The 97,328-nt window shown below is 42.1% G+C and carries 72 protein-coding genes and 2 pseudogenes; 41 read left to right on the forward strand and 33 right to left on the reverse strand.

The window, feature by feature from the left end:
* Positions 1–118: 118 nt before the first annotated feature.
* The 5 genes from V7K30_RS23230 to V7K30_RS23250 all read right to left on the reverse strand — a co-directional run bounded on the left by V7K30_RS23230 (position 119) and on the right by V7K30_RS23250 (position 5,071).
* A complete protein-coding gene (locus V7K30_RS23230; protein WP_335003294.1) occupies positions 119–688 on the reverse strand; it encodes a Crp/Fnr family transcriptional regulator in 570 nt (189 codons plus the stop codon).
* Between the two features lie 32 nt (positions 689–720).
* Complete coding sequence (locus tag V7K30_RS23235; RefSeq protein WP_335003296.1) at positions 721–1,740, reverse strand: iron-siderophore ABC transporter substrate-binding protein; 1,020 nt, start codon at positions 1,738–1,740, stop codon at positions 721–723.
* 191 nt (positions 1,741–1,931) lie between these two features.
* Positions 1,932–2,312, reverse strand: coding sequence for a TonB-dependent receptor domain-containing protein (locus V7K30_RS23240; RefSeq protein WP_335003419.1), 381 nt, complete (start codon positions 2,310–2,312; stop codon positions 1,932–1,934).
* A complete protein-coding gene (locus V7K30_RS23245; protein ID WP_335003298.1) occupies positions 2,266–3,708 on the reverse strand; it encodes a TonB-dependent receptor plug domain-containing protein in 1,443 nt (480 codons plus the stop codon). Before V7K30_RS23245 ends, V7K30_RS23240 begins: the two co-directional genes overlap by 47 nt.
* 160 nt (positions 3,709–3,868) lie before the next feature.
* Positions 3,869–5,071 (reverse strand): substrate-binding domain-containing protein, encoded by a 1,203-nt coding sequence (locus V7K30_RS23250; protein WP_442941098.1) that lies wholly within the window; start codon positions 5,069–5,071, stop codon positions 3,869–3,871.
* Positions 5,072–5,649: 578 nt separating this feature from the next.
* On the opposite strand from V7K30_RS23250, the gene V7K30_RS23255 reads away from it, so the two are divergent.
* Together V7K30_RS23255 and V7K30_RS23260 are read left to right on the forward strand one after the other, a co-directional pair.
* The gene (locus tag V7K30_RS23255; protein ID WP_335003301.1) at positions 5,650–5,811 is read left to right on the forward strand and encodes a hypothetical protein; all 162 of its coding nucleotides are present in this window, start codon (positions 5,650–5,652) and stop codon (positions 5,809–5,811) included.
* 234 nt (positions 5,812–6,045) lie between these two features.
* Complete coding sequence (locus tag V7K30_RS23260) at positions 6,046–7,116, forward strand: NAD/NADP octopine/nopaline dehydrogenase family protein (protein ID WP_335003303.1); 1,071 nt, start codon at positions 6,046–6,048, stop codon at positions 7,114–7,116.
* A gap of 186 nt (positions 7,117–7,302) precedes the next feature.
* Here V7K30_RS23260 and V7K30_RS23265 read toward each other — a convergent pair whose 3' ends face one another.
* Complete coding sequence (locus tag V7K30_RS23265) at positions 7,303–7,881, reverse strand: AbrB family transcriptional regulator (RefSeq protein ID WP_335003305.1); 579 nt, start codon at positions 7,879–7,881, stop codon at positions 7,303–7,305.
* Positions 7,872–8,489 carry an AbrB family transcriptional regulator gene (locus tag V7K30_RS23270; protein ID WP_335003307.1) on the reverse strand — a complete coding sequence of 206 codons (618 nt, stop codon included), beginning with the start codon at positions 8,487–8,489 and terminating at the stop codon, positions 7,872–7,874. The genes V7K30_RS23265 and V7K30_RS23270 overlap by 10 nt, the downstream gene beginning before the upstream one ends.
* A gap of 940 nt (positions 8,490–9,429) precedes the next feature.
* On the opposite strand from V7K30_RS23270, the gene V7K30_RS23275 reads away from it, so the two are divergent.
* The 3 genes from V7K30_RS23275 to nifE all read left to right on the forward strand — a co-directional run bounded on the left by V7K30_RS23275 (position 9,430) and on the right by nifE (position 13,113).
* Entirely contained in the window at positions 9,430–9,837 is a 408-nt protein-coding gene (locus V7K30_RS23275; RefSeq protein WP_334831770.1) for a hypothetical protein, read from the forward strand.
* Between the two features lie 21 nt (positions 9,838–9,858).
* Positions 9,859–10,236, forward strand: coding sequence for a hypothetical protein (locus V7K30_RS23280; RefSeq protein WP_335003309.1), 378 nt, complete (start codon positions 9,859–9,861; stop codon positions 10,234–10,236).
* Between the two features lie 1,497 nt (positions 10,237–11,733).
* On the forward strand, positions 11,734–13,113 hold the full coding sequence (gene nifE, locus V7K30_RS23285) for a nitrogenase iron-molybdenum cofactor biosynthesis protein NifE (protein ID WP_335003311.1): 1,380 nt from the start codon (positions 11,734–11,736) through the stop codon (positions 13,111–13,113).
* A 91-nt stretch (positions 13,114–13,204) separates the two neighbouring features.
* On the opposite strand, the gene V7K30_RS23290 is transcribed toward nifE, so the two are convergent.
* The 3 genes from V7K30_RS23290 to V7K30_RS23300 all read right to left on the reverse strand — a co-directional run bounded on the left by V7K30_RS23290 (position 13,205) and on the right by V7K30_RS23300 (position 16,676).
* Positions 13,205–14,425, reverse strand: a complete 1,221-nt coding sequence (locus V7K30_RS23290; protein WP_335003313.1) for an acyl-CoA dehydrogenase family protein — start codon at positions 14,423–14,425, stop codon at positions 13,205–13,207.
* 262 nt (positions 14,426–14,687) lie between these two features.
* Positions 14,688–15,707 carry an iron-siderophore ABC transporter substrate-binding protein gene (locus V7K30_RS23295; protein ID WP_335003315.1) on the reverse strand — a complete coding sequence of 340 codons (1,020 nt, stop codon included), beginning with the start codon at positions 15,705–15,707 and terminating at the stop codon, positions 14,688–14,690.
* A 177-nt stretch (positions 15,708–15,884) separates the two neighbouring features.
* Entirely contained in the window at positions 15,885–16,676 is a 792-nt protein-coding gene (locus tag V7K30_RS23300) for an ABC transporter ATP-binding protein (protein ID WP_335003317.1), read from the reverse strand.
* A 35-nt stretch (positions 16,677–16,711) separates the two neighbouring features.
* On the opposite strand from V7K30_RS23300, the gene V7K30_RS23305 reads away from it, so the two are divergent.
* Positions 16,712–16,918, forward strand: coding sequence for a hypothetical protein (locus V7K30_RS23305; RefSeq protein WP_335003319.1), 207 nt, complete (start codon positions 16,712–16,714; stop codon positions 16,916–16,918).
* A 121-nt stretch (positions 16,919–17,039) separates the two neighbouring features.
* On the opposite strand, the gene V7K30_RS23310 is transcribed toward V7K30_RS23305, so the two are convergent.
* From V7K30_RS23310 to V7K30_RS23325, 4 genes are all read right to left on the reverse strand, one after another.
* Positions 17,040–18,080, reverse strand: a complete 1,041-nt coding sequence (locus tag V7K30_RS23310) for a FecCD family ABC transporter permease (RefSeq protein WP_335003320.1) — start codon at positions 18,078–18,080, stop codon at positions 17,040–17,042.
* Positions 18,077–19,096, reverse strand: coding sequence for a FecCD family ABC transporter permease (locus V7K30_RS23315; RefSeq protein ID WP_335003322.1), 1,020 nt, complete (start codon positions 19,094–19,096; stop codon positions 18,077–18,079). Before V7K30_RS23315 ends, V7K30_RS23310 begins: the two co-directional genes overlap by 4 nt.
* Positions 19,097–19,130: 34 nt before the next feature.
* The gene (locus V7K30_RS23320; protein ID WP_335003324.1) at positions 19,131–19,289 is read right to left on the reverse strand and encodes a hypothetical protein; all 159 of its coding nucleotides are present in this window, start codon (positions 19,287–19,289) and stop codon (positions 19,131–19,133) included.
* 166 nt (positions 19,290–19,455) lie between these two features.
* Entirely contained in the window at positions 19,456–19,572 is a 117-nt protein-coding gene (locus V7K30_RS23325; RefSeq protein ID WP_442941096.1) for a helix-turn-helix transcriptional regulator, read from the reverse strand.
* A 478-nt stretch (positions 19,573–20,050) separates the two neighbouring features.
* Between V7K30_RS23325 and V7K30_RS23330 the strand changes: the two are divergent.
* Together V7K30_RS23330 and V7K30_RS23335 are read left to right on the forward strand one after the other, a co-directional pair.
* Positions 20,051–20,709 (forward strand): annotated as a pseudogene (locus V7K30_RS23330) (IS4 family transposase); the annotation flags it as partial.
* A 598-nt stretch (positions 20,710–21,307) separates the two neighbouring features.
* Positions 21,308–24,886, forward strand: coding sequence for an NB-ARC domain-containing protein (locus tag V7K30_RS23335; protein ID WP_335003326.1), 3,579 nt, complete (start codon positions 21,308–21,310; stop codon positions 24,884–24,886).
* 728 nt (positions 24,887–25,614) lie between these two features.
* Here the strand turns inward: V7K30_RS23335 and V7K30_RS34350 are convergent.
* Positions 25,615–25,773: a ribbon-helix-helix protein, CopG family gene (locus tag V7K30_RS34350; RefSeq protein ID WP_442941097.1), complete on the reverse strand. Its 159-nt coding sequence runs from the start codon at positions 25,771–25,773 to the stop codon at positions 25,615–25,617.
* A gap of 574 nt (positions 25,774–26,347) precedes the next feature.
* Between V7K30_RS34350 and V7K30_RS23340 the strand changes: the two genes are divergently transcribed.
* Positions 26,348–29,899 (forward strand): NB-ARC domain-containing protein, encoded by a 3,552-nt coding sequence (locus V7K30_RS23340; RefSeq protein WP_335003328.1) that lies wholly within the window; start codon positions 26,348–26,350, stop codon positions 29,897–29,899.
* A gap of 138 nt (positions 29,900–30,037) precedes the next feature.
* Here the strand turns inward: V7K30_RS23340 and V7K30_RS23345 are convergent, their stop codons facing one another.
* The 3 genes from V7K30_RS23345 to V7K30_RS23355 all read right to left on the reverse strand — a co-directional run bounded on the left by V7K30_RS23345 (position 30,038) and on the right by V7K30_RS23355 (position 31,816).
* Positions 30,038–30,478 (reverse strand): hypothetical protein, encoded by a 441-nt coding sequence (locus V7K30_RS23345; RefSeq protein WP_335003330.1) that lies wholly within the window; start codon positions 30,476–30,478, stop codon positions 30,038–30,040.
* A gap of 93 nt (positions 30,479–30,571) precedes the next feature.
* Positions 30,572–31,450: a hypothetical protein gene (locus V7K30_RS23350; RefSeq protein WP_335003332.1), complete on the reverse strand. Its 879-nt coding sequence runs from the start codon at positions 31,448–31,450 to the stop codon at positions 30,572–30,574.
* A gap of 147 nt (positions 31,451–31,597) precedes the next feature.
* On the reverse strand, positions 31,598–31,816 hold the full coding sequence (locus tag V7K30_RS23355) for a hypothetical protein (protein WP_335003334.1): 219 nt from the start codon (positions 31,814–31,816) through the stop codon (positions 31,598–31,600).
* Positions 31,817–33,572: 1,756 nt separating this feature from the next.
* Between V7K30_RS23355 and V7K30_RS23360 the strand changes: the two genes are divergently transcribed.
* From V7K30_RS23360 to V7K30_RS23375, 4 genes and pseudogenes are all read left to right on the forward strand, one after another.
* Positions 33,573–34,139: a hypothetical protein gene (locus V7K30_RS23360; protein WP_335003336.1), complete on the forward strand. Its 567-nt coding sequence runs from the start codon at positions 33,573–33,575 to the stop codon at positions 34,137–34,139.
* Between the two features lie 163 nt (positions 34,140–34,302).
* A complete protein-coding gene (locus tag V7K30_RS23365) occupies positions 34,303–34,983 on the forward strand; it encodes an AraC family transcriptional regulator (protein ID WP_335003337.1) in 681 nt (226 codons plus the stop codon).
* A 332-nt stretch (positions 34,984–35,315) separates the two neighbouring features.
* Positions 35,316–35,828, forward strand: a complete 513-nt coding sequence (locus V7K30_RS23370; RefSeq protein ID WP_335003338.1) for an ankyrin repeat domain-containing protein — start codon at positions 35,316–35,318, stop codon at positions 35,826–35,828.
* A gap of 109 nt (positions 35,829–35,937) precedes the next feature.
* Positions 35,938–36,081, forward strand: a pseudogene (locus tag V7K30_RS23375) (transposase); the annotation flags it as partial.
* A 537-nt stretch (positions 36,082–36,618) separates the two neighbouring features.
* On the opposite strand, the gene V7K30_RS23380 reads toward V7K30_RS23375, so the two are convergent.
* The 9 genes from V7K30_RS23380 to V7K30_RS23420 form a co-directional block, all read right to left on the reverse strand.
* Positions 36,619–37,335: an NHLP leader peptide family RiPP precursor gene (locus tag V7K30_RS23380; protein WP_335003339.1), complete on the reverse strand. Its 717-nt coding sequence runs from the start codon at positions 37,333–37,335 to the stop codon at positions 36,619–36,621.
* A gap of 75 nt (positions 37,336–37,410) precedes the next feature.
* Positions 37,411–38,127, reverse strand: a complete 717-nt coding sequence (locus tag V7K30_RS23385) for an SDR family oxidoreductase (RefSeq protein WP_335003341.1) — start codon at positions 38,125–38,127, stop codon at positions 37,411–37,413.
* Positions 38,128–38,692: 565 nt separating this feature from the next.
* Positions 38,693–39,721 (reverse strand): SMP-30/gluconolactonase/LRE family protein, encoded by a 1,029-nt coding sequence (locus V7K30_RS23390; RefSeq protein WP_335003343.1) that lies wholly within the window; start codon positions 39,719–39,721, stop codon positions 38,693–38,695.
* 115 nt (positions 39,722–39,836) lie between these two features.
* Positions 39,837–41,846 (reverse strand): GMC family oxidoreductase, encoded by a 2,010-nt coding sequence (locus V7K30_RS23395; protein WP_335003345.1) that lies wholly within the window; start codon positions 41,844–41,846, stop codon positions 39,837–39,839.
* A gap of 328 nt (positions 41,847–42,174) precedes the next feature.
* Positions 42,175–43,188 (reverse strand): catalase family protein, encoded by a 1,014-nt coding sequence (locus V7K30_RS23400; RefSeq protein WP_335003347.1) that lies wholly within the window; start codon positions 43,186–43,188, stop codon positions 42,175–42,177.
* Between the two features lie 282 nt (positions 43,189–43,470).
* Positions 43,471–44,958: a UbiD family decarboxylase gene (locus tag V7K30_RS23405; protein ID WP_335003349.1), complete on the reverse strand. Its 1,488-nt coding sequence runs from the start codon at positions 44,956–44,958 to the stop codon at positions 43,471–43,473.
* A complete protein-coding gene (locus V7K30_RS23410) occupies positions 44,955–45,578 on the reverse strand; it encodes a UbiX family flavin prenyltransferase (protein ID WP_335003351.1) in 624 nt (207 codons plus the stop codon). The genes V7K30_RS23405 and V7K30_RS23410 overlap by 4 nt, the downstream gene beginning before the upstream one ends.
* A 61-nt stretch (positions 45,579–45,639) precedes the next feature.
* Positions 45,640–47,235, reverse strand: a complete 1,596-nt coding sequence (locus V7K30_RS23415) for a GMC oxidoreductase (protein ID WP_335003353.1) — start codon at positions 47,233–47,235, stop codon at positions 45,640–45,642.
* A gap of 360 nt (positions 47,236–47,595) precedes the next feature.
* Entirely contained in the window at positions 47,596–48,312 is a 717-nt protein-coding gene (locus tag V7K30_RS23420) for an NHLP leader peptide family RiPP precursor (RefSeq protein ID WP_335003355.1), read from the reverse strand.
* Between the two features lie 661 nt (positions 48,313–48,973).
* Between V7K30_RS23420 and malQ the strand changes: the two genes are divergently transcribed.
* The 16 genes from malQ (at position 48,974) to V7K30_RS23505 (ending at position 72,736) form a co-directional block, all read left to right on the forward strand.
* Positions 48,974–50,479 carry a 4-alpha-glucanotransferase gene (malQ, locus tag V7K30_RS23425; RefSeq protein WP_335003357.1) on the forward strand — a complete coding sequence of 502 codons (1,506 nt, stop codon included), beginning with the start codon at positions 48,974–48,976 and terminating at the stop codon, positions 50,477–50,479.
* Between the two features lie 742 nt (positions 50,480–51,221).
* Positions 51,222–51,905 carry a DJ-1/PfpI family protein gene (locus V7K30_RS23435; RefSeq protein ID WP_335003359.1) on the forward strand — a complete coding sequence of 228 codons (684 nt, stop codon included), beginning with the start codon at positions 51,222–51,224 and terminating at the stop codon, positions 51,903–51,905.
* Between the two features lie 37 nt (positions 51,906–51,942).
* The gene (locus tag V7K30_RS23440) at positions 51,943–52,770 is read left to right on the forward strand and encodes a type 1 glutamine amidotransferase domain-containing protein (RefSeq protein ID WP_335003361.1); all 828 of its coding nucleotides are present in this window, start codon (positions 51,943–51,945) and stop codon (positions 52,768–52,770) included.
* Positions 52,764–54,512, forward strand: coding sequence for a thiamine pyrophosphate-binding protein (locus tag V7K30_RS23445; RefSeq protein ID WP_335003363.1), 1,749 nt, complete (start codon positions 52,764–52,766; stop codon positions 54,510–54,512). The genes V7K30_RS23440 and V7K30_RS23445 overlap by 7 nt, the downstream gene beginning before the upstream one ends.
* A gap of 39 nt (positions 54,513–54,551) precedes the next feature.
* Complete coding sequence (locus V7K30_RS23450) at positions 54,552–55,001, forward strand: hypothetical protein (RefSeq protein WP_335003365.1); 450 nt, start codon at positions 54,552–54,554, stop codon at positions 54,999–55,001.
* A 111-nt stretch (positions 55,002–55,112) separates the two neighbouring features.
* Complete coding sequence (locus V7K30_RS23455; protein ID WP_335003367.1) at positions 55,113–55,487, forward strand: nuclear transport factor 2 family protein; 375 nt, start codon at positions 55,113–55,115, stop codon at positions 55,485–55,487.
* A 300-nt stretch (positions 55,488–55,787) separates the two neighbouring features.
* Positions 55,788–56,609, forward strand: a complete 822-nt coding sequence (locus V7K30_RS23460; protein WP_335003369.1) for a nuclear transport factor 2 family protein — start codon at positions 55,788–55,790, stop codon at positions 56,607–56,609.
* Positions 56,610–56,646: 37 nt separating this feature from the next.
* Entirely contained in the window at positions 56,647–57,084 is a 438-nt protein-coding gene (locus tag V7K30_RS23465; protein WP_335003371.1) for a VOC family protein, read from the forward strand.
* A 148-nt stretch (positions 57,085–57,232) separates the two neighbouring features.
* Positions 57,233–58,042, forward strand: coding sequence for an MIP/aquaporin family protein (locus V7K30_RS23470; RefSeq protein ID WP_335003372.1), 810 nt, complete (start codon positions 57,233–57,235; stop codon positions 58,040–58,042).
* Between the two features lie 408 nt (positions 58,043–58,450).
* On the forward strand, positions 58,451–59,224 hold the full coding sequence (locus V7K30_RS23475) for a glucose 1-dehydrogenase (protein WP_335003374.1): 774 nt from the start codon (positions 58,451–58,453) through the stop codon (positions 59,222–59,224).
* A gap of 502 nt (positions 59,225–59,726) precedes the next feature.
* On the forward strand, positions 59,727–62,387 hold the full coding sequence (locus V7K30_RS23480) for an MGH1-like glycoside hydrolase domain-containing protein (protein ID WP_335003375.1): 2,661 nt from the start codon (positions 59,727–59,729) through the stop codon (positions 62,385–62,387).
* An 896-nt stretch (positions 62,388–63,283) separates the two neighbouring features.
* Positions 63,284–65,449: a glycogen debranching protein GlgX gene (glgX, locus tag V7K30_RS23485; protein WP_335003376.1), complete on the forward strand. Its 2,166-nt coding sequence runs from the start codon at positions 63,284–63,286 to the stop codon at positions 65,447–65,449.
* The gene (locus V7K30_RS23490; RefSeq protein WP_335003377.1) at positions 65,442–67,613 is read left to right on the forward strand and encodes an AGE family epimerase/isomerase; all 2,172 of its coding nucleotides are present in this window, start codon (positions 65,442–65,444) and stop codon (positions 67,611–67,613) included. Before glgX ends, V7K30_RS23490 begins: the two co-directional genes overlap by 8 nt.
* Positions 67,614–68,055: 442 nt before the next feature.
* Complete coding sequence (locus tag V7K30_RS23495; RefSeq protein ID WP_335003378.1) at positions 68,056–69,717, forward strand: FAD-dependent oxidoreductase; 1,662 nt, start codon at positions 68,056–68,058, stop codon at positions 69,715–69,717.
* A 2-nt stretch (positions 69,718–69,719) separates the two neighbouring features.
* On the forward strand, positions 69,720–71,165 hold the full coding sequence (locus V7K30_RS23500) for a sensor histidine kinase (protein ID WP_335003380.1): 1,446 nt from the start codon (positions 69,720–69,722) through the stop codon (positions 71,163–71,165).
* Between the two features lie 395 nt (positions 71,166–71,560).
* Positions 71,561–72,736 (forward strand): low temperature requirement protein A, encoded by a 1,176-nt coding sequence (locus tag V7K30_RS23505; RefSeq protein ID WP_335003381.1) that lies wholly within the window; start codon positions 71,561–71,563, stop codon positions 72,734–72,736.
* A gap of 350 nt (positions 72,737–73,086) precedes the next feature.
* Here the strand turns inward: V7K30_RS23505 and V7K30_RS23510 are convergent, their stop codons facing one another.
* A complete protein-coding gene (locus tag V7K30_RS23510; RefSeq protein WP_335003383.1) occupies positions 73,087–73,287 on the reverse strand; it encodes a hypothetical protein in 201 nt (66 codons plus the stop codon).
* A gap of 268 nt (positions 73,288–73,555) precedes the next feature.
* On the opposite strand from V7K30_RS23510, the gene V7K30_RS23515 reads away from it, so the two are divergent.
* Positions 73,556–73,900, forward strand: coding sequence for a hypothetical protein (locus V7K30_RS23515; RefSeq protein WP_335003385.1), 345 nt, complete (start codon positions 73,556–73,558; stop codon positions 73,898–73,900).
* On the opposite strand, the gene V7K30_RS23520 is transcribed toward V7K30_RS23515, so the two are convergent.
* The 4 genes from V7K30_RS23520 to V7K30_RS23535 all read right to left on the reverse strand — a co-directional run bounded on the left by V7K30_RS23520 (position 73,854) and on the right by V7K30_RS23535 (position 81,891).
* A complete protein-coding gene (locus tag V7K30_RS23520; RefSeq protein ID WP_335003387.1) occupies positions 73,854–79,013 on the reverse strand; it encodes an nSTAND1 domain-containing NTPase in 5,160 nt (1,719 codons plus the stop codon). The genes V7K30_RS23515 and V7K30_RS23520 overlap by 47 nt on opposite strands.
* Positions 79,014–79,028: 15 nt before the next feature.
* On the reverse strand, positions 79,029–80,051 hold the full coding sequence (locus tag V7K30_RS23525; RefSeq protein WP_335003389.1) for a hypothetical protein: 1,023 nt from the start codon (positions 80,049–80,051) through the stop codon (positions 79,029–79,031).
* The gene (locus tag V7K30_RS23530; RefSeq protein ID WP_335003391.1) at positions 80,044–81,414 is read right to left on the reverse strand and encodes a radical SAM/SPASM domain-containing protein; all 1,371 of its coding nucleotides are present in this window, start codon (positions 81,412–81,414) and stop codon (positions 80,044–80,046) included. The genes V7K30_RS23525 and V7K30_RS23530 overlap by 8 nt, the downstream gene beginning before the upstream one ends.
* A 102-nt stretch (positions 81,415–81,516) precedes the next feature.
* Positions 81,517–81,891: a hypothetical protein gene (locus V7K30_RS23535; protein WP_335003393.1), complete on the reverse strand. Its 375-nt coding sequence runs from the start codon at positions 81,889–81,891 to the stop codon at positions 81,517–81,519.
* 529 nt (positions 81,892–82,420) lie between these two features.
* On the opposite strand from V7K30_RS23535, the gene V7K30_RS23540 reads away from it, so the two are divergent.
* The 4 genes from V7K30_RS23540 (at position 82,421) to V7K30_RS23555 (ending at position 87,639) form a co-directional block, all read left to right on the forward strand.
* Entirely contained in the window at positions 82,421–83,587 is a 1,167-nt protein-coding gene (locus V7K30_RS23540; RefSeq protein WP_335003395.1) for a sigma-70 family RNA polymerase sigma factor, read from the forward strand.
* A gap of 249 nt (positions 83,588–83,836) precedes the next feature.
* Positions 83,837–85,003, forward strand: coding sequence for a DUF1822 family protein (locus tag V7K30_RS23545; RefSeq protein ID WP_335003397.1), 1,167 nt, complete (start codon positions 83,837–83,839; stop codon positions 85,001–85,003).
* 358 nt (positions 85,004–85,361) lie between these two features.
* The gene (locus V7K30_RS23550) at positions 85,362–87,431 is read left to right on the forward strand and encodes a YfbK domain-containing protein (protein WP_335003399.1); all 2,070 of its coding nucleotides are present in this window, start codon (positions 85,362–85,364) and stop codon (positions 87,429–87,431) included.
* Between the two features lies 1 nt (position 87,432).
* Positions 87,433–87,639, forward strand: coding sequence for a hypothetical protein (locus tag V7K30_RS23555; RefSeq protein WP_335003401.1), 207 nt, complete (start codon positions 87,433–87,435; stop codon positions 87,637–87,639).
* A gap of 112 nt (positions 87,640–87,751) precedes the next feature.
* Here V7K30_RS23555 and V7K30_RS23560 read toward each other — a convergent pair whose 3' ends face one another.
* Positions 87,752–89,074 (reverse strand): hypothetical protein, encoded by a 1,323-nt coding sequence (locus V7K30_RS23560; protein ID WP_335003403.1) that lies wholly within the window; start codon positions 89,072–89,074, stop codon positions 87,752–87,754.
* 268 nt (positions 89,075–89,342) lie between these two features.
* On the opposite strand from V7K30_RS23560, the gene pnuC reads away from it, so the two are divergent.
* From pnuC to V7K30_RS23595, 7 genes are all read left to right on the forward strand, one after another.
* Positions 89,343–89,885, forward strand: coding sequence for a nicotinamide riboside transporter PnuC (gene pnuC / locus V7K30_RS23565; protein ID WP_335003405.1), 543 nt, complete (start codon positions 89,343–89,345; stop codon positions 89,883–89,885).
* Between the two features lie 68 nt (positions 89,886–89,953).
* Positions 89,954–90,667, forward strand: a complete 714-nt coding sequence (locus V7K30_RS23570; RefSeq protein WP_335003407.1) for a 2OG-Fe(II) oxygenase — start codon at positions 89,954–89,956, stop codon at positions 90,665–90,667.
* Positions 90,668–90,801: 134 nt separating this feature from the next.
* Positions 90,802–91,557 carry a phosphocholine cytidylyltransferase family protein gene (locus V7K30_RS23575; RefSeq protein ID WP_335003409.1) on the forward strand — a complete coding sequence of 252 codons (756 nt, stop codon included), beginning with the start codon at positions 90,802–90,804 and terminating at the stop codon, positions 91,555–91,557.
* Positions 91,558–91,599: 42 nt separating this feature from the next.
* Entirely contained in the window at positions 91,600–93,255 is a 1,656-nt protein-coding gene (gene aepX / locus V7K30_RS23580) for a phosphoenolpyruvate mutase (RefSeq protein ID WP_335003411.1), read from the forward strand.
* A gap of 449 nt (positions 93,256–93,704) precedes the next feature.
* Complete coding sequence (aepY, locus tag V7K30_RS23585; RefSeq protein WP_335003413.1) at positions 93,705–94,892, forward strand: phosphonopyruvate decarboxylase; 1,188 nt, start codon at positions 93,705–93,707, stop codon at positions 94,890–94,892.
* A 16-nt stretch (positions 94,893–94,908) separates the two neighbouring features.
* Positions 94,909–96,147, forward strand: a complete 1,239-nt coding sequence (locus V7K30_RS23590) for a 2-aminoethylphosphonate aminotransferase (protein WP_335003415.1) — start codon at positions 94,909–94,911, stop codon at positions 96,145–96,147.
* 311 nt (positions 96,148–96,458) lie between these two features.
* Positions 96,459–96,935 carry a hypothetical protein gene (locus tag V7K30_RS23595; protein WP_335003417.1) on the forward strand — a complete coding sequence of 159 codons (477 nt, stop codon included), beginning with the start codon at positions 96,459–96,461 and terminating at the stop codon, positions 96,933–96,935.
* The last annotated feature ends 393 nt before the right edge of the window (positions 96,936–97,328 follow it).

The raw sequence follows: 97,328 nt of genomic DNA on the forward strand, positions 1-97,328 counted from the left end.
TGTAGATGCTGGTTTATCATTGTCTGCTCTTACACTTCTCAACTCATCCGTATTATCTCGTAATCTTTTTCAAAAATCAAATAGGATTCCTATATCAAGATCCGATAGATGCTTGATTTTACAGTTTTAGAATCAATCGGCGTTTGTAACGGAACAATATTCCTTCTGTCTCGAACTGTTGTAATGTACGTGTGACAGTAACTCTTGACATATTCAAAACCTCAGCTATTTCTTGATGTGTGGCATAAAAGTCAATAAGTTTTCCCTGTTCTACATCACGACCAAACTTTTTGCTTAACCATACTAAAAACTGCCATAATCGTGAGCTAATAGGTTTAGTATGGACAATGCTTAAAAGTTTTTCAACTTCCTGTATGTGGGACATAAAAGCATCTAGTTCTTCATGCCAAAACTGAGGTAATAAGACACTTGTTTCTACATTTGTGAGACATTGAATTTGGTATGGTTTGACGATCGAGAAAGGATAACCAACTAAATCTCCAGAACTCCAATAACCCAAAGTAATTAATGTTCCGTTTTCAGTCAAAGTTAGATTCCGCACTATACCTTTTTCGATACGCCACAGTATGTCATTGTGCGTGGGAATGATTTCATGACGCACGAATAGCCTAGTAGTTCTACTTTTTTCTAATGTTGATTGATAGTCCGCATTTGGGGAATAAATCATGGAAGGCGATATTATGAAAATGAGTAAAAATATTAAATTATTTGAACCTTTTTTACTAAGTAGGTAAATAAATCATCAAGAACTCGATTGGCTGATAGATAGCTGCCAGCGAGCCAACAAAATTCATCAACTATATGAATTTTGCCCTGTTTGGCAACGTTAAGTTTTGACCACAGAGGTTCTGCCATGAGTTGACGGAGAGCTGTTTTAGACTCGGCTGGATCTTTGAAGCCATAGCGCAAGATAAATAGGACATCTCCATCTATCTGGCTGAGTACCTCTGGAAATACACTGTAGCCAACAGGGCTACCCTCTTTCTTTTTAGTCCCTATTGCATCCAGATTTTGCGAAGGAGGACGGATTAGACGGGCATCCTCTAAGATCACTCCAGAGAATGAACTCTTGGTTGTCGCCTGAATTCGCTTTGGCATGAGTTGCACAACGGAAACTCGAATCTTTTTGAGTCCGGAACCCATCTTTTCTTTGAACTCGGTTAAGCGTGCGTTGTATTTGTCGATTACACGTTTTGCTGTCTCGGTTTGACCCAGAGCGTTTGCCGTCGGCATAAACGATTCTTTCCAGTCTCCACTGTTTGGCATCTTAACCAAAACGGTGGGTGCAATATGAGACAATAAACTGTAGTTGTCCCGGTTCTCATCAATCGTACCCAAGATCAAGTCCGGTTTAAGGGTCATAATCTTCTCTAGATTCGTCGGCGAAAAAGCCGCGCCAATGTCTTCAACACCAAGGTGCTTATTATCTAACCCTAGCCCTTGGAGAGTTAAAGCCAAACCTGGAGCGCCCACCAGCTTGACCCCCAGAGCTAGAGGTATTTGCACGAGCCATCGTTGGATGACGACAACTCGTTGAGGATGGACGGGAACTTGAGTTTGACCCATTGCGTGTTGGACTAGGTGGAGAGCTACAGGTGATTTTTGTCTTGAAGAAATGAGGCTGGTGTCGCGCGTTGGTAATTGAGGATTAAAGAAGCTGCAAGCAGAAACCACTGGGAGTATAAGTAGCACAATCAAGTAGAACTTCAACTTAGGCATATTGACAAAGTGAACAAGATAGAGATTGTAGCAAAGTGACTGCGGCCAAGTGCGTTAGCGTCAGCTTTGACGACAGTCATCGCCCTTGGCGGGTGTTCTGCACCATCGCCTCGCAATCTATACAAGAGAAAAAACTGAACTTAAAATGTGTTTCTTTGAGTCCAACTTCCTTTGGCATAGAGCTTCTTTCCTCAAAACTTCCAACTCACTGTTCCCTGCACTGTAAATGGATCTTCAGGATAAACAAGTTGAATAGTTCGCGGGGTGAAGTACTGAACATTGAACAAATTTTTAAAGTTGAGTGCGAGGCTAAGGTGGCCTTTTTGGTAGTACACAGCTGCATCAGTACGTACATAACTGGGTACACTGAACGCATTGTTCAAATCTCCCTGCCGCTCGCCGACATAAAACAAACCCAAGCCAAATCCTAATCCTTGCAGGTTACTCTTGGAAAAAGTATAAGTCGTCCATAAACTCGCACTATTAAAAGGGACGTTCGGTAGTCGATTGCCAATGGCATATACATTATCCTTTGTCACCTGTGCATCCGTGTAAGCATAGGAGCCAATCACATTCCAACCAGGCAATAAAGCGATGTTCCAAGTTATAGCCCAACAGAACAGAGCTAGTGTCGTTTTTGGCGTTCACATCCAATGTGTTAAGAGTGAGCGGAATCTTTCCGTTTGGGTTCGACAAAACAGTTCCTACAGCAGGTAGCCCGGTTCTGGGGAACTGCTGCTGGTATCGGAACTCTGTTTCAAAAGTCACTTTTGTATTGGGATCTATTTGCCAACTAACAACGGGCGCAATTAGATAACGCTGAGAGTTAAAAAAGTCAACAAAGCTTTCTGTATTGAAGTAAGAAACATTTAAACGATAAAGGAGCGTTTTGTCAGAATTAAGAGGCCCAGAAATATCTAAAGTTGGTTGATACAAACTATAACTACCGGCAGTCATACTAGCAGCAAAGTAAGGCTCACTCAGGGGCTGCTTAGTGATAAAATTAACCGTGCCACCTGGATTACCTTGTCCGTAAAGGACAGAGGCAGGTCCTCTAAGAACCTCTATCTGTTCAATGTCGTTGAGTTGAGTTTGTCCGGTTGTAGCTCCTCCTACATAGTCCTTAAGACCGTTGCGAAGGAGGTTGCTCGTTTGAAAACCCCTAATTGTGAAGACATCACCATTACTCGGCGAATTGAAAGCCTGGATAACACCGACGCTTCTTAAAGCATCAATAGCGTTAACGGCTCCTTGAGCCTCCCAACTCTGCCGGGGAACCACTTGAACCGATTGAGGAATGTCGCGTACTGGCGTTGGTGTTTTTGTGGCTGTACTCGCGTCAGGAACGTTATAGCTTCCTGCCGCCGCTCCAATCACGTCTAACTCAATGGGTGGTTGTTGCTTTGGTGTTGGCTGCTGTGCGGTAGATGCAGTACTTGTCACCCCAAATACTAAACCTTCACTCTGACTATCAAATAATTCCACTACAGGCGCACCCGTTTCCCCAACTACTGTCACCCGCAGCGTGTTAGCGTCCACATTAGCAACTGTAACTAGTGCAATTCCTGCTACTGGCTTTGATTGTTGAAAACTCTCTCTACTCGCCAATTGCAACTGAGCATTGGGTATATTCACAATGTAGGAATTACCTTCAGTTTTCGGTAAAACTGATAACTGCTCAGAATTGGAAGTAACTAAAATTAACTCTATTCCTTTGTCAGTGGTGTTTACCTTCACATCTGTGACTGACACAACAGGAGTTGTGGGTTGACTTATTTGAGAAACAGAGTTCTGATTCCTGGGTGTCCTGAATAAATATGCTGCACTATTCTTACTAAATTGCAACTCGCTGAGGCGAGGAATCTTTGTAGTTGCTTCAATTGTTGTAGTTAAAGTTTTTTGCGATGATAACTGCTGTTCACTAGCGTTAGTATTTGGGATCTCTTGACCTAAAACTGGTATAGACATCGCTAAACAAGAACTGGACAGCACAAAACTGTGCCAAAAAAAGCTAAATTGTTTTTGTAAATACACTCTTCAAACCCTCACACCCAATTGAATTAGACAAGCAATTGCAAACTGCTTACACCAGAAGTATTTCCGCTTTTCAAGCGTGCTATTCATAACTCTAAATATTTGCTATGACTTCCCCAGTCTTGCTGATGTCATAGCCACCAAGAATTTGTAATTGCGATCGCACTAGCCGATTTCCTAAGATATTGATAAACTGCTGTACTGGTGCTTCTTGCAAGTATTCCTTGAGAATCACCAAGTCGTATCGCGCACTATGAAGGGGAATAAATCCCAAACCAAAGGTAGCAGCTATAGATGCCGTACTGATACCTGCATCAGCGATTCCTGAGGCTACACATAAGGCGACATCTTGATGGTTGTGAACGATATGGTCAAATCTTTTCACAGCCTCGAATGGCACTCGTTCTTCAAGGAGTTTCCGTTCTAAAAGCATCCGATTGCCAGAACCCACTTCATGGGTGACAACAGTTGCTCCAAATTCTACTAAGTCGGAAACTGTTTTAACTCCCATTGGGTTTCCTGGTGGAACTAACAATCCCTCTTCCCAAACTCCAAGGGTGATTAAAACTGCACTCTTACCAGCTAAAGCTTCCCGCACAAAGGGAATATTATGTTCCTCAGTTTGGGGATCGTATAAGTGCATCCCTGCAATGTGAACTTCACCTCGGCACAGACTACGCAATGCCGGCTTGCTATGGGCGAAACGATAATGAACTCGCAGTTTTGGATGCCAGCGTTCAGTTGCTCTTGCTAAAACCGAAAGCACAGGTGTACAACCAGCAATCACAATTGTATTATGCAGTTTGTCCATATCATCCAGAAGCCTAACCATGACTTTATTTGTACCTGTCTGGCTCTGTGCTTCACTCTCCGAATGACGCTCGTTCTTCTCTACAAGAGGCTGCGCGTAGCTTGCTTCCCCGCAGGGGTCCGCTAACGCTGCGCTATCGCTGAGGCTAATGGCAGTTTGCTGATTCACTGCAACTACCTCACCATCAGATGGAATCATTTCGATGCGAAAAGCATCTCTGTTTAATAGGGGATAAGCTATCCATCGATCGCCAATCCGCGCTAGACTAACTTGTGATTGCCGTAGGTTAGGGGTCGAACCGACAAAAATCGCCTCAATTTTGGGTAAATCCTCCTCTGCTAGCCAGAATAAGTCCTCAACTTGGCAACCAAGTGCCTTAGCTAAACGCAAGGAAATACTAACAGAAGGAGCACATTGTCCCGTTTCCACAGCACCAATACTCTGACGGGTGACGCCAGCTATATTAGCCAGTTCTTGCTGACTCATGCCCAGACGATTCCTAATTGCCTTTAGGTTATTGCAAATATTCATATCCTGCCTCATGAGGCTGTATCTGTTTGTTACAAAAAGCCGTAGCGGACACATTTAATCTGGACTTCACAAAGGGTGTAGGGGGAATGGCACTAAGTTAAGATATAACCCTTGCCCTGACTGGTTCCTAGCCTGAAGGCTGGGAACCCATCCTGGGAGGCTCCGCCTCCTCTTTCTTGGCCAGAGGCAGAGCCTCTCGGAATACATTCCCAGCCTCCAGGCTGGGAACAAGGCAACACAAGGCTTTGGGCTTATCTTAGTGCCATTCGGTGTAGGGGAAAGCCAGATTTTCATGACTGATGGTGAAAGGTTATTCAAGTATTTACTTGACTTTTTGTTAGTTTATTACTATTTTTTTCCCCTTTTTCGCAAGCATACCATACACATTGCCAAAATAATTGCGAAAAAATAAAAAGTTTTGTCTTGCATTTTCTTAGCAATAGTGTATTTATAAATACAGAAATTTTTTAATTGTGTCGTATATGTGAACGATTTTAGGGACTTCCAAATAAAAAAATATCCAAAAATTTATTGTGGTGCGGACATCTTGCCCGCTAATCACCAAGGATGGGCATCTTGCCCATCCCACAAGATGGAATAATTTATTTTTTGGAGTTCCCTTAAGCCTAAATATTTTCGTGCAACGTACCCGTGCCTACATGTTAAACATCAGATTTTTATTAGCGATCGCATGATTGAAAATTGATTGCTGATGTGTTTCGTCGGAATCAGAATTTGTAGTTATTATCTGAAATATGGTTATGTGCCGATGCCGGCGCATAAGGCTTGCAACCTTGAGGCGATGTCTACGACGGGCTACGCCTACGCATAATTCACACTTGGATTCAGCAAGGCCCAGACAAAATTCTGATGCGAATGGTGAATTTAAGATATCCTTGTTTATGATTTTCGGATAAACTAATAGGCAGATGCTACAGACTAGCTATTTGGTTGTAGGTAGAGGACACATTGGTTTAGCGACTGCTGTCTATTTGAGTAATCAAGGCTATACTGTTTACCTTTTCTCTCGCCGTTCTTCCATTCTTGCCCAGACAAAAACCATTCACTCAATTGGAGCAGTTTCTCCCGGAAGTTATCCAGTTGCAGCTTGTTCTAATAATATTTATGAATTAATGGCACTAAATGGTGGTAGACTACCACAGAACTTGGTAATCTGTTGTCGCGGTCAAGACATTGAACCCTACGCCAGGATTTTAGCTGAATATATCAATCCTCAAATGAACATTCTGGTTTTCTGTGCTAGTCGCTTTGCAGGTCGAGTTTTTTGTAAGGTACTCCAGAGACTGGGAATAGCTAAGGAACAGTTGCCTGCTGTGGCTGATGTCAACAATACTCCGTTCGTCAGTCGCGGTAATACGGAGGATCAAATCAGGATTAGCACGCTTAGCAACAAGTTCTTTGTGGCAGCTCAGAACCGAACCATGACAACTCGGATTGTGACCGCTTACCAAGCTGTGTTTAGTAATTTATGTCCTGCTGCTTCGGTTTTAGAAATTAATCTCAATAAAGTTAATGACATTATCCACCTTCCTCTGCTTCTGGTTTCATTAGCTAGATGGGAATCTGGTGAGGATTACAACCTCTATCATAACCTTGGTTCCCGTACTGTTGGACTCATTGACCACCTAGATCGCGATCGCATAGCAGTGGGTGAAGCACTGGGAATCCTCAACTTAATTGATATCAAAAGCCACTATCAAATCGCATACGGAACCACCGGATCATCCCTTTATGAACATATGCAGCAGGTTGGAGCTTACTCCAGTACAACGCTGTGTAACCCTCATCATCGCTATTTGGTTGAGGATCTGCCTTATGGCTGTTTTCCCCTACAAGTTTTAGCTCGCCTCGCTGGAGTGGAAACACCATTTCTGGACAGTTGCATCACAATAGGAAATAAGTTCCTTGACATACCTCTAGAGTGGACTGCTGAGTTTCTGGAATTGGATCGGCATCAGCTCAGTCAAGAACTTTATTGATATTACCATTTTTGACCTGCCCTCCTTAGCTGTTGCGTATTTAATTTGTATATGCGACGCGGGCAAGATGCCCGGACTACAATAATTTTACGTTTTCGTATTATACAATTTAGCTGCACATCAGCTTATTCATCGGAGTTGAATTTAATTAAGATTTTATGACGGTTTTTGGCGGATAAAGTCGAGCTAAGAAAACTCATCTAAAATCTTCTCTCCACTGCGCCCATTATCAATAAAGCTGCTAACAAGCTGGGAATCTTTTGGAGACAGATCATGTCTAACCAGGGGAGCAACTAATAGTGAACGTAGCCCCAGAATAATGAACATTCTAATCGTATGCATCGACACAACCACACCAGTATCGCCACCGAAATGAACGGTGCTGGCAACCATTGCTTGTGTTCCTGTAGGCATTGAGCCGAGTATAGCGCCTATCGTATCGATGTTCGTAACTAAATGAAACTCGTATCCGACTACCGAGCAAACTACAATTAGCAACAGCGCCAAAACAACTTCAATCAGAATTGCTTTCACCAGCCGACGAACACCTTGCAGGTTGAACTGCAAACCTGTGGCGAAACCGATAAATAGCAACGCGCTGTCAAAGATTATATCGGGAACCTGTATATTGTACGGCAGTGTCCAACAGGCGAGCAATCCTACAAACAAAGGTGCGAAAAATGTGGAAGCAGGAAAGTGGATTTGGCTACCCAACCAGACACCCAAGCCGACGCACGCAACGATAATGAGTAAATTTAAAGACATTTGTATTGGCGTACTACTCGTTGCAGGCATTTGACTGCGATCGCAGTCAAATGCGAATCTAAGTAAACACCTGGAACGAATAAACCAACTGCAAGTGGAACTACCACAATAATCAGTATACTACGCAGGTACTGGAGAATCGCAACGGCGATCGCATCAGCACCGACTTCCTCACTCAATGTAATAAGACTAGGGATGATGCAGGGGATAGACGCTAAAAGCGCAGTTGACCAATCCAATCCACCTAAGCGGCTGAGAAGATAACCGTTGAGGATACTCGCACTACTTGTGATCGCAATACAAATAAGTAATGGTATAGCATGGGTTGACATCATAGTCACGCTATCCCAGGAGAATTCGGTGGCAACCGAAATACCAAGAACTGCCTGTCCAATAATTGAAAAGGCTGGAGACATTGGTTGAGGAATTTTTTGACTCATGGTATAGATAATCCCCACAACCAATGGGCCGAGCAGCCAGCTCATGGGGACATGCAACCAGTCCAACAGTAAACCAGCGACGCTGGCTGCAAATAGCAATGCGGCAGTTTTCGCAATTCTTAGAATATCTGAGACATTACTTGGCAAAACGTTCACATTGTTATTCATCTGGAGAATATCCCTCTTCTGTCACTCTCCGAAAACTTTTGCCATTTCTGAATTCTAGAGCTTTTGTATACGAAGGGAATGTATGTTTTGTCAATCCTATTTGAGATGCGCTTACCCTGATGATCATTGAGTTAATAATAGTTGGCAGTATCTGAATTCAATTCAAACTTTGATTGATCTGGCACTTATCCAACTCCAAAAACTCAACTGTCCACTGTAAAGATATATTAACACTAAACCAAAAAGTTTTTCTCCCAAGAGCGATGCCTGCCGCAGGCTGCGCCTACCCGAAATCACTAGTATTATTCAATACTCTCAAATACGTGATTTATTAACCAGCAGACATAATATATTAGACAGCAAGTTAGCTCGACTTTATCCAAAATTAAGAACTTGGTTCTCTTGATACGGCAAAACCCTAGCTTTTTGGAAAAAGTAAAACTACCGTCTCATAAAGCTTTCAGCGTCAGCTTGAGCATTGCCAAAAAATGGATAAAGTCGAGCTAAGATAATCAACCATTTGTCAATAATTAATAGTGCTTAAAATATCATCAAAATCGAGGACGCAAACACAGTTTTCAAGGCAACTATGATTACAGTAGGCTATTTGGCTACAACCTTTTTCCAATCAGATTAAATATGTCGGCTACGGCTTTTTGTAGTTTCTCAATATCTTGCTCGATTAGTGCGATCGCAATTAGAGGTGATCAGTAGCTATGACATCAGAAACATTGGGGAAGTTGTAGCAAATATTTAGAGTCATGAATCATTGCTTCATTATGAACAACATTATATCTGGAACAACTACAGCCATTAATGTTTTACTGGGACTAGCAACTTATAATTTATTAATAAAATATTATCTTAATGATATATACGCTAAAAAGTCGTTTATATTTATTATTAAAATGCTGCAATTTATTCATTAGAGAGTTAGCTAGTGACACAAACAACTCAATACGCACACTACATGCAGGCTGACCAACGCCCTAGTATCAAGGAGCCGATAGAAGTCTCACCTTTAGTCGGTAACTGGGTCAATACTAAATCGGATACTAATTATTTGGTGCGAGTGGTTCTGACTGAACAAGGCGATCGCCTTGTGTTTCAGGGTTATGGAGCCAACGAACCCTCACCAATTGACTGGGGTGAGGTTGAGGCAACGCCTTACGCTGTCGGAAGCTCACTTACAGCAGGGGGATTCCACGCTTTTTACAAGCTAGATGGGATTGAGACACATCTTGTGGCAAACCAAAAATTGGGAATCTTGGTCATTCAGTCCTATACCCGCTACGTAGATGGTAGTGGTCGAACTGATCATTTTGCCCGTGAGTTTTTTCATCGCTAGTAAGAAGAGGAAGATTTGAAGATGGAACGAAACGAAATTTACGGTACTCAGCCCAAGGACACCGTGATTGATTTCACGCCTTATTTAGGAACCTGGATAAACTCCAACACAAAGACTACATGGATCGAGAAATTTACCTTAACCAAGCATAATGAGCAAATTATTATGCACGCTTACGGTGCCCAGTCCCTCAAAGATTGGGGTGAGACTGAGGTGACACCGTTTGTAGATAATATCAATGAGAAGGCTTTCTGTGCAAGATACGATCGCGATTCAGTAGAATCCTTGTTGGCAGCGAACATGAACAAAGATTTGTGGGTTATTGCTGCGTTTCACAAGTTCAAGGATGGCAGCCAACCCAATTTTCTGTGTCGGGAGTTTTATTATCGGCCAGACTAAGCTGAAGTTCCTGCTTGCATTTGGACTAAAAAAGCTCATAAGGCTTGCTGTACAAAAAGTCTAGGGTTTAACACCATTCGACACTGTACCCATGTAAACGCTAGAACTAAACGCCTTGTCATTACCTACATTTTTCAAGGGACTGGGTGATAAGGGATTTCCAAAAAATAAAATCCTCAGTAAAGAGCAATGATAATCATTGTAGAGGGTGGGGAGTCAGAGCTGCGATCGCAGCCCTGACTCCCCTTTTTGTAATAATGGGACTTAAACATTTTTGAGGCAGAAACAAGCCCCAAACCCATATAGAGCAAGGAAAATACACCAAAGGATTAAAAATGCTTGAAACCTAGATATATCAATAAAATAGGCAAAACGATGTCAAAATCTTTCTGTATATACGTTTAATGGTTTTTTCTGGCTACTTTTTGTCTAAGTCCCAATAAGTTCAATTATGTATAGTTTAAGTTTTTGGGTATCTAAGAGGATGTTTTAAAAGTCCTCTGGTCGGTAGCAAAACGTTTTAGATCCCCCTAAATCCCCCGATAATTTGGGGGACTTTCAGAGACTTTGCCCCCCTTAAAAAGGGGGGTTGGGGGGATCAACAAGTGTCTAAAATTACAGCCAACCACTTTTAAAACATCCTCTAAAAGTGTCAATTGAAAGGTGCAGCATAAGTGTTAGGTGATTTCTAGGAAAGAATTTACTGATGGAGTAAAATGTATTCTTGATGCGAAGAAAACAGGAGCAAGCATTTGGATACGTTAGCCCTAACAGCTGCACCCAAATCATTAACACCATCGCAAATCGAAGACTTGCGGTTGGCAGCATCGAAAATGAATGGAGTAGAACGTTGGACTTTTTAGGCTGAGAGAGAAGGTTATACCAACGCAATGACGAACTATCTTATATTTATATCCAGCTACTTAACTGCGCTTTTTCTGTTGTTTTGAGTTGAGAGATTATCGAGTATTCATCCAAAAAAACATCTAGACTAAACTCATATATAGTTAGAATAGTCTGTCTATTTTCATTACAAAATATCTTATTTTTCTCCTCCAAATTATATTTCTAATATAGACAAAACTGTCTATATATAACTGGTTATCTCCCTGATATTTCAATGTTAATTTCCGTTATTGTTATGAATCTTACTATTATTAATTACAGCTATTGTTAGGATTTTAAAATCAAGGGACTCAAAGAATTTTTCTTCTAAGAATACAAAGCCTCGAAGAATCTTTCTTGTGTCGCTTGACAAATTAGTGTCAATATACAGGCAAAGAAAGAGTTTCATTCATCTTTGCAGTCGTGCTGTTAGTAGCAAAAACTGTACTTCTTGAGATACGCGCTACTCGGATTAAAGATTTCGGCTATTGCTTACCTAGAGAGGATTTTAGGCTAATAAATAGAGCTAACAAATAATTCGACAAGCGACACCGCGCCTTCTAACTCCTAAATATTGACTCTTTTGTATTAATTTTCAGCACGAGGAAAGGCATGAAACATACTCAAGTAACAATCAACGAAACAGCTTGTAAACATAACCCAAAAAAATTGGGTGACAAGAAAAAACTAACTTGCACAAAACCACCACAACCAGGTGCAAACCAAGGAAATTGTCCTTTAGATGGAGCGATGGTTTCTGTCGGAGCTATTACTGATGTTGTTCATTTGGTACATGGTGCTGTTGCTTGTACTCATAATCCTTGGGCGACTCATGGTAGCCTCTCATCAGGCTCTCAATTATACCAAACTGCTTTTACTACTGATTTTGGTGAGAATAATATCGTTTTTGGTGGTGAAAAGAAACTGTACAAAGCTATTCTCGATGTTGCTCAACGCTATAATCCTGCGGCTGTTTTTGTCTACGCTACTTGTATTACCGCTTTGATTGGTGATGATATCGATAGTGTTTGTAAACTGGCTGCACAGAAAATTGATATTCCGGTTGTCTATATAAATTCGCCTGGATTTCTTGGTAGTAAAAATTTAGGTAATCGCATCGGCAATGAGACTTTGTTGAAATATGTAATCGGAACGGCAGAACCAGAATTTATCACCCCTTTCGATATCAATATTATTGGTGAGTACAACGTTGCTGGTGATTTGTGGAATGTTTTACCACTGTTCAAGAGATTGGGTATACGCGTTCTCTCCAAAATTACGGGTGATGCTCGCTATAAAGAAGTTTGCTATGCTCATCGTGCCAAGTTGAATGTAGTCATTTGCTCAAATGTAGTGCTGCCAATGGCGCAAACAATGAAAGAACTTTATGGAATTCCTTATGTTGAAGAATCTTTCTTCGGTGTAGAAAACTTAAATGATTGCTTGCGAAATATTGCCGCAACATTAGGGGATAAATATCTTCAAGAACGTACAGAATGGTTGATAAGAGAAGAAAAGGCAGCCCTAAATATTGCCCTAGCTCCCTACCGTGCCCTGTTGAAAGGCAAGCGGATTATTCTTTCTACTGGTGGTGTAAAAATTTGGTCGATTATTTTAGCTGCCAAAGATTTAGGAATGGAAGTGATTGCTACCACTAACGCCAAGACTACAGAAGAGGAGAAAGCCAAAATTAAAGAATATCTTGGTCAAGATGGCATTGTTTTGCCCCAAGCAACCCCTGAAGTCTTATTACAGGTAATGAAGGATACAAAAGCTGATGTGGTTATTACCGGGAATGGCAATAAATATACGGCACTCAAAGCACAAATTCCTTTTTTGGATATTAACCATGAACGCCATCATGCCTACGCTGGTTATATAGGGCTGGTGGAACTGGCACGAGAATTGTATAAAGCTTTGTATAGTCCAGTGTGGGAGCAAGTCAGGAAACCTGCTCCTTGGGATGAAAAAATCAACTATGATGTCGCTTGATAAATCATTTGTCAAGCCACAGAATCACACAAACGGTCTTTTTTATCACAAGTTACCTCAATCTCTTTAATGTAATTTATATTGCAAATTATTACTCTGTAAGGTCTTCTTGGCGAGTTGGGTGGGTGTTGAAATAGGCACGATCAAAGGATTGCCCTAGAATCTCCTGACCGATTGAAGACAAAACGCGATCGCAATTATCATGCAATACGTAAAAGGATAAATCTCGCAATATTCGCTCCACAGGACTCGGTTTAATCAAGGAGCGAGATCCACAAGCGTGTATGCAGTCGTTCACCGTTTCCAAAGCCAGTTGTTCAGTTATGTAACGGGCGCGATTGCCTGCTTGTTTTGCCCCTAATACCTGGCCTGTTTCCCAAAGAGTGGCTACTTGCCGCAGCCAGAGATGCATAGTATCTATATTAATTGCTGCCTTAGCAATTCGGTGTTGTACGTAGGGGTCGTGTGCTTTTTCCTGTTTTTTGATGTATCCTAAAGTATAATCATAGGCTCCTTCAGCAGCTCCGAGAAAAGCAGCGCCATATTGAGGTGTAAACCGCGTTTGCCACTCCTGTTGGATGTACTGTCCTGGATAGCCAATCAAGTTTTCTTTAGGGATGAAAGTACCTTCAAAGCGAACTAAGTAACTCACTGTACCTCTCATCCCAATTGGCTGCCACCAACTATCATCAAAGCTAATACTGGGGTCAGATAAGTCGCAGGCTAGTAACAATACTGATGTCGGTGAGCCATTGCTATGACGCGCTCCCCCAGGCCCTGCTGTGTTGACCAAGAGAATTGCCCACTGTGCTTCTGGGGCACTGGTAGCGAATACCTTTGTGCCATCAATGATGTATCCCTCATCTACCACTTGCACACTTGTGCCAAGGCTGGCTTTTTGATCTGGAATCTGAGACTGGGGTTCTCCACTCCAAGCCGCCCATATCTCTCCACGCTGGACAATACCCTCAAACCAGCGCTTTTTCTGAGACTCATTAGCCATAGCCGCTAGTAAAACTTGGGCATTTGCGTGTCCTTCCCAGCAACGGGCTAGGGATAAATCTACTTTTGCCAGTTCCTTAGTCATCATCCACAGGGTAAAGATATCGCTATCATGTCCTAACCCTAGACCACCGTATTCAGTTGGCACAACAGGCGCATTCAGACCTGCTTGAAAAAGGTCTTCAAAATCTTCTTTTGGGAAGCTAGCATTGTGGTCATAACTAGCGGCACGAGAGGCGAACTTATCGCGTGCAAGTTGGCTAATGCGCTCAATTAGAGTTTGCTTGTTGAGAGTTAGATTGAATATCATTTAATAGAGTTTTATGGACTTGTTTTTAGTTACTAATCTTACATTTTGCATCAGTTGGTTTATTGCAATTTGTGTAAGTAGGTTATTTTAATGCGGTATGAATAATAATTATGTTGGCAAATAAAAGCAATATGGTAATAAGCATAAATAAAAAGATGATTACATACTGTTTGTTTGCCTTCTTGTATGTGGATTTGAGACTGACAACTCGAAAATTAACCACCAATAAAAATGATGTTACACTTTTGTACACTTTATTCATTTACTCCTGGTTTCTTCCAGTGGGGTGCAAGATATAAGTAAATAAATCATCAATAACTCGATTAGCTGATAGATAGCTACCAGTGAGCCAATAAAAATCATCAACTACATAAACTTTACCCTGCCTAACAACGTTAAGCTTTGACCACAAAGGTTCTGCCATTAGTTGATGGACAGCTATCTTTGACTGTGCGGGGTCTTTGAAGCCGTAGCGCACTATAAATAGGATATCCCCATCTATCTGGGTCAGGACTTCTGGAGAGATATTGTAGCCAACGGGGTTGCCCGCTTTCTTTTGAGTTGCTTTAGCATCCAGATTTTGCGAAGGAGGACGGATTAGACCAGCATCCTCTATAATCACTCCAGAGAATGCACCCTTGGTTAGTGGGTTAATCGTCTCTGGGATGAGGCGCACAACGGAAACTAAAGTTTTTTTGAGTCGGGAACCCATCTTTTGTTTGAATTCGGCTAAACGTATGCTGTAGTTGTCCATTAAACGTTTTGCTGTCTCGGTTTTCCCCAGAGCTTTTGCTGCTGGCATAAACGGTTGTTTCCAGTCTCCATTGCTTTTCACCTTAAGTAGAACGGTGGGTGCAATGTGAGACCATAAACTGTAAGTATCCTGATTCCGCATCGTGCCCAAGATCAAGTCCGGCTTGAGAGTCATAACCTTCTCCATGTTCGGCGGCGTCAGAAGCGCGCCAATGTCTTCAATGCCTGGGTGCTTATCCTCTAACCCTAGCCCTTGGAGAGTTGAAGCCAAACCTGGAGCACCCACCAGATTGACTCCCAAAGCTAGAGGTATTTCCACTAGCCACGGATCTATGACGACAACTCGTTGAGGATGGACGGGAACTAGAGTTTGACCCATTGCGTGTTGGACTACGTGGACAGGCACAGGTGATGTTTGACTTGAGGGAACGACGGCTATATCGCGGGTCGGTGGTAATTGACGACCAAAGGAACTGCAAGCAGAAATCACCAAGAGCATGAGCAGCACAACAAAGCAGAACTTAGGCATATTGACAAAGTGAAGAATATAGAGGTTATGTTATGGCGATCGCATATTCGCTGTACAAAAGATTATGTTGCAAAAACTTGCGTGCAAAGGACAAAAGGTCTGTAGAAAAATGTCTGTTTTTTCAACTCCTGCACCCATCGATATATTGTGTATGCTCTACCTCAAGACCCTGTGCCATCATTTCTTTTTTAGAGGTAAACACAAAGGTGTCCCTGTTACTGGGTCTGGTACAATTCGACAAGCTAATCCAAACACCTCCTGCACCATTTCTTCTGTCATGACATCTGCTGGAGTTCCATAAGCCATAACAGCGCCATCACGTAAAGCTACTAGCTGATGAGCATAACGACACGCCTGATTCAGGTCATGCAACACCATGACAATTGTTCTTCCCTCAAGTTGATTCAAATCCCACAGTAATTCCAGCACCTCCACTTGATGAGCTAAATCTAAGAAAGTTGTCGGTTCATCCAATAGTAGAATCTGCGTATCTTGTGCCAAAGTCATGGCTATCCAAGCACGTTGCTTCTGTCCACCAGAAAGGGTATCTACGGCTCTATGGGCTAATTCGTTTAGGTCTGTAATTGTTAGTGCTTTGAGGACTTGACGTTCATCTTCAGTTGTCCAAGATTGCAGCCAACTTTTTTGATATGGATAACGACCTTGTGCTACCAAATCTCGTACAGTCAATCCTTCTGGTGCAACTGGCCCTTGAGGAAGAATACCGAGTTGTTGTGCAACTTTGGTCGTTGACTGTCGAAAAATATCAGCACCATTGAGATATACAGTACCAATATGGGGTTTGAGTAATCTGGCTAAACCTCGTAGTAGAGTAGATTTCCCACAACCATTGGGGCCAACTAGAGCAGTAATTTGTCCTGTGGGAATTAACAGGTTAAGACCGGATATGATGGGTTTGCCATCGTAAGCCAGACCCAGATGTTGGGTTTCAAGGACTGTGTTGTCCATAAGACTTTCTTATTGCTTGGATAATTGGTCTGAAAGTGCGTAGCTGCAAAGCGGTTTTTGCTGGCAAATCGCATAGTGCCTTGTTGCGTTCGCCCTTGGCGTTGGCAAAGCGATCGCTTTTGAATCCAACTAATGATTCCTGGCAGGGGAATAACCAAAATCCAATTGATCAAGCTAGTCAAAATGCTGGAGCAGAGCATCTTGTGAAATATCTGGTTATCACAAAGCAAATACTTCCCTGAAGTTAGCGATCGCCTCTGAGGATAGATATTTAGATCATATTACTATGATATTACCAATAATATTGGGTACTTAGTCCTGCGCTTGGTAAAGATACTCTGACATTAGATTCTCCTTTCCTCCTCATCTTTGCCGTCTTTGATACAGTAAATAGATAAAATAAGGCGCTCCTAAAGCAGCAGTTAACAAACCACATGGCAATTCTGTTGGAGAAAATAAAGTCCTACCCAAAAAATCTGCTGCTGCTAGCAATAATCCTCCGATCAAGGCAGCAACTGGCAGTAAATTTTTATGTATTGAACCAACAAGTCTACGTGCCAAATGGGGAGCCATTAATCCGACAAAACCAATAGTACCTGCTGTAGCCACACTTGACCCAGCTAGCGCCACACTCACTAACAATAATTTGCTTCTTTGCCATGTGACTCGGCTACCGAGTCCTTTAGCTACTGTATCACCCAGTTGTAAAGTATCAAGCTCTCGCACCAGCAGTAAAGCGAAGGGAACGAAGATAATTATCCAAGGTAGCAGTTGCCAGAATTGCTCCCAACTTTTACCAGCCACACTACCTGCCAACCAGACCAATGCTCTACTAACGTCGTTGATTTTACCGAAAGTGAGCATCAATGTAGTGAAAGCTCCCATAATTGCCGCGAGTGCTACTCCCACCAACACTAAGCGCAGAGGTGATTTTTCTCCCGTGCCAGCTAGCAAATAGATCATACAGCCTACAACAAAAGCACCACCAAAGGCAGCTAGGGGCAAATACATAGTGGATACAGCCGGAAATAATACAATCAAAGTCACCGCCGCTAAGGCTGCACCTGCATTTACCCCAATAATACCAGGGTCAGCTAAAGGATTACGTGTCAATCCTTGTAAAATTGCACCGGCAATTGCCAAGCCCACTCCTACCAACCAGGAGATTAACACTCTCGGTAAACGCAGGGTAACAACAACAAAGGGAGATTCTGGATCTTGAGTTGGTAAACCAAGAACAGCTTTGACTATATCTGCTGGCGGGACAGGGTAATTTCCCAAACTGAGGCTCATCCCCAAAACAGCAAGGGTGAGTAACAGGAGTACCAACAGTACTTTAGTTACAGACTGGTTGGCAAGTATTGAATTTGGAATTTGGAATTTGGAATTTGGAATTGTTGTCATCCTCTCTTCACCCGCCAACGCACTAAATACAACAAAAAGGGCGCTCCTAACAGTGCTGTCATTACGCCAACAGGCAATTCTTGGGGTCTAATTAACCAACGCGCTGCTAAGTCTGCCCATATTAGTAAACCTGCACCAAACACCGCTGTACAAGGCAATACCCAACGATAATCAACACCCATTACTCCCCGCGCCAGATGGGGAACTACCAGACCGACAAAGCCGATAGGCCCTGCTAGTGCTACTGCACTTCCTGCTAAGATGACAACACTCGATGCTGTTGCCAACTTGATCCAACCTGTTTGCTGACCTAAGCCTGTAGCCACCGATTCTCCTAAACTGAGGACGTTGATTTGTTTACTCAAGGCAAAAGCTGTTAACAGCCCTACTATCATCCAGGGCAGCACAGTCAGGAATAGATTGAAGTCTCCTCCTGCTAGAGAACCTGCTAACCAGAAGCGGACTTCTTCAAGAGTGCGATCGCTTAAAATTAGTACGCCTGTGGTAATTGAAGATAGCAAGGCAGTTATAACTGCACCAGCAATAGTCAGATTCAATGGTGTTGAGCTTTCATGTCCAAGTGAACCGAGGGAATAAACTGCGATCGCTGCTATTAAGGCTCCAATAAATGCTACAAGGGTAATTAGAGGTGCTGAAGATGTACCCAAACCAAAAACTACTGTCACCACTGCTAAGGCTGCACCTGCATTGATCCCTAAGATTCCTGGTGCGGCTAGGGGATTTTGGGTGAGTCCTTGCATTAATGCTCCGGCTATAGCCAAACTAGCACCAACCATACTTGCAATCAGTGTACGCGGTAGGCGCATCGAGCAGATAATTATGTGTTCAGTGGAGTCATCATAATTAGTAAATGCAGTGAGTATTTTGGCAATGGGAATGTCAGCAGCACCGTAGACAATGCTGGCGAAAATACCCAACAATACTACTAAGATACCTATGCCTAAGCTCAAAATGCGAATGTAGTATTTTTGCGAACCAGAAATATTTATGTTCATGGATTCGTGACAAATTAAGGGAAAGTAGGATTTGTCAAGAGCAGGAGAAAAGCGGATAAATTAAGGAGTTGAATATATCAATTGGTGGTGTAACATTACCTTGGCTAACATCAACTTCTTCACCTTGGTGAGAGTACTCAACGCCAAACAACAGCTTATGCTGAATTGATCCGGTGTGGAAGTTGCCAACCATGTCTGTTGTTGAAATAAAGCCGTCGGCAAAGTTAATACCCGATCCTCAATCACTTGCCGGGGAACCACTTGAATCGACTGAGGAATGTCGCGTAGTGGTGTTGGTGTTTTTGTGGCTGTACTCGCGTCAGGAACGTTATAGCTTCCTGCCGCCGCTCCAATCAGGTCTAACCACCAATAGTCTGACGAGTGACATCAGCTATATTAGCCAATTCTTGCTGGCTCATGCCCAAGCGAGTTCTAATTGACTTCAGGTTGTTGCAAAGATTCGCGTCCAGTTTCATGAGGTTGTATGTATCTCTCCGTTAAAAAAAGCCGCAGCCAACAAACTTAACCTGCCAGGGCAATAGTAAGGTTTTATAGTGTTTGCCGTTTTTGTTGTCAGACATGTTGGTGCTTTGAAAATTTCGCTGATTTTTGGCAAGCATACCATACATGTTGCCAATATTTTTAACATTGAGGGATGTTATTTAGCGTCAGCATCACCTTTTCATCATCTGCTCACTCAGTCATTACCAAGAGAAAATACCTGAAGGGGGGACAAGCACCCCAAAGCCTTTGTACTGTATTAAGTTGAGCGAATTATGGTAAAAAAAGATCGGTCAGTATTGTCAATAATCCCCTATCTATTGACAATACTGACCTAAATTATACCAGAAGCATCTACAAAGTTTACCATACTGAGTGCTGAGTACTGAGTGCTGAGTGCTGAGTGAGAAGAGTACTCAGTACTTTTGCACTATGGTAAAAGCCCCGCCCCTTGTGGGCGGTCTTTTAACTCAGCACTGGGAACTCGGAACTCAGCACTCTTCATTTTCACAGTCCGAATTAATATTTCTGACGCTTGTGATTAACGTAGTACAAAACATCAAAGCTGTGAAACTAGAGAAAATATCAGAGTCGTACCATTATTCATTCAATGCAAGTCTTGACGGAAGAAATTACAAAGGTTCCTATCATTACCAATATTGAATATAGAAGAATTGTGGTTTCCCATAATTGAACAATGGTTAGCTCAAATTTTTCTCGGAAATCAACGAATATATTTAGCAATTGATAGAACGAATTGGAAAATAAAAAATCTACTAATGATTAGTGTAATTTATCAAAAAAGAGCTATTCCGATATGCTTTCAGCTTTTAGCAAAATTAGGTAGTAGTAACTTAGAAGAACAAACTCAGGCATTATCAAAGATCATTCCCTTATTTAACAAGTATAAAATGGTGGTGTTAGGAGACAAGGAATTTTGTTCAGTGAGCTTGGCTAAATGGCTTTATAACCAAGGGTTTGAGTTTTGTTTGAGACTCAAGAAAAATGAAAATATTGAGTTGAAAGATAATTTGTGGTGCGAAATAAAAGATTTGGGTTTAAAACCGGGAACATCTTTTTTTGTGTCAGAGGCGACGGTAACAAAAAAAAGACTTGCCTGCACTACCTCCTGCTGTTTTTTAGTTTCGTCGAACTCACGTTATAATTAAAATTAATGGACGATTGTGCGAAAAATTAGATTCTAGATTTCCTGTTGAAATTAATTCATTTTTCACAAATTTAAATAAAAACTTTATTTGTTAATAAAAACTTTATTTAACCATTACCTTAATATAATCTGAGTGCATAAAAAATAGTATAAAGTAAATTTGAAATTTTAAGGACTACTATTTATCTACCATAATGAAAAATCCACTTCATTATATGATGAGAGAATGGATTGAACAGTGACGCTACAAATTCAGCAACACTTGTAAATTTATTTTGTAACTTCCATAAATACCTAAACAACCTCTGAGAAATCTTCAGAAGGTATTCCTTCACTCGCTCCCCAGCGAGTAGTGTACGCGATCGCCTTTAACAGATGCCCAGTCTCAAAGGGACGTGCTTGGCGCTATTGCATCCCATTTTTTAGATATTGTTAGCCCTGATTCCATGCATGACTAAGCTTTGAGTTAAAACTGACGCGGATCACCACTTTGAAAGGTCTATCCATGAGCTTTTGCTTTAAAAAATAGGTATTCATAATTTATGAATCAGCACAAGCCAAAACGAAATCGTGGCGTTATACTCACTCATGAAGGCCGGCAAAAGCTTCAAAAAGCGAAACTTGAAGAGGAACTTCGAGAAAAATATGGCTCCAAGTACACCCTGGAAGAAATAAGTGAACGGGCTGGGTTAACTTCAAATACAGTCGCAAAGATACTTGCTAACGAAGAAGGGGTTGACAAACGAACGCTGGTTTATTTATTCATGGCGTTTAATTTAGAGCTAAATCCTCAAGACTATTTTAAGTTAAATCCTGATTTGGCGAGACTTCAAGGTTTGAAGAACCCCAAGCGCCTTGATTGGGGAGAGATGGTGGATGTATCTATTTTCTATGGACGCACAGCTGAACTTGCTTTGCTAGAGCAATGGCTGATTCAGGAACGCTGTCGAGTCGTAGCACTGTTGGGAATGGGAGGAATTGGTAAAACCTCTTTGGCTGCCAAATTAGCACAAAGAGTTCAAGGATGGTTTGAGTCCGTTATCTGGCGATCGCTCTCCAATGCTCCTCCACTTTTTGACCTTCTGCCTAACTTAATTCAACTTTTGTCTAACGAGCAGATTTTAGAAACTGATTTACCAAAAAGTGTAGATAGTAGAATATCACAATTAATTGAATGTTTGCAACAGCAGCGCTGTCTGATCATATTAGATAATGTTGAGACTATTTTGCAAACAGGTGCTTATGCAGGATGCTATCGAGAAGGCTATGCAGATTATGGCTTACTGATCAAACGATTGGGACAAGTTATGCATCAAAGTACCTTGTTGCTGACTTCTCGTGAAAAACTTAAAGACGTGGCGTCACACGAAGGACAAACACTACCTGTTCGTTCATTGCAACTGAGGGGTCTGAAAGAAGAAGAAGGAAAAAAGATTTTTCACCTCAAAGGTCTGTCTGGAGAAGAGTCCCAAGAGAAAGCACTGATTGAGCTTTATTCTGGTAATCCATTGGCTTTGAAGATAGTTGCAACGACTATTCAAGATGTCTTTAATGGTGATATTTCTGAGTTTTTAAACCAAAAGACAGCTGTTTTTGGCGATATCTGTGCTGTTTTAGAGCAGCAGTTTGAGCGTTTATCTAATTTAGAGCGTGTGGTTATGTATTGGTTGGCAATTGCTCGTGAGTCAATTCCCCTCTACAAATTGCAAGAAGATTTAACTTCATTAGTAATACCACACAAGTTACTAGAAGCTCTAGAGTCTTTGATCAGGCGAAACCTCATCGACAAATTTCAGTCAATGCTAAGTGAAAAAAGTGGTTTACTCTTCACATTACAGTCTGTAGTAATGGAGTATGTAACTAGCAAATTAATCCAGCAAACTTATCAAGAAATTGTGACTCAGGATATTGTGCTTCTCAAGTATTATGCTTTAAGTAAAGCTCAGTCGAAAGACTACACTAGAGAAACTCAAATCCGCTTAATTATTAAACCAGTTATAGATGAGCTTTTCACTATTTTTAAAACTCCCAAAAGACTAGAAAATCATTTAAATGAAATTTTAGTAAAGCTGCAAGCAGAATCTCCACTGGAACCTGGGTATACAAGCGGAAATATTCTCAACTTGCTTCGTCAGTTAAAGATAGATTTAAGAGGTTATGATTTTTCTAACCTCAGCATTTGGCAAGTAGATATGCGGGGTGTAAGTTTAGCTGAAGTCAATTTCCAAAATGCTAATTTATCTAAATCCGTTTTTACTAAAAATTTCAGTAGAATTTCTGCGGTAGCATTCAACCCTAACGGAAAAATTTTGGCGGCGAGTGATGCAAATGGCAAGATTTGCTTGTGGCGAGACTTTGCTGAGGGTGAACAAGTTTTGACGTGTCTAGGACACATTGATTGGGTTCGAGCGATCGCCTTCAGTCCGAATGGTAGCACTCTTTGCAGTGGAGGTACTGACCAAAATGTGAAATTGTGGGATGTCAACACAGGTGAATGCTTGAAGACTTTAACAGGACATCCTGAGCGGGTACGAACTGTTGCCTTCAGTCCTCAAGGTGAAATTCTAGCTTCTGGCAGCGATGATCGGACAATACGTTTATGGAGTATTTTAGATAGCAAGTGCTACAAAATTTTACAGGAGCATAGTGATTCAGTATTATCTGTAGTTTTTAGTCCTAAAGGTAAAATTCTCGCCAGTGCTAGCAGTGATAAAACCGTGAAGCTATGGAATTTCCATACAGGAGAGTGCGTCAGAACTTTGCAGGGACACACCAGTTCGGTTTCATCAGTTGCTTTCAATCTGGATGGTCAAACCTTGGTTAGTGGTGGTGATGATCAAACTGTGAAACTCTGGAGTATCTCAGATGGGAAGTGCCTAAAAACTTATCAAGGACATAGTGACAAGGTTAGGTCAGTCGCCTTTGCTCCTAGTGGTAATATTGTGGCTAGCGGCAGTGATGACCAAACTGTGAAGCTATGGAATTTTCGCACAGGAGAATGCGTTAAAACATTGCAGGGACACACAAGTTTGGTCTGGTCTGTTGTTTTCAGTCCCGATGGTCAAACCTTGGTCAGTGGTGGTGATGACCAAACTGTGAGATTTTGGGATGTTAGCACTGGTCAAACCTTAAGAAACTTGCAGGGATACAATAATGGGGTGTGGTCTGTTGCCTTTGCTCCTAGTGGTCAGACCCTGATTAGCAGCAGTGATGACCAAACCGTCAAGCTCTGGGATGTCGCGGATGGAAAGTGCTACAAAACTTTGCGGGGACACCCGAATCGAGTCCGAACTGTTGCCTTTAGTCCTCAAGGTAATATCTTGGCTAGTGGCAGTTATGATCAACTTGTAAGGCTGTGGGATAGCAATACTTGCCAATGCTGCAATATCTTACAGGGACATACTGGCTGGGTAAAGTCAGTTGCCTTTGCTCCTGGAGGTAAAATTTTGGCCAGTGGCAGTGATGACAAAACTGTAAGGCTTTGGGATGTTAACACTGGTCAAGTTTTGAATATTTTGGAACATACTCATGGGGTATGGTCTGTTGCTTTCAGTCCTGAAGGGAATATCCTGGCTAGTGGCAGTGATGACCAAACTGTGAGACTTTGGGATATTAGCACAAGTGAATGTCTCAAAATTTTGTCGGGACATACAAGTTGGGTATTGTCCGTCGCTTTCAGTCCTGAAGGTAAGACCCTAGCCACTAGCAGTAAAGATAAAACAGTCAAGCTCTGGGATGTTACCACAGGTGAATGTCTCAAAACTTTATCAGGACATACAAGTTGGGTATTGTCCGTTGCTTTTAGTCCTGAAGGTAAGCTGCTGGCTAGTGGTAGCGTAGACCAAACGGTAAGGTTGTGGGATGTTCAATCCCGTCAATGTATCAAAACTTTACATGGTCATACCCACTGGATCAGGTCAGTTGCCTTTAGTCCAGATAGTCGAACCCTAGTAAGTGGTAGTGAAGATGAAACTGTTAAATTATGGGATGTTTTGACGGGTGAATGCCTAAAAACTTTAAGAAACGAAAGACCTTATGAGGGAATGAACATTACTGGCGTTACAGGTTTAACCCAAGCAACTATTGCTTCTCTGAAAGTTCTGGGAGCAATTGAAAATTGACTTTCTCCTAGTTTTAGTTCGCTTCACTTTGTCTTGACATTGGGAAGAAGAGACGACTTTTAAATAACGAAAGTTTTGATTTTAGTCGTTGCATTTATATAGCAATCCTAAATAAGATATGAACAAACTAAATTCTTATACTCTCTACGCCTCTCTTTTCTCTGTATGAGATTTATAGACTGTTCTGTTCACAACCAAAATAGTTTTGCTGTAGAAAATTACGGTAGATTTGAAAATCCATAAACTATCCCGCATTTAACTTGTGTAACTTGGGGGCTGAATTCCCTGTCTGGCAGATTTACCTCTGAAAAATTAGATATGCGAAGGCCATTCTTGACAGATTAAGAACATCAACCATTTATAGCAATCCGATTTGATTTCAGAAATTATTTGCGTAGGGTGGGAATGGGGAGTGGGGAGTAGGGAAGAAGCCTCTTTGAGTTGTACTGAGTTTTTTCAAAAATCAAATATGAGTTCTATATCAATAGGTAATAGTACTTACAATTTGGTCAAAACTGATGCCTACGGCGGGCTACGCCTATGCGTCACGTTTAAAAGCATCGTTCATACTTGCTCTTCAATTGGCAGTAATGAAGTTAATTTAATACCCCATTTATCATCACCTTTTAAGTAGAGTTACTAATTGACAAAAATAATCTTGTCTTAAACTCTCACAAATGTGCCAAGGCTTATATTCTAAATATGGGTTTCCAAACTTATTGACAATTTTAGCTGCCTTCTAAATATTTTTTAAGTGAGCGTACCATCTCTCGAATTACATCGCTCTTTGTTCGCTGCATTTTCTCACAATATTCCTCCAAAATGATTTTCTCATCTAGCGAGAACTGAATCGTTAAATTAGCAGCATTTTTTCTGGGCATTGTCATTGACTTTTAATTACTTTTCAATTACTCTTACATACAAATACTACTGGATACAAAGATGATCCTAAAGTTAAAAATAGCGCATTCAAATTTGCTACTATTAGAGTAAATACCTGTTAACTTATGAGGTGGATATTTACCCATATAATTAGGGTTTGTGGCTAACAAATTGCTCTATTTTTTCCTGAATTATAGGTAATGTATAAAACAAACATTCAATTTTATGAGGCTGCTTTAGGCGCAATGGGAGGTGTAATTACCGAACTAATTCACGAATGTTTGCCCCTTAAGGCACCGCTATTAATGGTGCTTAAGACTGCATTAATGTACTCTAAAACTTAAGATTTAGTTTGGCAATACGTAGAATTGTCGCTTAATAACGCCTAAAGTAGCTCAAAACCTTGTAATTTTTACGTTTTAACTATTCTAAATCAAGTTGAGTTAAATTTTAACTGTGACTGGATTTTACCGATTTTTTAGCTTGATTTAGCAACAACTCTAATTTATTAAGAATCCCTTTCCATACACGCAAGCTGTAGAAGTCTATTACTCCAAATACAATTTTTCCTAAGAAATTATGAAACCGGAAAAATCCAAACGCAATCGTGGACTTATACTGACTCGTGAAGGCTGGCAAAAACTTCAGAATGCCAAACTTGAGTGGGAATTTAGGAACAACAATGGCTCCAAGTTTACATTAGAAGAATTAAGCGAACAGGCTGGGATCACTCCTGTCACCTTCAGGAAGATACTAACTCGCGAAACCGGGGTTGACAAACGGACGCTTGTTCGTTTGTTTATGATGTTTAATTTAGAACTGGATAAAAGCGATTATACAAGCTCAGACTCTGATTTAAAAGGGCAGGAAGACTTGAAGAACCCCAAGCGCGTTGATTGGGGAGAGATGGTGGATGTATCTGTTTTCTATGGACGCACAGCCGAACTTGCTCTTTTGGAGCAATGGCTGATTCAGGAACGCTGTCGAGTAGTGGCGCTGTTGGGAATGGGAGGAATTGGTAAAACCTCTCTGGCTGCCAAATTAGCACAAAAAGTTCAAGGGTGGTTTGAGTATGTTATCTGGCGATCGCTCTACAATGCTCCCCCACTTTTTGACCTACTGGCTAACTTAATTCAATTTTTCTCTAATGAGCAGATTTTAGAAATTGACTTACCAAAAAGTGTAGATAGTAGAATATCACAATTAATTGAATATTTGCAACAACAGCGCTGTCTGATCGTATTAGATAATGTAGAGACTATTTTGCAAACAGGCGCTTATGCAGGATGCTACCGAGAAGGCTATGAAGATTATGGCTTACTGATCAAACGATTGGGACAAGTCATGCATCAAAGCACCTTGGTGCTGACTTCTCGTGAAAAACCCAAAGATGTAGCTTCACTAGGAGGAGAAACACTGGCTGTTCGCTCATTACAACTCAGTGGTTTAGAGGTAGTAGCAGGGCAAAAAATCTTTGAAGCCAAGGGTTTTTCTGGCTCCGAGTCAGAATTACCAGCATTAGTTGAACGTTACGCTGGTAATGCCCTAGCTTTGAAGATAGTGGCGACAACGATACAAGATGTTTTTGATGGTAATGTTGCGGAATTTCTCCAACATTACACAGCTGTTTTTGGCAGCATTCGCGATCTGCTAGAGCAGCAGTTTTCGCGCTTGGCAAATTTAGAGAAGGATATCATGTACTGGCTAGCAATCAATCGTGAGCCAGTTTCGCTATCAGAAATCCGAGAGGATATCGTATCACCAATTCCACCACATAACTTACTGGAGGCTCTGGAGTCTCTGGCAAGGCGATCGCTAGTTGAAAAAAGCACAGCACTTTTCACGCTGCAACCTGTAGTCATGGAGTATGTGACTCAGCGATTGATAGAGGTAGTTTGTGAAGAGATTGTTACTCATAATATTGATCTGTTCAGGTGTCATGCTTTGATGAAGGCGACAGCTAAAGACTATGTAAGGGAGATTCAAATTCGCCTCATTCTTAAGCCAGTTATAGATGGGTTGCTCACTGTTTTGAGAAGCAAAAAAAACCTGGAAAATCAGCTAACCCAAATTCTAGCAAGGCTACGAGAGACATCACCGCTAGAACAAAGTTATACAGCTGGGAATATTCTCAATCTGCTTTGTTATCTGGAAACCGATCTCAGGGGCTATAATTTTTCTGATCTAAGTGTTTGGCAAGCAGACCTGCGATGTTTGAAATTGCACGATGTAAATTTCCAAAACGCCAATTTTGATAAATCTGTTTTTGCTGAAACCTTCGGTGGCGTTTTGTCGGTCGCCTTTAGCCCTGATGGCAAATTTTTGGCTTTGGGTGATACCAATGGTGAGATTCACTTACGCCAAGTTTTAGATGGCAGACATGTTTTTAACTGTAAAGGCCATGATAGCTGGGTTGTATCACTTGCCTTTAGTTCAAATGGTAAAGTTTTTGCTAGTAGTAGTAGCGATCACACTTTAAAGCTTTGGGATCTTAACACAGGTCAATGCCTACAAACCTTGCAAGGACACGAGCAAGAGGTTTGGTCTGTTGCCTTTAGTCCAGATGGTACTATGTTAGTGAGTGGCAGTGATGACCAGACTATTAAGTTATGGAGTGTTAACACTGGTGAATGCCTCAAAACGTTTCAGGGACATACAAGTTGGGTACACTCGGTTGCTTTTAGTCCCGATGGACAGATGCTGGTGAGTGGTAGTGATGACCAGACAGTTAAGTTGTGGGATATCAAGACTGGTGAATGCCTTAAAATTTGCAAGGAACACCGTGATGGAGTAAGGTCAATTGCTGTCAGTCCAGATGGACAAATGCTGGCGAGTAGCAGTGAAGACCAGACTATTAAGTTATGGAGTGTTAACACTGGTGAATGCCTCAAAACCTTGCAGGGGCATTCCAATGAAATATATTCAGTTGCCTTTAGTCCACAGGGTGATCTCCTGGCTAGTGGCAGTCATGACCAAACTGTGAAGCTATGGAATATCAGTACTGGTGAATGCAAAAAAACCTTTGAGAAACATTCCAGTTGGGTATATTCTGTCACTTTTAATCCACAGGGTGATCTCTTGGCTAGTGGCAGTTACGATCAAACGGCAAGGCTATGGAGTGTTTACACTGGTCAATGCTTTAAAACATTCCAAGGATATACCGATCAGATACTTTCAGTCGCCTTTAGTCCAGATGGGCAGACCCTGGCAAGTGGCAGTCGCAACTCTTCAGTGAGGCTGTGGAATATCAGCACAGGTCAAGCCTTGAGAACTTTCCAGGGGCATCGTGCAGCAGTCCGGTCAGTTGCTTTTAATCCCAACGGTCAAACACTGGTTAGTGGCAGTGAAGATCAAACTGTGAAGTTGTGGGATGTCAGTACAGGTCAAGCTTTGAGGACTTTCCAGGGACATCGTGCAGCGGTTTGGTCAGTTGCTTTTAATCCTGACGGTCAAACACTGGTTAGTAGCAGTGAAGATCAAACTGTGAGATTGTGGGATATCAGTACAGGTCAAGCCTTGAGAACTTTCCAGGGACATCGTGCAGCAGTTTGGTCAGTTGCTTTTAGTCCACAGGGCGATCTCTTAGCTAGCGGCAGTCATGACCAGACAGTAATGTTATGGGATGTTAGTACTGGTAAGTATAAAAAAGTGTTGGAAGGGCATACGGCTTGGGTTTGGTCAGTTGCCTTTAGTCCAGATGGGAAGCTACTGGCAAGTACTAGTCCCGATGGGACAATAAGATTGTGGAATGCTTACACTCATGAATGCCTTAAAGTCTTGCAGGCAGATACAGGTTGGCTACAGTTAGCTGTCTTTAGTCCAGATAGCCGGACACTAGCTTGTTGCAACCAAGATTTCAGAGTTCAGTTATGGGATGTCAATACTGGTGATTGCTTCAGATCCTTCCAAGAACATACAGGAAGGATTTGGTCAATCGCTTTTAACCTTGATAATCGGACTCTCGCTAGCAGTGGTGAAGATGAAACAATTAAGCTATTGGATGTAACAACAGGTAATTGCTCAAAAACACTCAAAGCAGAGAAACCTTATGAGCGAATGAACATTAGCGGAGTTACAGGTTTATCTACAGTTACTATTGCTACACTGAAAGTGCTAGGAGCAGTTGATTAAAAAAGCCTGATATCATTAGCAACTTTATGGAACTATTGAGGACTTCACCACTTCATAAAAACACTGCTACAGAAACAAAATTCTATTTAGGATGCATGGATCATTTTCCCTTACTTTTGGTTATACAACATACTCTTTCTAAGCGCAGCATCTTGAAATTAGGATAACCCCTTTTTGGTCAAACTCAGTATCTAAAATACTATCTAGATCAAGTTCAATACTATCTAAAGCTTCGATCTTGTTCTCAAGAAATTTACTATCGAAATCTTGAATTAAATATTGCTGCCCGATACCTGTAATTGTTATGCTCGTCGTTAAATCCCAGGTATTAGAGGTAAAAGGACATGAAATCCCTTTACCTTGATTGGACTGGGTAGAGTGAATTTCCGGGTCATTACCTTGGAGCAAGGTGTCATCTGTATAAGTTGGAAATGATGGATTGAGCGCTAGCTTCTCTACACGATTTCTAGATTCAATAGGTTCAGATGACTTAGCATATACTGGTGGCAATATTTCAAAAATAAAGGTATTTGCCAACAAGGTAGAGGCAATGTAAGTAAACAATTTGGTTGGTAACATGGATAGTATCCTCAGTGAAATTATTAAGACTAAATGAACGATCTTGGACAGTAAAGTTAGGGGGCGTTGGAAAGACTGGACTGACTTCCTGGGTTATCGGGTGAGTGACTGAATATCAACTTTGCCTTGTAAATGTGTGCGTGACTCTAGCGGTCTTAATGTATATTTCAGTTCCTCCTCTGAAATATAATCTTCCGCAAGTGGGTTAAAATACAGCAATGCAGTTTCGTAACAGGCGATCGCTACATCTATGCGCTCTTTATAAACAAGTCCTGCAACCATCTCAACCGTTTCTTTCACATGCTCTACATCACCACCGATACTACTGTGTACACGCAGACACCGGGTAGCACAGATGCCTGGTGGCAGCAAAGCCTCAACCGAGTGGATATGCTTTTCTTTAATGCCTGTCGCTATCCGTTCCAGCGTATATGAATAGCCAACACAACCTATTGGATCTGGAGTATGTACACTCTGAGCTAAATAATTCCCTAATACCGTTGCACTAGGGGGAATGAGTGTTTCCACTACAGCCTCGGCTTTGTATCCCATCGACTGGATGTCAAGCAAGGCAAGTCGATCGTGACCCTTTTCTTCTCTGGCTTTCTGTGCAGCCCACTGTGCCAAATTCTTCTGACCCAATGCAGCAAAGCGTCGAGAAGCTTCTTCTATGAGTCGCGGGTAGATGTGAGTTAGATGGTAAGAAGCTGCCAGTTGCCAGACCCAACGGGTGCGGGTCAGCTTTGGTGGTCTGCGATCGCTTTTAACTGTCTGCCAAGCATCTGCGATCGCTCTATCTAAAAGCTTCTGAGTTTGTGCCATCCTCTCTGCATGACTCATATTTGAGGCGGTGCGATCGCCACTTTTTGCAGAAGTGGGTCGATGCCTTTGAGTGTAGTTAGGAGTCTTGATCACTGTTTCGTCAGGCACGAAACACGCTGATTCAGTATTAATTAAAAAGTCATTACGCATAGTTCGTTTCCTCAGTTACGGTTGCTACAGAATTAGGGAAAATCACTCATCGCAATAATAGAGTTGTTGCGAAATCAGCTAAATAACTCATGAAACCGAATAGTTTTGAATGGTTAAAACGTAGACATTACAAGGGTTTGAACCACTTTAGGCGTTATTAAGCGACAATTCCAAAAAATCACCAGTGAAGTAACTAAATTGAACTGTGTTACAGCTTGTGCTAGAAGAATGCCAGAGGAATGCGATCGCACCCCCCAAAATACCAAATGCATATTGCATTTCTATGTCTTCCAGCATCTTGACCACCGCCTTGGCTAGCAAGACATGGGCAATTTGCTGACTTTCTTTGAGAAACGCAATGTCCAATTGTGACTTTCGCTGGACATTCGCAAGAAAAGAGGTAGTTAAAGATGACTTAGATGGCGAAAAAATCCCATACCCTTAGGACTTATGTATTGACAGAAACCTGATTGACAAGCGGCTTCATTCGTGTATAAGGTTTAGGGAAACTAACAGGAAGTTTTTATTTTATGAATAACATATGGATTGCACACAGAATGTGTTTCATTCGTCTATGTAGTTGATTGACAGATGCCTGTTGGAGTTAAGTTTGCTAATTTTACAAAACTTTTGCAACTCAAGATAAGAAACTTAAGATAAAGATAAGCTCTTTTTTTCCTATGACATTCTCCCCTTCAAATTTCAACGTGCCTGTACAAATGTATTATTAAGTCTAAAAGGCTTGATACATGAGGAATAGCGCGATTTCAGACTTCAACAGCGTATATTTGTAAAAACTGGTTTGTAAGTGATAAGCTGTCGCGTCTTTAATTTTCGAGAGTGTTCTCGTTGCAACAAGGGTTCCAGACCATAAAAAGTGCAAGTTACACGCGCGACAGCTTATTGAACCTGTGCTTTGAGTAATTGCAAGTTTTATTTAGGAGAATACGCTTGAGTCAAAATTTGATCCTCCCTAACCCTCTTTAAAAAGCAGGCAATTAGAACAAGCCTTTTTACAGCAGTTTTCAAATAGACATCTCCATAAATTAAGTTTTCATCTAGACAGGATAAGGGTTTGAGATTCTTTTTCGGAGATGTCTAATGAATAGACCACGCGCAGACCACTCTCCTTGAAAGAGAGGGCTTTAAATTTCCCCCTTACTAAGGAAGAGAGTATATGAAAATATATTTCCTAAGAGTTGTTTGGGCTGGTACAAAAGATCATTACAGCCTACCCTGGCAAGGATTTTATCTTAACGAGCGTGCTACTGGGATTTACCACCCAATTCTCAAGTAATTTGCCCATCGTCCCTCTGCAAATTACTTAAAATAGCGAGTTGGTTGAGAATGGTGCAAGATGCAAATTTTAGCAAAGTTAGCAAAACCTATATCTACATTCACTATCGGCTAAAAGCCCCTTATATTACAACTTTGTCTAAGATCCAATTAAAAAACACAAACTTTTCCGCTTAAGTTTTCTATCTTAACTGGTCAAAACCTATCTTGAGATAGACAATTATGTGCAAAGCCCTTAAGAGAAATAGTTCCTCTGTGCGCCTCCTACCACTAACCTACCGTGTAGTACCTACCCAGTAATGTACGGGGGCTTTCCCTCTAATTTTGATGACTGCTGTATGTACACATTTTGGACAAGAACGCTTTTACTTTTTGATTTCTTTTGAGTAAGGAGCGTATAGTTACCAGAAGCTTAATTTTCTTCGCAACATCATATCATATCTATTCACTAAATCATAGCACTTCCAGGAAAAAAGTTAAAACCTTCTAAAAATTTTGTTCATCCATGTTGATGTTTCTATGAGCAGCCTTTTCAATATAGTGAAACTCGTCTAGATTTTTCGGTTCAAAGCCTTGTTACATATGCATTTAATCTTAACAGCATCTAAAAATTGGGATGCGAGTCATCGGTTTTATAACTCTTTGCCGCCTCGCTCAGTCATCAGTTTGACAACTAGCTTTGTAAAAACTACCCCATCCTAATATCGATTCCACTTAAGGTTGCACAGAAACTGGGTTGTCCAAACTCTTGTAAAACAAGGATTATAGGCATTCAGGATTAAGTGTATACACATAGAAAATTGGTTTAAGGTTGTAAAGACTTAAAATGACGAAGCGAACCAACTACTACAATGATCTGTTAGTAGATTACTCTAAGCCGGAGCTAGTTTCTAATGAACTAGCACTAAAACTACTCAGAGATGCAGAGACATATGTTTCTCTACGTGATCATACCTTACCTAAAATAACTCTAGAATACAGCTTAGAGCAAGTAGAACAGGAAAATAAACATTGGTGGCCATCTCACTGTGAAGCGCTGCGACAAGGACGGGGAGATATTTTAGCAGCTGAGTATGCCGACAGTCTTGTTTATTTCTGTGCTGACGGACCTTTTTATGGCAGAGCTGCTGCGATAAATAGAGAAATAAATTGGTGGGCAATTCTCGCTCAACCAAGTGTAACAATAGCTTGGCCAATTATTATGTTCAATAGCGAAGTCGTCTACTCTGAATGGAATTGTTTTGACGATGAAACGAACGAAGTCATCGCCAAAGGAAACGAGACTTTGCTTCGACGTGGACATAGAGGTGGATGCTACTTAAAATGCGAGCAAATTCACTTCTCTGGCAATGTTTATGCCTCTGATGAGTTGCTGTATTGGATCAGGCGCTGACCAAATCAGTTACCAGTGAAGAGTTGTAAATGAATGAAGATAAAGTATAACAGTAAGCGAATTTATTTTTGGAGATTAATTGACAAATGACTTGAAATGATAAATATTTAAACTCTACTTTAGTTCAAAGCATCTGATATGAAATCCAAATCTATTTAATACAATGAACGAGGCTAAAGTGATGGACTCTAATTACTTATTAAATGGCATTGACTCTTATAACGTTAACATCGCTATTAATACGGCGATACTGACTAGTTTTGAAAAGTTATTGCTTCAGTCCCAACCTTTGCTAAACCATGTTTTTCGGTTTATTGAGACAAATTATCATAATCCGATTAGTCTTAGAGAGGTAGCTGAAGCAGTCAGTCGCTCCCCTGCCTACCTCACCGACCTTGTACGGAGAGAGACCGGAAAGACTGTACTCTGTTGGATTGTAGAGCGCCGGATGGTAGAGGCACGCCGTCTACTTCTGGAAACAGACCAGTCGGTAGAGCAGATTGCTGAAGCTGTGGGCTATCTCGATAGACGCCATTTTGGTCGCCAGTTTCTCCGTCTTCACAACACGACCCCGCAAACATGGCGAAGGTCGCATCGGAGTAAGAGCATCCCACGTTGGGAAAGAGTCCCACAAAAGGCAAGCTCAAGCGAATTAATTAACCAGGAACCCACAACTGTGACTTTTGCAGAAGCTCAACGATTGCAGTCTTGTATCCAAGAGATTGCTGCGATTTTTAATAATAATGCCGTTGCTGATGAAGTACTTATGTTAAAAAGCGACAATGGTTCTGTTGCAAAAATAGACAATGGTTCGATACAAATTACCTTAGTATCAACTTGCTAATGGTGGTGAAATGATTTTCGACTTTTATTAAAGTCTGATAGATTTACATTTCAGCATTATCCAAGAATAATTTTTGAATTGTAACAAGACTAATCTATAAGTTTTTGAAGTCTATAGATTCAAGTTTTGTTCGTGTAGCAATGCCCTGGGAAGGTATTGATAAAAAAAGTGGGATGTTCCCGATGGAAACATGGTTTGGAATTTCCTCTCACTGACACCATAATCTACCCATGAGGCATTCTTCACAAGTTAGATTTACGGTTGACTTGTCAATAAATACCTAGTCTTTACACTGTTTTGTAAATAGCCTTTAAGTTCTTAATCTTACAAATATGAATACTAATTTAGTTGCTGCGGTAATTAATAATAACCTTAAAGACGCTAAAAAATTAATTGAAACTGGTGTAAACGTTAATCAAACAGACAGCAGTGGAAATAGCCTCTTGATCGTCAGTTCTGCTAACGGTCAATCAGAAATGGTGAAACTACTCCTCGACGCTGGTGCTGACATTCACGCAGTTGACTCAAACATGAAGGCCACTGCACTCCACGCCTCTGCCTATTTAAGATATCCAGAGGTGATGAAAATTCTGATTGAATATAAGATTAATATAAACGCTCAGGGTCCTTATAACGGATACACCGCCCTACACGATGCAGTTTGGCAAAACAATATTGAAGGAGTCAGGCTCTTGGTTAATGCAGGTGCTCGGTTAGACATCAAAGGCAAGAACGGAGACACTCCTTTAGATATTGCCAAAAAAAATGGGCGTAAAGAGATTGTTGCCATGCTTTCTCCCGGATTTCTCACAAGCTCTGAAAAAGCTGGGTTCCAAAACTGCTGAAATCTATACATGCCAAGCATTATAGCAGTTATAAACTATAACTCAACCAGCAATGCGATCGATACCAAAACAGTTCAGATTTGAACAGCCAAACTGGAACTATTTAGTGATACGAACCAGTACCCACATATTTGAGGGGAATCAATTACGTTTGTGGTTTTCCTCTGTTGCTTATGTTTTGATGAATGCATTGCGGGAACAATGTTTGGCGAAGACGGAACTACAAAACGCTCAAGTCGGAACTATCGCACTTCTTGTTTGAACATTTTTTTTGCAACGCGATGCCTGCGGCAAGCCGCTAAAAAGCGTCTACGCTATGAAACCTCTGTGAGACGGGAGTTTTACTTTTTCAACTTCATCGATAATCTGTGACGTGGAAAAAGTATTTGCAAAAAAGCCAGGGTTTTTGCCGCATAAAGAAAACCGAGTTCTGGCGTTGCATATTTGCGGGATGAATTGGCAGTTGCAAGCATTGAAAAGCCATTCTGCATTAGACAAAATCATCCTATGATTCAGCAACACCCGATTTCTTAATTTTGGATAAAGTCGAGCTAACGTAGTAGAGTCCTCTAACGCTAAAAGCCTGCTTTTGGCAGGCTTGATTTGCATATATACAACCTTCAGAATCCTGTTGCAATTCCAGAATTTGATATTATGCACGCTTGATTGCTTATCATAAAAACTCTCTGTATGAGTCTTAATTAGAAGAATCCTCCGCTCAGACTTATCTTTGCAAAGCGTCGGCTCCTTTCTTTTTCATATCAAGCGTGTTTGTTAAGTCCCTGATTACTTATCCAACTACTCCAGTTACTGTATTCATCGCTGGTTGTCGGAACCGCAAAGAGGTATACCACCACCATAAACCATGCGATGCTTTCCACCACTCACCAACAGTTGCACTATCATCAAGTTTCTCAAATTTCGGATTTTTGGGAAGAATAAAGTAGACGAGATTCGAGGTTTCTTCTAATGACTGAATCTTCAAATCAGCAGGAAAGGGTATTCCCATTTCTCCTTCAAATATGGATCTTGGATCTTTAAGGAGTTGCTGACGGAAACTTTCATTAGTCCAAGAGCGAACTATCCATAATGCTTGTAAACACTCTCTGTAAGCTCTAGCCTTGGTAGCACCACCAAGTCGGTAATAAAAATACCAAAAAGTATCGATAATTGGCCACCAGCTAGAAAACTGTTCATATCGATACCAATGCTCTTCAACTGGTGGAGTTGCAGGAAGTACAAAGTAGAACGTTTTCTCAGGTTCTTCTAATACTCTAACTTCTGTATCTCCAGGAAATGTAATTCCTGTTTCTCTTTCAAACACAGCTTTTGGATTGGTAAGTATTTCTTGCTTGAGTGATTGATCATTCCAAATGCGGTCAATCAGCCGTGCTTGTAAAGCTTCATAATAAGGCCCAAAATTTGTGATATCTACACCTGACCAAAGCTTTCTAACTTGAGGGAAGTCAGTAGAGCTATTTGTCAAAGAAGGATTTGTTGTTACCATTGTTAGCTGTTCTTTAAAAAGCGGGCTTGGTTGTACTACTAAAGAAAAATTAAGTCCTGTTAGATCGGTTTGGTATTATACTGGTTCAGCGGCTGGAACTACCGAAAGCCTGGGAATGAGGACGTTACCTGGCTGCTCTAAGATAAAACGAACACAACGGGCAATGTCTGCTGATTGCAGTACACCTCCTGAATAGATGAAATCCTTTTGCTGATCACCCCATTTGTCGTATAAGCCCGTATCTACAGTACCTGGAGCAATGCTTGATACACGAATGTCGGTTCCTGCAAGTTCCACGCGCAGGGAGTCTGTGAAGGCCTCGATCGCAAATTTAGTACCACAGTAAGCAGCCAGTTGGGGAACTGTTTTTAGCCCAGCAATACTTGAAGTATTAAGTAAAAATCCACTACCGGATTCCTTGAAGTGCCGCAATGCCGTGTAGCCTATCCTGTAAGCAGATTCTACGTTGACTCGAACCATCTGGCAGATTGCTTCGATATCGACAGCTTCAATTGGCCCCACAGTCATCACGCCTGCATTGTTGAAAACTACGTCAAGTTGGCCAAAGGTTTGGATGGCAAAGTCTACCAATTTCTGTGGCAATTCAGGGTTTGTGATCTCACCGGGAACGACTTTGGCATGTTGTAGATTCGAAGCAATGCGTTCAAGTTTGTCTTGCGATCGCGCTGTGAGCACTAAATTCATGCCTGCTGCGTCTAGCTCCTTAGCAACTGCTTCGCCGATACCACCACTAGCCCCGGTGATAATAGCAACTTTATTTTGTAAACTCATGCACTTCTCCTTTAAGTTTGTCGATGAATATCTTACTTTGGACTTCGGTGGTTCTAATGTTTTTTCCCTAGTAACTGAATTAATAGCGGAAACAGTGTAGTCACTTAACTTAAGTGTGTACTTGTTGTCTAAATAAAAAGAAGGACAACCACAATTTCTAAGCTATTTTTGTTGATTGCAAACCTGAATCTTCTTTAGTCTAGAAATTATAAAACACAATTACAAGGGTTAAAATTTTGAATAAAGGTTGCATTTTTTCGGTTCTAGTATCTGTAAAATTAACTTTTAAACTTGACTAATTCTTAAATTAGCAGTGTGTTGGAGAGAAATCTGTTAGTCACTGACTCATCAGATGATAAACTGCATACATGAAGATAAATTTAAAACTGCTGATTACAAAGTTAAGAAAAGTACTGCTCAAAACCTCTGATAAATATGATGACATAACAGCTTAAAATCGAGATTCAAATCCAGAAACCTAGATTACCTCTGAGTTTCTTAATTGCGAATTGCGAATTGCGAATTACGAATTGGCATTATTCTTCTCTCTTAATTTTGATAAAGTCTATCTTTCTTGTAACGATGACCCTTTCCCCTTGGGCCGAATGTCCAATCCTGGCACGCCAATATCTAGACGGAATATCCCTCCATAACCATCTTCTGCTTTTATGCCACCGGTCACGAATAGCTGGTCGAGCTTCGGACCTGCAAAAGCGCAGTTGCTAGTGGTGAGATTACCAGTCGAATATCGGCGGATCAGTTTGCCCTCAGGATTAAGAACCTGCACTTGACCCATGCCATAGTGAGCCACGTAAAGATTACCCATCGCATCTTGGGATATCCCATCAGGCTTATTGTCGATTTGCTCTCCCTGTTTGACAGGGAGTTGAGCAAACACTTTCTGCGAACTCACCTTTCCCGGAGACAGTACATCGTAGACCAAGATTTGATTTTTATTGCTCTCGCTAACAAACAGCCGCTTGCGATCGGGAGTGAGGATAATGCCATTTGCAAAATCCAATCCGGTAACGACTAAGTTAATTTTTCCTGTAGAATCCACATAGTAAACTGCGCCGTTTGGGGTCTGGAGGTTTGAGTTACCGGAGTCAGTGAAGTAAAAACTTCCTTCTTGTGAATCAATAGTAATGTCATTGGGATACTGCAAGGGCTTGCCATTAAATTCCTTCGCAATCACTTTCAAGAGCTTACCATCAGCATCTAACTGGACTACCGAGTTTTTGGCAGCGACAACATGAGTACCATCGGGCAGGATCTTGTGCCCGTTAGCACCTGGGACTTTAGCCCAGATTTTAGTGAAGCCTTCAGGAGTTACCACTGTGATTGTCCCGGCTTTAGTTTGAGAGAAGTAGAGGTTGCCCTCACCGTCTAAAACAATTCCCTCAGAGTATTTGTCGCTCTGCAAAACCTTCATTGGTGAGATGAGATATGCTGGCGGCAGTGTTACTTCAGATAAGGTAGCAGCTACAGCCGGATCTGGGAGCTGCGTTGCCGCCTGTGCAGAGGTAGATGTGGCGTTCTTGGAAATATAATGGCAAGAAGCTAGTAGCAAAATCTGTGCACAGCTGAAAACCATCAAAGAAAATTTCCGCATAACATTAAAACTTGAGATAAGTCGGCTTTGGTTGAGGTTTTTTTTGGTGTGTTTGGCATTTAATTTGAGGCACTTGCACATATTAATCACAAATGCCTCAGCTAGTTATCCGACAGTCTTCTAGTATCACATCACTTGCTTTTTCACTTATCATATATATAGCGGTAAGAATAAAGTAGCCTGGAATGCGTGGGAAGACAGAAGCATCTACGACGCGCAAATTACGTGTGCCGTAGACCCGAAACTTGCTGTCAACCACTGCCATTGGGTCGCTCCGAACACCCATCTTGTTACTGCAAGAGGCATGATGTCCCCACGCCTCATCCGCCACAAAGCGGGCTATGTCATCACGCGACTGAACCGTCTGTCCGGGCAATACCTCTCCTTGCGAGATATTACCTATTTGCGCGTTCATGCGGCGCACGAATTCTACACCCTCGACAACTGAGGCCAGATCTTCCCCTTCGGTGTCATTGCCTTCATCAAAGTAATGAAAATTGATTTTGGGTGTGTCCCGTGGGTCAGCAGAACGAAGCTTTACAGTTCCTGCACAGTTGCGAGTGTGTGCCTTGAGAATCGCCCAAGTGAATTGGTTCTTCACACGGGTAATTGGTTCAGAAAAGCCGGGATAGTAGCCCCGGAAAGGTGCTAATGCACAAAAGATGAAGAGGTCGGGCTGAGGACGAGCCTGATCAGACTTCCGAATATTACTGACGACAGTGTAGTTGCTTGTATAAATACCCTTTCCCTGTTGCCATTCCAAGAAGCATGGGTCTGTTGATAGATTCTGGGCTGTGCACTTTTGGGTAGTCTGAAAATCCGAATCCAACTGAGTTATGACGCCAACCTCGTAGCGGTCTTGAAGGTTCTGACCAACTCCTGGAAGGTCAACAATCGGCACGATACCGTGACTACGTAGTTCATCTTTCGGACCAATGCCAGAAAGCTTTAGAATCTGCGGACTGTTGAAGGTGCCCGCTGACAGGATCACTTCACGAGAAGCAAACATTCTCTTTCTCAAACGAGGCTCAGGTTGGTTAGGATTAGCTTGAGGATCGGCACGGTAGAGATGTGCACCCTCAAGGTACTCGACACCGATCGCCCTCTTACCTTTAAATAGTACGCGGGTTACTAATGTGTTGGTCTTGACAATAAGATTGTTGGGAAGTGCAGCAGCTGTCTCCCGAATCAGGTTACGCGGCCCGCGTCGCTGACCATTCCGGGTGGATATAGGGATGTTGTAGAGACCTTGGAGGTTCTGCACCACCCTAGACCAGTCATTGGGGTCGAGTTTTCCTTGGAAAAAACGGTCGAGAATGCTTTCATCTACACCTGCCTCTCGCGCTGCTGAAAGCAAAATACTCCGCAGCTTATCATCTTCAGAGAACATCTTAGGATCGGCAAGGTTAGTTGACAGCCAGCCGTCAAACCCGTGACGTGTGGGATTGTTCATTCCACGACCTGGCAAATCAACATAATTGCATTGTTCCAGCCGCTCAAAGTATTTTCGCATATTTTCTGCCGACCAGCTGCGATCGCCAGTGATCTGGGCAATGTTGTCCCAGTCAGAGTTGTTTGGATATACTGTAATCATAGCGCTGTGAACAGTACATCCACCCAGTGTGCCCGTTCGTGGATACAATACACCATCTTTCTCAACGATATACTTGCTGTCGCGGCGTTGACGCGCATCATTGGCATAGTGCCGAACGAAGTAGTCCCATCGCACACGGGGATCTTCGACGACGACCGGATTGAAACCGGGTACTGAGGCGATATCGTCACCTTGATCGTCACCTGCCTCAATCAAAACCACTTTGTGTCCAGCTTTCGCTAGATTCACTGCAAGGGGCCCGCCGCCAGCACCAGAACCAACTACGATGTATTCAACTGGTGCTGATGGACTTAAGGGAATAGATGAGTCCCACTGCTTCTTCAAACCAAAAGAGCGACCTGCTGTCAAACTAGAGAATAAACTGACTACACCAGCAGCATAAATTGTCGCTCTGCTAATAAATTTTCTGCGAGAAAACCTCTTATGAAACTTTATTCTGTTACCTGAAGCATATGGAGTAATCGCACCGTTTGTCTCTTTTTTATCTGGCATTTTTGTGATTCCTTCCAACTAATACAAATTTTTTTTCAAATTTAAATTTCGGTTTATGTTGGTACAGGTTTTGGTTTCTAATAGTTTGTTTGCATTGTGCTTACAAATTTGCAACTAAATAATCCAAACATATTGAAAAAATAACAGACGATTTTTAACCCTACACTCTTAAACGTTTAACCAACATCAATATGGTTATAATGCCTGGAATCGTCTGTTACTTTTAGTTGTTAAGTAATTCCTGGAGAACTCTGACTGAAATTCTGATGTATTCAGTTTGTGGGAAAACAAAAGACAAGTTCTTTAAAAGAACCAGATTCTTTTGTATTTATTGCGGTTCATCCTGAATAGAAGTATATGGTTGAGGCTCTATTAAGCGCTTTTGAACATACTCATGTCTGTATTGTGCAAGTTCTTGGTAGATTTTTTTGCGAGCTAAATTTAGACTACCCAGTGGCTCATGTTCAGGTAATGTATGCCAAGGCGAAAATGATAAACTCTCATCCAATCGCTTCCGTTCTTCAAAATCAAACTGCTGACTAGGGATTTTGATAGTAGCTACTTTAATAAATGGCGAATTACTTTCCTCCCACTCTTTCATAGGGTCTTCGATTGGGGTCTTCTCGTCATCCACATACAGCTGAACTAGGAAGTCAAGCTTGACCTCTTTTTGATCATTTGTCAGACATTGGACTAGAGTCTCACGCAAGTAATTATCCGAATCAGATTTTGACCCTTGAGTCTCATCCTTTAACTGCGGTTTCACAGAAAATTTAATCGCGTAAGAACCTAGTTTATAGGGAGTTGTACTCCAGTATTGGACATCGATTGGATTAACCACTTCCTTGCTACTCATTTCTTGGAGTAAGGCAAATGTCGGTTGCAGCGATTGTAGTAACTCCGGTGTTGCTTGCCCACTTCCCGCTTTACCAAGGTCAATATAGCCTTGGGCATCTCGAATAAAGAAAACTGGATGATTTATGAAGATAAAATCCTGAGTTTTTTCTTCATCATTTAAAACTTTTTCCCCCTCTACTTCCATAAGCTTAATTGCTATGGCACGGACATCAGGTTCTTGATCTGACTTTAGCTTGCCTCGTTTCTCTGGTGGTGAAGCATTGGAAAATCGAACCCAGATAGGATATGTTTTAGGTTTAGCAAAAATACCCACTTTCAAATTTTCAGAAATATCCTTCTCAACAATGAATTCTCCCCACACCAAACCATGACTTTTTGTGTGCATTTGTCGGAGGTCTGGGCCTTTTTCCTGTTGGTCTTTAAGACTGGCTGTTAAAACTGCATCAGTTGTTGCTTCTTGTTTGGAATTAGAAAGAATGATCATACATTTCTCCTGGCAAATCTTAGCTTAAGTAATTATCCAAATACTGAGATCGGTAAATCAGGAACGTTGGGAAACGAACTCAAAAAAAAGGGTTCCAGCCCTCATGAATAAGGAGTATTCAGCATTGGTTTAACAGCGCGATCGCTCTCATCAGTGCTAGTGGCATCGGGTGGAATGCTCAACTTAAGGTTATTTTGTGGTATGCCTGCATTTAGCTGAAATGTTCGTATAGCAAGGCTTCTAAAAAACTTTTTGGTTTACTGGAGATAGAAGAAAACACCGTTAACGGTAGCCATAGGCGTTCCAATTGTTTAGCACCCGTTCTTGAATCTCTGTAGGCCACAAGCTGCGAAACGAAGCTCGTACAGGCTTTTGAGTGGGTGTCCAATCATCTTGGCTGAGGCAGTTGTATATAACTTTGGTACTCATTAATCCCCTCTTTTCCTGTATACGTAGATAGACGGGAAGTGGAGCCATATCTTCCATCGGGAAGTGTATTTCGCCAGTTTCAGGGTGACAACGAGTAGCAAAAGCCCACACCACTTCGGAGGTGTTAGTTATATCTACATCGTCCTCCATCAGCAGAACTTTAGGAATGCCAAATCCGGCGTGAGATTTAAACAGAATTTTGCCGATGGTTTGAATTAACTCTTGAGAGTTGAAATTGGTTTTTGTCCGCCACTCCTTATGCATAGCAATCACTAGCCAGTGGCAAGCACTTTCTAGAGGCACATAACACATTGTCACTGGAAGTTGATGTTCGCGTAACTCATGGAGTGTCTGAGCAGCATGGGGCAGCCCAAAAGCCGTATGATCTTCCTCAACCGGTTCCCCTGCTGCCACAACCGGCAGGATCGGGTCATTGCGGTAGGTGATTGCAGTGACATTGTAAACTGGTTTGTCCGTACTCATCCCAGGCCAGGAATATCCATCGTATTCGCCCATAGGCCCTTCTGGCCCTGTTTCAGTATGGGAGAGTGTTCCTTCAACTACAATCTCGGCTGTAGCAGGAACAAATAAATCTACAGTCTCACACTGCACAACCTCGACAGGTTCACCCAAATAAGCCCCAATAAAATCTGACTCGTTTACATATGCAGGAATAGGCATACCTGATACAAAAGGAATCACTGGTTCACAGCCAAGAGCAAGTGCGAAGGGCATGGGTTTATTCAATGCCTTCCACATCGCATGGATTTGTCCAATGTGCTGCTTTGGAGAGACGATTCCGGTCATCCGATTCTTGTCTAAAATCATGATTCGGGCAATAGACCAGTTAGTCCACTTTTTATCCGGTGTCTGTGCCGCAATCATGCCAAAGGTGTTTAGGTAGCGTCCGCCATCCCACCCATGAATCAGGGGAGCTGGCAAACGTAGTAGGTCTACTTGGTCATAGAGGAAGATGTTTTCTTTGCAAGAACCGCTTTTGACTGGCTTTGGCGGAATGGGCGTTTGATGATGAGCTTGTGCCAAAGCCTCAATAATTTCCTGACCCGTTGCATCTGGATTCAGACCTAGCGACAGCGCAACGCGACATAGATAAAGCCCTGGTTGCCGACTTACACCAGCTGGTGCACCCAGCACTCGGAAGCCCTTTTCAATCTCTTTAATAGTGTTGAACAATGGTGCAGGGGATTTGAGATCGTAAGAACGGCGGATAATCGCGCCAATCTCAAGATTCCAATCTACTTCTTTATCGATTTCTTGGATCTCGCCGATCGCTTTTAAAGCATCAATGTATTCTCTAAGACTCTTCAGATGCCTGATCATTTACTTGCAACCTTTTTCTTTTCTAAATCTTGTTTCCATAGGTACTCATTAACTTCTTCACCCCAACGCTTAACACATCCCGCGTCAATATCGAACAGATCAAGTACTCTGCCAACTGTGTGGTTGATGATATCGTCCAATGTTTCCGGGCGAGTATAAAAAGCAGGCATAGGTGGTGCAATGATACCTCCACTTTCTATGACTGCGAGCATACTTTTAAGATGACCGGCGTGGAGGGGTGTTTCACGCACCATCAGCACCAGGCGGCGACGTTCTTTAAGTACCACGTCAGCAGCACGGGTAAGCAAATTACTCGTCACACCAGTAGCAATTTCTGACATGGTGCGAATAGAACAGGGGGCAATTACCATTCCCATTGTCTTAAATGAGCCACTAGAGATTGCTGCTCCGATATCCCAAGTTGAATAATTGATATCAGCTAACTTCCGTAAATCTTCAGCAGTCATATCAGTTTCATGGGTGAGAGTTTTGTGGCTTGCTTTTGACACAACCAAATGACTTTCAACATTTATTCTTTTCAACATCTCTAATAATCGGATGCCGTAAACTATTCCTGTTGCACCACTAATGCCAACAATTAAGCGTCGTCTCTCGACCATTTTTTATTTCCTGTTAAAAGATTGACATTGGTTTAAAACATCGCCTTGCAGAGATGAGCAATTAACTATGAATATCTTCTGCAATGATTTTGTCCAAACAACGTTCTGCTAAAGCTGCAATGGTAAAAGAAGGATTAGCACAACCCGCAGAGCCTGGAATAAGTGAGCCATCCACAACATAAAGTCTGCGGTATCCGTATACTCGCCCAAATGGGTCGCAAGCTTTTCCTATTGGAACTCCTCCTAAAGGATGGCCAGTAATAGCAGCATCATTATTTTGGGAGGTTGACATCATCATCATACCTTCTTTAGTTTTATGCCGAGGTCGTCTACCAAAGTTATTGATGCTATTGTCAAGGGTATTGAAAAGTCTTTCTGTCTTTTTGACGATCGCATCGTCTACAGATGTTGGCCAATTTAAGTTGACGGTATCCGTAGACGGATTATACTTAAACGTGCCAGCTGGACTAGGAACACCCAGACCCAGACAAGATTGTATGCCCTGAGCATTGTTCCCCAGTTCAAGACTCTCTACAACTATAGGAGTTGGCCCCTCAAGCTGTTCAATAGCAGCACCCGCAGTTCCTCCATTACCTGTCACAGGGCCTAAGTCCGATCTAATGGTAATGTTGTCTCCATTAGTTCCCCAATCTTTGCCAACGAAGTTGTTCAAGTAAGGTAATGTGCCTTTTTCTCTAGCCTTAACTAAAAGTTTAGAAGTACCGACAGAGCCAGCTGCTACGAATAAATAGCGGCAGGTAAAGGTTTTTTTCCGAATAATTTGCCCTGACTCATTAATTTCATTGCAGCAAACACGATATTTTTTCTCACCACGGATCTCGGCAATATCTGTAACTACGTGTAGAGGTAAAACATCTACATGACCAGTATTTTCTGCTTGCGGAAGATAATTTTGATCTAAACTATTTTTTGCTCCGCTATTAACTCCCCACCAACATTGACCATCTATAGCAGAAGGTACTTTTGAGCCATGAATTTCTTGACGAACTGTATCCCAATTTACAGCTAGATCCAAGAGAAAACTTGGCAAGCCTGCCTTGTCTGCATTCTCTAGGAAAAATCGGGTTTTGCCATAGTAAGTAGTAGCTAAAACATCCTGTGGAATTGGTGATGATTTCAGCATTTTTTGAACTCGAGGATAATAAATTGAATCTAGTTCATCATAGTCAACAACAGCACGGTCAAATACCTTATAAAATATTTGGCGTTTAGGTTTGTAAGTAATAGCGTTATAAACTAGCGAACCACCGCCAACACCAGCACCATTGACAACAATAATTCCTTTTTCCTGTAGTGTTTCAAAGACTCCTGTATATACATCTACGGTATCACCAAACACAGATGTTGAACTTAGCCAAGCGGCTCTACCATCAGGTTTATTGAAAGTAGCAAAAGTATTTTGGCTAGGTGTAATAGGCCAGCGCTTACCTCGCTCTAAAATCAATGTGTCAATACCAGCCTGTCCCAAACGTAAAGCAGCAATAGCCCCACCGAAACCGCTACCAATTACTAGTGCATCTATATAATCATCACTAGCACGAGTCCGAAGAGGAGAAACAACTGAGGCTGCTACACCAGCAGAAAATAAAGCAGCACTCTGAATAAAGTGGCGACGCCGAAATTTTTGATCAAACATACAAGTATTGAAATTTTGATGATAGATTATGACTAGAAACAACTGAAGCAATTCAAAACAATTTAGGAGCTTATATTTCTTGTTGAAACTCCTATATAGTTTCAATTTGTAAAAGCTGGTAAACACCAATATAGAGGCGATCGCAGTTATAAATTTTCAGTAAATAAACAAATTAAACTACTCGTCAAAGTTGTCCAAAAGACTTATTTTTGAAGAAGAGACAGGGCAATTAGTTTTGCTTTTTTACTTAGCTTTATGGGTAACAAAAATCGCCTTAATATCGGTGAATTACTGTAGTTTTTGGAGTTAGCAAAAGAGGACTTTTGAGCGTGTTGGCAAACACGCCGTAGTTATCTCTAGTTACCCAACTACTCCTGTGACTGTATCCCCAGCTGGTTGACGGAACCGCAATGAGGTATACCACCACCACAAACCATGTGATGCTTTCCACCACTCACCAACAGTTGCACTATCATCAAGTTTCTCAAATTCCGGATTTTTGGGAAGAATAAAGTAGACGAGATTCGAGGTTTCTTCTAATGACTGAATCTTCAAATCAGCAGGAAAGGGTATTCCCATTTCTCCTTCAAATATGGATCTTGGATCTTTAAGGAGTTGCTGACGGAAACTTTCATTAGTCCAAGAGCGAACTATCCATAATGCTTGTAAACACTCTCTGTAAGCTCTAGCCTTGGTAGCACCACCAAGTCGGTAATAAAAATACCAAAAAGTATCGATAATTGGCCACCAGCTAGAAAACTGTTCATATCGATACCAATGCTCTTCAACTGGTGGAGTTGCAGGAAGTACAAAGTAGAACGTTTTCTCAGGTTCTTCTAATACTCTAACTTCTGTATCTCCAGGAAATGTAATTCCTGTTTCTCTTTCAAACACAGCTTTTGGATTGGTAAGTATTTCTTGCTTGAGTGATTGATCATTCCAAATGCGGTCAATCAGCCGTGCTTGTAAAGCTTCATAATAAGGCCCAAAATTCGTGATATCTACACCTGACCAAAGCTTTCTAACTTCAGGGAAGTCAGTAGAGCTATTTGTCAAAGAAGGATTTGTTGTTACCATTGTTAGCTATCCTTGAAATTAATGGTATGGGAAAGATAAAACTTGTTTGGTATTACGGGTTTAGCAGCCAGAAAGACCAAAAGGCTGGACTTGCGTGTTGTAAACTCGATGCTAAACGTTCGAGCTTGTCTTATTTTGCCGTGGCTAGATCAAGCTTCTATTAATCTAACGATTGTCTTTATTTTAAAAATTACAAAACATGATTGCAAGGGTTAAAATTTCGTAGGTAGTTTACATTGTTTTGGTGTGATCCTTTAAGGGTATTATTGACTCGGCAGTAAGCTGAAGAGGCAATTAAAAAGGCTATGACACTAACTCAATAAGCTTCATGACCCTTTGATAATACTTTTGCTTGTGTAACTGTTTAACTCTTTAAATTGATGATTTGCCGAGATTTTACTCATTAATATCATTAATATAATTTCTAAAATCAAAGTAAAAAAAATACAACCTTTTTACGAAAATTTGACCTTTGCATCTGCGTTTAATGCCTCATAATCTTAGATTGTGGCTCAAAATATTTTTTCTATACCTTGATTTTTTAATAAATTACGGATTTAAGTTAATTTTGTAAAAATTTGTAAGAGTCTTATTACTCGAATATCTTATTCAATCAGTTTTATTAATTGTTTAATTCCGATCACTAAAACAGAGGTTTATTATGCCTTTTCTCAGATCTAGCGGCATTTTGCTACACCCTACTTCTTTTCCTAGTCAGTTTGGTATTGGTGACTTTGGATCGGAAGCTTATCGCTTTGTTGATTTTTTAGTAGAAAGTAAACAGCAGCTTTGGCAGATATTGCCATTGGGGCCTACGGGGGATAGCAATTCTCCTTATGCTTCTTATTCAGCGATCGCCGGAAATCCACTGTTAATCAGCCCAGAACTCCTGTATAACAAGGGATTACTAGCTGAAGATTTCACTAATTTACCAAAATTCTCCACTGAAAGAGTAGATTTTTCGCAGGTTATCCAAACCAAGATACCGATACTGCAAAAAGCCTGTAAAAACTTCAAAAATAATGCAAAATCAGAACAAGAACAGGAATTTAAGGAGTTTTGTGAGGGTCAGGCTTACTGGCTAGACGATTATGCCTTGTTTATGGCGCTCAAGGATGCCCATAATGGTTCTAGTTGGAATACTTGGGAGGTGGCGATCGCTCAACGCAAACCAGAAGCGATCGAGCAATGGCAGCAACGACTACCAGATGAAGTTTTTTACCATAAATATCTACAGTTTGAGTTTTTCTCGCAGTGGTCACAACTGAAGCACTATGCTAACCAGCGCGGGATTCAAATACTAGGAGATATCGCAATTTATGTGGCTCACGATAGCGCCGACGTTTGGGCTAATCCCGGAAACTTTTGCCTTCATGAATCGACAGGTGAGCCAGCACTAATGGCAGGAACACCACCAGATTACTTCAGCGCTACTGGACAGCTTTGGGGTAATCCTGTCTATAACTGGGTGCGGCTAGAGGAGGAGAACTTCAAGTGGTGGGTGCAGCGCTTCCAGTCCATACTTAATTATGTAGACTTGATTCGCATTGATCACTTTCGGGGATTTCAAGCTTATTGGGCTGTAAAACAGTGCGAAACAACTGCTATGAATGGTAGATGGATTGAAGCTCCTGGAGAGGCTTTCTTTGAAATACTCAAACAGAAGTTAGGCAAACTGCCAATTATCGCTGAGGATTTGGGAGAAATTACACCACAAGTATATGCTCTACGAGACAGATTTGAGTTTCCCGGCATGAAAATTCTTCAGTTTGCTTTTGGCGATGCTTCACAAGCTGAAAAGCGTTTTTTACCGTTCAGTTATCAGTCTAATTGTGTTGTGTACACGGGTACTCATGATAATGACACGACAGTTGGCTGGTTCAATCAATTGTTACCGTCAGAAAGAGAACAAGTCTTGAGTTATTTGGGTTGTAAGAGTGAGTGTGGAATCCACTGGGATTTGATTCGGTTAGCATTAAGTTCTGTAGCTAATCAGGCGATTATTCCTCTACAGGACGTTTTGGGATTAGGTACCGAAGCTCGGATGAATTTTCCTGGCAAAACTGTAGGTAGCTGGGGTTGGCGATATCAGTCTACAGCTTTAACGCCAGAGATTAGCGATCGCCTCAGAGCAATGACTGAAACTTATGGAAGGGTGAGCGGATAATCGACCTGACGGCTCTTCTTTATCTGAAACTGCTATGTTTTGCCTCAAAACCATCTTTGGGGGAAAGTTAAGAAGACGCTTTTTTGAGAATCAAGCAGTCGAGTTATTTTTGCCATGTGCTGCACTTAACTGCATGATCCAGTTAGGCAAACCAGATAGTTATAAAGTGGAAGACTAATTACTAACTTTATTGAGAGAAGGTGTGTCTTTTTTCTGTTTCATACAACAAAGCCGCACAGTATTGGAAGCGCCAGCAGTAGATCAAGTGAACCAATCTGAACCGCGCAATCGCATACCCGTTTCACCAGTTTCACTCAAGGCATTTCGGATTAGCCCCAATTTGTCAGAAATTTTTTGTTTGATTGAATTCATAGTCAGTCGAAATAAATCTGTGAACAATTGCTAATTACTATTGACAATACTTCAAAAAATTTGATTAGAAAAATAATTTAAGATTAAAATTTCCTGAATTCTTACTTACATTGTCAAGTTATTTCAAGCATTTGTCGAGCATCTATTACCAAAAAGATGCAACCTTAGAGCGAAAAATAAACCATTGCACTTTTATTTTGTGCTTTTTAAATTTAGATAAAAGTAAGTAGATAAAAAATATAAACTTTCTGCAAAATATTGACCCTTGTAGTTATGTATTGCTCTCTCTAAACTTATACATAAAGACTTAAAAATAAGTCACCTACATTCCAAATTAAGAATCTAGTGACCCTAAGAATATTGAACCAATATGATACCTAGATCCCTTGGTGGGAAAAAAATCGCCATTCTTGTAGAAAGTGAGTTCATTCCTGAAGAAATTGAAGCATATCAAAAGCGCTTCTCAGAACTTAAAGCAACAGTACATCTGATGTCTAGACTCTGGGATCAGCCAAGCGTTCGCTTTTTCAGTGATGAAGATACGGGCAATACACCTCGAACGATAGACGTAAACATTGATTTTCAAAACGTAGATGTTAACGACTATGCGGCTGTGATTATGTGCGCTAACTATACTAGCGTGCGTCTGCGTTACTTTCAGCCACCAACAGGTCAGCTAATCAGTGCTGAACAAGTTCGCACTTCACCGGCTGTACAGTTTTATGCCAGCGCAATGGTAAATCCCAGGATTATTAAAGGCGCACTCTGCCACGGTCTTTGGATAGTGACACCAATTCCTGAATTACTCAAAGGCCGACAAGTTATCTGCCATGAGGTTGTCCTTGCAGATATTCTCAATGCTGGTGCAGTTTACACAACATCACCGTCAGGTGTTGTGGTGGATGGCGACCTTGTTACTGGTCGCTCAAAACACGAGGTTGAACCATTCATTGATGCGATTACTGAACAAATTCAACAATTATCTATTGCCACTAATCGCTTCTCAGGCAGAAGGACTACCACTTCTGTTTCAAGACTGAAAGTTGCAAGCTAATTATCTCAAAACAAATTCATGACTAGGAGACAATTTTGTGAAAAAAATTCTCATAATTTTATCGGAATTTGGTTATTGGGGTGAAGAACTGGTAGGCCCCTTAGAAACTTTCGATGCTGCGGGATATCAGGTTGATTTTGCAACTCCAACAGGAAAAAGGCCAGTAGCGCTTCCTCCCAGCATGGACCCGACTTATATTGACCCACCTTTAGGTCGGACAGTTGTCTCTCAAGAGATGGCTGAAAAAGTCAAGCAGCTAGAAGATCCTAAGAATCCCCGGCTAGACAACCCAATCATCCTGTCACAATGGTTGCCCGATCGCCCTTATTGGAGTGCGGAAAAATTCCTCCGGGAGATGGAAGCATATAACAATGCTCTCGACGAAATACAAAAAGATTTGGAACAATACGACGCTCTACTAATAGTCGGTGGTAGTGGGCCAATCGTTGATTTAGTCAATAACCATCGGGTTCATGACCTGATCCTCAGCTTTTACAAAAAGGACAAGGCGATCGCAGCAGAATGCTACGGTGTAACTTGTCTAGCCTTTGCTCGTGACTTAGCAGACCGCAAGAGCATTATTAGGGGTAAGCACGTCACAGGTCATTGCAAGGAATATGATTACAAGGATGGTACGGGATTTGTCGGTGCTGACATTAACATGGGGCCACCTCCCTATCCTCTGGAGTATATTCTCCATGATGCCACAGCCCCAGATGGAGCATATCACGGTAATTTTGGCAAAGAAATCTCTGTGATTGTCGATTATCCCTTTGTTACTGGTCGGTCTACCGCAGACTCTTATACAACTGGTCAAAAGTTGGTGGAAGTTTTAGATAAAGGACTGAGGCGGTACGGATGGTAAGTTTGACCAAACAGAGCAATGAAAAGCCTTTGCTGGCTAACAGAAATGGTCGCTTTGCAATCATCGAACAACTTCTGGCAGATGGTATACACTACATGTTTGGCAACCCTGGCACAGTTGAGCAGGGGTTCCTAGATGCGTTAAAGGACTATTATCCAGAATTTAAATATATCTTTGCATTGCAAGAGACGATCGCAGTAGGTACAGGCGATGGCTATGCCCGCGCCACCAAAAAGCCTACTATTGTGCAACTGCATAGCGGAGTCGGTTTAGGAAATGGCATAGGGATGATTTATCAGGCCATGCGTGGTCATGCACCATTAGTAGTACTGGCTGGCGAAGCTGGTATCTGCTACGATGCGATGGATGCCCAAATGGCAGCAGATTTGGTCAGCATGGCTAAACCTGTAACAAAATGGTCAACTAGGGTAGTCGATCCTTCTTCTTTATTACGCGTGCTACGCCGAGCTATCAAAATAGCTGCTACGCCGCCTATGGGACCGGTGTTCATCTCCCTACCGATGGATATCCTTGATGCTGCTAATTATGAAGAGGTTGTTCCGACTTCTTTTCCAGTGACACGGGTTGCCCCGGAACCCGACCAACTGGCAACAGCAGCAACTTTATTGGCTGCCGCTAAACATCCCCTAATCATTATGGGCGATGGTGTAGCTTTTTCCGATGCCCAGGCTGAATTGACAGATGTAGCCGAACTCATCGGCGCACAAGTTTGGGGAGCAGACTCATCGGAAGCGAATATGAGCGCTACACATCCTCTGTTCGGAGGGTTGTTGGGTCATATGTTTGGCGATGATAGCCGCCGCGTTACATCCCAAGCAGACGTAATATTGATTACAGGTACTTACGTTTTTCCAGAGGTATTTCCGGCGCTGTCTGGAGTTTTTGCGCCGTCAGCGAAAGTAATTCACATTGACTTGAATACCTATGAAATAGCGAAGAACTTCCCGGTGGATCTTGGGCTACTTGGCGATCCGAAAACTAGTCTTAGCAAATTAGCGATCGCTCTTAAGTCAACTCTGACACACCAACAGAAGCAAGAGATTTCTGCAAGGGCTACTCGGATAGCTGAGGACAAGAAGCGGGAATCGGCTGCTCTACTTGAGGCTGATAAGGCGGTTCGGGATTCAGTACCTCTGCACATGACTCGTTTTGCAGAGGAATTAGCTGCCCATTTGCCACCAGATGCGATTATTTTCGATGAAGCTATTACCAATTCTCCCGAAGTTTGTCGGTACATACCACCGACAAAACTAGGACAATATTTCCAAACACGAGGCGGTTCGCTAGGTGTTGGTATTCCTGGAGCGATCGGTATTAAACTAGCTAATCCAGATAAAACTGTGGTTGGGTTCACGGGTGATGGTGGCAGTATGTATACTATCCAAGCCCTCTGGACTGCTGCCCACCACAATATAGATGCCAAATTTGTCATCTGTAATAATCACAGCTATCAAATCCTCAAGCTCAACATTTTGCACTATTGGGGCGAACAGGAAATACCAGAACATGACTACCCATCTTCTTTTAACCTGTGCAATCCAAATATCGATTTTGCTGAATTAGCAAGGTCTTTAGGGGTTCAGGCTATTCGGGTAGACAAGCCAGATCAAATTGCCCCAGCTATCCAAAAAGCATTGGATCATAATGGCCCATTTCTGATTGATTTAGTACTGACAAACGAAATTGTAAGTACAAAGATTGGTGTCAAGTGTGGCCAATAGTAGACCAGAATTTTTACTGAATTAAAAGGGAGAAAAGCAATGACAGTAGCTAAAATAGCACCTTTAACAGCGACAGAAATTAAGCAACTGGCAGCAGACTGGTATTTAAAATTAGATGTTCACGCTCCGCTAGAAGATTATATTCCTTTTCTAGCTGAAGATGGTTTAGAAATGCGCTTTCCTGAAGCTACAGTTTATGGTTTTGATGGATTTAAAGGTTGGTACGATCGCGTTATCGGGATTTTCTTTGATGAAGTCCATACTTTAAAGGAAGTCAACGTTACACCTTCAGTAGACGAAGCGAGTGTTCAAGTCATCGTCAAATGGGAAGCTAGCGTGTGGAATCCACCAGCAGCCAAAAGTCAACGCATTGTTTTAGATGCTTATCAAACTTGGATCGTGAAGCGATCGCCTAATACTGGTAAGCCAGTAATTGCAACCTACATTGTTGATTCACTTAATTATTATGAAGGGTCTGCTCAACTTTAAAATTGCAGACATCCGCGAAAAAAATGAAGTTTTGGGGCGCAGATGACAGATTGTGTGTAGTTAATAGCGCTCCCTACTCATAATTCCATAACAATTCTAGGAGATATAAAAGTGGCAGTTTCAACAATTTCACCGGGTCGTCAATTCTTTGACAAACATATCGAGACTATTTCTGCCGGAAAAATCGATGAAATGGTGGATAGAGATTATGCAGAAGATGCTGTATTAATCACCTTTTTCAATGGCTTTGAAAATACACCTGCACCCATCACAGTTTATGGTCGGGAAAATATCAAAACATTCTTTCACGATTACCTGAGAACAATTGAATATATTGATATCAAATCCTTAGATTTCACAGAAGCAGAAAATGCTATTTTTTTCCAAGCCAAATTCAACTGTAAACTTGGTCAAGTATCAGTTGGAGATGCCTGGACTATCCGTAATGGACAAATTGCTTATCACTTTGGCTTTTGGGTTTCTTAGAATAGCACTAATTTCAAGTGATGCCTATAGTGGTAAACTATGCGCTTGTTTGTAGTTAGTAACTAGCACTAACTACAAACGAGTTGACTAAGTGCTACTTACAGCAGAATTCAGGAACGGAGCCGGAGACGCTCCGCCGAGACGTCAGAATTGGGAAGTAAAATAGGATTTATATCTGGCTACCAGACCTAGATTGTGTACCTCACTAACTTTCTTTAAATCTGCTGTAATTACATTCCCATGCTGTATTTCCAAGCTATAACTTCCTTCAGTCTGAATACCCTACAATAGAGGATTATTATGAGTACATCAATAGAACAATTGCTTGTATCTCCCATCAGCAAGCTCTACAAAGAGCATATCGGTTTTATTAAAGCGAAAAATGTTGATGGTTTACTCAACCAATATACCGATGATGCTCTGCTGATTAGCACCTTAACTGAAGACCGTCAACCTCTTTATGTGCAAGGTCGTCAAGCACTCAAAGAGTTTTTTGAAGGTCGTATTTTCGGTTTAGAAGATTTTGAAATCAGGCTCAACCAGTGGGCTGAAACTGAAAACACACTGATGATGGTAGAGGAGCTAAACACCACAAGTAAAACCGGTGAAGTCGGTAGTGTGGAGTTCTACGATAACTGGTTTTTGCAAGATGGAAAAATCGCTATCCACTTTGCTGGTGTAATTCAGTACCCAGATAAAACTTATGTAAATGCAGGAAGAGTTAAAACAGAAGCACCTGACTCTCCATTGGGCAAGTTTTATAAAGAGCATATCGGCTTTATTAAAGCGAAAAATGTTGATGGTTTACTCAACCAATATGCTGAAGATGTTCTGCTGATTAGCACCTTAACTGAAAACCGCAAACCCCTTTACGTGCGTGGTCGTCAAGCGCTCAAACAGTTCTTTGAAAGTCGCATCTTCAGTTTAGAAGATTTGGAGGTCAAGCTTGACCAGTGGGCTGAAACCGAGAATACACTGATGATAGTTGAAAGCCTGAAAACCAGAAGCGTCAATGGCGATGTTGGCGAGGTGAGTTTCTATGATAACTGGGTGCTGCGCGATCGCAAAATCGCTGTTCACTTTGCTGGTGTAATTCAATACCCCGATGGAACATACGCTTAACTAAGTTCACTTTTTTGTGTCAGTAAGGACTGAAGTAATGGCTTTGCTAAAAGTTTCTCAAATGGCAATCAGCTGCAAAGATCCGATTGCAACTGAAAAGTTCTACACGAAATATTTCGGCTTTAAACGAGCAAGGGTTGCACCAATTGGCAATAATGAGCAGATTGTCTTTCTGAAGTTGGGCGATATGTATCTTGAACTTTTCCAAGCTAAGGGAGAAACCCCTGCCCCTTTAGCCACCCAAGACGGCCCTACCTATCCAGCTTGGCGTCATTTTGGTTTCCAGGTTGATGATGTTGATGCTAAACTGGCTGAGATTGGCAAGGATGCAAAAGTAACCCTTGGGCCACTCAACTTTGATAGCTTTATTCCTGGGTGGCGCACGGTTTGGGTATCCGATCCAGATGGCAATATTGTTGAAATTAGCCAGGGATACGTTGATCAGGATAATCCACCACTATTACAGGCAAATTGAGGGTAATTTCAAATTAACTATATACAGCATTCCTCAATAGGAGATGAACAAATTGACAATCACAATCCTGATCAAGTAGCTAATCTTTGTTCAAAACTAAACGGAATTGCTGTATAAAGTTTAATTGTTGACCGGCAGAAAGAAACTCATGAATACTTTCAAAAATTGGAAAACCCTTAACTGGTCTGAATATGGTGCAGAGTTGCTGGGAACTGCTTTTAATATCTTGGTCGGATTCAGTATAATCACCTTCAATTTTGGCAAGGGCTTGCCTATGGAGCATCTCATCCCGGCAGTGAGTCCTCGTTTATTAATTAATGGTCTCATTTTTGCTGGAAGCGGTGCATTATTTAGCATTTCCCCTTTAGGAAAACTGAGTGGTTCCCACCTCAACCCCTGCTTATCATTGGCATTCTGGTTGCAAGGCAAAATGCATAAAAGTGACTTAATTGGATATATTTTTGGTCAATTTATTGGCGCAGTTCTTGGCACATCTTTAGCATTAGCTCTGTGGAGAAATTATCTTGTCAGCGTTAATTATTGTATCACTTCACCTGGAATAGGTTATCCGTTATGGTATGTATTTATAGCTGAAGTTTTCATGACATTTCTGTTAGTGCTGTCTATCTTTATCTTCTTGAGTCATAATCACTTATTGCGCTGGACACCTTTAATGGTCTGGCTTCTAGTGGCAACTATGGTTTGGTTGGGAGCGCCTATTTCTGGTACCAGTTTGAATACAGCACGCAGCATTGGCCCGGCTTTATTAGCATGGTCTTGGCAAAACCAGTGGCTTTATTGTATTGCATCTCCACTAGGGGCAATAGTTGCCGTAAAAGTTTTTTCGCTGATAACTATGGGTGAACGCGAAGTTTTGACAGGGAAACTTTTTCATGTTCCTAACTATCGTTGTATTTTTAAAAATGTTAAAGTACCATATCTGGCAAAGCATCAGTAGATTTAATCTAGGAATAACAAAGTTGCTCACAAGACTTGACTAGCAAAAAATGTGGCAGATATCCCTCTTTTATTACTTTCAGCAGAGAATAATCTGTTTCCACTTTCGTAACAAAGTAAGTTAAAATGATGCGATGGTGCGGAGCATCTATCGGAAGCGATCGCAAAATTTTTCACTACATCTGAGCGTCACCAGAGGTAGAGTATTTTTCTCTCATCAGAGGGATAAATTAATAATTCAACAATCAGAAGTCAAAATTTGTAAATAGTCTAGTATGATTGGTATATTCATCAAATATTTTCCTGATTCTTGAACTATTCTGACTTCTGAATTCTGACAAAGATTGTTTTAGTTGAAAGTCATTCATAAGACCTGAAAACATTAAAATACTCTAGAAGGATAAAATCAATGAAGAGACTAGAAGGAAAGGTAGCTTTAGTAACTGGTAGTAGCGGAGGAATTGGTCAAGCTATTGCTGTACATCTGGCGGAACAAGGTGCAGATGTTGTGATTGACTACCGTTCTCATCCTGAAGGCGCTCAAGAAACTCTGTCGAAAGTGGAAGCTGCTGGGAGTAAAGGCTTAACTGTTAAAGCTGACTTGAGTATAATTAGCGATATTCGTCAACTTATAGACCAGGGTATTCAATATTTTGGTAAGTTAGACATTCTAGTGAACAACGCTGGCATCGACGGTCGAAATGCTGACTTCTGGAACATCACCGAAGCCGACTATGACTCAGTGATTGATATCAACCTCAAAGGCACATTTTTCGCCACTCAAGCGATAGTGCAGCACTTCATCGAAACCAAGCGAACTGGCAAAATCATCAATATTAGCTCTACTCATGAGGAAATAGCATTTCCCCACTTCACTGCCTACTGTGCCAGCAAAGGTGGTGTAAAGATGATGATGCGTAACCTAGCAGTTGAGCTTGGTCCTTTGGGAATTACAATTAATAACGTGGCTCCTGGAGCAATTGAGACACCAATTAATAGTAAGTTATTAAATGACCCCGAAAAATTGGGAGCGCTGTTAAAAAACATTCCCTTGGGTCGCTTAGGCAAGCCAGAAGATATCGCACCCGTAGTTGCCTTTTTAGCCTCAGCAGATGCCGACTACATCACAGGCGCAACCTTCTATGTAGATGGAGGACTGAGCCGGAACTATCATGAGCAGTAGGTAGATTGTGTTGGCTCTAACATTCGCTACCGACCAGTTTCTCGTCAGTCACCCACTGCGGAACCCAAGGGCAAAATAATCATTGCTGGTTATCATTGCTTCTGACTGGACGGTAGCAGAAGTGCTTCGCCCCAAAATGGCAACAGAACCTACCACAGAGAATTCTACGTTTTGAGTTTTGCATGAATACGAAATTGGCATAGATCGTATTGTTTGAGATACCTAAAACAGCCTTGTTCTAAAGATTTTTGGACTTGCTGAATATAAATATGAATTGGGATTACCGAATTTTAGATTTTAAATTTTGGAAAATGGAATTGAAGATTCAAAATCTAAAATTTAAAAAGGTCTGTTCGCGTAGCGTCTCGTAGAGAAGCCCCTGACTTGATTGCTGGGGTCAATCTAAAATCTAAAATCCAAAATCCAAAATTGATTGACGCTCCAGGCGCAGAGAGTAAGAGTTGAGAATACTTGAGATTTTTAATCCAAAATCCGAAATCCTATGACTCAAGAAGAAGCAAGATTAGCAGCAGATCGCGATCGCACAGCCTATTGGAAAAGATGGGGTTCCTACCTGAGTGAACGGCAGTGGGGAACAGTGCGGGAAGACTATAGCCCTGATGGTACCGCCTGGGAATTCTTTCCCCACGACCATGCCCGCTCCCGTGCCTATCGCTGGGGCGAAGATGGGATTGCGGGAATTTCTGATAATCATCAGCGACTATGTTTTGCGATCGCTCTCTGGAATGGTGAGGATGCAATTCTTAAAGAGAGGCTTTTCGGCCTGACAGGGAATCAGGGGAATCACGGTGAAGATGTTAAAGAATACTACTTCTACCTGGATAACACCCCGACTCACTCCTACATGAAATATCTTTATAAATATCCCCAAGCTGCTTTTCCATACAACCAGCTGGTAGAAGAAAATCGGCGCAGAGATCGCCAAAAGCCAGAGTTTGAATTAATCAATACAGGTATATTTGACCAAGACCGTTATTTTGATGTATTCATTGAGTACGCTAAGGCTTCACCCGACGACATTTTGATTGAGATCAATGTGATTAATCGAGGGCCAGAAGCAAAAACACTGCATTTGTTACCAACACTTTGGTTTCGCAACACCTGGTCTTGGACTGGTAATCAAGAAGAGAAGCCCTGGTTAAAAATTAGCCAATCTAACTCTGACCTCAGCACCATCGAAGCTTATCACCCCTCTTTAGAAACCCGATGGCTATACTGTAATGAAACTCCAGAACTACTATTTACAGAAAATGAGACTAATAATCAAAGATTGTTTGGGGTCAGCAATGCTTCGGCATACGTTAAAGATGGAATAAATAATTATGTAGTGAATGGGCAAAAAACAGGTGTCAATCCCAATCGGATCGGCACTAAATTTGCTGCTCGTTATGAATTACAAATCGGTGCAGGCGAAACCAAAACAGTGCGGTTGCGATTAAGTGACGCGCAAAATTTAATTGCACCATTCGGTACTGAATTTGATACAGTATGGCAACAGCGCCAGCGCGAAGCAGATGAATTTTATCAGCGAATTTGTCCGTTGCCGATGTTAGAAGACAGCCGGAATGTGCAGCGACAGGCATTTGCTGGAATGCTATGGAGTAAACAGTTTTACTATTATGTAGCCGACCAATGGCTAAAAGGCGATCCGGCTGGCCCCGTGCCGCCAGCATCGCGGCTCAATGGCAGAAATCATGAATGGTTTCACGTATTTAACGACGATGTACTTTCCATGCCCGACAAATGGGAATATCCTTGGTTTGCGGCTTGGGATTTAGCTTTTCATGTAATTCCGCTCTCGATGATTGATCCTGACTTTGCCAAGCTGCAACTGAGTCGTTTGACACGCGAGTGGTATATGCATCCTAACGGTCAGCTCCCAGCGTATGAATGGGCTTTTGGTGATGTTAATCCGCCCGTTCATGCTTGGGCTGCATGGCAGGTTTATCAGATTGAGCAAAAAATCTATGGTAATGCAGATAAAAAATTTCTGGAGAGTGTTTTTCAGAAATTATTGGTGAACTTTACTTGGTGGGTTAACCGGAAAGATTTAGAAGGCAGAAATATCTTTCAGGGTGGCTTTTTGGGCATGGATAATATTGGTGTATTTGACCGTAGCGTTCAGCTACCAACTGGTGGATATTTGCAACAAGCAGATGGCACAAGTTGGATGGCGATGTATTGTCTGAATATGCTAACGATCGCCTTAGAGTTAGCAAAGGAAAATTCCACCTATGAAGACATCGCCAGCAAGTTTTTCGAGCATTTCCTGTACATTGCAGATGCCATGAACGGCGTTGGTGATGCTGAAATAGCGCTATGGGATGAAACTGATGGTTTTTACTACGATGCCCTACATTCACCTGATGGTCATCAATTCCCGATGAAAGTGCGATCGCTGGTGGGGTTAATTCCATTATGTGCCGTGAGCATTTTAGAACCAGAAGCGTTAGAGCGACTCTCAGGCTTTAAGCAACGAACGCAATGGTTTTTGCAAAATCGCCCCGATCTGACCCAAAATATCGCTTGTATGCACAAAGAAGGTATGGGTGAGCGCCGACTGCTAGCGATCGCCTATCCAGACAAACTCCGTCGCATCTTAGAAAAGATGTTAGATGCAACAGAATTTTTCAGTTCTTATGGTATTCGCTCTGTTTCTAAAGTTCATGCGTCCGATCCTTACGTTTTGACGGTAGATGGTCGGCAGCATCGAGTCGATTACGAACCTGCTGAGTCTACTACAGGGATGTTTGGCGGTAATTCCAACTGGCGTGGCCCAATTTGGTTTCCCATTAATTATCTACTGCTAGAATCACTGCAAAAGTTCTATCGCTACTTCGGCGACGATTTCAAAGTTGAGTGTCCCACCGGTTCAGGCCAAATGATGACACTCAAGGAAGTATCAATTGAATTAGCTCAAAGACTGATCCAAATTTTTCTCACAGATGCTTCTGGTAAACGACCTTTTCATGGTGGAACAGAAAAATTTCAAACTGACCCGAATTGGCGTGATTTGATTCTGTTCAATGAATACTTTCATGGAGATAATGGCGCGGGTATTGGTGCTAGTCATCAAACTGGTTGGACAGGTTTAATCGCCAAATTAATCCAGCAATGTGCAGAACAGAAGTTGTCAGATTAATTTCAGACTTCTGGTGAGAGTGATTACAGAGCGATAAAAAGAGCGAAAGAGCCAAATTGGCTCTTGCGTTGCTTTTATGGAACACAATACTAGAAACTTGTTGCTTGATAGCCTTGAATCCTTGCAGAAAATGACTTTAATGATTTTTATGTACATTATTTAATAAGAAGCTGAGTGGCTTTAAGTAGGTAAGCGCGATAAAACCGATTTTGTAAAAACGGTAAAATAACGAATTTGTAATGTACATGCTAAATTTACATTTCGTTACATACTTGGAAATTTTATCGCCTACTTCCTTAGCATAAAACAGGCACAATAACCCTAAAATCTAAATCTATTAAATAGTTGAAAATCTTCCTGCTTACCTACTTATTTATTATCAAAAAAATACAAACATCCCCCGAAAATTAAACCCTTGTAATTAGATTATCCACTTATTAATATTAAATAATATAAGCTACTTAATAGTCAATTAAATTACCGGAATGAGTAGATTTAATTTTTTCAATTTAGTTGCGAAAAATTGACTCAGTAATTACTAAAAACTAATGAAGATAAGATGTATGAGTAGGTAATACAAACGATAAGCCTTTCTCAAGGTAATGGCATTAAGAAAAGCTGGGGAGTAAAGAGTAATAGTTACAAACTATTACTACCTTAGTCGCCTTGAATACATTTATTTGTATCACCCAGCTTGCCTCGATAAATAACTAAACTTACTACCATTCCTTTTTCAAGACAATATTGTAGTCAACAAGTAATGGGTAATTTAACACGAATCTAGCCATTAATAAATTGCTAAAAGCATCATCTGAAATACCATTAATAATTTTATTAATGGCTAAAAGTGTGCTAAGTGATCCACTAGTTAAATGCCGTAAGGACAAAAAGAAAAAATGACTTTAACCACAGATAGACATCAGGTTGAACTAGCAATATCTGATTACCAGTTAGAATCGGGATGTTCACATCCTTTTGGTGCGGTGCCAGACAAAGATGGAGTCAACTTTTCCATCTTTTCAGAACACGCTACCTCTGTCGAACTCTTGTTATTTGATCGGGATGATGATCCCCAGCCGAGACAAATTATTCAGTTAAACCCAAAGACTAATAAAACCTTCCACTTTTGGCATGTCTATGTCAAAGGGTTAAAACCGGGCGCTCACTACGCTTATCGAGTCAATGGTAATCCTGATTTACATCGGGGAGGACACCGCTTTAATAAAAATAAGGTACTGCTTGACCCTTACGCTAGAGGAAACACTAACACTCTTTGGCAGCGTAGCGATGCTTTAGGGTCAAAAGACAACCTGACTACATCTATGCGTAGTGTAGTTATTGATATATCTGATTATGACTGGGAAGGCGATCGCCCCCTCAACCGCTCAATGAGTGATACCATCATTTATGAAGTACACGTTGGCGGATTTACCAGATCATCTTCTTCCGGCTGCAAACACCCCGGCACTTTTTCTGGAATTATCGAAAAAATTCCTTACCTCAAAGAGTTGGGAATTACAGCTGTTGAACTCCTGCCAATATTTGACTTTGACGAAAAGAACATTCTTCGAGAAGTCAACGGCAAGGAACTAAAAGACTACTGGGGATACAACCCACACAGTTACTTTGCTCCAGAAGCTTCATATTGTGCTTTTCCTGATGTCGGAAATCATATCAGAGAGTTTCGAGATTTGGTTAAGGCTTTACACAAAGAAGGGATTGAAGTCATTCTAGATGTAGTCTTTAACCATACCGACGAAGGCAACCATGAAGGCCCAACCATCAGCTTCAAAGGCCTTTTTAATAGCATCTTTTATCACCAAGTACCTTGGGATAAGCAGTACTACATGGACTACTCCGGGTGTGGCAATACCGTCAACTGCAACCACCCCATAGTAGAAAAGTTAATTGTAGATTGCCTGGAATTTTGGGTGAAAGAGATGCATGTCGATGGTTTCCGCTTTGATGAAGCCTCCATCCTATCTCGTAGCCAAGACGGAGTACCAATGATCCATCCGCCAGTGATTTGGCACATTGAAACATCCGAAACACTAGCTGACACCAAAATCATTGCCGAGGCTTGGGATGCCGGTGGGCTTTATCAAATTGGCGACTTCCCTGGATATCGTTGGGCAGAATGGAACGGACGTTTTCGAGACGACATCCGGCGCTTTGTCAAAGGAGATCCTGGAATAGTTGGGGCAGTTGCTTGGCGTCTGGCTGGAAGTGCTGATCTTTATCAATCAAGCAGACATTTACCGATTAACAGCATCAACTTCATTAGCTGTCATGATGGGTTCACCCTCAATGATTTAGTTTCATACAACCACAAGCACAATGAAGCAAATGGTGAAAACAATCAAGATGGCATCAATGACAATTTGAGTTGGAATTGTGGGGTTGAAGGAGAAACTGACAATCCAGAAATTGATGCATTACGCCGACGACAGATCAAGAATTTTGCAGCCATTCTTCTGCTATCTCAAGGTGTACCCATGCTCGTGGCTGGTGATGAAGTCAGACGAACACAAAAGGGTAATAACAACGCTTACTGCCAAGATAACGAAATTAGTTGGTTGGACTGGAATTTTGCCCAGAAGAATACTGATATTTTCAGGTTCTTCAAACTGATGATTAATTTCCGCAAGTGCTATTGCCATTCTGCTTTACGCCGGAGTAATTTTTTCACTGGTGAAGTTAACCAGCGCGGCTTAACAGACATTGCTTGGCATGGCTGCAAGTTGTTCAAACCAGGTTGGCACGACTCTCATGCCAGAGTTCTCGCATTTACTCTCGGCGGCTTTGAAGGAGAAGCAGATATTCATGTCATGCTCAATATGTACTGGGAGGAACTCGACTTTGAAATTCCTTCTATTAAAGGGAGAAGATGGTGCAAAGTCGTAGATACTGCTCTTCCTTCTCCGATGGATATTGCGGAACCAGGGGAAGAAACTGTAGTTTCAGGTAATATCTATCCTGTTAAAGAGCGTAGCGTTGTTGTTCTGGTTTCCAAATGGTTACCAGTTAATGAATTTCCAATTAGGAGTGAATTCAATGAGTAATATAGGCTTTTCATTTTCGGATTTGATTGCTGGGTATGTTATTGCTTTTGATTCAAGTAAGGGAGAATCTGGTACTTTTGATCTCAAAACGTCAGATGGCAGGAAGTTTGAAGTAGCATTGACCTCAATGACTTATGCTGAACTAGTACGCAATTTAAATGAGCCTTTCTTTGATTGCACTAGCCAAATAAGTTCAATGCTCGTTCCAAATTGCTATCTTTTCGTGTATGGCATTTTTTATCCTGAAGCAGGTGAGCATAAGTTTGAAGCTAAACACATAGTTTTTCTGGGTAGAACAGAAAATGAGTATCTTTTTGAAAGACCAGATTGGTGGGTCAAGCAGATCCGAAGCCTTGGCGATTTTTACCTCAAAGCTCAGTTTGAAGATGGGGAAATTGATTATCGGAAATATCGCACTGGTATCGGTTTAGTTGGTTCCAAAGAAGATAGTAATCGTCAGGAAACTGACACCATTTCTCGCCTAGTTTACGGTTTTGCCACAGCCTACATGATGACTGGGGACGATCGCTATCTTGAGGCTGCGGAAAAAGGCACTGAATACCTGCGCCAACACATGCGTTTTCTAGATGAAGGCGAAGAAATTTGCTATTGGTATCACGGTGTTGATGTGAATCCAGGTGGTAGTGAGCAAAAAATATTCTCCTCAGAATTTGGAGATGATTATGACGCTATTCCAGCCTATGAGCAAATTTATGCGTTGGCTGGCCCCACCCAAACCTATCGGATAACAGGCGATCCACGCATTATCAAAGATATCGAGTTAACGATTAATCTGTTTAACAAGTATTTCTTGGACAAGACAGAGAAAGGAGGATTTTTCTCCCATATCGATCCGATTACTCTTAGCCCCCACTCTCAGACTCTAGGCCATAATCGCGCCAAGAAAAACTGGAACTCCGTAGGTGATCATGCCCCAGCTTATTTGATCAATCTTTGGCTGGCGACTGGCAAAGAAGAATACGCAAATTTCTTAGAGTATACCTTCGACACCATTGAAAAGCGGTTCCCCGATTATGACCGTAGCCCATTTGTTCAAGAACGTTTTTATGAAGATTGGAGTCATGATACAACTTGGGGATGGCAGCAAAATCGAGCAGTTGTAGGTCATAACCTGAAAATTGCTTGGAACTTAATGCGGATGAACCACCTGAAACCAAAAGAAAACTATGTGACTCTGGCAGAAAAGATTGCAGAAATCATGCCAGCAGTTGGTAGCGATCAACAGCGTGGAGGTTGGTACGATGTGGTGGAACGCACCTTAAAACCAGGACAAGAGGTACACCGCTTCGTCTGGCATAACCGGAAAGCCTGGTGGCAACAGGAACAAGCTATCTTAGCCTACTTGATCTTGAATGGCTCACTTGATAAACCTGAGTATCAACGCCAGTCACGTGAAGCTGCTGCTTTCTATAATGCTTGGTTTCTCGATTACGTGGCTGGGGGTATTTACTTCAATGTTCTGTCAAATGGGATTCCCTACTTATTAGGAACGGAACGAGGCAAGGGAAGCCACTCAATGAGCGGGTATCACTCTTTTGAACTGGCTTATTTAGCTTGCGTTTATACGAATCTGCTGATTACTAAACAGCCAATGGATTTGTACTTCAAACCAAAACCAGGTGGCTTTAAAGACAACATCCTGCGAGTTGCACCAGATATCTTACCACCAGGCAGTGTGCGGATTGGCGATGTTTGGATCAATGGGCAAAGGTACGCCGATTTTGATGCTACAAATCTGACGGTCAAACTGCCGATTACTCAAGAGGATCTGAAAGTTAGAGTCAGGCTTCTTCCGACTCAAGTCTCTTTCGACGCAACACTGTTGGAAGTCAGTAATGGTACTGCCAAAATCTCCTTAACTGGGTTATTGGATGCCAATGGTGTGATCCGTTTTCAGGAAGCAATAGCTAAAGCTACAGAACAACCAATCAATCGTCTGGTCTTACTACTACAAGACCTGGAATGTATTACTACTGCTGGTGTGCGGGCTTTGATTTTCACTAAGCAAAAACTGGGTTCTCATGTTGAACTATATATGGTCGGTGCACCAGAAAATGTGAAACAATTTCTGATGACGAGTGCATTTTGCGACAGTGTAACTGTTTTAGATCAGTATGAGACTGCTGAGATGGCCATTGTGTAGATTGCGTTAAAAGACATTTTAGTAGTCCTAATTTGGATCGCAAATACATACTTCAAATCACAAAACTGTGGTTTATCCAAAGCCATTTAGGACTACTAACCTGTCGCAAAAATTTTGAGAGGTTCCTAGTAATCATTAAAGTGCTTAAAAAATCAAGAACTAAAGTCCTTACTACAAACTTATTTATCCAGCATAGTTGACTTGACAAACTACTACGCTCAATATAGTTCGCTTAAGGAAAGTTATTTGTTGAAACAAGTAAAGATAACAGGGAGAGAGTGGGGGTGTTGGGGGAGTTTTTCTTTCCCAGCACCCCCAAGCTTACTTATTCAAACAGTGTTAAGACTATGCCCTGTATTTAAGACCACTGCAACCAAATTCCGTATAAAAATACTAAATTTGTTGAGCGCATTACAAACATCATCCCCAGAAAGGAGTTATTTTGGTTAATCCTGTACTACTTACTGTTGACGATGACCCCGGAGTTCTACGAGTTATAGAGCGAGATCTCCGACATGAATATGGCGATCGCTTTCGGGTATTACGAGCCGACTCAGGTGCAAATGCTTTGAGAGTATTGCAACAGGTAAAATTACGTAACGAGACAGTTGCCCTCTGTGTGGTAGATCAGCGGATGCCACAAATGTCGGGCGTGCAGTTCCTTGAACAAGCTATGCAAATTTTCCCGTCTGCAAAACGAGTTTTACTAACAGCTTATGCGGACACCGATGCTGCTATCTCTGCGATAAATACAGCAAAGATTGATTACTATCTTCTGAAACCGTGGGAGCCGCCACAAGATCTTCTGTATCCAGTTCTTAGCGATTTATTAGACGATTGGGTTTCGTCATACCGCCCACCCTTTGAAGGTATTCGTGTTATTGGCTCCCGTTGGTCGCCCAAGAGTCATCACATTAAGGACTTCTTGGCCCGCAACTATATGCCTTATCAGTGGTTAGACATTGAGATAGAGGAAGAAGCACGTCAGTGGGTTACTTATGCTCAATGTAATATCGCACATTTGCCACTAGTAGTTTGCCCTGACGGTTCGTATCTCACACAGCCAACGCACGCCGAAATTGCTGAAAAAATCGGGTTGAAGATGCAGGCCCAAATGCCTTTTTACGATTTGGTGATCGTGGGGGCTGGACCAGCGGGTTTGGCAGCAGCAGTCTATGGGGCTTCTGAAGGTCTACGCACAGTATTGATTGAAAAAGAGGCTCCAGGGGGTCAAGCCGGGACGAGTTCCCGGATCGAGAACTATTTAGGCTTTCCCCAAGGAATTACTGGATCAGAATTAGCTCGCCGTGCCGTTACTCAAGCGAAACGATTCGGGGTAGAGATTCTCTCGCCTCAAGAGGTAATTGACATTCGCTTGCAAGATTCTTATCGCATCATCAAGCTGAAAGACGGGACAGAATTAAGCTGTTACGCATTGCTGATTGCAACTGGTGTCTCATATCGCAAACTTGATGTGCCTGGTATTGAGAATCTGACCGGGGCTGGTGTGTACTACGGTGCAGCAATGACCGAAGCACTCTCCTGTCAAAATGAAGATGTTTATGTAGTTGGCGGAGCTAACTCAGCCGGACAGGCTGCGGTGTACATCTCTAAGTACGCTCACCATGTGACTATGTTGGTACGCGGCAACTCACTGGCTACAAGTATGTCAAAGTACTTGATAGACCAAATTTTAGCAACAGACAATATCACAGTACGGTTTCACTCGGACATCGTTGAGGTTCATGGTCAGACAAACTTAGAAGCAGTTACGATCGCTAACACTAAAACTCACGAAAAGGAAACCATTCCCACGAAGTTGCTATTCATTTTAATCGGCGCGAGGCCACACACTGATTGGCTGGCTGGGATTGTAGAGAGAGACGAACAAGGGTTTATCATAACCGGACCGAGCCTGATACCCAATAAAGGATGTTCAAAGGCATGGAAACTGGATCGCCAACCCTTCCTACTTGAATCCAGTGTACCAGGCGTCTTTGTGGCTGGAGATGTGCGTAATGGCTCTGTGAAGCGAGTTGCTTCAGGAGTTGGAGAGGGGGCGATCGCGATTCAGTTCATCCATCAATATCTAAGTAAGGTGTAATTATGTTAGATGCTTTGCGTCAAGTGTCACTTTTTGCACAATTGACAGATGAGCAATTCCAATGGTTGTCTGAACACGGCCGTGAACTATGGCTGGTTCCAGGAGAATACATAGCCCTTGAGGGACAACCAATAGAGAATTTCTACGTGCTGATACAAGGCGAGATTGAGTTTAGAAAACAGGTCGGCAATGTAGAAAGACACATAATGAGTTTTGGTGCTGGAACATATACAGGTCATGAGTTGATTCTATTAGATGTTCCTCACTATCTCGTCAATGTACGTGCTGTGAAACCGACTTATATGTTGAAATGGGACACAGATACTTTTTGGCAAATGCTGACAACCTGTCCGTCGATTACACGCGACCTTTTAATCATCACAGCGCAACGGGTGCAAATGTTGGAATCTGTGTCACAACACCACCAAAAGCTAATTGCACTCGGTACTTTAGCAGCTGGTCTGGCTCATGAGTTGAACAACCCAGCAACAGCCGTCGTCCGAGGTGCGAAGCACTTGCATAAAATTTTTCAACAATTGCCATACCTTGGGTTCAAACTCAATTACAGGCAGATGACAAAAGAACAACTAATGTTTCTTGACAACTTGCTGCACACAGTAATTGGACGTGCCGAAACACCCTGCGACTTAGAAGATTTGCTAGCGCAGAGCGATCGCGAGCAAGAGGTGACAGCCTGGCTGGATTTACACAACGTGCCTGATGGCTGGAAAATTGTTTCTTCCTTAGTCCGGGGAGGACTGGATACTCAATGCCTGGATACCATTGTGGAGCATTTACCCCCAGAATCACTCGCTGAAGTTCTAGCTTGGATCGAGGCTACACTCACAGGAATTGAGCTGTTGGACGAAATTGACCAAAGTTCGGGGCGCATTTCTGAACTGGTCAAAGCTATTAAAGAGTACTCCTATATGGATAAGGCTCCGATGCAGGAGGTGGATATACACCAGGGTGTTGAAAGTACCCTGACTATTCTCGGTCATAAGCTCAAGGGTGGCATTACTCTAACGCGTGATTATGACCAGACCCTACCACTCATTTCGGTCTATGGTAGCGAACTCAACCAAGTATGGACGAACCTGATTGACAATGCGATCGGTGCTATGAGTGGACAAGGACAAATCAGGATTCGCACAGCACGAGAAAATAATTGTGTACTAGTAGAAATTGCCAACAATGGTCCAGCCATTCCGCCAGAGATTCAAGAGCGGATATTCGAGCCGTTCTTTACCACTAAGGGGGTAGGCCAAGGAACAGGCTTAGGTCTAGTCATTAGTTACCGAATTATTGAAAAGCATAAAGGCGAGATCCGCTTGTTTTCCGAACCAGGAAACACCCGTTTTCAGGTTATTCTCCCCATATCTTTGACTGAAACAACATCTGAATGCCATCAATGCCAATTTATACCATCTGGTAATACAACTAAGTAAGTCGGCGGGAAAATTTAATTTATAAGTATGTAACGAAAGCTTAAGTAGAGAAATTAAAGTTAAATTTAATACGTTGTGTACGGTCAATACCTTCGCCAATTTACGAGTATTGACATAGAGCAAACCTAAGATAATACATAGCTTGTTTTTGCCATAAGGCAAAAAACTGAGCTAATAAAATCTTGTATGGTTTGTGTATAAGGAATTTATACTGTCGTGTTCGTCGGGACTAGGGCTTTATGTTTTGCCTAAGAATCAAGCCCCCTCTTATGTTGGGCTGTTTCGGCAAAAGCTAGACGACCTCTTTTTTTGGCAAAGATATTGTTACATAGTTCGGTTTTTTCGCGCCGACTTACTTATGCAATTTATACACAATTGATTAAGGAGTGTGTGGGATGAAAAAATGGTTGAAATCTCCTGAGTTACGCATTGGTGAGGATAAGGAAGAAGAACGGCACGCGACGTGGCTAGAACTTTTTTTTGACCTATTTTTCGTAGTGGCAATTTCGGAAGTTGTTCACAATCTCAGTCGGGACGTTTCACTGTCGGGTTTCCTTGGCTTTCTGCTACTCTTTGTACCAATCTGGTGGTCTTGGATTGGGGCTACATTCTACGCTAACCTATTTGATACTGATGATCTGGGACATCGATTGCTAACCGCCTTCCAAATGGTTGCAGTGGCTGCATTAGCAGTGAACGTACACGACGGCTTAGGTAAAAGTTCTGCTGGTTTCGCCCTTGCCTACACTGCCATTAGGGTCTTGCTCGTCCTGGAGTTCCTACGCGCTGGACAACATATAGTTAAAGCACGGCCACTAACAACCCGAATTGTGAAAGGTTGTGGACTAGGGACATTGGTCTGGCTGGTGTCGGCATTTGTGCCGATGCCACTGCGATTTGAATTTTGGATGTTAGCGTTGACGCTGGAGTTTGGAACAGTATTGACAGCAGGAAAGTCTGTGCACATAGAACTGGCTCCCCACGCTTCACATTTACCTGAGCGTTTTGGGCTATTTACCTTAATTGTGCTAGGCGAGACAGTCTTAGCGGTAGTTAATGGTGTAGCACAGCAGCAGTGGAATTTATCATCAGCATGGGCTGCTATGTTTGGTTTGAGCATTGCTTTTAGTTTGTGGTGGCTCTATTTTGACAATTTAGGTGGCTCAGCAATCCAGGCTGCCCGTGCGTGTCGCTGTATCGGAGCCTATCAGACTTGGGTATATATGCACTTACCTCTGACCATTGGTATTGCCACTACCGGAGTTGGTGTGAAGCACGTCGTTTTAAGCAATCCGGATCTGGTACTGCCGTCTGCTGAACGCTGGCTGATTTGCGCTAGTTTGGCGCTGTGCTTGCTTACTTTAGGAGTTATCTATCTTACTGGACTGAGCATTAACGCCGGACTACGCTGTAGAGCCAGGGCGGGGTATCGTTTTGTAGCTGCAACTGTTGTTTTGTTTCTCGCTGTAGCTGGCGTGGGTTTGTCACCTACTGAGTTGATTGGGCTTATAGCTGTGGTTTGTGCTGTTCAAATTATCCTCGATCTGCGTCAGGTTACTAGTTTTTTATGAACCTATCACACTAATAAGTGGGACTTAAAGTAACGTGAGTTCGACGGTTAGAAAAAGGCAAAAAGCTTGCTAGATATGAAGCATAAGAAACTGAGCAGGTAAGTAAGTAGGCGTCAAAAAATCAAGCTATGTGACAAAATGTAAAATCTGCAAATAGCCAATAAATTGGTCATTCCATAGTTTTTACAAAACTAAACATACATGGGTTTTATCGTACCGACTTACTTATTGCGATGCCTGCGGCGGGCTACGCCTACGCTAAGATTGATTGAGAATGTAAAACGTGCTTGAAAAGCTTGATTTTTCGTTTTTAGTTCTCAATAAGCTTAAGCTTTTGAGCATAAATTTTATTAGTGCGATAGGTTCTTGATAGACCAATTGCGTTGCCCTTCAATTTTACAACTCGTATCCAATGCCCAATCTTTCTCAGCCCCGCGTTTACCCGTTTGCCGATCAATGCGAATCAAGAATGCAGTCATCTCATTCTTCTGGAGAATTTTCTCTTTGATCGGTCGAGCATTGGTTTCGGCGTAACCAAAGTGTGGCCCCACGTCCTCCCTTTGGTACATGGGAAGGTAGAGACGATACAGCCATAATTGTTGAGTGGCGATCGCTTTAATTATTTAACAGATATAAGTTCTGGAAACACTACTCAGAAAACTGCATAAAAAAACTCAACTGGATCTATTAACTCACTGAAGGGTTTTAAACCCACAATCTGGAATGCTGTTGCTTGCCTTTGTAGCTAAGTATATACAAAGGGACAGGCTGCTTAGTAGTTTAGCTTTAAGTATATATTAAAGAGGAAAAAGGCTTGATATGCAAAAACAAATTTTGAGTTTAGCGATCGCGTTACCAACGATATTATTCACTGCCTTACCCACTTTAGCAAATCCCATACAGTCTATTACACCCAAAGTTGGTAGTTTACAACCAGCTTTGGTACAAGCAGAGTTTCAAACTCCTGCAATTAAGAATCAACTCAGGAACCCAGGAGATGACCAATCCCCTGGGCCAACCGGCGGTAGCAGTCCGGTAAAAGGCCCAGGGCCCAGACCTCCTCGCAAAGATACATTGTTGCAAAACGTGGGTACAGGTTTAAAAAATACGATCAATTCTAGCCACGTAAATCTGAACATAGAGAACCCCGTTCTTGGTCGCTAATCTTAGGGTTAGTTTTGAGGTAATCGTTTAGCAAATTACAACTGCGAATCAGTAGATTATCTAAATCTTGGGTTTGCAGTTCTGTGCTAAGAAGACGCCAAAGTTTAGCTGTACCATCAAAACTGGCAGAAGCCAAAAATTTCCCATCAGGGCTAAAACTGACGCTCAATACTGCATCATTATGACCTGGAAGAGTTTTGAGTTCTCTGCCATCACGGTTCCAAAGTTTGATGCTTCCATCACCGCTAGCTGAGGCGATCATCTTGCCATCAGGACTAAAGCTGACGCTGAACACGCCATCAGTATGTCCTGTAAGAGTTTGTAGTAAAGCTCCATTGCTGACTTGCCAGAGTTTGATAGTTTTATCAGCACTAGCTGAGGCGAGTACTTGACCATCAGGACTAAAACTGATGGCGTTGACAGCGTTAGTATGTCCTGGTAAAGTATACAGTAACTTGCCATCCTTAACTCTCCAAAGCAAAACTTTGTTATCTCTACCAGCTGAAGCCAGTACTTGACCATCAGGGCTGAAACGAACGCTCAAAACTTCAGCCGTATGTCCTTGGAGAGTTCTAATTAAAGCTTTTCTTTGAAGATTCCAAAGTTTAATGGTCATATCACCACTGGCGCTGGCCAGAATTTGACTATTAGGGCTAAAGCTGAGACTATTGACTTCGCGGCGATGCCCTTGGAGGGTTTTAACCATATAGCCGTCACGAGTCCGCCAAAGTTTAATGTAATAGTCTTGACTAGCTGAGGCTAATGTCTCGCCATCAGGACTAAAGGCTAAACTGTAGACATCAGCACTGTGTCCATAAACTGAAGTAGCATGACCTTCGAGGGTTTGGCGCAAAGTTCCGTCACGCTGCCAAAGTTTGATCGTAGTGTCTTGACCGGCGGTAGCTAAAGTTTGCCCATCGGGGCTAAAATTCACACTATAAAGTTTACCTTGATGTCCTGTGAGAGTTTTGAATAGAGGATCGTCTCGCTGCCAAAGTCTAACAGTTTGATCAGCGCCAGCCGAAACTACGGTCTGGTCATCTGGGCTAAAACTGACGCTGTAGACTGCTATACTATGTCCTAATAAAGTTTGGCGTAAAGAGCCGTCCTGAGAACTCCAAAGTTTGATTGTGCTATCAGCGCTGGTGGAAGCTAAGGTTTGACCATCATGACTGAAGTTGACGCTGAGTACCTCTGCATTGTGCGCTGGAATAATTCTCAGTAGTGTGCCGTCTCTACGCCACAGTCTCACGGTTTTATCTTCACTGGCTGAAGCTATTTGACCATCGGGACTAAAAGCGACACTGGAAACTGCGGCGCTATGCCCAAGTAGTGTTTTTTGCAACTGTCCATTGCTAACACTCCAAAGTTTAACAGTCTTATCTGCACTAGCGATCGCCAACATTTTCCCATCAGGGCTAAAACTTACACTAGTAACAAAATCTCTATATCCGCTAAAAGTTCTCAGCAAATGACCATCGCTAACTTGCCAAATTTTAGCAGTGCGATCGGCGCTACCAGTAGCGATCGTCTCACCGTTGCCAGACCAAGATAAACTCAGAACTTCCGCAGTATGACCGTTTAATGTTCTAATTAAAGTACCGTCGCTAGTTCTCCACAACTTGATGGTACGATCAAAACTAGCAGTTGCAATCATTTGACCATCTGGGCTGAAACTAACACTCCGCACTGTACCAGTATGCCCTGTTAATGTTCGTACCTTTGTGCCATCACGTCCCCAAAGTATGGCTGTTTTGTCGTTACTAGCCGATACAATTGTTTTGCCATCAGGACTGAAACTCACGCTCAAAACTTCAGCGCTATGCCCTTCCAAACGGTTGCGTTCTTGGGTTCCAGAAATTACTTGTTGTAAAACACCCAGAGTCTGAGTTTGCAGTTCGGCTGGTGCGCCAAGAGTGTTTTTTAGCTGTTTACCTGCTTTGACAGTAGCAATCAGTGCTTCTAACTGCTGATGTGATAAAAGATTAGCTTGAGATGAGGCATTTAAGGCTTCAATTTCTCGCAATTGGGCTGCTTGAGATTTCCAATAGGCTAACCCACCCAAACAGACAGCCGCTAATCCCAAAACACTGAGTGCAACTACAGCCCTTTGAGCTTGTTTGAGTCTGCTTTTCTCTTGTAGTTGCTGTTGTTTTCTTTGTGCTAAACAAGCTTCAATAAACCGTTGCACATCAGCCGAAAGTTCGTCGGTATATTTAATATAGATATCTTCTGCCTCGGCGAGTCGCACTCCTTGTAACAAGAAATCAGCTTGCTGACTACGTTGCAGCCACAATTGGGAAGCTTGCTCAATTTGCCTTTGTTTTCGCAAGCGATCGCGGTTTTCTTCTAACCACCAGCGTAAAGTTGACCAATGACGGATGAGGATTTCATGGGCAACTTCTACTGTTATCGGGGAAGGAGACAAGGGAGACTGATAAGTACTTATTTTGTCGTCTCCTTTACTACCCTCGACAATATTTGGATCTTCTTCTAAATTCATCACCACTAACTTCGCAGAGGTTAAAACGTTGAGGGTTTTTTCTACCAATGCAGTGGGATATTTTTTCACTATCAACTCTGATTTATGTACCCGTCTGCGAGTATCTTCTGTACCCTCACCTAGTTGCGTCAAAGATAAAAAAATCCATTTTGCACACTCGCGCATTTGGGGATCTAAACTTTCGTAAACAGCCTGAGACGATCGCTCTAATGCTCCTTGAATTCCGCCGAGTTGCTCTTGATATGCCTGTAAAGTCAACTCACCAGCAACTCGATGTTGCCATAATTGCTCTAAAACAAATTCCAGTAACGGTAAATCTCCTGGTGAGTGATTTAGCTCTCGCAATAATACTTCCACCAGTTCTGTTTCTACTTTTAACCCGACTTGTTGAGCCGGGTTGAGAATCACCCGCCGATAATCATCCAAACTTAGCTTCGGTGGAATTAACACACTCAAATCTTGCAAAGCTTTCGCCAGTGCTGGTACTTCTAAACAGGAGGCAATAAAGTCTGCCCGTAAAGTAATAATTAATTTGAAGCGATCGCCAGCATATTGCACCGCTCCCAGCAATAATTCTAAAAATAGCTCTCTGTCTGGGGTTGGAGCTAGGGTAAAGAGTTCTTCAAACTGATCTACCACTAACACCAAAACTCGATGGGGTTGGTTGCGTATCCAGTAAACAAATCCCTCTACTCCTTGGTGAAATATTCCCTCTAACAAGAGATGGGGGGATGAAGAGGATGAAAAATCATTTTCCCCCGGCTCCCCTACTGCTGCCGCAAGCCGCCGCGCTAAAGCTTCCAGAGGATTTGCACCCGGACGAATGCTTCTAATCCACCATTGTTCGCTACTAGGTATTTGTTTACCCAATCGCAGTTGAGGAATTACACCAGCTTGCACAATTGAAGATTTGCCGCTTCCAGAAGCACCGATGACAGCTAGAAAAGAGCGATCGCGTAGTTGGTGAATTAACTGCTGAGTTAAAGCTTCTCTTCCGTAAAAATACTGACTATCTTCTTCCAAAAAAGCACTTAGCCCCATGTAAGGGCATACTCCCAAATCCAATCCTGTGGTTGATTCTGGTGTGTTTGTGTAAGTTTTTGCTGGGAGAATTTCGATAATGCCTTGTGTGCCTGATAGCCAGATGTAAAGAGGCACACCGCTACCTGCTAAGGATAATTGTAGTTGAGCGATCGCTCCGGCGGCTGAGAGTCCATCTGTATGCGTTGCCGCCATCAAGGTATCAAAAAATTTTTGGGCGAAGCGTTCTGGTGCCTCAGCAGGTGAGGCGTAGGCGATTAAACATTGTCCTTGGTGGGAGTCAATTTGCAAATCTTCTACCCAATCTTGCAAGGATGCATTAGCTACAGGACAATCGAGGATGACAATTTGTTGAGTGGTGCAGAGACGTAGCTGTTGTTTCAACCAAGAACGCTTAATGCGGATATTTTCTCCCAGCAATAACCATTCGCCGGCGTCGGTTTCTTCAATTCGTCCCCGCAGATAAAGCAGTATAACTTCTGATGCTGGTTGTTGTAAATGACGAGCGATCGCTTCTTTGATCCGATCAGCAGATACTTTTGTTGCTGGCAAATACTCTAGTGCAAAACCTCCAGCACTTCCGAGAAATTTGCTAATATCTAGTGTTGTTTTGCTGACTGATAATCCCTCTACTACTATTCCGATTCGGCGATGCACCCCAAGAGTTGCCTTGGTTAATCCTTTCCCGATAATTAGTTCCCCAACTCCCTCAACAATTCGTTTAGGAGTTTGCAACGGATATTCTCGAAAAAGTTGAGTTTCTCCTTTAGTTTTTTTCTGCTGATTAATCAGCCGCAATTGTTGATTACTTTTATCTATATATTGGAGAGTTTGATGATATACATATCGATACAAACTATCTACAGAAATTAAGCCTTGGCTATCTGCTGCCTCACCTTTTAACCCTTTCATTAAATAATAAGTAAATACCCCGTGTCCCAATTCGGGAAACTCCCAAGATTGCTGATTATTATCACAGGAAAGCAAAGCATAAAAACCTTTACTTTTAGCAGCACACTGTTGTAATACTTCAACCATTTTTGGTGTAGCATTCAGCAATGGTTCTCTTGTTGTACCTCTGAGTGTCATCCCGCCACTATGACAAGCATCTAGCCAAACAAGCTGATTTTGCGCTCCACTATTACCTAACAATAGCAAAAGTTCTTGTAAAGCTAAAGCTGTGTTTTGCAGATCAGATTTTTGAGTATTTGCCAAACACAAAAATGCTTGCTGCGTGTTTGGTTCTACAATTCCATGTCCAGAAAAATAAAATAAAATAGTATCAATAGGTTGAGCCGCAGTCGTAATTTGCTGGAGACTGGCACGGATGTTTTCTAAAGATGGTGGTTGCGGTGCAAAATCATGATATATTTTGACCTCAGTTTGGGTAAATTGTGCGGCTGCATCTACCAATGCTTCTGCTAAACCCTGACAATCTACTGTCGAATAACTAAGGCTGGGTAGTCCGTCATCTTGATATTGATTGACTCCCATCAACATTAGCCACAGCTTAGGAGTTGCAGTTTGTTTGACTGAAGTTGAGCCACTGGTGATCCCAATTGGTGACATTATTTAAATTACTATTTATGCTGTTTTAGCACTTGGACTGATAAACACCAGAGAAGCAAGCTGATGTGGCAGATTTTTCCAATGCAGTGCATTTGTTGTAATCTCCTGACTTAAATCTAACCAACCCAGTGTATTAGATAGGGCAAGTAAATCAATAATTGTTGTGTACCAAAGTAAGGGTGTATCAGCAAGTCCCTCAGCCAAGAAATCAGAGGCTCGTTCCAAAAAAGTAATAATATCTTGATCTACAAATGCCTGCTTCACAGAGAACCAACTATCACACTGTGGGTGACAAGAATTGTTAGGGTTAGCTTGTAACTGTAAATGATTTGTAGCGACTTTTAATAATTGACGAGTATGCTTGTGGTTCTTTGCTGTCAGAATCAGGGCAACTTCACTGGTGATTTGAGCAAACATGGCAGTGACAAGCTTTGAAGGTTGAAGTCCCATACGCTCAAAACCCCAAGGGTGAGGAGTAGGTAAAGTTTCCAATTGGCCATTAAGATAGCCAAGTATTTCAGAAGCAAGGGCGATCGCACCTTCAAAATTCAAGCGACGTGCTTCAGTCCGTACTAGATTGTGCAATAGCTGAATCCGATGCATTAGAAGAATATCGTAACCATATTCTGCCTCTAAAATGACATCTAATGCCAAAGCCTTCTCAATTCGGCTGTAAACTTTGTCAAAATCATCATGGCAATAATCGAGGTAAGCTTCTGATTGTTCCATAAAAGATTGATGCAGCAATTTAGCCTCATGAGAAAGTGTATCCATTTGCAAAGGTATACGCGCCTCCGTGAATAACTGTTCAGCTGTTATTAGTTGTCTATGACGAGCTGCCATTAGCCCTTGGTTGCAAGCATTAGTATATCGACGCAGAAGTAATTGGTCTGGTAAAAGCAAACGTCTCGCCATTAATGCTTGCAATTTTTCGCTGAATAAATCAGCAGAGCCTTGGGGAATTTGGATCGGTTTGGCACGTCCTTGACGATAACTTGCTATTATCTGTTGTCGGAGTTGACTGGAGACATCAAGCATTGATTAAACTAACCTCTTGTAAACTCGATTCTTCTTGCTCAATACGTGATAAGGCATAAGTTAAAAGTAAACGCTGCTCAATGTTGTGTTTTGCACTAGGACAAGGCGCTATTCCTTCCAACCAACTTTTAGGACAAGCACCGCCACAAACTGGAAGCATGGGGCAGGTAGAACAGGGGTATTCGCCTTGACGAACTCGTTCATTAAAATTGCCCAAGCGATCGCGTTTACCAGGCATCTCTTTGCCAGATAGGTGATCAATGGCATATTCATTAGGTGTACCATAAGTAGGTACGTAAGACACCTCAGTACAATTAAAAATATTGCCATAAGCATCCACCAATTCAGCATTCGGTGTTACAGCCATACAGACAATAGGTTTGACTTCTGGGATAAGTCCAATGGGGAAACCAAGATTAATCATTTCACCAAACCAAGCAATTTCCCATTCGGCAAACTCCTCTTTAGTTAGTGAACGAGTATGAGCATCATTTCCCCAAGAATGGATAGGTGCTACATAGAAACGAAGCTTATTTTGTAACCCTTCCTCAGCTAACTTTTGCAGTAGCAAAGAAACAGATTCATAATTTTCATGGTCAACATTACAACGGATACTCAGTTGTACATCAAGGTCATCTCGATGTGCTAAAGCAGTAACATTAGCGAAGATAGTATCGAAAGTTGGCAAACCATTTTTCTGCATTCGTCGAGCATTGTGGAATTCTGCTACGCCATCAAGAGTAACCTCGATAAAAGTTACATCGAATTCGTTAATTAGTTCAGTTGCAACCTTCTCTGTCAGTGCTAAACCATTTGTGACAATTCGGGCATCGTAGCTACAACCAAAATTTTCAGCGAGAGACTTTAATTGAGGGGTAAGCGTTCTAATCACAGACAATCCTACTAGTGGCTCTGCACCAAACCAGGTAATAGAAAGACTATGAAACTTTTGAGTTGCTAGCTTGACACGGGTACGTTCTAGGAATCTTTGTTGGTCGTCTTGACTCATCATTTTGTTAGTATGCTCTTGACCACAGTAATGGCATCCTAGTTGACAAAATGCAGTGGGTTGAACAACTAAAGAGAGAACATCATCATCTAGTTTGGCAGCATTATTGCGATCCAAAATTGTTTTGAGTTCATCCTCATGGGCAGGAACTATCAGTTCCATATCAACGAAGTCAAATAAGATATCTTGAGAAAATTGCTCAAATTGTCCGGTTTCTATAAGGCTCCAGGTATGGTCATCAATGATGCGTATACTTGCAGTGCGTGTTGCAAAAACAACTCTTTTGATCCGTTGTTCAAGTTCATCAAAAAATTGCGGTGTTACAACATGATAATCGGAAAGTTTCATGCTCATAATTTTCCTCCAAAATGTATAGATAAGGAATAGTAGTTGAACTTTTAAAAGTAGACATACTATTCCTGAGTTAGTATTGCTGTACTTTAATGAGTGCAGTTTTTATTTGCGTATCTGAGGTAGAGATTGGTTGAGTAAAGACCCACTACGATTTGCACGGTCAATAATCACTTCACGTCCTCGGTCAGAAGGTTTCCTTATACCGCAGCTACCATTACAGCCATTATCTCCAGCCTCTAGTTGTCTTTGAAGTTTTGAGGAGTTATTGATTCGTTCTACAGTCGGAGACAACTTTTCAATTCTGATGTTTTGAACTTTTGTAGATTTACTACTCAAATTAGCACGGTTCAAGAAAGTATCAACAGTAGCATCTGGCTTTACAGTTTGAGCATTAACAGCCGAGTTCAAAGCTGCAACGCTGGTCATAGCAAGAATACTGAGAATGAATTTGACTTGGCTGGATTTTTTAGTAGACATGAAATTTTATTCTTATTAAGTAAATTGTGATCGGGTGACAAGTGTTGAAAAACTCAGATTAGAGTTTTCAGTTTTCACCTTTCACTTACTCAATAGGTTTACTTTGATATTTTTATGCAGTCTTTGGGAAAATTGTTTTCCGAGAATAATTCAATTTGAATGTAAACATAAAAACCCCACAAAAGTGAGGTTTAATACTTGATTTTTTTAACTGAACTTAAACATTTTTGAGGGATAAACAAGCCTCAAACTCATGCAAACGGAGGAAAATATACCAAATGCTCAAAATTTCTTTGGAGTTGAAATATAATCTAATACGCTTGGGTTAGTGCCAAAAACCTTAAAGTGTGTAGTTGAGGAACGAAACCCAACATTTCTGGGGCTTTGTTGGATTGCGCTTTGCTTAACCCAACCGACAATTTTCCTTAACCCAAGCGTAGTGAGATATAATCCTCAGTCCTTGTAGTAAAGTTTGTGTAGGCATCGTTTAACGCTTTCAGTCTTCCTATAGGTTGGGTGACAATTTTTTATGCATCCTCGGCAAAGCATTATTGAAATCTTTTCAACTTTTGTGCAATTTGACGCCGATCGCTTCAGTCGTTGGGCGACGGAATCAAGGTTACGTCGCAGTATCCAAAGTTGTCTCAACCGCACGCCTCAAGAAATTTCGGAACATTTTTTGGCTTTATATTGGTATAAATTTTGGCTCGTTCCTGAGACAAAGCTACTGGCTAAACTGCATCTGACAGCTTACTTGCAAGAATCTTGTTATTGGGCATCCCAAAAAACAATTAACAGTTTTGCGAGTACTCAGTATAAGCTATCAGACTGTTTTCAAATTGCGATCGCTCAAGTTGATAAAGTCCTGAAAGGATTTAATGCAGATCAAGGCTTTATTTTAAAAAACTACGCTAGCGCCATCTTTAGCAGTGCTATTCGGGAAAATTTACGCCAAAATCGTGAAATTGATATTTGTACAGATTGGGGACTATTACGAAAAATTACTAAAAAGTTTTTGGTGGAGTCTTTACAAAATGCAGGTTTATTGCTAGAGGATATTAATGCTTACGTCATAGCTTGGAACTGTTTCAAAACTCTATATATTCCAACACACAAAGGTACTTCTCGCCAAATTGCTCAACCAGACGATGAGATTTGGGAGGCGATCGCTAAAGCTTATAATTCACAAAGTGGTCAGCAAGTCAATTCCCAAACCCTAGAAAAGTGGCTTTTAACTGCTGCTAAAGCCGCACGCCGCTATCGTTACTTTCCGGTTGACTCTCTCAATATCCCTAAAGGGGACGATAATTCGTGGGAGTGGCTTGATAATATTCCCGGAACCCAACAAGAATCTCTAATCAATGAAATTCTTGCCCAAGAAGAAGAGCAAACAAGAAACTTTCAACAAACTGAGATTAACAAAGTTTTAGTGGCTGCGATCGCTCAACTTGAACCGCAAGTACAAGAAATTTTGCAACTTTATTATGCTCAAGAACTAACTCAAGACAAAATTGCCAAAGAATTAGAAATACAGCAATATACTGTCTCACGGCGACTAAAAAAAGCCCAAGAAACTTTGTTACGCTTTTTAGCTAACTGGAGTAAAGATAGTTTGCATATTTCCGTTACTTCCGACCTACTCAAAAGTATAAACATACTAATGGAGGAATGGTTGAAAAATTACTATGGTGTATGACTGGGGACTGGGGATTGGGGACTGGGGACTATTGGGGAGTTAGAACTTCGTTAATCTAGCTCAGAACCTCAACCCTAGACCTCTTGCATATAATCACAAATAAAGAACCCCACCCCGCATTTGCTGACGCAAACGCTCCCCTCCCCGCAAGCGGGGAGGGGTTGGGGGTGGGGTGTTAGAGACTTTTGCAAGAGGTCTCCTAATCCCTAATCCCCAATCCCTAATCCCAGTCCCCAATCCCCAATCCCTATGACTACTGTATTTACTTTCGCTAACCCAACAGATTTGGTTTTAGAAATCCCTACAATTACCCAAAACCAAGCGGATTTGGACAGTCAAGCTTTTTCTAATCCTAATTCTCGCTATCAAGCTTATATTAATCAACTTTGCCTGGGTGCTATCTTAGTATGGTTGCAAGAAGACTGGACGCCACAGACAAAGGTTTGGCCAACTATCAATGCTTTACCAAGTTTCTGGGAACTGGTTAATGGAATTGCACTCACGCTTGATGCAACAAGATTAGTCTTGGTTCCTAGTGAAGCAATTGATTTGAGTCAATTGCGAGTACCCCAAGAATGGGTGGATATTCCTAGTTGGGTAGGTGATTATTATTTAGCTGTGCAAGTTGAACCAGATGAAGGCTATGTGAGGGTTTGGGGTTATTGTAGCCATGAAAAACTGAAAACTCAAGGCAGTTATGATGCCAGCGATCGCACTTATTCCCTGGATGCTACTGATATAATCAACGATATCAGCGTTTTAGCGATCGCGCATCAATTGTGTCCAGAGGAACCCACCCGTATTGCTATTGAAGAGATTCCGAGCTTATCACCACAACAGGCACAAAATTTAATTGCCCGTCTGGGAAACCCGGAAATACTTACACCCCGGCAAGAAATCCCTTTTCAACTCTGGGGTGGATTAATTCAACATGGCGGTTGGCGAGAAAATTTATATCAACGACGCTTAGGATTACCAGAACAGTGGTCAGTTCTGCAATGGTTGCAAAGCGGTGTTTCTCAAGTTGCTGAGGCTTTCGGTTGGGGAAGCTTTGATTTACAACAGAGTGCTGCTGGGGCGCGGGGTGCGGAAGACACACAACCAAGTACTATTCTCTCTCGTCGGTTGGCGATCGCAGGTCAAATCTATGAAATGATAATTACACCACAAAAGAAGCAAGATGCAACTATTTGGTGTTTTGAATTACGTAACGCCGCGATCGGTGCAGCTATCCCCGGTGGTTTTAAACTGCGATTACTCACCGAAGATTTACAGCCTTTTCCCAATAACGAAGATGTAGCCACAACGGCTGTAGAACAACTCTACGTAGAAGTTGCCTTAGAAGCAGGAGAAGGCATAGTCTGGGAAATACAACCTTTTCCCGACAACTATGACTGGGAAATACTCAAGTTTTAAAGAGGAATTTCAAGTCGAAAGCCAGGACGTGGAATGATTGCTCCAATCAGTGCAGATAGATAAGCGATGTGCGTACTGCCCTGTAACGAATAACCTAATGGGATAGAGACTACACCATTAGGTTAAAACACTGTTATATCCCCTGATGGTAGACGAGAAGGTTAGTGTTCTATCTGCTACAGTTACCAAAACTGCAACGGTTATGAAATCCAGGCTGCTCAAGACTATTCTAGATGAAGAGTGCTGAGTAAGGTAAGTGGAAACTTCAAATGTCAGCAACCCCGTCTAAAAAGACAGGGCTTCCACACATCCCACAAGGTTTTGATCTGATACACAAATTTAGTGTGAGGATTTAGCTATGTCTTACCCGATTCCATCCAAAATGTGGCAGCGAGTCATTATTACAACACTGTTGTTATTGATACCGTCAGTAGGAATTGCGATTTTACGTCAGTCTGCTACGGTTGCGGTTCCAGGCAATCAGACACCTCCTAGTTCTACCCCAACAACCTCCATTCTACCCAATCACCCTGACTACCAGGCACTCCAGGCATTGGTACAACAGTATAGTTGTGTCGTCTCCGTCCAAAACTTTGGCACTCTTGGGATAACCCGGACTGAGTTTGCTACAGTCTTGAATGCCTGTCTGAATCGGAGCAATGAACTAATAGCGACTGACCCCAAGATAGTTACCGAAGCGGATATGAAAACCCTGCAACGCTTGCAGTCAGAATTCGCACCAGAGTTAGCAACCCTAAAAAGTCAGATAGATGAATTGGAAACTCGTAGTCCCATCACTCCTACTGAGGCTACCAGAGAACGTATTCAAGCCGAGTCTACCCGAAAGACTCAATCTTTACTTACGCCCCCACCCCTTAGTATTCCGTCTGGCTCATCTGTCCAGGATCAAGTTGTTAACCGTCCCGCAAGCCCTAAACTCCAAGCTGGTAGGAATATTGGAACGGTTGCCCCTGAGCCACAAACAAGTAGCAGATTCAATACAGAAAACTATAACCGGATTGAGGATAATCCCTTTCATCGCGTCAGTAATGACCCCCTTTCCACCTTTTCCATTGATGTAGATACAGCATCCTACAGCAATGTGCGACGGTTTGTTACTCAAGGGGAATTACCACCCAAGGATGCAGTGCGAATTGAGGAACTGATCAACTATTTTACCTACAATTATCCCCAACCAAAAGGCGATGGCCCTTTTTCTGTAACCACTGAAGTTGCTGCTGCTCCCTGGAATGCTCAACACAAGCTTGTACAGGTGGGTTTGCAAGGCAAACGCCTAGAGAGTGAAACCTTACCACCCAGCAACTTAGTATTTTTGATTGATGTCTCCGGTTCTATGGATGACCCCAACAAATTACCCTTGGTGCAACAGTCCCTCAAATTGCTGGTAAATAAACTGCGTCCTGAAGACCGGGTAAGTTTGGTGGTCTACGCTGGAAACGCTGGATTGGTGTTACCTACTACTCCTGGTAGTCAGAAATCAAAAATTCTGGCGGCGATTGACCGTTTAGAGGCTGGAGGCTCTACTGCTGGCGGTCAGGGCATTGAACTCGCCTACAAGATAGCCAAACAAAGCTTCCTCAAATCTGGTAATAATAGAGTAATTTTAGCTACCGATGGAGATTTTAATGTCGGGGTTTCTAGTGATGCCGACCTGACGCGATTAATTGAACAGAAGCGAGATCAGGGAATTTTCCTGACGGTGTTAGGATTTGGCACCGGCAATTATAAGGACTCAAAAATGGAGCAACTGGCTGATAAGGGTAACGGCAACTACGCTTATATCGATACTTTATTGGAAGCCAAAAAGGTTTTAGTTAACGATCTGAGGGGAACTCTGTTTACCATTGCCAAGGATGTAAAAATTCAGGTGGAATTTAATCCGGCGAAAGTACAGGCATATCGCTTGATTGGCTACGAAAACCGCCTGCTGCAAAACCAAGATTTCAATGACGATAAGAAAGATGCAGGGGATATTGGGGCTGGTCATTCTGTGACAGCGCTTTATGAAATAATTCCCACTGGTAGGAAAAGTGATGTGAAACTGCCTGAGGTAGACCCCTTGCGGTATCAGGGTTCTGGTGAAACTGCCCTGAATACTGCTGGCAATGAGTTGATGCAGGTGAAACTACGCTATAAATTGCCCCAGGACAGCACCAGTCAACTAATTACCCAAACCATCCAAGATGATGATTTGAGAGCCGATCAGATCCCCTCCACAAACCTGAGATTTGCTGCTGCGGTGGCGGCCTTTGGGATGGTGCTGCGTGACTCTGAGTATAAGGGGAATGCTAACTATGATTTGGTGATGAAATTGGCGACTCAAGGAAAGGGGGAAGACCAGGAGGGCTATCGGGGTGAGTTTATTCGCCTGGTGGAGCAATCTAGGGAGTTGATTACGAAGAAATGATTTGGATTGCTTTTACAGCATTTTTCAGGTATTTAGACCACAACTGAGACGGGGAGTAGGGAGTGGTGTAGTTCAATTACTTGAAAAGCGCCGTAATCTCTTGGAGATATTCACAACCCACACCAAAAGAGCAAGAGCGTGCCGCACGCTGTTCGCGATCGCCTTTGATGTCTGCAATCAAATAGGCGATCGCTCTCTGCTGTATTGATCAAGGAGCGATTACGGTTGAATCCGAAGACGGGTACGCCATGCCTAAATTAGGCGGGTAGCCAACGCAGCTAAAGATTCAACCTCTAATGCACCAGATGACTCTCTAGGATTTAGCTAGCAGGAATCGATGAATCGGTCTCCGGTGGATTGTCTTGTTTTGGTGGAAGCGGTGGTTCAGATGAGTTATCTTGTGTGGATGTAGATTCCGGTTCTTTTATCATGCCATGCTCCTCTTGCCCTCTAAGTCCAAGATATGTTGCGGCACTGATTCCTTGTAGTGTAAGAAGTGTTTCATCAAACTCCGGCATTGCCAGTTTTTTAACGACCTCCCAAACAAAGAATAGTCCGATCGCAACTGTCCAAATAAATGTTTGGAACCGATGAAAGTTGACTCCATTAATATCCGATAATATATCGGAGAAAAACCCTTCAGAAACGCGTTGACTACCTTTTCTGTTTTTCTCATCACCCTGCCCATCAATTAACGAAGTCCCAAATGCAGTTATAGAATTGATTCCCAATAATATTAGTGATTGTTTAGTCAAAATATTGGTATAATCTCCGGTTATGCCGTAGATAATCAGGTAAGAACCAAAAATTATAAATGTCCAAAAAGCAAGTTGAGATATCGATAGACTGAACGGGTTTCTGTTCAATTTTTTCCTCCCAAGAAAAAATTGAGCAATTCGGCTTTTACGATATTCGTTTTGAAGAACAGCCTTTTCTGGAATCAACAGTTCCTGACCACCGATTACCTCTTTTTTAGAGTAAACCCCTTCTATTCCAGGGCTACGAAGGGCGTTTCGGCAATACCTAATGAATATTAAAACAATAGCCAGAAGTAGAAGCAGACACAGCCAAAATCGCCACGATAACAGAACTATTTTTAATTGAGGAGGTGATAGAGGATTGCTTACTGGAATCGCCAGTTTCTTAGGACAGCCTACCCCCGCTATTACCTTAATACTGTATCTGTTTGCTTGACCAAGAAGCGTATCCCATGCAGCTTGAGACGAATCGGTACGTTCAAGTCGAAAGGCTAACCAATCTTCATCAATTTTCGTTTGAACTTTACCCGGAACCATAACGATGACTGGTTCTCCGTGGACATCCTCTAGTTCATAGCCATCTAGGTACAACACTAATTGTCGAGGATCAAATGAATTGGCATTAGGCGTTGCATTTCTGGTCGCCGCTGATAATCCTTCAACTCTCACCCTGATGCGATCGCCCATTTTAACTTGGTTACGATCATTGTCGGCAATGACTCGTTGAGTTCTCAGACCAGGAGGTACTGAACAGACCTGAGGCGATGCAGAATCCACAGAAGGGCCATCTGAACTATTTTGAGCAATTACTGCAAAGTTGATAGAAATAATCAACAGAAAAACCAACAGAAAAATAGCAGTAAATCTTTTAGCATTTCTATACATCGTTCGGTATTCCACCAACAGTGATTACTATGTCGGTAGTGTAACCATACTTGAGTCATTCCGTATATTAAAAAATTTGTCTGAAAAACAATACCTCCGCCAAAAACAGAGAATGAAGAGAAAGGGGCTACGCCTTTGTCTTTTTGTCTGATTTATAAAGCGGCAGTCATGCGGCAACATTTTGGAGTGTAAATACTATCGCCTTCAATCCTATGGGATATCCCATGAGCTACCTAGAACTCTTGGAACGGTCTTGTATCTATGGTCAGTGTGGCTAATTGCTCAGAGGAAAATTCTGACTTGGCCTGTTGGGATAGTAAGCGTATTGCTATATATGGCGCTTTTCTATCAAATCCGTTTGTATTCGGACATGTTAGAACAAGTATACTACTTAATTGTTAGTGTGTATGGCTGGTGGCGATGGAGTACACCTGATCCTGAGCAGGTTTTGAAGGTTCGATATAGTCAACCGCGTAAAATTGTTTTGATTGCCGCAATCACAATAGCAGTTTCATTCGCAACGGGAGCTTTGATGAGTCAAATTCACCTGTTACTCCCTGTAATATTTCCAGAAAAAGCTTCTTTTCCTTGCTTAGATGCACTCACAACAATCATGAGTTTTACTGCTATGTGGCTGATGGTGCAAAAAAGGATTGAAAGCTGGTATTACTGGATCATCGTTGATGTTATTAGCATTGGGTTGTACTACGTTAAAGAAGTTAAATTTATTGCTTTTCTTTATGTAATTCTGCTGTCCATAGCAATTAACGGCTCAATATCCTGGCTCAATATAGCTAAAATGCAGGACTGAAAACTCCTGTGTATCTTTAAAGAATGCTATGTTTATTTTTGCAATCTTGTATTAGTATCAAATTATCAATGGAGCTTCAAACTGAAATTTATAAAGCTATAGCAGCTGTTGATTACCAGAAACTTCAAGCTGAGTATCAAGCTCAGAATGAATTGTTGGTGGTGGAGAACTTTCTGCCTAACTCCATCATCGAGAAGTTCTTGGCGCTGTTGCCATCTTTGCAACCTGCTATAAACCGCAACTATATTCCCAATCATAAAAAGGGCGGTAGTATCAGCCGCTATAGCTTAGACAGCCTTGCTCCGATTTTCGGAGAGTTTTATCAACTCAGTGCCTTTTTTGAGTTTCTCAACAAAATTACGGCAGAAAAACTCCTTCCCTGTCCTAATGCTGATCCCCATACTTATGCGTTGTACTATTACACTGAGCCTGGAGATCACATTCAGTATCATTACGATACCTCTTACTATCACGGGAAACGCTATACAGTGTTGCTTGGTTTGGTTGATAATTCGTCCAGTAAGCTGGAATATCAACTCTACAAGGATATTCCTGAACGGGAGACTCAAACGCGATCGCTCTCTTTAACCCCTGGTACTATAGTGTTATTCAATGGTGACAAACTTTACCACAGAGTTACTCCTTTGGGTGAAAATGAACAGCGCATTGTCTTGACTTTGGAGTACGTCACCGACACCCGCATGGGTATGCTAAAACGTTTTGTCTCAAATATGAAAGATGCGATCGCCTATTTTGGTTTTCGCCAGGTGTTTCGCCGTTGAGGCGATACAGAGTTAATCTTTCTTCCATGTTAAGAATTAATTAACAAATATTGTCTTGAGCAAAAAACAGTCATTATAAAATACGGGAAAATTTATAGATTTCCTGGTGTCATAGCTTTGTTGGTAACTTGACGATGAAGGCAATTATATTAGCTGCTGGCGTTGGACGACGCTTAGGTAAAGATGGGCAAATCCAACCCAAATGCTTACTGAAATTTAACGGCAAATCTCTATTAGAGCGCCATTTGAACTATCTCCGTCATTACCAGATTGACGAAGTAGTGATTGCTGTGGGTTATCAAGCAGAAAGAATTCAGGATGAAATCAAAGCATTAGGAGCCGAAAATTGGGTCAGTACAGTTTATAATCCTGATTACACCAAAGGCAGTGTGATCAGCCTTTGGACTGTACGTCAGCATTTAGTTGCTGGCGATGACATATTATTAATGGATGCAGATGTGTTGTACGATCGCCGCATCATCGAACGACTGGTAAAGACAAATATCCCCAACTGCTTCTTACTGGATCGGGATTTTGAACCGGGAGATGAACCTGTAAAGCTTTGCGTCAGAGATAATTATCTAGTGGAGTTTCGCAAAAAAGTAGCTCTAGGTTTGGCTTATGATTTTGCAGGCGAGTCAGTGGGATTCTTTCGTTTTGTCAGTGCTGCTGCTCACCGTGTTGCTACTCGCACAGAACAATATGTTGCAGACGGACTGGATAATGAACCTTATGAAGAAGTAATTCGGGATCTGCTGTTAGAAACTCCAGAAACATTTGGCTATGAAGATATCACTGGATTACCTTGGCTCGAAATCGATTTTCCCCAGGATATTCAACGCGCCCAAAACGATATTTTACCTCAGATAGAAGTCGCAGAAAATGTCTGAAAATATTTTCATTTATTATATAGGTTGAGAAAAGCAGAATAGATGCATCAAATATTTGCACCCATTGACAACGCTGCCAAATTAAGTAAGTGTGCCCAACTGCGGGTATTACTAGAATCGCCTCAACTCGACTTCATCATGGAAGCTCACAATGGGATTAGCGCCCGCATTGTGGAAGAGGCTGGATTTAAAGGAATTTGGGCCAGTGGACTCGCCCTCTCTGCTCAATATGGCGTTAGAGATAATAATGAAGCCAGTTGGACTCAAGTTGTGGAAATGCTGGAGTTCATGTCTGATGTCACCAGCATCCCCATCTTATTAGACGGGGATACTGGTTATGGCAACTTTAATAATATGCGTCGCCTGGTTAAGAAGTTAGAACAGCGAGGTATTGCTGGAGTCTGTATTGAAGATAAGCTTTTTCCTAAAACCAACAGTTTCATCAACGGGAGTCGCCAAGCTTTGGCTGATATTGATGAATTTTCCGGCAAAATTAAGGCAGGCAAAGATAGTCAGACAGACCCAGATTTTTGCATCGTCGCTCGACTCGAAGCTTTGATTGCCGGGTGGGATCTTTCGGAGGCAATGCGCCGGGCTGAAGCTTACCACGCAGCCGGCGCAAATGCGATCTTGATTCACAGTAAATCATCGCGTCCTGACCAAGTGCTAGCCTTTGCCAAAGAGTGGGCGGGTCGTTCCCCGTTAGTAATTATACCGACTAAATATTACAGCACCGCCACCGATGTCTTTCGCAAAGCTGAAGTGAATTTGGTCATCTGGGCAAACCATCTGATTCGAGCTGCTGTTGCTAGTATGCAAGCGATCGCTCGTGAAGTGAAAGCCAGCGAAACTTTAATCAACATTGAAGATGAGATTGCGCCTGTAAAAGAAATTTTCCGGCTACAGGGGGCGGATGAACTCATCGAAGCTGAAAAACGCTACTTCAACAACGGACGCCACCATACCCAAGCGATCGTTTTGGCTGCTAGCAGAGGCCAAGAATTAGCAGCATTGACGGAAGATAAACCGAAAGTGATGTTACCCCTTGGAGGTAAACCCCTACTCAGGTTGTTGGTGGACAAATTCAAGAAACTTGCCATCAACGATATTACCGTTGTCGCAGGTTACAAAGCAGAAACTATTAATGTTCCGGGGACTAAAGTCATCCGCAACCCAGATTATGAAACAACGGGAGAATTAGCATCCTTAGCCTGCGCTCAAACCAGCTTCAGCGAAGAGATGCTGGTGCTTTACGGCGATTTACTATTTAGAAGCTACATCCTGCGGGATTTATTAGAATGTCCCGGAGAAATTGTGGCTGTGGTTGATTCTGTGGCGAACAGCAAGTCTGTTAGCGGTTCACCTGACTACGCCTATTGCTCAATTCCCGACGATCTTTCTCTGTTTGGACAGGATGTCAACCTGTTGGACATTTCTAAAACAACACAAACGCAATTGGGGAAATCTAGCGGCCGCTGGATTGGGATGCTGCGTCTACGGAGTCAAGGTAGAGAGTGGGTGAGTGAAGCACTCAATGAGTTGCAAAAACGACCGGAATTCAACAGTTTGGGTTTGCCAGAATTATGCAATTATTTAATCGAGCAAGGAAAACCGATCAAGGTGCTTTATATTCGCGGTAACTGGTTAGATGTTAATTCTTTAGATGATCTTGACCTGGCTTTTCAATTAAAGCAATAGGGGAGTGGGGAGTTAGGAGTTAGGAGTTAGGAGTTAGGAGTTAGGAGTTAGGAGTTAGGAGTTAGGAGTTCTAAGCTTGACGCTTTGTATTCTGAGGTTAAAGTTTTGAGTTCAAAGGTCGGAGTTCCAAATTCTGAAGTCCAAGTTTCGAGTTCAAAGGTCGGAGTTCCGAGTTCAGAGGTCGGAGTTCCGAGTTGACTTTAATGATACAAATACATTGGTAGGGAACATTGCTTATTGGTGTCAAGTTAAGCCCAAACCCCATTAAAACCTCGTAAACCTCGTTTCCAGCCTCTGGCTGGAAATGCAAATCAATTGCGGCTCTGCCGCTAGTCTTGAGGCGGCAGCCCGCCGATTAGGCATTCCCAGTCAGAGACTGGGAACGAGACAACTCTCTACTCCCCATCTTAATCGTCTAAATACCTGAAAATTGCTGTAAGTTTTTAATTATGATCCAGGCAGAGGAATTTGTAGAAGCTGCGCGTAATCTTGGCTTTGGATGGTACACTGGCGTACCCTGTTCTTTTCTCACGCCTTTTATTAACTACGTCATCAATGACGTTCAACTTAGATATATCTCCGCAGCCAATGAGGGAGATGCTGTAGCGATCGCAGCTGGAGCAGCAATTGCTGGAAAACCAGCCGTGGTGATGATGCAAAACTCTGGTTTGGGAAATGCAGTTAACCCGCTAACGTCCCTCACTTATATCTTTCGGATTCCGTTGCTGCTGATTTGTACCTTGCGAGGCGATGTCTACGACGGGCTACGCCTACGCGACTTGCAAGATGAACCGCAACATCAATTAATGGGGCAAATTACAGATAAATTGTTGGAAACTATATCTGTACCTTGGGAATTTTTTCCCACAGATGCAGCAGAAATAGAACCTGTTTTACAAAGAGCCACAGCTTACATGCAACAAGAGCGCCGACCTTATGCTCTAATTATGCGTAAAGGAACGATCGCCTCCCATGCACTCACTCGTTCTTCTATCCCCGAACGAGAAAATAGTAATAGCGCTCATATTCAGCAAAGCTTTTTTCGGGATCACAAAGAACAACGCATTTCTCGCAGCGAAGCATTAGCTCGGATTGTGGAACATACTGATGCAGAAAACACTGTAGTAATTGCCACCACCGGATACACGGGACGCGAACTCTTCGCCAGCAAAGACAGCGCCAATCATCTTTATATGGTCGGGTCGATGGGCTGCGCTTCCTCAATGGGATTGGGACTATCCTTAGCACGTCCAGACCTCAAGGTAGTGGTAATAGATGGCGATGGGGCAGCACTAATGCGAATGGGTAATTTTGCGACCATCGGCACTTATGGCGGTGCTAACTTGATCCATATTCTCTTAGATAATGAAGTCCACGATTCCACAGGCGCACAAGCCACCGTCTCTGCGGGTATCTCCTTTGCCAAGATTGCCGAAGCGTGCGGTTACGGCGTAACATTAGCCGGAGACGATCCCGCCCTTTTAGATGCCTTATTTACCGTAGATACCAACACTAGACCTAAATTCGCTCATCTGAAAATCCGTCCAGGAACTTTAGAAAAGCTACCCCGACCCAACCTCACCCCAGAAGCAGTTTTGCAACGCTTCATGAAACATATTGGTTCCAACTGGCAATAAAATCCTAACAGACGCGATGAATCGCGTCTCTACTCCAAACTCTTGTACAGACGCGATTCATCGCGTCTCTCCAAACTCTTGTACAGACGCGATGAATCGCGTCTCTCCAAACTCCTGTACAGACGCGATTAATCGCGTCTCTTTGGTAATGATTTTACTAAATCCCGGCCCTGTTAATTTAAGCGATCGCGTCAGAAATGCCCTCTTGCGTCCCGACTTGTGTCATCGTGAGGTGGAATTTTCCCAACTTCAAAGCAGAATCCGCGAACAATTACTTCAAGTTTATGGTCTTGAAAGCGTAGGCGTAGCCCGCCTTCGGCATCACTGGGCAGCAGTTCTCCTCACGGGTTCTGGTACCGCCGCGATGGAAGCGATGATCAGCAGTCTAGTCCCCAAGGATGGGAAATTACTAGTAATTGAAAATGGTGTATATGGCGAACGACTATCCAAAATCGCCAAAATCCACAGCATTAATTACATCACACTTTCCCATCCCTGGAATGCCGAAATAGATATCAAAGCTTTAATCAAACTCCTGGATGAAAACACCGACATCACCCACCTTGCAGTCGTCCATCACGAAACTACTACCGGTCGCCTAAATAATTTGCTGGAACTTGCCCCAATTTGTCAAGAACGCCGCATCAAACTACTAGTGGATGGAGTCAGCAGCTTTGGTGCCGAGGAACTGAATTTTGCAGATTGGGGAATCACCGCTTGCGCTGCGACAGCCAATAAATGTCTGCATGGCGTTCCTGGAACCTCCTTTGTCATCCTGCGACGGGATGCACTGCCGTCAGTAGACACAATCCCCCGCACCTTATATTTAGATTTAGGAACCTATTGCCAGCAGCAAGACCGAGGCGGCACACCTTTTACGCAATCAGTACAGACATTTTATGCTTTAACAGAAGCTTTGCAAGAAATGGCAGAAGCAGGGGGTTGGCGTGCCAGACACAGCCATTACAACCAACTTGCCAGCCTAGTTAGAGACGGGTTAGCCTCAATTGGAATTAAACCCCTACTTCCTCTTGGCAGTTCATCCGTTGTCTTGAATGCCTACTACTTGCCAGACGGTTTCAGCTATGAAGAATTTCACGACCAACTGAAAGCACAAGATTATATCATTTATTCTGGACAGGGAAATTTAGCTCAATCTATTTTCCGAGTCTCGACAATGGGAGCTATTACCCGCGCCGACATGGAACGCTTTGTTGTTGTTGTTAAACAAATTATATCAAGTCCGCGTAATTAGTTATGATTCCCACAGTCGTTGCACCCCACACGCCAGATGCTCCACTTGGGGAGACCCCAAGACCGCACTGGCTCCCCTTAATCCCCTCCTCGCTCTTCGGGAGGGGAGACAAAGCGTAGCTTTGGCGGGGTGGGGTTCTTCGGGTTTAATAAGTAATCAAGCGGACATGAGTGTGTACACCGTAGCCTAAAAGGAGAGAAATTTAGAGAGAGGTTTTCCAGATACCGTGAAAAGTCAGGTTGACGTTGAGATGTGCGATCGCATTTACCAATGGGAATTATAACAAACAGATTCACCACGGTAAATAACCAATGGCTTACCAAAACATCACCGCCTCCCTTTCTCCAGCAGATATCCAAGAAATTAAAGCAGCCTTTGCGACTATCCAAGCAAAGATGCCTTTTCTCGTAACCCTGAGTGTGGAAGAACGACGCAAGTTATTTAAGATGGGCGATAAAAGACTAGCTTTTGTCAACACTAGCCTAATTGCTGCCCAGTCTAACAAGGAAATCTTACCAGCCAGCTTTGATTTAGATGAGTTTATCCGGGATTATCAACTAGCCGCCAACCTCACCGAACTGTTGATTGGACTGCGACAACTGACAGAAAAAGTAGATGATACCTTAATGGCAGTCGGTAGCGAAGCAATGGGTAGCAGCTTGACAGTTTATGATTACGTCAAGACAGCTGCTAAGAAAACTCCAGGGTTAAAAACTATAGTTGAACAATTAGGCGATCGCTTTAAAGCTATTAAAAGGAAACCTGCTAAAGCTGCATCTGATTCATAGCGTGTAAACATTCCTAGATGCAGGGGAAAAGTTCAAGGGGAAAGGTTAAAGGGAGATGCAATTCCTTTTGCTTTTCCCCTTTTTGTTTTCTTAACTTCTGCGAGAGTCTTCTGATTTGCAAAACTGAATGAAACAGCTACTCACCTGGGTTTAGGCGTAAATTTTACCCCACCCTAACCCTCCCCTTATAAAGGGGAGGGAACTAGATTTCCTGTTTCCCCCCTTTGCCAGGAACTAGATTTTCTGTTTCCCCCCTTTGCCAGGAACTAGATTTCCGGTTTCCCCCCTTTATAAGCCAGGAACTAGATTTCCTGTTTCCCCCCTTTATAAGCCAGGGAACTAGATTTCCTGTTTCCCCCCTTTATAAGCCAGGGAACTAGATTTCCTGTTTCC

This window comes from Nostoc sp., assembly GCF_036917655.1.
Classification (GTDB): Bacteria; Cyanobacteriota; Cyanobacteriia; order Cyanobacteriales; family Nostocaceae; genus Nostoc.

Bases quoted from the DNA above. Each gene is read 5' to 3' on its own strand.
- V7K30_RS23370 (WP_335003338.1), top strand. From the start codon at position 35,316: ATGAATACTAATTTAGTTGCTGCGGTAATTAATAATAACCTTAAAGAC.
- aepY (WP_335003413.1), top strand. From the start codon at position 93,705: ATGATCCAGGCAGAGGAATTTGTAGAAGCTGCGCGTAATCTTGGCTTT.
- V7K30_RS23420 (WP_335003355.1), bottom strand. From the start codon at position 48,312: ATGGTAACAACAAATCCTTCTTTGACAAATAGCTCTACTGACTTCCCT.
- V7K30_RS23405 (WP_335003349.1), bottom strand. From the start codon at position 44,958: ATGATCAGGCATCTGAAGAGTCTTAGAGAATACATTGATGCTTTAAAA.
- V7K30_RS23595 (WP_335003417.1), top strand. From the start codon at position 96,459: ATGGCTTACCAAAACATCACCGCCTCCCTTTCTCCAGCAGATATCCAA.
- V7K30_RS23540 (WP_335003395.1), top strand. From the start codon at position 82,421: ATGCATCCTCGGCAAAGCATTATTGAAATCTTTTCAACTTTTGTGCAA.
- V7K30_RS23345 (WP_335003330.1), bottom strand. From the start codon at position 30,478: ATGTTACCAACCAAATTGTTTACTTACATTGCCTCTACCTTGTTGGCA.
- V7K30_RS23320 (WP_335003324.1), bottom strand. From the start codon at position 19,289: ATGGTTGGCAACTTCCACACCGGATCAATTCAGCATAAGCTGTTGTTT.
- V7K30_RS23445 (WP_335003363.1), top strand. From the start codon at position 52,764: ATGGTAAGTTTGACCAAACAGAGCAATGAAAAGCCTTTGCTGGCTAAC.
- V7K30_RS23270 (WP_335003307.1), bottom strand. From the start codon at position 8,489: ATGAATAACAATGTGAACGTTTTGCCAAGTAATGTCTCAGATATTCTA.
- V7K30_RS23235 (WP_335003296.1), bottom strand. From the start codon at position 1,740: ATGCCTAAGTTGAAGTTCTACTTGATTGTGCTACTTATACTCCCAGTG.
- V7K30_RS23490 (WP_335003377.1), top strand. From the start codon at position 65,442: ATGAGTAATATAGGCTTTTCATTTTCGGATTTGATTGCTGGGTATGTT.
- V7K30_RS23590 (WP_335003415.1), top strand. From the start codon at position 94,909: ATGAATCGCGTCTCTACTCCAAACTCTTGTACAGACGCGATTCATCGC.
- V7K30_RS23550 (WP_335003399.1), top strand. From the start codon at position 85,362: ATGTCTTACCCGATTCCATCCAAAATGTGGCAGCGAGTCATTATTACA.
- V7K30_RS23360 (WP_335003336.1), top strand. From the start codon at position 33,573: ATGACGAAGCGAACCAACTACTACAATGATCTGTTAGTAGATTACTCT.
- V7K30_RS23435 (WP_335003359.1), top strand. From the start codon at position 51,222: ATGATACCTAGATCCCTTGGTGGGAAAAAAATCGCCATTCTTGTAGAA.
- V7K30_RS23295 (WP_335003315.1), bottom strand. From the start codon at position 15,707: ATGCCTAAGTTCTGCTTTGTTGTGCTGCTCATGCTCTTGGTGATTTCT.
- V7K30_RS23415 (WP_335003353.1), bottom strand. From the start codon at position 47,235: ATGTTTGATCAAAAATTTCGGCGTCGCCACTTTATTCAGAGTGCTGCT.
- V7K30_RS23335 (WP_335003326.1), top strand. From the start codon at position 21,308: ATGAATCAGCACAAGCCAAAACGAAATCGTGGCGTTATACTCACTCAT.
- V7K30_RS23470 (WP_335003372.1), top strand. From the start codon at position 57,233: ATGAATACTTTCAAAAATTGGAAAACCCTTAACTGGTCTGAATATGGT.
- V7K30_RS23290 (WP_335003313.1), bottom strand. From the start codon at position 14,425: ATGATATTCAATCTAACTCTCAACAAGCAAACTCTAATTGAGCGCATT.
- V7K30_RS23505 (WP_335003381.1), top strand. From the start codon at position 71,561: ATGAAAAAATGGTTGAAATCTCCTGAGTTACGCATTGGTGAGGATAAG.
- V7K30_RS23570 (WP_335003407.1), top strand. From the start codon at position 89,954: ATGGAGCTTCAAACTGAAATTTATAAAGCTATAGCAGCTGTTGATTAC.
- V7K30_RS23260 (WP_335003303.1), top strand. From the start codon at position 6,046: ATGCTACAGACTAGCTATTTGGTTGTAGGTAGAGGACACATTGGTTTA.
- V7K30_RS23475 (WP_335003374.1), top strand. From the start codon at position 58,451: ATGAAGAGACTAGAAGGAAAGGTAGCTTTAGTAACTGGTAGTAGCGGA.
- V7K30_RS23395 (WP_335003345.1), bottom strand. From the start codon at position 41,846: ATGCCAGATAAAAAAGAGACAAACGGTGCGATTACTCCATATGCTTCA.
- V7K30_RS23575 (WP_335003409.1), top strand. From the start codon at position 90,802: ATGAAGGCAATTATATTAGCTGCTGGCGTTGGACGACGCTTAGGTAAA.
- nifE (WP_335003311.1), top strand. From the start codon at position 11,734: ATGAAACATACTCAAGTAACAATCAACGAAACAGCTTGTAAACATAAC.
- V7K30_RS23400 (WP_335003347.1), bottom strand. From the start codon at position 43,188: ATGATCATTCTTTCTAATTCCAAACAAGAAGCAACAACTGATGCAGTT.
- V7K30_RS23460 (WP_335003369.1), top strand. From the start codon at position 55,788: ATGAGTACATCAATAGAACAATTGCTTGTATCTCCCATCAGCAAGCTC.
- V7K30_RS23530 (WP_335003391.1), bottom strand. From the start codon at position 81,414: ATGAGCATGAAACTTTCCGATTATCATGTTGTAACACCGCAATTTTTT.
- V7K30_RS23280 (WP_335003309.1), top strand. From the start codon at position 9,859: ATGGAACGAAACGAAATTTACGGTACTCAGCCCAAGGACACCGTGATT.
- V7K30_RS23465 (WP_335003371.1), top strand. From the start codon at position 56,647: ATGGCTTTGCTAAAAGTTTCTCAAATGGCAATCAGCTGCAAAGATCCG.
- V7K30_RS23390 (WP_335003343.1), bottom strand. From the start codon at position 39,721: ATGGTTTTCAGCTGTGCACAGATTTTGCTACTAGCTTCTTGCCATTAT.
- V7K30_RS23480 (WP_335003375.1), top strand. From the start codon at position 59,727: ATGACTCAAGAAGAAGCAAGATTAGCAGCAGATCGCGATCGCACAGCC.
- V7K30_RS23250 (WP_442941098.1), bottom strand. From the start codon at position 5,071: ATGAGTCAGCAAGAACTGGCTAATATAGCTGGCGTCACCCGTCAGAGT.
- V7K30_RS23325 (WP_442941096.1), bottom strand. From the start codon at position 19,572: ATGAAACTGGACGCGAATCTTTGCAACAACCTGAAGTCAATTAGAACT.
- V7K30_RS23310 (WP_335003320.1), bottom strand. From the start codon at position 18,080: ATGACAACAATTCCAAATTCCAAATTCCAAATTCCAAATTCAATACTT.
- V7K30_RS23315 (WP_335003322.1), bottom strand. From the start codon at position 19,096: ATGAACATAAATATTTCTGGTTCGCAAAAATACTACATTCGCATTTTG.
- V7K30_RS23535 (WP_335003393.1), bottom strand. From the start codon at position 81,891: ATGTCTACTAAAAAATCCAGCCAAGTCAAATTCATTCTCAGTATTCTT.
- V7K30_RS23265 (WP_335003305.1), bottom strand. From the start codon at position 7,881: ATGTCTTTAAATTTACTCATTATCGTTGCGTGCGTCGGCTTGGGTGTC.
- V7K30_RS23545 (WP_335003397.1), top strand. From the start codon at position 83,837: ATGACTACTGTATTTACTTTCGCTAACCCAACAGATTTGGTTTTAGAA.
- V7K30_RS23520 (WP_335003387.1), bottom strand. From the start codon at position 79,013: ATGTCACCAATTGGGATCACCAGTGGCTCAACTTCAGTCAAACAAACT.
- V7K30_RS23515 (WP_335003385.1), top strand. From the start codon at position 73,556: ATGCAAAAACAAATTTTGAGTTTAGCGATCGCGTTACCAACGATATTA.
- V7K30_RS23350 (WP_335003332.1), bottom strand. From the start codon at position 31,450: ATGCGTAATGACTTTTTAATTAATACTGAATCAGCGTGTTTCGTGCCT.
- V7K30_RS23500 (WP_335003380.1), top strand. From the start codon at position 69,720: ATGTTAGATGCTTTGCGTCAAGTGTCACTTTTTGCACAATTGACAGAT.
- V7K30_RS23450 (WP_335003365.1), top strand. From the start codon at position 54,552: ATGACAGTAGCTAAAATAGCACCTTTAACAGCGACAGAAATTAAGCAA.
- V7K30_RS23385 (WP_335003341.1), bottom strand. From the start codon at position 38,127: ATGAGTTTACAAAATAAAGTTGCTATTATCACCGGGGCTAGTGGTGGT.
- aepX (WP_335003411.1), top strand. From the start codon at position 91,600: ATGCATCAAATATTTGCACCCATTGACAACGCTGCCAAATTAAGTAAG.
- V7K30_RS23340 (WP_335003328.1), top strand. From the start codon at position 26,348: ATGAAACCGGAAAAATCCAAACGCAATCGTGGACTTATACTGACTCGT.
- V7K30_RS23300 (WP_335003317.1), bottom strand. From the start codon at position 16,676: ATGGACAACACAGTCCTTGAAACCCAACATCTGGGTCTGGCTTACGAT.
- V7K30_RS23245 (WP_335003298.1), bottom strand. From the start codon at position 3,708: ATGTCTATACCAGTTTTAGGTCAAGAGATCCCAAATACTAACGCTAGT.
- V7K30_RS23560 (WP_335003403.1), bottom strand. From the start codon at position 89,074: ATGTATAGAAATGCTAAAAGATTTACTGCTATTTTTCTGTTGGTTTTT.
- malQ (WP_335003357.1), top strand. From the start codon at position 48,974: ATGCCTTTTCTCAGATCTAGCGGCATTTTGCTACACCCTACTTCTTTT.
- V7K30_RS34350 (WP_442941097.1), bottom strand. From the start codon at position 25,773: ATGACAATGCCCAGAAAAAATGCTGCTAATTTAACGATTCAGTTCTCG.
- V7K30_RS23230 (WP_335003294.1), bottom strand. From the start codon at position 688: ATGATTTATTCCCCAAATGCGGACTATCAATCAACATTAGAAAAAAGT.
- glgX (WP_335003376.1), top strand. From the start codon at position 63,284: ATGACTTTAACCACAGATAGACATCAGGTTGAACTAGCAATATCTGAT.
- V7K30_RS23410 (WP_335003351.1), bottom strand. From the start codon at position 45,578: ATGGTCGAGAGACGACGCTTAATTGTTGGCATTAGTGGTGCAACAGGA.
- V7K30_RS23365 (WP_335003337.1), top strand. From the start codon at position 34,303: ATGAACGAGGCTAAAGTGATGGACTCTAATTACTTATTAAATGGCATT.
- V7K30_RS23380 (WP_335003339.1), bottom strand. From the start codon at position 37,335: ATGGTAACAACAAATCCTTCTTTGACAAATAGCTCTACTGACTTCCCT.
- V7K30_RS23525 (WP_335003389.1), bottom strand. From the start codon at position 80,051: ATGCTTGATGTCTCCAGTCAACTCCGACAACAGATAATAGCAAGTTAT.